This is a genomic window from Streptomyces sp. NPDC048696 (genome assembly GCF_043198895.1).
Taxonomy (GTDB): Bacteria; Actinomycetota; Actinomycetes; order Streptomycetales; family Streptomycetaceae; genus Streptomyces.
Genome location: NZ_JBICVJ010000015.1, coordinates 1 through 114547 on the forward strand (window position 1 = coordinate 1; position 114547 = coordinate 114547).

Genomic DNA, 114547 nt, shown 5'->3' on the forward strand with positions numbered 1-114547 from the left:
AGGGGGGGGGGGGGGGGGGGGGCGGGGGGGGGGGGGGGGGTGGCGGGGGCCGGGGGGTGGGGGGGGGGGGGGGGGGGGGTGGGGGGGGGGGGGCGGGGGGCGCGGGGGGGGGGGCGCCCCCCCCCCCCCCCCGCGGGCCCCCCCCCCCCCCCGCGACCAGCCACACACGGTCCGCAGCGAACCACTCAGCGGGGGTCCGGGGGCTCGCCCCCGGTTTCGGGAAGGGGCGGGGTGGGGGCCGACGCCGGTGGCGCTGCCGGTACGGGCGGAACGACCGGCGGGGGCAGCGGCGTCGGCGACCCCAAGGCCTCGGGCTCCGGCGCCACCTCGGCCTCGGCGACTGGTTCGGGCTCCGCGGCCGGTTCGAGCTCGGTGACCGTGTCGGGCTCGGTGACCGCGTCGGGCTCGGTGACCAGCTCGGCCCCAGCAACCGGCTCCGGCGGCGGCGCGATGTCCGGCATCAGGCCCCCCGACGCCTCCCGGAGCGCCGCCCACCGGGCCTCCCTCGCGCCGGTGTCGTGCCACGTCCCCACCGGCAGGAAGTCGTACGGGGCGAAGTCCCCGTCCCCCACAGGCTCAGGCGCGGGCACGGCCTCCGGCTTCCGCCGACGCCACCTCAAGCGCGACCGCCAGCCCCGCGCCGACACCTCACCCGGCGCCGCCGGCACCCGCAGCCACCACCACCGCAGCACCAGCGCCAGCGGCACCCCCACCGCCGTCCCCCACAGCAGCGCCGCCCCGCCCGTGCGCCACCACACCGGGCCCAGGGCCGCCAGTCGGTGCGTGCCCAGCGGGCCCCCCGACAGTGCGGCCAGTACCGCCATCGCGGCCCCGCACACCGCCGCCCCGTACACCGTCGCCAGCGCCGTGCGGCGTTTGCCCCACGCCTCCTCGGCCGTCGCCGCCCGCGCCGTCCACCAGCCGACCACCGCCCCGGCCAGCACCGGCAGCACCGCCACCGACCAGGTCAGCCAGGTTCCCCGGGGCTCCTGGGGCACCGCGCTGAGCAGCGGGAAGTGCGGCACCGCCGGGGTCCCCGTGATCCCGAGCGGCGTCGCCACCGCGCCCGTGCCGAGCAGGAACCCGGGCCCCAGCCCGTAAGCGGCCCCCCACACCGCCGCGTTCGGCAGCAGCGCGAGCGCGAGGAGCAGCAGCGCGAGCCGCCCCGACCAGTCCCCCGCCAGGCGTACGAACGCGTCCTGGGCCGCGCCCACATGCCACGCCAGCGCCGCCCCGGCGAGCAGCGCCCCGCCCGCGAGCAGCACCCCGACCCCCGCGCCCCCGGCCCGTACCGCCGTACTCGTACGACGGTCCGCGACCACCTCGCGTACGACGTCCGGCACCCAGCGGGGCAGCGGGCCGCGCGGGCGGCCGCACGCCGTCCAGAATCCGGCGGCGGCCGCGCCCGTCGCCACGGCCGTGAGGTGCAGTACGGCGCTGACGGGCGAGGCGGGCAGCGGACCGCCGGACGCGTACCCGGCCGCCGCCCCGCCCACCAGCAGATATCCGCAGGTCACCGCCGCGAACGCACCCCACACGTGGGTCGGCGCCGAGCCCGTGTGCGGCGGGCTCTCGACGCCGTCGTCCTCGTACCCGAACTCCTCCTCGTACGACAGGGCGTCCCGCGCCGCCCGGTGCACCAGGCACACCGGCAGCCACATCAGCAGCAGTGGCACCACCCCCATCGGCGCGGGCACGCCGCTGAGCGTGCCGGGGCGGACCAGGAGGGTTCCATGGGCGAGCAGCCACAGCCCGGCCGCCGCGCGCAGAGCGCCCCCCGGTCCGCTGTCGGGGTACGGCGAGCTGATCCACACCACCGTCACCAGCACGGCGAGCGCGCCGAGTCCGAGCCCGGCCGCCATCGCCCCGCGTACGAAGCAGGTGGCGAACACGGACGAGCGGCCCCGGGCCGCCGGCAACGTCAGGCCGCGATCGGTCACTTGTGTCACGGCCGCCATGCTGCCAACGACACGCGCTTTCTTCGCGTAACGGGAAAATGCCGCCGTGTCGCTCAATATACGTTTATGTAATTTTCTGCCCGGGCATGGCTGCGGGCGATACGTACGGCCGCCCCGGCGGTCTTCGCGGGGAGTCCTGGGAGCCCTTCATGACAGACGAACAGCCCGCCGAGGCGCAGCCTGTCGAGCCGCGGCCGGCCGAGGCGCAGGCCGTCGACGCGCAGGCTGCCGAGGACCGCACCGGCGAGGACCGGACACCGCCTGTCGAGACACAGCCTGTCGAGGTACAGCCTGTTGTTGAGGTACAGCCTGTCGCGGCGCCGCGTCTCACCCCCGTCGAAGCCTTCGACGCCCTGTACGCCGCCGCCGCGACCCCCCTCGTCCAGCAGACGTATCTGCTCACCGGGCGGACGCGGCTGGCGCGCGACGCGGTGGAGCACGCCTTCCGGCTCGCCTGGCAGCACTGGCCCGAGGTCGCCACCGACGCGGACCCGCCCGGGTGGGTGCGGGCGGCGGCGCACGAGTACGCGATCTCCCCCTGGCACCGCTTCCGCCGCGCGTACAAGCACCCCGACCATCCCCCCGTCGATCCCGACCGGCGCGCGCTGCTCACCGCGCTGCTCGCGCTGCCGCCCTCGTACCGCCGGACGATCCTGCTCTACGACGGGCTCGGCCTGGATCTGCCGGAGACCGCCGCCGAGACCGAGGCGAGCACCCCGGCCGCCGCGAGCCGGCTGATCAACGCCCGGGAGGCGGTCGCGTTCCGGCTGCCCGAGCTGGCCGCGGCCACCAGCCCGCAGGCGCGCTCGGCGCTGCTGCGCGAGCGCATCGGCGACCTCGTGCTCGCCGGACCGCGCGCCGCCCCCCGGCTGCCCGGTCCCGGACGCCTGCGCACCAAGGGCGAGCGCGGCAACCGCCTGCGCACGCGCGCCGCCTTCACGCTCACCGCCGTCGTCGTGGGCGCGACCGCGTTCACCCTGAGCACCGCGCCGACGCGCTACATCGCACCGGTCTCCCCGGGGCAGCGGGTCGGCGGCGTACCGCTCTACAGCGGTCCGCAGCGGGCCGGCGCCGAGAACACGGAGCTCCACCACAAGCTCCTTGAGGAACCCGTCCACGGCCCGGAGCGGCTTGTTCCGGACTTCCGCTGAGCCGTTCCCGGGGCGCGTACGCAAAAGCGCGTGGGCCCGCACCCCCGTTCAGGGGTGCGGGCCCACGCGCTTACGGACGTACTCGTACGTCCGGACCCGAAGGTCAGCCGGGAAGTCAGCCCGCGAGGATCTCGCGCGCCAGCTTGGCCGTCTCGGTCGGGGTCTTGCCGACCTTGACGCCCGCGGCCTCCAGGGCCTCCTTCTTGGCCTGGGCCGTGCCGGAGGAGCCGGAGACGATGGCGCCGGCGTGGCCCATGGTCTTGCCCTCGGGCGCGGTGAAGCCCGCCACGTAGCCGACGACCGGCTTCGTCACGTTGGCCTTGATGAAGTCGGCCGCGCGCTCCTCGGCGTCGCCGCCGATCTCGCCGATCATGACGATCAGGTCGGTGTCGGGGTCGGCCTCGAACGCGGCGAGCGCGTCGATGTGCGTGGTGCCGATGACCGGGTCGCCACCGATACCGACGGCGGACGAGAAGCCGATGTCACGGAGCTCGTACATCATCTGGTACGTCAGCGTGCCGGACTTCGAGACCAAGCCGATACGGCCCGGCTTGGTGATGTCGCCCGGGATGATGCCGGCGTTGGACTGGCCCGGCGTGATCAGACCGGGGCAGTTCGGGCCGATGATGCGGGTCTTGTTGCCCTTGGCCTTCGCGTACGCCCAGAAGGCGGCGGAGTCGTGCACCGCGATGCCCTCGGTGATCACGACGGCGAGCGGGATCTCGGCGTCGATCGCCTCGACCACGGCGGCCTTGGCGAACGCCGGCGGCACGAAGAGGACGGACACGTTGGCGCCGGTCTTCTCCATCGCCTCGGCGACCGTGCCGAAGACCGGGATCTCGTGGCCGTCGATGTCGACGGACGTGCCGGCCTTGCGCGGGTTGACACCGCCGACGATGTTGCTGCCGTCGGCGAGCATGAGCTTGGTGTGCTTCATGCCCGTGGCACCGGTCATGCCCTGGACGATGACCTTGCTGTCCTTGTTGAGGAAGATAGCCATGGCTGTGGTTTTCCCTCGTCCCTTACTTCGCGGCCGCGAGCTCGGCGGCCTTGTCGGCCGCGCCGTCCATGGTGTCCACGCGCTGGACCAGCGGGTGGTTCGCGTCCGACAGGATCTTGCGACCCAGCTCCGCGTTGTTGCCGTCGAGACGCACGACCAGCGGCTTGGTGACCTCTTCGCCCTTGTCGGCGAGGAGCTGCAGCGCCTGGACGATGCCGTTGGCGACCTCGTCGCAGGCGGTGATGCCACCGAAGACGTTGACGAACACGGACTTGACGTCCGCGTCGCCGAGGATGATCTCCAGGCCGTTCGCCATCACCTGGGCGGACGCGCCGCCACCGATGTCGAGGAAGTTGGCCGGCTTCACGCCGCCGTGGTTCTCACCGGCGTACGCGACGACGTCCAGGGTGCTCATGACGAGACCCGCGCCGTTGCCGATGATGCCGACCTCGCCGTCGAGCTTGACGTAGTTGAGGCCCTTGGCCTTGGCCGCCGCCTCCAGCGGGTTGGCCGCGGCCTTGTCCTCCAGGGCCTCGTGGCCCGGCTGACGGAACTCGGCGTTCTCGTCCAGGGACACCTTGCCGTCGAGGGCGAGGATGCGACCGTCCTTGGTCTTCACCAGCGGGTTGACCTCGACGAGGAGCGCGTCCTCGGCGACGAAGGTCTTCCACAGGGTCACCATGGCCTCGGCGACACCCTCGGCCACCTCGGCCGGGAACTTCGCCTGGGCGACGATCTCGCGGGCCTTCTCGATGGTCACGCCTTCGACGGCGTTGACCGGGACCTTCGCGAGGGCCTCGGGGGTCTTCTCCGCGACCTCCTCGATGTCCATGCCGCCCTGGACCGACGCCATGGCGAGGAAGGTGCGGTTGGTGCGGTCGAGGAGGTACGAGACGTAGTACTCCGCCTCGATCTCCGGGGACAGCTCGGCGATCATCACCTTGTGGACCGTGTGGCCCTTGATGTCCATCCCGAGGATGTCCGTGGCGCGGGCGACGGCCTCGTCCGGCGTGGCGGCCAGCTTCACGCCGCCGGCCTTGCCACGGCCGCCGACCTTCACCTGCGCCTTGACGACCGACTTGCCGCCCAGTCGCTCGGTGGCCTCGCGCGCCGCCTCAGGCGTGTCGATGACTTCACCGGCCAGCACCGGTACACCGTGCTTGGCGAAGAGGTCCCTCGCCTGGTACTCGAACAGGTCCACGCGCGTCCGTCCCTTTTCAGTGGTCTCGCGGTTCGTTTTCTGCGTGGGCGTGCCGCGAAGGGCAACGTGACGGCGCTGTCACTGAGGGAGGCGTACACGGTGACCGGGTACGCGGCATGTCCGTCTCGCAGGTTATCCCCGCAGGACCGACCTCCCTAAATCGCAGATCACACCTGAGCGGTGATACCTGTCACAGATCACCTGCTCACAGCGTGTCAGGTATCGGCAGCGGGCGCTTCTCGACAGCCGCCGCCATGATCGTCGGGAAGAGGTCGGGGGTGCAGGCGAAGGCGGGGGCGCCGAGCGCCGACAGGGCCGCCGCGTGCTCGTGGTCGTACGCCGGAGTGCCCTCGTCGGACAGGGCCAGGAGGGCCACGAACTGCACTCCGGACGCCTTCATCGCGGCCACCCGCTTCAGCATCTCGTCCCGTATCCCGCCCTCGTAAAGATCACTGATCAGTACGACGACGGTGTCGGCAGGACGGGTGATCCGGGACTGGCAGTAGGCGAGGGCGCGGTTGATGTCGGTGCCGCCGCCGAGCTGGGTGCCGAACAGGACGTCCACCGGGTCGTCGAGCTGGTCGGTGAGGTCGACGACGGCCGTGTCGAAGACGACCAGGCGGGTGGCGATCGAGCGCATGGAGGCGAGGACCGCGCCGAAGACCGAGGCGTAGACGACCGAGGCGGCCATCGAGCCGGACTGGTCGATGCAGAGCACGACGTCCTTCTTCACGGACCGGTCGGCCCGCCCGTAGCCGATGAGCCGGTCAGGGACGACCGTGTCGTACTCCGGCAGGTAGTTCTTCAGGTTCGCCCGGATCGTGCGGTCCCAGTCGATGTCCCGGTGGCGGGGGCGGCTGATCCGGGCCGAACGGTCGAGCGCCCCCGTGAGCGTGGCCTTCGTCCGGGTCGCCAGGCGCTTCTCCAGGTCCTCGACGACCTTGCGGACGACCGCGCGGGCCGTCTCCCGGGTCGTCTCGGGCATCGCCTTGTTCAGCGAGAGCAGCGTGCCGACGAGATGGACGTCCGCCTCGACGGCCTCCAGCATCTCCGGCTCCAGGAGCAGCGCGGAGAGCCCGAGCCGGTCGATGGCGTCGCGCTGCATGACCTGGACGACCGAGGTGGGGAAGTACGTACGGATGTCGCCGAGCCAGCGGGCGACGTTCGGCGCGGAGGCGCCGAGGCCCGCGCCCCGGTCCCGCGTGCCCGCCTTGTTGCCGGCCGGGGCGCCGCCGTAGAGCGCGGACAGGGCGCCGTCCATCGCCGCGTCGCGCCCGCCGAGCGCGCAGCCGGTGCCGTCGGCGCCCTGCTCGCCGCCGAGCACCATCCGCCAGCGGCGAAGGCGCTCGTCGCCGGGCCGCGCCGCGCGATCCGTCCCGGCGTCTGTCGCTGCCGCGTTCACTTGCCCACCCCCGCAAGGTTGTTGTCGTCCTGTCGGTCAAGGAGCAGCCGCAGCAGCGGCAGCAGCGCGTCGGCCCGTTCCTCGTCGAGCTCGGCGCCGAAACCCGGCGCGCCGGCTGCGGCCGGTCCGGGGCCGCCGCTGCCCGGCCCGCGCCGGACGAGCTCGCCCAGGGTGCGGCGCACACCCGGTTCGTACGCCGAGAACGTGCGCCGCAGCAGCGGCAGTACATCGGTGAACGCGTCGGCCGGGACGCCCGTCAGCCAGGTGTCGACCAGCGCGAGCAGCCGCTCGTCGTGGACCAGGAGCATCCCGCCGCCGGACGCGCCGCCGACGAACCCCTCTATCCAGGCCGCCGCGTCGCCGGGCGGTGTGCCGGTCGAGAGGGTGAGGCCCATGTACCGCTCGGCCTCGGCCGCGTCGAGCCGCCCGTCGTCGAGGAGCAGCCGCACAGCGCGGCCCCGGATCTCGCCCGGCACGGAGTCCCGCCCGGCGAGCTTGGCGAGGACCGCGGCCCAGCGGTCGCGCAGGGTCGCGGTCCGTGTCCGGTGGATCCGGCCCGGGCCGCGCGGCTCGGGCGCGTCCGGGAGCAGGGACATCGCCGCGTGGACGCCCTCTATACGGCGGCGCATCTGTGTGGCGCCGTCGGCGTCCAGGCCGGTGCACGCGGGCGGCAGGCCGACGCAGATCCGCTCGGCGAGCCCGGTCGCGACCTCCGCGAGCGCCGCCGTCCGGGTACCGCGCACGTCCCCGTACCGCAGGGTGCGGGCCAGGGCGGGCAGGGCCTCGGCCAGATGGGCGACGTCCGTGTCCAGCGCGGCCCGGTCGGCGAGCGCGCGCATCACCACCGGGAGCGCGTCGGAGAGTTCGGCCAGCAGGCACCGCTCGGCGAGCGCGGTGATCTCGCCCAGGACGGTCGCCTCGGCGGCGTCCGCCTCGGCCCGGGCGGTGGCCGCGGCCTCCACGGTCGTGCCCCACACCCCCGCCTCGGCGACCCGCACCGAGAGCTCCGGCTCCCAGCGCAACCGCCAGCCCTCCCGGAAGGTGCCGGTGCTGCCGCGTCCGTCGGCCCGCTCGCCCCAGTCGATGCCGAGCAGCCGCAGCCGGTGGAGCAGACGGCTGCGCGCGGCGTCGGTCTCCTTGCGCAGATCGAGGTCCACCTCCCGCTCCAGTGCCTCCGGTTTGAGCCGCAGGGCGCGCTGGGCGCGGGTGAGATCGCGCTGGAGCGGCACGGCCGGGGCCGCGTCCGGCACCTCGCCGAGCACATCGCCGACGACGAGGCGGTCCTGGATCAGGGCGAGCGGCACGTCGGAGCCCTCGCACATCACCGCCCGCACCGCGTCGGTCGTCTCGGCCAGCCCCGGCAGCGGGCGCCCGCGCATCGCGGCGAGCGTCCCGGCGAGCCGGACCGCCTCGATGACGTGGGCCGACGACACCTGCCGATCCTCCTCGCGGAGCAGCCCGGCGACCTTGGTCATCCACCGCTCGACGGGCCGGTCCCGGGCCGCGAACAGATGCCCGTACCAGCCGGGCGAGTCGATGCCCGCGCCGTAACCGCTGTGCCGGGCGAGACGGCGGTGGGTCCAGGGCACCCAGGTCAGCTCGGCCTTAACCTTCGGGAGGCCCTTGAGCAGGGCCCGGTCGGCGCCGACCGCGACCTTCGCGGCGAGCGCGGGCACATGCCAGGCGCCGCAGACGACGGCGACCTCGTCCCCGAACTCCCGCCGGGCGGCGCGCAGTTGCTGCCGCATGTACGCCTCGCGGACCAGGTCGCGCGCGTGCCCCCCGTCCCCGTACGCCTCGCGCAGCGCGGCCATCGCCTCACCGAGGACGACGAACGGGCTGTACGGGTCGTACGAGCCGGGTGTGCTGCGCGGGTTGCGTGGGTCGGGTGTGGTGAACGGGTCGTGCAGGGCGGATGTGCCCTGGGAGTCGTGCGGATCGGGTGTGCCCTGGGAGTCGTCCGGGGCGCCGGGGTCGGGCCGCCGGGTGCCGTCGCGGTGGCGGTGCTCCACGACGTCCTCCCACCAGCGCTCCGGATCGTCGAATCCGGCGGCTCGGGCGAGCACGCCGATGGGGTCGATCCGCAGCCCGTCCCGCCCGGCGCCCCCGTCCCCTTCGGCATCGCCCTCGCGCGGTTCGCTCCCCGCCGCGTCCTCCGCCTCCCCGTCCGCCTCGGCCGCGAGCGAATGCGCCGCCGGAAGGTCGATGAAGCGGACCTCGGCGCCCGCGTCCAGGGCCCAGCGCAGCGCCACCCACTCCGGCGAGAACTCGGCCATCGGCCAGAACGCCGCCCGGCGCGGGTCGTCCACCACATGGGCGAGCAGCGCGACCGGGGGCCGCATGTCCGGGTCGGCGGCGAGCGCCAGCAGCGCGTCGGCCTCGGGCGGGCCCTCGATCAGTACGGCCCGGGGCCGCGCGGCGTCCAGCGCGGCCCGCACCGCCCGCGCCGATCCCGGACCGTGGTGCCGCACGCCGAGCAGCCAGGGCCCCTCGGGCGCGGGCACCCCCGCTCCCCCGTCCGCTCGCGGCGGCGTGGACGTCGTCACGCCGACACCTCGCGGCAGGCCCGGTAGAAGTCCTTCCAGCCGTCGCGCTCGCGGACCACCGTTTCCAGATACTCCTGCCAGACGACCCGGTCCGCCGCCGGGTCCCGGACGACCGCGCCGAGGATGCCCGCCGCCACGTCACCGGAGCGCAGCACGCCGTCACCGAAGTGCGCGGCAAGGGCGAGGCCGCCCGTCACCACCGAGATCGCCTCGGCCGTGGAGAGCGTCCCCGAAGGGGACTTCACCTTGGTGCGGCCGTCCGCGGTGACCCCGTCCCGCAGCTCCCGGAAGACCGTGACGACCCGGCGGATCTCGTCCATGCCGTCGGGCGCGGCGGGCAGGTCGAGCGAGCGGCCGAGCTGGTCGACGCGGCGCGAGACGATGTCGACCTCCTCGTCGGTGGTCGCGGGCAGCGGCAGCACCACCGTGTTGAACCGCCGGCGCAGCGCGCTGGACAGTTCGTTCACCCCCCGGTCGCGGTCGTTGGCCGTCGCGATGAGGTTGAAGCCCCGTACGGCCTGGGTCTCCTCGCCCAACTCCGGGATGGGCAGGGTCTTTTCCGACAGGATCGTGATCAGCGTGTCCTGTACGTCGGCGGGGATGCGGGTCAGCTCCTCGACCCGGGCGGTCATTCCCTCGGCCATGGCCCGCATGACGGGGCTCGGCACCAGCGCGTCCCGGCTCGGGCCGTGCGCGAGCAGTTGCGCGTAGTTCCAGCCGTACCGGATGGCCTCCTCCGGCGTGCCGGCCGTGCCCTGCACCAGCAGCGTGGAGTCACCGCTGACGGCGGCGGCCAGGTGCTCGGACACCCAGGTCTTGGCGGTGCCGGGGACGCCGAGCAGCAGCAGCGCCCGGTCGGTGGCGAGCGTGGTGACGGCCACCTCGACGATGCGGCGCGGGCCCACGTACTTCGGCGTGATCACCGTGCCGTCGGGCAGGGTGCCGCCGAGCAGATACGTCGCGACCGCCCACGGCGACAGCCGCCAGCGGGCGGGCCTCGGCCGGTCGTCGGCGGCGGCCAGCGCGGTGAGTTCATGCGCGAAGGCGTGCTCGGCGTGCGGCCGCAGGGCCTGCGCGGCGCCCCCCTCGGCACCGCTCCCGACGCCCGCCGACTTGATTTCGGACACGGTCATGGATCCCCCTCCAGATCAGTCGATCCGATGTGGTTCCACCGTGCACCACGCCACTGACAATCGACCCCGCGGCAGAGGAAAGCGCAGGTCAGGGCGATTGTCAGTGGGGGCATCTACCTTCGAAGCCATGAATCAGCAGGGGGTGCGCTGGACGGCGGAACAGGTGCTGGCTCTAGCTCCTGACGATCCGTCACGAAAGGCGGGAAGCAAGCTCGGCACGGCCGGGCCCTGGTCGCAGGGCGGCTGTGACAACTCAAGCGTGTGGGGCCTGTGCAAGGGCAGCGGCAGCAAGCCCTACCAGACGGTGATCGACACGGGCGGTCCCGGAACGGCAGGCCTCGGAACCGGCGGCCTCGGATACAAGTGCAGCTGCCCCAGCCGGAAGTTCCCGTGCAAGCACGCGCTGGGGCTGCTGCTGCTCTGGACGGCGGACGAGTCGGCGGTGCCGGGTGGCCGGGTGCCGCCCGACTGGGCCGCGCAGTGGCTGGGCGAGCGGCGTGCGCGGGCGCGGCAGAAGGGGGGCGAGACGGCGGCCTTGGCGGCGGAGCGGACCGCCGACCCGGAGGCGGCCCGGCGCCGCGCCGAGCGTCGGGCCGAGCGGGTCACCGCCGGGGCGACGGAGCTGGAGCAGCGCCTTGAGGATCTGCTGCACGGGGGCATCGCGGCGGCGGAGCGGCCGGGGTACGGGCTGTGGGAGGAGACGGCGGCCCGCATGGTCGACGCCCAGGCGCCCGGACTTGCGGGCAGGGTAAGGGAGTTGGGAGCGATACCGGGCTCGGGACCCGGCTGGCCGGTGCGGCTCCTGGAGGAGTGCGCGCTGCTGCATCTGCTCGACCGGGCCTGGCTGGGCCGGGAGCGGCTGCCGCAACCGCTGGCCGCGACGGTCCGCGCGCGAGTCGGGGTGCCGGCGCCGCCGGAGGGGCCGCCTATACGGGACATCTGGCAGGTCCTCGCCCAGTACGACACGGCCGACGCCAAGCTGACCACGCGCCGGATATGGCTGCATGGACGGGATTCGGGCCGCTGCGCACTGCTGCTCGACTTCGGCGCGGCGGGCCGGGCGCCTGAGCTGGCCCTGCCGGTCGGCCTCGCGATCGACGCCGAGCTCACGCCGTACCCGGGCGGCGGACAGCAGCGCGCCGCCCTCGGCGAGCGGTACGGGGCGCCGCTCGCGGCGGCGGGCCCGCCGCCGGGCGGCTCGACCACGCAGGCGCTTGAGCGGTACGGGCGGGCGCTGCGGGACGACCCATGGCTGGACGCCTGTCCGGTGACGCTCCACGAGGTCATACCGGTGCCGCCCGGCGAGACCGACGGCGATGGCTGGCAACTTGCCGACGCCGACGGAGAGTTGGCCCTGCCCGTGGCTCCGGGCGCGGCCACCCGTACGGGCCTGTGGCGGCTCGTCGCGCTCTCCGGCGGCGGCCCGGTGACGGTCTTCGGCGAGTGCGGCCACCGGGGATTCGCCCCGCTGGCGGCCTGGCGGCCCGGCTCACCGGAAACGGTGTCGCTGCTCTGACGGGGCGCGCCGCCGCTCGATCGGTAACGCGTAACGCGTGACTCATGACTCATGACGCGCAAGCCGTAACTCGTAAGCCGTAACCCTCAATCGCGTATGTGAGGAAGGAAGGGGGAGGTCGCGTGCCTGTGCCCGCGTCCGTGAAGGAGGTCGCGTCCATGGAGGGAAGCGAGGCCCAGGTGGTGGCCGGGGGCGGCTCCTGGGAGGAGCTGGTCACCGCCGCGCTGCTCGGGACCGAGCGGCGGCCCGCCGCCGGGGAGCCCGCCGCGCTGCTCGACGACGCCGCGCGGCGGACCGTGCGGCGCAGAGCGGGCCTGACGCCCGCGCCCGCCGCCGTACGGCCCGGAAAGGCGCCGCGGGACGATCGCGCCGAGCTGCCGCAGGCCGCGCGGCGGCGGCTCGGGCAGCTGCTCGCGGACCGCTCGGCGGCGGCGCACTCGTCGGGGCGGCGGGGGGCCGCGCCCGATCTCGCCGAGCTGCTGCCGCAGTGGCTGAGCGCGGCGGGCGAGCGGGGGTTCCGGGCGCCGCCCGAGCTGCTGCCCGCGCTGCTCGACGCGGCCCGGGCCCGGACCGATCTGCGGCCGCAGGCGCTGGCGTTCGCCGGGTCGCGCGGACTGTGGCTGGCCCGGCTGAACCCGGAGTGGCGGTTCGCGCTGCGCGGCGGTACGGAAACGGCGGTCCTGCCCGACGTCTCGGACCCGGAGGCGGTGCGGCGGCTGTGGGAGGAGGGGCTGTTCGCCGAGCGGGTGGCGCTGCTCGCGGCGGTACGGGCGTACGAGCCCGGGGCCGCGCGGCGGCTGCTCGCCACGACGTGGGCGGCCGAACGGGCCGAGGACCGGCTGATGTTCGTCGACTCACTGCGCGGCGGGCTCTCGGCCGCGGACGAGCCGTTCCTGGAACAGGCGCTCTCCGATCGCAGCCGTAACGTCCGGGCCACCGCCGCCGAGCTCCTTTCGGCGCTGCCCGGGTCCGCGCTGGCCGGGCGGATGGCGGCGCGGGCGGCGTCCTGCGTCGGGCTCGACCGCTCGGGGGACGGGGGCGGGGCGCGCATCGTGGTGGAGGCACCGCACGAGTGCGACGCGGCGATGCAGCGCGACGGGGTGGCGCCGAAGCCGCCGACCGGGCGGGGCGAACGGTCGTGGTGGCTGGGCCAGTTGGTGGAGGCGGCGCCCCTGGCCGGCTGGTCCGGCCGGCTCGGCGGGCGCACCGCACGGGAGATCGTGGCGCTGCCCGTCGCCGACGACTGGGGGGACGAGCTGCACGCGGCGTGGTGCCGGGCGGCGGTGCGGCAGCGGGACGCGCCGTGGTCGCGGGCCCTGCTCGGCGCGCCGTCGGCGCCGCCGGGCGGGGACGGGGGGACGGTGTCGCTGGCCGAGCGGGCCAAGCTGCTGTCGACGCTGCCGGAGGGGGAACGGGCCGAGTGGGTGGCCGCGTTCATCGCGGCGCACGGGCTCTCGGAGGCGTTCCAGCTGCTGGGGGTGTGTCTGGTGCCGTGGTCCGCGGCGCTCGGGCACGCGGTGGTGGACGCGCTGGAGATCGCGCGGGACGCGGGGAGCTATCCGTGGAGCTTCAGCGGGGTGATGGGGCTCGCGGAACGGTGCCTCGACCCCTGCGAGGCCGTGCGGCTCGACGCGCTCACCGCGACGCCGCCGGAGTCGGAAGGGGCGTCGCCCGGGGCGGGCGGGTACTGGGCGGAGGCGTTTCAGCGGCTGGTGGGGACGTTGCGGTTGCGGGGGGTGATGCTGGCGGAACTGGGCGGTTGATTCCCCCACCCCACCCCTTCCCTGAACCCTCCGGGGGTGGGTGGGGGTGGAGGAGCGTTTCCCGGGGGCTCCGCCCCCGGACCCCGTTCGCGGGGCCTGCGGCCCCTGCACCCCGCTTTCGGGGCTCCGCCCCTGCGGGTGGGCGGGAAGCGGGGCTCCGCCCCGTACCCCGTTTTCGTCTGCCGACCGTGCTGGGTTGCTCGCGCAGTTCCCCGCGCCCCTAACAGGGCCCTCCGGGCCCATCACGTTGCTCGCGCCCCTGAAGGAGGGCCCGAAGGGCCCATCTAAGGGGCGCGGGGAACTGCGCGGACAAGTCCCTACAGCCCAGTCGCCGCGCGGACGTTCGCGTTGACCCACTCCACGATCGACGTCGTCGTCGCGCCGGGGGTGAAGATCTCGGCTACGCCGAGGGACTTCAGGGGGGCGATGTCGGCCTCCGGGATGATGCCGCCGCCGAAGACCTTGATGTCCTCCGCGTCGCGCTCCTTCAGGAGCTCGATGACCTTGGCGAACAGCGTGTTGTGCGCGCCGGAGAGGATGGAGAGGCCGATCGCGTCGGCGTCCTCCTGGATGGCCGTGTCGACGATCTGCTCGGGCGTCTGGTGCAGCCCGGTGTAGATGACCTCCATACCGGCGTCGCGCAGCGCCCGGGCGATGACCTTGGCGCCCCGGTCGTGCCCGTCGAGACCCGGCTTGGCCACCACCACGCGGATCGGACCGGTTACACCCATCACTGCCTCCACACGACCACACGAGGTGAACAAACTGAAGTGAACGAACGTTATCCACAGCATCCCGCAACCCGCCGTTTCACGGTGGCCAGCGAGGGGGAAATCACACGGTGGGACATGTTCGTTTTGCGTCGCCTACCCGATTGTCCGCCGTACGTCGGCCGGATCGACCGGGACGGCTGCAAGGGGAGCCGCTCTGAAGGAAGGTGCCGGACCACCGTGCCGTCAGCCGCACCGCACGGTGGTCCGGCCCCGGCGTTCTGGCGAGCGCGGTTCACGAGGGGCGCCCCATGAGGGCACACGGGGGACAGAGTCGTCCTCCCGGCGTGCCGTTCGGGAGGTCGGTCCGTGCAGTTCCTTCTCTTTCTTCCGCTGTATCTGCGCCGCGCGTGGGTCTCCGCCGCGCTGCTGCGGGCCACGGCGCTGGAGCTCGCCGTCCTCGCCGGCCATCTCGTCCTCTACCCCTCGGGCCTGGCCCCCGAGCGCAGGGACCCGGCGGCCGACGACGCCCAGCAGCTGCCCACCGCCGGGCGCGCGCATCCGCCGGTCGTCCTGCTGCACGGCTTCATCGACAACCGCTCGGTCTTCGTACTGCTGCGCCGCTCGCTGAGCCGGAACGGCTGGCGCCATCTGGAATCGCTCAACTACTCGCCGCTGACCCGCGACATCCGCACCGCCGCCGAGCTCCTGGGCCGCCATATCGAGGAGATCTGCGCGCGCACCGGACACCGTGAGGTGGACATCGTCGGGCACAGCCTGGGCGGCCTGATCGCCCGCTACTACGTACAGCGGCTCGGCGGCGACGCCCGCGTCCGGACGCTGGTCACGCTCGGCACCCCGCACGCGGGCACCCGCTCGGCGCACCTGATCAGCGCGCACCCGATCGTCCGCCAGATGTGCCCCGGCTCCGACGTCGTCGAGGAGCTGCGCCGGCCCGCGCCCGGCTGCCGGACCCGGTTCATCAGCTTCTGGAGCGATCTGGACACGCTGATGGTCCCGGTGGAGACGGCCCGTATCGAGCACCCGGATCTGATCGTTCAGAACGTAAGGGTGTCGGGCATCGGTCATCTGGCCCTGCCGGTCCATCCGGCCATCGCGACCGGCATACGGCAGGCGCTCACGGCACAGGAGGAGACGGCCGGCGGACGGGAGGCGTTCTCGGTGGCGTGAGCCGCGCCCTCGCCCCGCCCACTCGGCCGGCCCCCTCGCCCCGACACGTGGACGACACTTCACGATCGGAAATCTCGAACAATCGTCGAACGCAGAACCAAGGCTCTGTCCGCAGTCCGCCGAAAGACGCTGATTGCCCGTTTCCGGTGCCAAGAAAACCTGCCGAAGATTGTCGCTGTCGCGTACCGCCGGGTACAGTCACGCCACTGCTTCCCCCACTGGGAGCCCCTTCCCCAGGGCGCCCGGACCCAGGTCCTGTTGCCGAGGCGAGAGAGAAGTTGGTGACTGACCAGCACGCCCACGCCGGGTACGCCGGATACCACGGCTATTCCACGGCGGACGCCCCCGTCGACTTCTCCGCCGATTCGGCCGCCGACCCGCTCTTCGGCGCCCTGCCCGGCAGTTACGACAGTTACGAAACGGGCCAGTGGGACGTCTACGGCGCGCAGCAGTACCAGCAGCCCTCGTACGACACCACCGGACAGTGGACGATCCCGGCGCAGTCCGCCGGTCCCGACGTCACCGGCCAGTGGGACGCGAGCGCCTGGAACCAGGCGCAGCAGACAGGGCAGTTCGAGACCACCGCGTTCGCGTACGACGCCGCTTACAACACCACGGGTCAGTGGGCCGTGCCCGGCGCGGCCTACGGGAGCGGTGCGTACGGCGAGACCGGTACGTACGACACCACCGCCTGGAACGTGGGCGTGGAGGCCCAGGTCCACACGCCCGAGCCGGTCGAGCACGTCGCTCAGGCCGAGCACGTCGAGCACGCGGTGCACGTCGAGAGCCCGGTGCAGAGCACCGCGCAGTTCTCCGTGCTCGACCTCGACGCGGTCGAGCACCAGGAGTTCGGCGCGCCGGACACCGAAACCTCCCAACACCCGCTACCCGAGGCCGAGTTCGAGCAGGAGCCCGAGCCCGAGCCCGCCCCGGTCACGGACGCCCCGGCCGCGACCGCCTCGGTCACCCCCCTCTCGTCCCGCCGCGCCGCGGGCGGCAACCGTGGCCGTCGGCGCACTCCCGCCAAGCGGTCCGCGCTGCTGACCGTCGCGGTGCCGTCGATCTGCGTGATGGGCGTCGCCGGGGTCGCCGCCGCGTCCGTGAGCGGGCTCGGCGGCGAGAGCAAGGGCGACGACACGGCCGTCACCGCGTCCGACCCGTCGTCGGTCAAGCCGGTCGCCGCCAACAGCAAGCTGGACACCCAGCTCGCCAACCTCAGCGCGGAGGCGGGCAGCTTCGCCGACCGCGCCAGCCGTACGCAGGAACGTCTCGACCTCAAGGCGCGCCAGCAGGCGGAGAAGCAGCGCAGGGCGGAGGCGGCGGCGAAGAAGGAGGCCGCGCGCCCCAAGTTCGTGCTGCCGGTGACCCAGAGGGGGCTGAGCGCCTACTTCGGCCAGGCGGGCGTCAACTGGATGTCGGTGCACACCGGCATCGACTTCCCGGTGCAGTACGGCACTCCGGTGATGTCGGCGATCGACGGCACGGTCCGTACGCAGTGGAACAGCGCCTACGGGAACATGGCCATAGTGACCGGGGCCGACGGTACCGAGACCTGGTACTGCCATCTCTCCAGCACCAAGATCCGCTCCGGCCCGGTCAAGGCCGGTGACGTCATCGCGTACTCCGGGAACTCCGGCAACTCCACCGGCCCGCATCTGCACTTCGAGGTGCGCCCCGGCGCCGCGTCGCCGATAGACCCACTGCCGTGGCTGCGCAGCCACGGGCTCGACCCCACGTAGGCGCTCCGCTGGAAGCGGGGTCATTCGGCTGCGGACCGTGCGATGGGGGTCCCCCCTGCTCGAACGAAGTTGAGAGCTTGGGGGATGGTCGCGCCCACGCGGCGGAGCCGCACAATGACACAGCCCCGCGCCCCTTAAGGGGCGCGGAACCGCATCGACCGCCACAAGTCCGCTTACAGCTTCTCCACCGGCGCGTATCGCAGCAGCAGCTTCTTCGGGCGCTCGTCGCCGAAGTCGATCGTCGCCTGCGCGTCCGAGCCCGAACCCGTCACCGACATCACCGTGCCCAGACCGAACTGGTCATGCGTGACGCGGTCGCCCACCGACAGCGCGATCACCGGCTTGTCGCCGGTGCGCCGGGTCGCGAAGCCGGACGGGCCGGAGCGCGAGCGCGACGACGAGAGCGCGCTCGCGATGCCGCCGCCGAGCCCCTTGCCCGAGACCGGTCCGGCCGGGGCCGCCATCGGGCCCGTCCGCTTCCACTCCAGGTGCTGGGCCGGGATCTCCTCCAGGAACCGGGACGGCGGGTTGTACGCGGGCTGGCCCCAGGCGCTGCGCATCGACGAGCGCGTCAGATACAGCCGCTCACGCGCGCGCGTGATGCCCACGTACGCGAGGCGGCGCTCCTCCTCCAGCTCCTTGACCTGGCCCAGCGCGCGCATGTGCGGGAAGACGCCGTCCTCCATGCCGGTCAGGAACACCACCGGGAATTCCAGGCCCTTGGCGGTGTGCAGGGTCATCAGCGTGATGACGCCGGAGCCCTCCTCGCCCTCGTCCTCGTCCGGGATCTGGTCGGAGTCGGCGACCAGGGCGACCTGCTCCAGGAACTCCGCGAGGGTGGGCGTGCCCACGCCCGCACCCGCGCCCTCGGTCTCGGTGTCGGTCTCCCCCGCCGCCTCGCCCCGGGCCTGCTCGAACTCCAGGGCCACGGCGGCGAGTTCCTGAAGGTTCTCGATCCGGGTCTCGTCCTGCGGGTCGGTGGACGCCTGCAACTCGGCCAGGTAGCCGGTCTGTTCGAGGACCGCCTCCAGGACCACGGCGGGGCCCGCGCCCGAGTCGACGACGGTCCGCAGGTCGTCCATCAGCTGGTTGAAGCGCTTCACCGCGTTCGCCGAGCGCGCCGCCATTCCGTACGCCTCGTCGACGCGGCGCAGCGCCTGCGGGAAGGTGATCTTCTCGCGCAGCGAGAGCGCGTCGATCATCGCCTCGGCGCGGTCGCCGATGCCGCGCTTGGGCACGTTGAGGATGCGGCGCAGCGGCACCGCGTCCTCCGGGTTGGCGAGAACGCGCAGGTAGGCGAGGACGTCGCGGACTTCCTTGCGCTCGTAGAAGCGGACGCCGCCGACGACCTTGTAGGGCAGGCCGACCCGGATGAAGATCTCCTCGAAGACACGGGACTGGGCGTTGGTCCGGTAGAAGATCGCGACGTCGCCCGCCTTGGCGTCGCCCGCGTCGGTGAGCCGGTCGATCTCGTCGGCGACGAACTGCGCCTCGTCGTGCTCGGTGTCGGCGACATAGCCGGTGATCCGCGCGCCCGCGCCCGCGTCCGTCCACAGGTTCTTGGGGCGGCGGCTCTCGTTGCGCTCGATGACCGCGTTGGCGGCGGACAGGATCGTCTGGGTGGAGCGGTAGTTCTGCTCCAGCATGATCGTCGTCGCGTCCGGATAGTCCTCCTCGAACTGGAGGATGTTACGGATCGTCGCGCCCCGGAAGGCGTAGATCGACTGGTCGGCGTCACCGACCACGCACAGCTCGCCCGGCACCTCGTCCTGCCCGGCCGGGCCGACCAGCTCGCGCACCAGCGTGTACTGCGCGTGGTTGGTGTCCTGGTACTCGTCGACCATCACGTGGCGGAAGCGGCGGCGGTAGTGCTCGGCGACGTCCGGGAACGCCTGGAGCAGATGGACCGTCGTCATGATGATGTCGTCGAAGTCCAGCGCGTTGGCCTCGCGCAGCCGCGCCTGGTACATCGCGTACGCCTGCGCCAGCGTCTTCTCGAAGCCGTCGGCGGCCTGACCCGCGAAGGTCTCCTCGTCGATCAGCTCGTTCTTCAGGTTCGAGATCTTGGCGCTGAACGACTTCGGCGGGAACTTCTTGGGGTCCAGGTCGAGGTCGCGGCAGACCAGCGCCATCAGCCGCTTGGAGTCCGCCGCGTCGTAGATCGAGAACGACGAGGTGAAGCCGAGCTTCTTGGACTCGCGGCGCAGGATCCGTACACAGGCGCTGTGGAAGGTCATCACCCACATCGCGTGCGCGCGCGGGCCGACCAGCTGCTCGACGCGCTCCTTCATCTCGCCCGCGGCCTTGTTGGTGAAGGTGATCGCGAGGATCTGGCCCGGGTGGACGCCCCGCGTGGCCAGCAGGTGCGCGATGCGGTGGGTGAGCACACGGGTCTTGCCGGAGCCCGCGCCGGCCACGATGAGCAGCGGGGAGCCCGCGTGGACCACGGCCGCGCGCTGGTTCTCGTTCAGCCCCTCCAGGAGGGTCGCCGGGTCGACCACCGGGCGGTGGGCGCCGTCCCGGTAGTACGCGTCGCGGCTGGGCGGCGCGTCGAACCGGCCCTGGAACAGGTCGTCCGGCACCTGCTCCGGCGCCGGGCCGTCCTCGGGCGGCGGCGGGTGCTCCTCCTCGGAGGGCTGGAGGTCCGCCAGGAAGCTGTCGTCAAAGAGGCTGCTCATCGTCTCCCGAGTCTAGGACCCCGCTCTGACACTCCGCCGCCGCCTTCGCAGAGACGGCCGACGACTACGCACAGTGAAGGTCACGGGAATGTATCGGGCCTGTCGGACATCAACCTTCCCAGCGGGCGCAGGAGTTGGCTAGCGTGCCGCCTCAGCCGGGGAACGCCCCCGTCCGGAACGATCCGGAAGGAGGTGTCGGCCTTGCCCTCGCACCGCAAGCCGCGCACCCGAATACGTACGGCCACACCCGCCGTCGGCATCACCACGGCCGCGCTCGCCTCGGTGAGCCTGCTGGGCCAGAGCGCGAGCGCCGCGCCCGGCGGGCCCAATCCCACGGTCGAGGAGGTCCAGCGCAAGGTCGACGACCTCTACCGGCAGGCGGGCACGGCCACCGAGAAGTACAACCGGGCCAAGGAGAGCGCCGACGTCCAGCGCGAGCGGACCGACGCTCTGCTCGACCAGGTCGCCCGGGGCACCGCCCGGCTGAACGACACCCGCCGGGTCCTCGGCAGCTACGCCGCCGAGCAGTACCGCACCGGCGGCATGGCCTCCACCATGACGCTGATGCTCGCGGACGACCCGCAGACGTTCTTCGACCAGAACCAGCTGATGAAGCAGCTGACCGGCCGCGAGGAACAGGCGCTGCGCACCTTCGAGACCGAGCGTGCGGCCAACGCGAAGCAGCGCGCCGAGGCGAGCCGGAGCCTGGCGCGGCTGACCGCCTCGCAGGAGGCGCTGCGGGCCGGCAAGCAGGACGTCCAGGCGAAGCTGGCCGCCGCGCGCACCCTGCTGAGCACGCTCACCGCGCAGGAGAAGGCGCGGCTCGCGGCCCTGGAGAAGGCCAAGGAGGACGAGGCGCGGCGCAAGGCCGAGGAGCTGGCCGCGCGGCAGGCGGCGGCCAAGAAGGCGGCGGAGGCGGCAGCGGCGGCCCGTAAGCCGTCGTCGGGCTCGACCGGTACGGGAAGCGGCGCAGGGTCCACGTCACCCTCGGTGCCCTCGTCGTCCGCCAAGGCCGACAAGGCGCTCGCGTTCGCCCGCGCCCAGATCGGCAAGCCGTATGTGTGGGGCGCGGTCGGGCCGTCCTCGTACGACTGCTCGGGGCTGACCCAGGCCGCCTGGCGGGCCGCCGGGGTGGATCTGCCGCGCACCACCTGGGACCAGGTCAACGTCGGCACCCGGGTCGCGACGGCCGATCTGCGCCCCGGTGACCTGGTGTTCTTCTACGACGACATCAGCCACGTCGGGATGTACATCGGCAACGGGATGATGATCCACGCGCCGCACCCGGGGGCGTACGTCCGCGAGGAGTCGATCTACTACATGCCGATCTACGGGAGCGTGCGGCCCGGGTAGCGCGGCGGCGGCGCGATCACGTCCGGAGCGGGCGCGATCACGTCCGGAGCGGGCGCGGTCAGGTCCGGAGCGGGCGCGGTCAGGTCCAGAGCGTCGCGATGAAGATGTTCGCCACCGTCAGGCCGCCCACCGCGCCGAACAGCGCCTTCTCGACCTTCTCGTCGTCCCGCTTCACGTAGACCAGGCCCAGGATCACCACCAGGACCGCCAGCTTCAGGCCGATCTTGGCGGTGTTCACGGAGTTGTCGTCGGCCTGGTTGAGGCCCACCAGGGCCACGCCCGTGACCAGCATGGTCAGCGCGCCGTGCAGCATCGCGGGCACGAAGCGCGCGGTCCCGGCACCCATCGCCTTCATCTGGGTCAGAAAGCCGCCGAGCAGCGAGGCGATGCCGATGATGTGGAGGGCGACGAAGACATTGATGAGTACGTCCATGGAATCGGAGCCTAACGACCGCGGGTCACGGCCCCGTCGCCAGGTCGGGGTCTCATCCAGCGCTTCGGTCACAGCCGTACCCGCAAAGAGGACCCAGCCGAAGTCACTCCGGTCACATCCGGTCGTACAGACACCGGAAGAGAACACTTCTCTTCATTGCCTCACTCGCCCGTGTCATCCAGGTTTAGCGTCCTCCACCAGGTGACCGGACTCCCCACCGCCGCCCCCTACCGGGCGGCCATCGGTCACCACGCCGAGAGATCCGGCGGCGGGCCGTCCCCCCTGTGCGGTCCGTCGCCGGATGTGCACGGAAGGACGTGAAGGCCCTAGTGGCTGCACATCGAAAGCCCAGGCAGCACCCGCTCACCGGCCCCGCCGCCCGCACCGCGGCGACGCTGGCACTGGCCGGAGCCGCCACCGCCACCGCCTTCGAGGGCACCGGCCACGCCGAGCCCCGCCTCACCCCCGCTCAGGTGAAGGCCAAGGTGGACAGGCTGTACCAGGACGCGGAGGTCGCCACCGAGGCGTACGACGGCGCCAAGGAGAAGGCCGACGAGACCCGCAAGTCCGTCGACGCGCTCCAGGACGAGGCCGCCCGCAAGACCGACCGGCTCAACAGCGCGCGCAACGCGCTGGGCTCCATCGCCACCGCCCAGTACCGCACCGGCGGCATCGCCCCCGCACTCCAGCTGATGCTCTCCTCGGACCCGAAGCGGTACCTGGACGACGCGGCGTTCGAGGAGCGGGCCGGGGACCGGACGGCGCACGCGGTGGCCGGGGTCCGCAGGCAGCTCGCCGAGCTGAAGCGGCTGCGCACCAACGCCGACGGCCGGCTCGCCGAGCTGCGCGGCCAGCAGGCGCAGCTCAAGCGGCAGAAGGACACCATCAAGGCGAAGCTCGACTCGGCCCAGGCGCTGCTGACCCAGCTGACCGCCGAGGAGCGGGCCGCGTACGAGGGCCAGGACGGCGCCCGCGCCGACGGCTCCGCCGCGCCGCGCGCCAGCCGCTCCTCGGGAGAGTCCTCGCCCCCGGCCCCCGACGGCCTGCTCCCGGCCCCCAGCGGGCGCGCGGCGGCGGCCGTCGCCTACGCCTACGCGGCGCTCGGCAAGCCGTACGTGTGGGGCGCGACCGGGCCGTCCTCGTACGACTGCTCCGGGCTGACCCAGGCCGCCTGGGGCGCGGCGGGCGTCTCGCTGCCCCGCACCACGTACACCCAGATCAACTCCGGGACCCGGGTGTCCCGTTCCGCCCTGGCCCCCGGTGACCTGATCTTCTTCTACTCGGGGGTCAGCCACGTCGGGCTGTACATCGGCGGCGGCCAGATGATCCACGCGCCGCACCCGGGGGCGCCGGTGCGGATCGCGCCGATCGACCAGATGCCGTTCGCGGGGGCGACCCGGCCGGCCTGACGGACAGCGGCGGCCCGGGGCTCGTCGGCCGGCGGGCCGGTCAGACTCCGTTGGCCGCCGCGACCCTGCCCGCCCCGCCCAGCTCCTTCGTCAGCCAGCGGAAGACGTCCGGCACCTGGTGCTCCCAGACGCTGCTGCGGTGGCCGCCGCCGTTGAGCCGTACGACGTGGACGACGGTCGGGGCCTTGGCCGCCTGCTTGAGCGCCATGCCGTCGTTGTAGCCGTCACCCATCTCGCCGGAGACGAAGAGCGAGGTCAGCGGCGGGGTCTTGGCGTTCTTGAGGATCCACAGCGGGTTGGACTCGCGGCGCAGCTTCGGGTCGTGCGCGGTGATCGAGGCGCTCTCGGCGGCCGGGTCGTTGTAGCCGGAGAGGTCGACGCCGGCCCGGTAGCGGTCGGGGTGCTCGATGGCGAGCTTGCCCGCGCAGTGGCCGCCCGCCGAGTACCCGGCGACCGCCCAGCCGTCGGCCCCGGTGTCGGCGCGGAAGTTGTCGGTGATCATCTTGCGTACGTCGACGCTGATCCAGGTGTCGGCGTTGACGACGCCCGGCACGTTGGCGCAGCCGGTGTCCTTGCCGTCGAGCAGCGTGGTGCGCGGCGAGACCAGGATGAACGGCGCGACCTCGCCCCGCTGCATCATCGGCGTCAACTGCTTCTGGGTGTGCAGCGAGCCGAACCAGGCGCCGATGGACCCGGGGTAGCCGGGCAGCAGCTCGACCACCGGGAAGCTCTTGTCCTTGTACGCGGGGTCGTTGTACTGCGGCGGCAGCCAGACCGCCACATCGCCCTCGACGCCGGAGATCGCGCCCTTCAGCGTGGTCTTCATGACGCCGTCGCCGACCTTGCCCTTGTACTCCTTGAAGTTCTGCTTGACCTTCGGCGCCGAGGCGGCCTTCTTGCCGCCGGTGCCGTCGGGGCCGAGGTCGGGAGCGGCGTTGACGTGGTTGCCGGTGCCCAGGAGGTCGTCCCAGTTGTCGTAGAGCCCGTTGGCGTTGTTCACCATCACGAAGACGACGAGGACGGCGGTGAACTGGGCGAACAGCAGCATGAACAGCCGCGAGGCCCCGCGCACCACGGCCGGGCCGCCGATCCTGCTCCACAGGAACAGGGGCAGCAGCAGGGCCACCACCGCCACGACGACGGCGGTCAGCAGGAACGGGGTACCGGTCAGGCTCATCACACGGGAGAAGAGCCGGTTGTACGAACTGGAGTTGCCCCGCTTGACTAGGGCTTTACCTTTTCGGTACTTGCCTGCGCGCGGACGGGGCTGGGCGACGGGGTGGCGAGGGGGCGACCGGGCCCGTGCGCTCCGCCGGGCAGATGCGCGCTCGCCGGGGGTCCGCTCGTGCGGGAGCCGCCCGTCGCGGGCGCGCTCGGCACGGGGCCGTCGAGCACACCACTGAGCCAGCGGAAGGCCTGCGGCACCAGCGGTTTCCAGGTGGTCACCCGGTGCCCGCCGGTGGTCCGCACGGCGGTGACGGAGGTCGGCGGCTTGGCGGCCCGCTGGAGCGCCAGGCCGTCGTTGTAGCCGTCGGCGGGCTCGCCGGTGAGGTAGAGGGAGGTGAGCGGCGGGGTCTTGGCGTGCGCGATTATCCACAGGGGGTTGGTCTCGCGCCGCAGCCGCGTGTCATGGGCGGCGACCGAGGAGGGCTCGGCGCCGGGGTCGTTGTAGCCGGAGAGCGCGATGCCCGCGCGGAAGCGGTCCGGGTGCTCCAGGGCGAGCTTGGCCGCGCAGTGGGCGCCGGCCGAGAACCCGGCGACGGCCCACCCGGCGGCGCTCTTCTGCGCCCGGAAGTTGTCGGTGACCATCTTGCGCACGTCCACGCTCAGCCAGGTGTCGGCGTTGACGACGCCCGGCTGGTTGACGCAGCCGGTGTCCTGGCCGGGCAGCAGCGTGGTGCGCGGCGAGACCAGGATGAACGGTTTCGCCTCGCCGTCCTCCGTCATCGGCTTGAGCTGTGTCTGTACGTCGAGGTTGCCCCACCAGTCCCGAGCGGACCCGGGGTAGCCCGCGAGCAGCTCGACGACGGGGAAGTCCTTGTTCTTGTACGCCGGGTCGTCGTACTGCGGCGGCAGCCACACGTACACCTCGCCCTCCGCGCCCGACAGCTCCCCCGTGAGGTGGGTGCGCCGCAGCTCCGGCCCGATGTCGGGGTCGTCGGTGACGGGCGTGAAGGTCTGCCGCACCCGGGGCGAGTCGGCGATGTTCCGCCCGCCGGTGCCGTCGGCGCCGAGGTCGGGGGCGGCGCTGACGTGGCTCTCGGTGCCGAGCAGATCGCCCCAGTTGTCGTACAGCCCGTACTGGTCGTTCACGGCCACGAACACCGCGACGATCGCGCTGGTCTGCGCCACCATCACCATCGCGAGCCGCACGGCCCCCCGCACCACCGCGGGCCCGCCGATCCGCCCCCACACGAACAGCGGCACGAGCACGGCGAGCAGGGCCACGATGAACGCGGCGGCGAGAAACGGAGTACCGGTCAGGCTTGTCACGTGGAGATAGAGGGTGAGGTACCTGTCCGGGTTGACTGGTTTGCGAGGTTTTTACGTGAGGGGCTTGCGGGCAGGTGATGAACGGGCCTACACGCGGGCGCGCGAGTGGGCTTACGTCCGGAGGCCCTTGGGTGAGGCGCCGATGTTGATCAGTGCCTCGTTCAGCCGTTCCTTTCCTGCCTGGCCGGAGTCCGCGACCTGGCTCAGCGGCTTCGTGACGGACTCGGCCGAACGGCCGCTCGCCTTCACCAGGATGCCGACCATGTCCCGGGTCTGTCCGACCAGGGCCGGGTAGCCGTCGGCGCTCCGCTCCCAGGTGCGAGCGATGTAGCGGGCCGGGTCGGCGGAGTACGCCGGAACCGGACTCGCATCCCCGTCCGACAAGCCCTTCATCACGCCCCCCTTCCACCGCGCCGCCTCGCTCGTCGTGCGGGCGGCGAGAAGGTCCTCGGCTATGCCGTCGAGCAAACCCAGCACGCTGGCGGTGTCTGTGACCGGCACGGAGAGGGCGTACCCGGCCGACGTCCTGGAGATCCGCGCCAGGTCGTCCGCCGAGCGCGCGGTCTCGGCCTTGCGGAGCGTCGCGTACGCGGCGGGGTCGTCGGACACCGCTCTCATGACTCGGGTGAGCGACTCGCTGTACACCGGCATGCGGACGACTCCCTTGTCGTCGCGCCACGGTCCGTCGTGCTTCATGTTGTAGACCGCCGAGCCGCCGTAGTTCACGAGCGTGGTGTGCATGTCGGTCGAGTAGTCGGCCAGCAGATCCGCGACCGTCTCTCGCAGGGGCCCCGCCATGTCCGCCTTGGAACGGTTGTGGAAGTCCTCGTCGAGGGTGTTGACCAGGTCGCGCATGACCCCGGCCTGCTGGAGCGTGTGCCGCCCGGAGCCGTCCGAGGCCGCCGCCTTCTTCAACGCGGCGGCCAGCTCCTGGCAGTTCATGTCCTTCGGGTCGGCCGGAGCCAGATCCTTGCGGATGCGGGCGTTCTCGCCGACGGTGGCGCAGGACGGCCCCGACCCGCCGCCGCCGGAGCGCAGAGCCAGCCATGTGCCCACCCCTGCGGCGAGAACGACGACGGCCGCGGCGAGGGCGAGCGCCTTCACCGGCGCCCGGCGGGCCTTGGGCTCCTGCGGAGCGACCGTCGTCACCTCTGTCTCCATGCCTGCCCCGGCTCAGTTGGTGGTGTCGGTGAGGTAGCCGCGCGCCATGGTCAGCCCGGCCGTATGCCCGCCCATGATCTCGTTGAACAACCCGTCCACCTTCTCCTGACCCTCCGGTGTTTTGGTGTCGTAACGCTCGTTCCCCCAAGTGCCCACGATCGTATGCATCTGGGTATCCGCGTTCATAAAGGAGTTGGCGATGTCCTCATTGGCTTTCGAGTCGGCCTTTGCCCGCATCGCGTTGTCCCACTCGTAGGTGATGGTGTCGACGCCACGCTGCAGGGAGTCACCGACGGCGATGGTCGTCTCGCCCGCGGTGAGATAGAGCGGCGTGAGCGCGCCACCGATGAAGTGGTAGGCCATCTTCGCCTTCCAGTCGGCCTTCGAGTACTCGCTCACGCGAGTGTCGTTGAGCACATCCTCGCGTATCGCGGTGTACGTGCCGAGCACGGACCCGGCGTGGGAGAGCGGCACACTGCGGTCGAACCCCGTCGCCCCCTGCGGTATCTGGTGCAACTGCTGGTCGATGTAGCGCAGTTCCGTCTTGTTGAGATCCGAGTAGGCGTTCGGGTCGTCCGAAAGCCCCCGCATGACCTGCACCAGTTCCTTCGGCAACGTCGCGAGATGGGCCTTGCCGTTCGCGTCCGTCCAGGACCCGTCGACCCGGTGGTCGAAGTAGCCGCCGCCGGATCCGCTGAGGATCGCGTGCGTGTCCGGGGTGTACTCGGCGAGCGCCTTGGCCACCGGGTCGCGCAGGTCGGCCTGGACCGTGGTGCTGGTGCCGCCGTCCAGGTTCTTGATGATCGCGTCCATCACCCGCGCCTGGGCCTGGGTGTGCCCGGGCACCGGATACGGATCCTGGTTCACGCCGAGCGGCGGGTGGCCCGTCGCCGCGGCCTCCAGCGCCGAGCCGAGCCCGGCGCGGGGGTTGGGCAGGTCGAGGTGCTCGGTGGCGTACCCACCGGAGACGAAGTGCGAGGGCCAGTGCCGGGCGTCGTGTCCCGAGCCCACCAGGTACTTGAGGTGGTCGGCGCCGTCCTTGTCGGCCGGGTCGAAGAAGAACGTCGAGGCGTCCGGGTTCTTGCTCATGACGCCCATCAGCGCATCGATCGGGTCCGGAGTGATGCCCTTGTAGTCGGCGCCCCAGGTGTCGAACAGGCTCTTGCTCTTGTCCGCCCTCTCGGCGGCGATCATCTGGTCGCCCATGGCGTTCAGATACTGGTCGTCGTACGGGACGTCAGCCTTCTGCATCAGCGTCGTGAGGATCTGGTACCCGTGCAGCGGGCGCAGGTTGTCCCCGTAGTTGTGGGTGCCGGTGTCCTGCATACCGGCCATCCAGTCCTTGTAGAACTTGCCGTCCGCGCTGTCCAGCCACGCCTTGTACTTCTCCGAGCCCGGCGGCATGTCGGCGACCTTGCCGGGGACAGTGGTCGCGGTGGCCAGCGAGTCGGCGAAGCCGCGTTCGATGGCCGCGTAGTCGCTCTTGTGGTCCTTGTCGGAGAGCGCCCAGTCGTCCACGTGCCGGGTGAACTTCATCGCGCCGTCGGGGCCCAGTTCCTGGAGCAGCGTCTGCGTGAAGACCTTGTTGTTGGCGTGGTCCCGGAACAGCTCCTCCGCCTTCGCCAGCTCCTGCGGGGTCAGCTTCTTGCCGTCATTGATCTTGTTGGCCAGCTGGACCATCGCCTCGGCCTCGTAGTACTCCACGTTCCCGTTGGCCTTGGCGTTGAAGCCGTTCGGGGTGCCGTCCAACGGGTTGGCGTCCGCTCCCACGGCATCCAGGGCGGTCTTCATCCACTGGTCCGCTTCGTCCATGGCGGACACGGCCTGCGCGATGTGCTGGCTCCAGGAGCTCTCGACGTCGTGGAAATCCGGGTCGTGGCGCATCGCGTTGGCCGCCGACGCGCTCACCTTGCTGAAGTCGAAGGTCGCGGTGCCCGTGTCGGACACCTTCATGCCCGCCTTGATGGCGTCCTCCCTGGCGGACACCACCTTGGCCTTCAGGTCCACGAACTGTGTGTGCGCCTCGCGCAGCAGCGAGGCGACGGCCTTGGCCTCCGTCTGCGCGGCCACGTACTGGTTGTGCGTGGTCGCGAAGTTGGGCCGGGAGTAGAGCGAGGCCTGGCCGGTCCAGGTGCCGTCCAGGCTCACGTTCTGGACCTGGTTCTTGTAGCGGTCCTCCAGCTTCTTGAACTCCCCCGCCATCGCGTCCCACTTGTCGGCGGCGGTGGTGAGCTGGGAGAGATCGGTCTTCATGATCTCTTCGTAGGTCAGCAAGGCGGGTCTCCTACGGGTGCGCCGGCGGCGAGATCTGGTACAGCCCGGACGGTTTGATCAGCGGGTTGAAGTCGTTGCCGACGCCGATGTCGTTGTTGAAGAACAGCTGGTTCGTGCCGCGCAGCGCGGCCTTCTCACCGGACAGCCGGGCCAGCAGCGCCGTGACCGACTTCCCCCAGTTCTCCTCGGCCTTCTTCAGACCCTCCCCGGTCGCCCAGCCCGTGAACGCCTTGACCGCCGTGGCCGTCGCCTCGTCGGCCCAGGCGCCCGCCTTCTTGCTGTTGGGCTCGAAGTCCGTCTCGATGTCGTTGGCGGCGGTCTTCTTGCGCCCCGCGTTGGACGCCAGATCGTTGTCGTTGCCCGGACCCGCCGGCGCGGGCGGCCCGTCGTTCGGCACCCGGTTCAGCCGCATGCTCACCGGCTGCCCGGCGGCCGCCGCCTTGCTCGACGCCCACTCTTCCTCGAAGCTCATGGACCACTCCCCCGTGTCCCGGAGATCACCAACGGCGCGCATCGTAACTTCCCTATCGCGAAGTCACGTTGGTTTTGACGCTGTCTTGACAATCCCGGTTCCCGCCTCCCCGGCGGGTGCTGTCAGACCAGCCGCCGCGCCGTCGCCCAGCGCGTCAGCTCATGGCGGTTGGAGAGCTGGAGCTTGCGCAGCACCGCCGAGACATGCGACTCGACCGTCTTCACCGAGATGAACAGCTGCTTGGCGATCTCCTTGTACGCGTAGCCGCGCGCGATCAGCCGCAGCACCTCACGCTCCCGCTGGGTCAGCCGGTCCATGTCCTCGTCGACCGGCGGCGCGTCCGTGGACGCGAAGGCGTCCAGGACGAAGCCCGCCAGGCGGGGCGAGAAGACCGCGTCGCCGTCCTGGACCCGGAAGATGGAGTCGACCAGGTCCGTACCCGTGATGGTCTTGGTGACATAGCCCCGGGCGCCGCCCCGGATCACCCCGATCACGTCCTCCGCCGCGTCCGACACCGACAGCGCGAGGAAGCGCACCGGCCGCTCCGCGTCCGCCATCAACGGGGCCGAGCGGCGCAGCACTTCCACCCCGCCGCCGCCCGGCAGGTGCACATCGAGCAGCACGACCTCCGGCCGGGTCGCCGTGATGACCGTGATCGCCTGGTCCACGTCGGCCGCCTCGCCGACCACCTCGACGCCCGTCTCCTCGGTCCGCCCGATCTCCGCCTGGACGCCCGTGCGGAACATGCGGTGGTCGTCGACCAGGACGACCCGCACCCGCCGCTCGGCTCCGCCCTGGGCTCCCTGGGTCTGCTCCGTCGTCATCCGTCCGCCCTCTCCATCTCCAGCTCGACCTCCGTGCCCCCACCGGGCACCGAACGCAGCCGCGCCGTTCCGCCGTTGCGCTGCATCCGGCCGATGATCGATTCTCGTACGCCCATCCGGTCGCCGGGCACCGCGTCCGGGTCGAAGCCCGGGCCCCGGTCCCGTACGGAGACGAAGACCGTACGCCCCTCGACCTCCGCGAAGACCTGGACCGCTCCGCCCTCGCCACCGTACTTCGCGGCGTTCACCATCGCCTCGCGCGCGGCCTGCATCTGCGCGGTCAGCTTCTCGTCGAGCGGGCAGTCGCCGACCACCACGACCTCCAGCGGGACGCCGTGCTTGTCCTCCACCTCGGCGGCGGCCTTCTTCACCGCCTCCGCGAGCGTCGTCGGCTCCTGCGCCTCGTCCTTGCCCGTACCCTCCGGCTTGTAGAGCCACGCCCGCAGCTCCCGCTCCTGGGCGCGGGCGAGCCGGCGCACCTCGCCCACGTTCTCCGCGTTGCGCTGGATCAGCGTGAGGGTGTGCAGCACCGAGTCGTGCACATGGGCGGCGACCTCGGCGCGCTCCTGGGCGCGGATGCGCATCAGCCGCTCCTCGGAAAGGTCCTGGGTCATACGCACCAGATACGGGCCGGCCAGCAGGGCTATGCCCGCGATCACCGCGACCGCGGCCGTCATCACATTGCCGAGCTGCGCGGCCGAGCCCCGGACCACCACGAACGCGGTGAACCCGGTGCCGACCAGGGCCACGCCCGCGAGTGCCCGGGCGAGCGGCAACAGCCTGCTGCGCCGGGCGCCCTCGGTCCAGCGCGCGCGCCGGGCGTTGTCCGCCTGCCGCCACACCAGGACCACCCCGGCGCCGACCAGCAGCGTCGGCCAGATGTAGGGGCTGGCCCAGCCGTCGACGTTCACGTTCCCCGCGAAGATCGCGGCTCCCACGCAGAGCGCTATCAGCGCGACGACCTGGCCCTTGTCGGGCTTGCGCAGCCTGCGGCGGCCGTCCGGGCTCACCTCGAACGCGGAGCGCGGCTCGGCGGCCGTACCGCCCAGGCCCAGCGGCACCACGAACCAGAACACCGCGTACAGCAGCGCCCCCAGGCCCTCGATCGTGAACAGGCCGAGGAAGACGATCCGCACCCAGACCACCGGCAGCCCGAGGTGGCCGGCGAGTCCGCGCGCCACGCCACCGAGCATCCGCCCCTCGGCGGACCGGTAGAGCTTGCGCACGGGGGGCTCGTCCGCCTCGGTGGGCGCGATACGGGAAGCGGCGACTGACATGCACCGATCGTCACACGCCGGGCCGGGCGCGGACATCAGGGTATGCCCCCACACCACCCCTGATCCGCGATCCCCGCACGGGGGAGGACGGATCCCCCGTCAGGGGGAGGCCCGAGCCGCCCATCAGGGCAATCTCAGGGACAGGCCAGGGTCGGGCCGGGTGCCGCACGCCCGTACCGCCCGTCACCATGGACGTATGACTCAGCCGACCGAGACTCCCCTCGCGCCGCCGGACCCCGGGCCCGCCGTGCCGCAGCTGCGCCGCAGCAGCCGCAACAAAGTGATCGGCGGCGTGTGCGGCGGGCTCGGCCGGTGGTGCGACATCGACCCGGTGATCTTCCGGGTGGCGCTCGGCGTGCTGACCGTCACCGGCGGCCTCGGGCTGGTCTTCTACGGCTTCGCGTGGCTGCTCGTCCCGCTGGACGGCGAGGACGAGAACGAGGCACGGCGGCTGCTGTCGGGGCGGGTCGAAGGGGCCGCGCTCGCCGCCGTGCTGATGGCGCTGGCCGGGTGCGGGATCTTCCTGTCCATGATCGGCAACGATTCGGTGCTCGTCTTCGCGGGTCTGCTCACCCTGGCGGTCGCGGGCACCGCCGTCTGGTCGCAGCGCCGCTCCACCGCTCCTGTGGACGCCCCGCCGGAGTCCGCCGCAGCCCAGACGGCGGCCGGCGCCGCCTCCCAGACCTTCGCCACCCCGGGCGCGCCCCCCGAGACCAAGGCGCCGCCCGCCCCCGGCCCGCCCTCCTGGTGGCGCGACCCGATCGTCAAGGACGGCACCACGGGCCCGGTCGGCACCGGCTATCTGTGGGGCGCCGAGGGCGCCGACGCACCGCCGGGACGCACCGGGTTCCGGGTCCGGGCCAAGGAGGGCCCGGCCGAGAAGGCGGCCGACCGGGCCACCCGGGGCCCGCGCCCGATCGGCGGGATCGTCTTCCTGCTCGCGCTGATCGCGGGCGGCGTCGGCACGGCGGGCGGCTGGCACCACCAGCCGCTGGGCACCGCGCTCCAGATCGGCCTGACCGCCGCCCTCGCGGTGTTCGGCCTCGGCCTGGTGATCAGCGCGTTCGTGGGGCGTACGGGGTTCGGCACACTGTTCATGGCGGTGCTCACCGCGGCCCTGCTGGCCGGGGCCTCGGCGCTGCCCAAGACCATCGACACCCACTGGACCCGGGCGAACTGGAGGCCGGCCGCCGTCGCCGACGTACAGCCGTCGTACCGGCTGGGCACCGGCGAGGGGACGCTCGATCTCAGCCGGATCGTGGTGCCCGCCGGGCAGACCGTGACCACGCGCGCGGAGCTCGGCGCGGGCCGGCTCCGGGTGTTCGTACCGAAGGGCGTGACCGTGAAGGCGACCATCCAGGTGGGCGTGGGCGATGTGCAGTTGCCCAGCGAGAGCCCGCACGACGTGGATGTCGAGCCGCGGCAGAAGAAGACCGTGACGCTCGCGCCGCCCGCGGACGTCAAGCCCGCCGGAACGGTCGAGCTCGATCTGCACGTCTCCATCGGCCAGGCGGAGGTGGACCGTGCCGCGTCATGAGTTCCGGCCCGGCCGGCTGATCGCGGGGGCCGCGGTGCTCGCCACGGCCGTGCTGTTCGCGGGCGACGCCGCCGACGAGTGGAACACGCCGTGGTACGCGGTGATCCCGCTGATGTCCGGCGGCCTCGGGCTCGCCGGGCTGGCGAGCTGGATCGCCTACGGGGTGCGCAGACGGCGCCGCGCCGCAAGCCAGGCGTCCGCCGACAGCAGCGGCGTCCCGGCCAGCACCAGCGGCAGCCAGGCCATGAGATAGGCCAGGTCGTTGCCGTAGTAGTACGGCGTGGTCGCCCAGCTCACGGTCAGCCACAGGCTGAGCGAGATCAGCGCCCCGCCGGCCGCCGCGAGCCGCCCGAACAGGCCGATCAGGATGCCGAGTCCGACCGCGATCTCGCCGAACGCGATGGCGTACCCGAAGCCGACCGGGCTCTTGAGGGCGAGGTCGACCAGGGCCGGGATCGCGGAGCTGTCGCGCACCGAGTGCATCAGCTCCCCGATCGAGCCGCTGCCGCTCGCCTTCAGGGTGGTGGTGCCGCCGGTGAGCTTGTCGAACCCGGCGTAGACGAACGTGACGCCGAGGAAGACGCGCAGCGGCAGCAACGCGTACCTGCCCGCCCGCTCCCTCAGCCCCGCCCTGCCCATCGCCGTGCCGCTGTGCGTCCGGGTGAGATATCCGTGTGCCATCGCCGATCCCGCCTTCCGTAACCCCTGTCAACAGACCATACGTACGGGAGGTACACGCGGCTCAACCGGTTGAGCCGTCAACGGGCTCGGTGCGGTGCGCGGGACTCAGTCGGTGACGTCGATCGAGATCCGGTTGGTCTCGACGCCCGCCGCCGTCACCACCCGCACCTCGACCCGGCCGGGCTCGACGTCGACCGGGACCGGGACGGTCAGCAGGGTGTCGCTGGGGTTGGCGAAGCCGCCGGTCACCGGGATCAGCGGCACATGGACATGGACGGCGCCGATCCGCACGACCATCCGGGCGAGCCGGTCGGGGGTGCCCGCGCCCGGCGGCACGAATCCGGCGCCCCGGATCTCGATGTCGTCGCCGGTACGGATCGGCGCGTCCAGGTCGCCCGCCTCCCGCGCCCGCACGACCGAGAGCACCACCGGGCGGCCGCCCTCCGCGTACTTCCCGGCGAAGTACGTCAGGGCCGACACCGCGACCAGCAGCGCCAGCGCCCACGGCAGATCGGGCAGCTGCTCCGGCCGACGGGTCAGGCGCACCCCGGCGAAGACCACGGCGACCGCGCTGACCAGCACGTACTGCACATCCGAGAAGCTGCCGCGCCCGGCGTCGTCGGTGAGCAGGTCGGCGGCGCGCGGCCGCTCGGCGCGCACCTTCTGCAGCCGCTGCCCGGCGATGCGTACGACCACCACGCGGCGCACCACCACGGCGATCGCGCAGACCAGCGCGACCACCGTCAACAGGCCCGCGCCCCGGCCGAGTTTCAGGCCGTCGAGCACCGCGTCGCGGTCCCCGGGACCGGACGCCGCGGCGAGGCGCAGCGCGAGGACGAGGACCGCGAAGACCACCAGCAGCACCCAGGTGGCGGCCACCGCGCGCGAGGTGGACAGCCGGTTGTCCTCGCCGACGACGGGCGCGAGCAGGCCGCCACGCGCGCGATGCAGCCGGGCGGCCCCGGTCAGCAGGACGGCGGCGGCCACGGCGGCGATCAGGCCCGCCGTCCGCGCGGCGGTCCAGCCGGTGCCGATCGCGGTGGACGACTCCGCGAGCGCCAGCGCGGCCACGCCGCCCCACACGATCGCGACGGTGGCCCGCCAGACCGCGCCCGGCCAGGCCTGCCCCGCCTCCCGGCCGCACTCGGCGAGGACGCGGGCGGACTGGGTGAGCTCGTCCGACACCCACTGGCGGGACGCCCCGGCGGAGTGCGCGACGGCGGCGGGCAGCCCCTCTCCGGCGGCGAACCCGTCGCGCTTGGCCAGGAACTCCGCGACAGCGCGCCGGTGCCCGTCCCGCGACCCCGGCCCGCACTCACCACAGCACTGCCGAGCCTCCTGCACCGCCACAGAGATCTCGCCCTCTCCCTCACGCACACCCAAGTCACGCCCACTGTCAGCGAATTGTGCCGTACGCGGAGCACCCCCCGGTCGGTGGGGCGTCGCGGCGCGAGTGATTGACGCACCATCAAATTGACGTACTACGACAGGAGTTCGGGCTCCGACTCGCTGATCTGGCGCCACAGCGGCTGGTAGTTGATCCAGGCGACCAGATCGCTGCCGAGCTGGTCATGGGTGGCGGCCGCGTCCGCGCGGTCGATGAGCACCGGCTTCCCGGCGGCCCGCGCGGCCAGCTGCACCTGGGCGCAGCGCTCCATCGACAGGAACCACCAGGCCGCCGCGTCCACCGAGTCCCCCACGGTCAGCAGCCCGTGGTTGCGCAGGATCACCGCCTTGTACGCACCGATCGCGGCCGCGATCCGGCGGCCCTCCTCGGCGTCGACGACCACACCCGTGTACGCGTCGAAGAGCGCGTGGTCCTCGAAGAAGGCGCACGCCTCCTGGGTGTACGGCTCGATCAGCTCGCCGAGCGCCGCCAGCGCGCGCCCGTGCACCGAGTGGGTGTGCGCGACGGCGACGACATCGGGCCGGGCCCGGTGCACCTGGGCGTGGACCGCGAAGGCCGCCTGGTTGACGTGGTGGCGGCCCTCGACGACCTGGCCGTCCCCGTTGACCAGCACCAGAGAGCCCGCCGTGACATGCGCGAACGGGACGCCGAAAGGATTCACCCAGTAGCAGTCCTCGAACTCCGGGTCCCGCGCCGAGATGTGCCCGGACACGCCCTCCTCGTAACCGAACCGCGCGAACAGCCGAAGCGCGCCGACCAGGCGCTGCTTTCGGTACCGCCGCGTGTCGACGGGGTCGTCGTGCATTGGGGGCAACGAGAAGTGGAGCTGATCCACAGGTATCGGCGTGGGCGCCGCCGGCATCTCGGTCATGGCCGGAAGTTACCGCGCGGTCCTGTCGGTGAACAGGGCGAGCACGTTGTCATCTGCGGGCCGTCTGGGGCTGGTCGCGCAGTTCCCCGCGCCCCTTAAAGGCGGCGCCGCAAGTGTCGCAGCCCCGCGCCCCCAAAGATCGGCGCCCGCCGCCTCCCGGAATCCGGGAGGCGGCGGGCGCCGATCCACTACTCGGGGAGTCCTACTCCCACTCGATCGTGCCCGGCGGCTTGCTCGTGACGTCGAGTACGACTCGGTTGACGTCGGCCACCTCGTTGGTGATGCGCGTCGAGATCTTCGCGAGCACGTCGTACGGCATCCGCGTCCAGTCCGCCGTCATGGCGTCCTCGGACGAGACCGGGCGCAGCACGATCGGGTGGCCGTAGGTGCGGCCGTCGCCCTGGACGCCGACGCTGCGGACGTCCGCGAGCAGCACGACCGGGCACTGCCAGATCTCGCGGTCGAGACCGGCCGCCGTCAGCTCCTCGCGGGCGATGGCGTCGGCCTCGCGCAGCAGGTCGAGGCGGTCCTTGGTGACCTCGCCGACGATGCGGATGCCGAGGCCCGGACCCGGGAACGGCTGGCGCTGGACGATCTCCTCCGGCAGGCCGAGCTCCTGGCCGACCATCCGGACCTCGTCCTTGAACAGCTTGCGCAGCGGCTCGACGAGCTCGAACTCGATGTCGTCGGGCAGGCCGCCCACGTTGTGGTGCGACTTGATGTTCGCGGTGCCGGTGCCGCCGCCGGACTCGACGACGTCCGGGTAGAGGGTGCCCTGCACCAGGAAGGCGACCTCGGGGCCGTCCTCCTGGAGGATCTCCAGCTGCGCCTGCTCGAAGACGCGGATGAACTCGCGGCCGATGATCTTCCGCTTGGTCTCCGGGTCGGAGACCCCGGCGAGCGCGGTGAGGAACCGCTCCTGCGCGTCGACGACCTTCAGCTGGACGCCGGTGGCGGCCACGAAGTCCTTCTCGACCTGCTCGGTCTCGCCCTTGCGCATCAGACCGTGGTCCACGTACACACAGGTCAGCTGGGAGCCGATGGCCTTCTGGACGAGGGCCGCGGCGACCGCCGAGTCCACACCGCCGGACAGGCCGCAGATGGCGCGCTTGGTGCCGACCTGCTCGCGGATCAGCGCGACCTGCTCCTCGACGACGTTGTGCGTCGTCCAGGTCGGCTCGATGCCGGCGCCGCGGTAGAGGAAGTGCTCCAGGATCTGCTGGCCGTGCGTGGAGTGCAGCACCTCGGGGTGGTACTGCACGCCGTACAGCTTCTTCTCGTCGTTCTCGAAGGCCGCGACCGGTACGACGTCCGTGGACGCGGTGACGGTGAAGCCCTCGGGGGCCGCCGAGCAGGCGTCGCCGTGCGACATCCACACCGACTGCTCGGTGGGCGTGCCCTCGAAGAGCGTCGAGCCGGCCTTGGTGACGTGCAGCGGCGTACGGCCGTACTCGCGCGCGCCGTTGTCGTCGACCGTGCCGCCGAGCGTCGTCGCCATCAGCTGGAAGCCGTAGCACATGCCGAAGACCGGGACCCCGGCCTCGAAGATCTCACGCTCCAGGACGGGGGCGCCTTCCGCGTACACGGAGGACGGGCCGCCCGAGAGGATGATCGCCTTCGGGTTCTTGGCCAGCATCTCGGCGACGGGCATCGTGCTGGGCACGATCTCGCTGTAGACCCGGGCCTCACGGACGCGGCGGGCGATGAGCTGGGCGTACTGGGCGCCGAAATCGACAACCAGGACTACGTCCGGGTTGGATGCGGGCGCGGCAGCGGTGGGCGCTGATGACACTGGCGGCCTTCCGGCGGTGGGAGGGGGTCGGTAATTGTCGATTCTACCGGGGCGCGCGCCGGGCATTTTCGTCTCACCATCCGAACCCGGGTTGGCTCCGCCCGCCGGGCCGGGTTCATACTGTGCCCATGCGCAAGCACCAGACCTTCGTCTTTACCTATGGCACCCGGCCCGCCGGGCGCCATGGTCGTGCTGCTTGAGCAACTGACAAGCGACTTCCCAGGCGCCCCGGGCCGACAAGGCCCGGGGCGCTCTGTCATTTCCGGGCCTTGCCGCTCCGGGGCCGCCTCCCCCGAGACACGAGGAGCCCCCGACATGACCGCCACCCAGACGGAGAAGACCGGCGCCCGCACCGACGAGGCCGCCGCCGTGATCACCGGTGCCCGCGAGCGCATCGACATGCTCGACGACCGGATCATCGGCCTCATCCAGGAACGGATGGCCGTCTCGGCCGTGATCCAGGAGTCCCGGATCGCCTCCGGTGGCCGCCGGGTGAACCTGAACCGCGAGATGGAGGTCCTGGCCCACTACCGGGACGCGCTCGGCAAGCCCGGCACCGCGCTGGCGATGACGATGCTGGAGCTGTGCCGGGGCCGGATCTGAGGCCGGGGGCCCAGGGCCGCAGGACCCCAGAGCCCAGCGCCGCACGTGAGCGGCCGGGGCCGGGCCGGATCTGCGTTCGGGCGCATCCTCACCCGTCCGGCGCCGTGACCGCCCCCGGCCCCACTTCGTTTGTCAGGGTGTCCGTGCCAGCCAGGGGCGGGCCCGAAAAAACCACGCGTGGCTCCGCTGGAGCGTGTGACGCACCGTTGGTGCGTCGTGGGACCTCGCCCCAGCGCGCGTGACCGGACGGCAGGGGACAGCAGCCCGGTCACCCCTTAAAAGCGGTCGGTTCCGGGGGCGCCCGGGGCCGGCCGCATCCGGTCCAAACGGTTGCGCGGTCCGCAGCCCATCCCTCACGATGCAAAGACACGTCCCGTACTGCGCAGAGCGACTGCCAGTGGTCGACACCACCCGCGCGCCCCCCGCGCGCCCGGTCGGCCACCCGGCGCACACCCAGGCGGCGCCACCCCCCGTCGCCGCCCCGAGGCACCGATGCTGCCCTGACGTCGGTGCTGACGCCAAGGGCCCCGCGGGCCATCCCCTGGAGGATGGCCCGACGCGGGGCCCTTCGCTCTGTCCGGGCCCGTTGGTCGCCTTCCGGGCCTGTTGGTCGCCTTCCGACCAGGCCCTCTTCCGCTCGCGCGCGGAGCCCCGACCGCTGCGGCCGGTTGCCCCGGGCGTCGCATTTGGCGGGATCTCTCCGGTAACCCTTCGGGCGCCCGAAACAGATGTGACGGGAAGCACATAAGGATTCTGTGAATCCTGGGACAACCATTGACAGGAGTTGCAGGTCATCCCCTGCGGAACCAACGGCCCCGCATGTTCCGCGGGGCCCGTGGACGAGCGGGGAGCGCTGCACTCGGAGGGGGGTGCAGCGCTCCCCGTCTTCCGTTGATGGCCGAATGGTGGCCGAACTCCTACGCCTTCGGCTCCCGCTGCGGCTCGCCCGGCTCCTTCGGCGGAACCGCGGGCATCCCCAGGAACGGCAGCCGCAGCGCGCCGAACGCGTCCTCCGGCACCGCCGGGGCCTTCGGCGCCACCGCCGCGACCCGTTCGTACGGCCTGCCCGGGGCCGGGCGCGGGTCGGCCTCGCCCTTGTTCGGCCAGAACGACATCGCCCGCTCGGCCTGCGCCGTGATCGTCAGGGACGGGTTCACCCCCAGGTTCGCCGAGACCGCGGCCCCGTCGACCACCGAGATCCCCGGGTGCCCGAAGAGCCGGTGGTACGGGTCGATCACGCCCTCCTCGGGCGACGCGCCGATCGGGCAGCCGCCCAGGAAGTGCGCGGTCAGCGGGGTGCCCATCAGCTCGCCGACGTTCGAGCCCGCGAAGCCGTTGATCTCGGCGGCGATCGCGGTGGCCGCCCGCGAGGCCGCCTCGATCTGCTTCGGGTTGGGCGCGCCGTGGCCCTGGCGGGCGGTGAGCAGGCCCTTGCCGACGCCGTCCGGCTTCAGATACGTCGTCAGGGAGTTGTCCAGGGACTGCATGACGAGGCCGATGATCGTCCGCTCCGACCAGCGGCGGTTGCTCACCGAGCGCGCCAGCAGAGCCGGATGCTTCACCGCGTTCGCCAGCCAGCCGAGCGCCCGCGAGGAGCCCTGCGCGTACGGCACCTGGAGGATCGACAGGCCGCCCATCGCGTTCGAGCCCCGGCCGTAGCGGACCGGCTCGATGTGGGTGTTCTCGTCGGGGTGGACCGAGGAGGTGATGGCGACGCCCCGGGTGAAGTCGACCCGCTCCGCGCCGTGCGCCTTCTTGTAGCGCCGGTTGTCGGTCTGCGCGCCGACCAGCGCCTCGGAGTTGGTACGGGTCAGCTCGCCCAGCTTCCTGGAGATGTACGGGAGCTGACCGCCCGAGCGCATGCGGTGCAGCAGGGTCTGGGTGCCGTAGGTGCCCGCCGCGATCACCACCCGCCGGGCCGTGAACAGCCGGCCCGGGGCCTTCTTGCGGTCGTCGGTGGGCAGCGTGGCGATCGCGTACCCGCCGCGCGAGTCGTCGGTGACCGAGACGACGGTGGTCATCGGGTGCACCACCGCGCCTGCCTTCTCGGCGAGGTAGAGGTAGTTCTCGTTGAGGGTGTTCTTGGCGCCGTGGCGGCAGCCCGTCATGCACTCGCCGCACTCGGTGCACGCCTTGCGCGCCGGGCCCGCCCCGCCGAAGTACGGGTCCTCGACCTGCTCGCCGGGCCTGGCCTTCACCGTGCCGTCGGCGTCCTGGCCGTCCCCGAAGAAGACGCCGACCGGCGCCATGTGGAAGGTGTCGCCCACCCCCATCCGCTGGGCCGCCGCCTTCAGATGCACGTCGGAGGGGGTCATGGTCGGGTTGAGCCGCACCCCGAGCATCCGCCGGGCCTGCTCGTAGTACGGGCCCAACTCCTCCTGCCAGTCGGTGATGTCCTTCCACTGCGGGTCGTCGAAGAACTGCCGGGGCGGCACGTACAGGGTGTTGGCGTAGTTCAGCGACCCGCCGCCGACCCCCGCGCCCGCCAGCACCATCACATTGCCGAGCAGATGGATGCGCTGGATGCCGTACATGCCGAGCCTGGGCGCCCACAGGTAGTTCTTGACGTCCCAGGAGTTCTTCGGCAGCGACGCGCGCGTGAAGCGGCGGCCCGCCTCCAGGACGCCGACCCGGTAGCCCTTCTCGGTCAGCCGCAGCGCCGTCACCGAACCGCCGAAGCCGGACCCGACGACGAGCACGTCGTAGTCGTACGCCGTGTCGTCCTGCTCGTACGCCGTGTCGTCCTGGTTCTGGGCAGGGGTCTGCTGGGACATCGGCTCTCCTCGTACGGCTTCGGAACGGGACGGGGGCGGGGAGTCGGGCGGGCTCAGCGCAGCCGGAGCGCCTTCATCGCCTTGAGGCTGCGGCTCATGAACGCGGCGTACTTCTCGTCGTCCATGCCGAAGGACGGCGCCAGCGGCAGGACGCGCTGCTGGGCGACGGTCTGGGCCTCGGTGTACTTGAGGATGCCCTCGGAGCCGTGCCGGCGGCCCAGGCCCGAGTCCTTCATGCCGCCCATCGGGGACTGGACGCTGCCGTACGCCGGCGCGTACCCCTCGTTGATGTTGACCGTGCCGGTGCGCAGCTTCGCGGCGACCTGGTGGCCCCGGCGCGAATCCTTCGTCCAGACCGAGGAGTTGAGGCCGTACGGGGTGGCGTTCGCGGCCTCGACGACCTCGTCCTCGTCGGTGAACCGGTAGACGGACACGACCGGGCCGAAGGTCTCCTCGGTGCAGACGGCCATCGGGTCCTGCACGCCGTCGAGGATGGTCGGCTCGTAGAAGAGCGGGCCGATGTCGGGGCGGGCCACGCCGCCCGCGACCAGCCGGGCGCCCTTGGCGACGGCCTCCTCGACGTGCCGCGTCACCGTCTCCAGCTGGCGCTCGCCCACCAGCGAGCCCATGTCGGCGCCGTACGCGAGCGCGGTGCCGAGCCGCATCGCCTTCGTACGGGCGGCGAACCGCTCCACGAAGTCGTCGGCGATCGACTCGTGGACGTACAGCCGCTCGATGGAGATGCAGAGCTGGCCCGCCGAGGAGAAGCAGGCGCGGACGGCGCCCGCCGCGGCCTTCTCCACATCGGCGTCGCGCAGCACCAGCATCGCGTTCTTGCCGCCCAACTCCAGCGAGACGCCCACCAGTCGGGCCGCCGCGCCCTGGGCGACCTCGCGGCCGGTGCGGGTGGAGCCGGTGAACGAGACGTAGTCGGCGTGCCGGACGACCTCGGGGCCGACGACCGGTCCCTCGCCGATGACCACCTGGAACACCTCGGCGGGAAGCCCCGCCTCGATCAGCAGGTCACGGGCCCACAGCGCGGTGAGCGCGGTCTCGGTGTCGGGCTTCATCACCACGGCGTTGCCGGAGACGAACGCGGGCAGCGCGTCGCCCACCGACAGCTCGAACGGGTAGTTCCAGGGCGCGATCTGCCCCACCACCCCGCGCGGCTGGCGCAGTTCGGTGACCTTGGTGAGGGTCGGCACGACACCGGTGTGGCGCTTGGGGCGCAGATACGCGGGCGCCTTGCGGCCGTAGTGGCGCGCGGCCACGGCGACGGCCTGCACCTCCTCGTGCGCGTGCAGGCGGGCCTTGCCGGTCTCCAGCTGGATGAGGTCCAGGACCTCGGCCTGACGCGCGAGGACCAGGTCGTGGAAGCGCAGCAGGACGGCCGCGCGCTCACGGACCCCGGTCGCGGCCCAGGCGGGCTGCGCCGCGCGGGCGCGCGCGAACGCCTCGGCGACGTCCTCGGGCGTGGACTCGGGCAGGTCCGCCAGCTTCTCACCGGTGAACGGCGTGTGGTTCGCCGTCCGGCCGGAGCCGACGACACCCCGGGTGAGGCGGCCCACCACCTCGGGCGTGACCACATCGGCGGCGGTGCGGGCGCCCGTGGGAGCCGCGGCGACCGGGTTCGTACGGGTGCTGGAGGGCGTGGCCTGCGAGTCCGTCATGGGAGGGAGCGTATGCCCGGCGCAACCGTTTGGGTACCCGCCGGTAATACCTTTGTCGCACCCTCACAAACACGCCAGTAATCACTGGCCACATAACCGCTGATCAGGCCCTGTTTCCCTCAGAGACCATGAATTTTCAGACCGTCGACGACTTGGCCGAACAGCTTCTCGCCGTCCCTCGACGCCTTGCCCGCGGCCGGCATCCTGACCCTCAGCTGCCAGTAGACCGAGCCGCTTCCCGGGATCAGCAGCTCGTGGAAGCGGAAGTGGTACGGGTTGGGGTCGCTCGTCGAAGTCCCGTACGGGACGTAGTCGGTGACCACCTCGGACGCCTTCTTGCCCTGGTGGGTGGTGTCCTTGACGGTGACCACGGCGTTTCGCATCTCGGTGGTCCCCGCGCCGCCGTGCTCGTAGTGGGACTTCCAGGAGGCCCCGGTGGGGCCGGGGTCGTCCGTCCTGGCCTTGGTGTCGGTGCGCCAGACGTCGATCTCGAACACCCCGCTGGGGTCGTTGTAGGTGACCGCGTCCGCCTTGTCGGACTGGGTGCGCTTGTAGTCCTCGGGCACCGCGACGTCCGCGTTCAGCACCTCGTTCTCGGGCCGCACCTGCCAGCCCGACGGCAGTCCGCCGCCGCCGAACGGGTCGGTGAGGAGCAGCGTCGCCGCGAGGGCCACCGCGAGCAGGCCGCCGCCGAGGCCGTAGCGGGCGCGCTTGCTGCCCGCCAGGACGGGCGGGACCCAGGCGCGGGCGCCGGTGGCGGAACGGGCGCCCGCGTCGCTCAGCAGCCGGGTCGCGGCCACCGTGGCGGGCGCCGGGTTCGCGACCGGCTCCAGGGTCCGGCGGATCTCGGCCGGGGCGGGCCGCGCCGCCGGGTCCTTGCGCAGCAGCTGCATCACCAGCGTGCCGAAGGCGCCCGAGCCCCGGGCCGGCATCTGCGGCTCGGCCGACAGGACGGCCTGGAGGGTGGCCGGGGTGTTGCTGCGCCGGTACGGGGACATGCCCTCGACCGCCGCGTACAGCACGACGCCCAGCGACCACAGGTCCGACTCCGGCCCCGGCCGCTGGCCGAGCACCCGCTCCGGGGCGATGAACTCGGGCGAGCCGACGAAGGCGCCGGTCTCGGTGAGCCCTTCCTCGCCCTCGACCTGCGCGATGCCGAAGTCGGTGAGGACGACCCGCTCGCCGCGCCCGAGCAGGACGTTGGCGGGCTTCACATCGCGGTGCAGGACGCCCGCCTCGTGGGCCGCGGTGAGCGCGCCGAGGACCGCGAGCCCGATCCGCGCGGCCTCGCGTACGTCGAGGGTGCCCTCCTGGAGCCGGTCGGCCAGCGAGTGACCGCGCACCAGCTCCATCACGATCCACGGCTTGCCGTCCTCGACGACCACGTCGTGCATCGTGACGACGCTGGGGTGGTCGATCCGGGCGGCGGCCCGGGCCTCGCGCTGCATCCGCAGATGGACGGTGGCACGCTCGCGCTCGCCCAAGTGGTCCGGTACGCGCGGCTCCTTGACCGCCACGTCCCGGTCCACCACCTCGTCGTGCGCCCGCCAGACCGTGCCCATGCCGCCGTGGCCGAGGCGGTCGACGAGCCGGTAGCGGCCACCGAGAACCCGCCCGGCACCGGCCTCCGGTGCCTCCGGTGCCTCTGTGGCCTCTGTGGCCTCGCTCCGGGTGGGCTCGTACTCGGTGGGCACGGGCTGGGGCGGCACGGGCTGGGGCGGCTGGAGTCCGTAGCTGGTGGGCTCGTCGGCCTGTCCCCCGTCGTTCGTCATGCACACATCCTGTCGAACGGGAGTTGCCCTTGCCACAGCACGGGTTGAGCGGATGCAGAGCCGTGACAGTCGTGACGCGGTCAGGCCGACGGCGTGAACGAGTCGAGCGCGGTGTCGAAGTGCCGCTTCGCCTCGTCGCGCCGCCCTGTCGGCGCCGACACCCACACGTCGTACATCTTGCCGCCCTCGTCCCAGGACTCGTCGTACGTGTGCCGGGGCCCCTCGGCCGCGCTGAAGCCGTTCCAGCTGAACTCCCAGAGCGCCGCGTCATGGCCCTGGTGCGTGGTGGCGACGACCTTGCCGTCCCGGTAACCGGGGTTGCTGCTCGGCCCGTTGGCGTCGGCGATCCGCATGACGCCGAGCGGGCCGCCGGAGACCGAGTTCTGCAGCCGGATCCCCAGCCGGAAGGCGCCGTCCGGCGACACATAGAAGACCCGCCGGTCGTCGGTGGTCCGGGTGAAGCCCGCCGGGACCGTGAGGGTGAAGCCGTCCGGGTCGCGGACCACGCGGTACCCGGCGGGCGCGGTGCCTTCCGGAACGGGCGAGGACGCCGTGACCGTCACCGTGGCGCCCGGCACCTCGGGCCGCACCGACGCGGCCGAGGACGCGGTGACCGTCGCCGTGGCCGCGCCGCCGCCCGTCGCGGCCTGCGCCTTCCCGCCGTCGTGCCCGCCGTCGTCACCGCTCAGCAGTACGGCGGCGGCCGCGCCCGCACCGGCGAGGACGGCGACCAGGACCGCCGCGACCAGCGCGGTCCTGCCGCGCCTCGGCCGGGGCGCCGGGCCGGTCACCGCCACGCGCTCGGTCGGCGTGTACTGGCGCGGGGTGACGGGGGTGGAGCCCGTCGACACGTACGCCTTCAGGAGCTCGGTCGCCTCGGGCGCGCCCAGCCTGCGCACCGGGTCGCGGTCGAGCAGCCCGTGGACGACCGGGAGCAGCGGGGCGGCGGCGGCCGGCGGGCGGATCTCGTCGGTGACCACGGCGTGCAGCACACCGCCCAACGAGTCGCGGTGGAAGGGGGATTCGCCGCTCAGGGCGGCGCACAGGAGCGCGCCGAGCGACCACAGGTCGGACTCGGGCCCGGCCGCCGCGCCCTGCATCCGCTCCGGCGAGGTGTACTCGGGCGAGCCGACGAACGCGCCGTCCTCGCTGATCGTGGTGGTGCCCGGCAGCTGCGCGATCCCGAAGTCGGTGAGCACCACCCGGCCGGTGTCCTCCTCCAGGAGGACGTTGGCGGGCTTGAGGTCGCGGTGGAGCACGCCCTGGCGGTGCGCGGTGCCGAGCGCGCCCAGCAGCGCGATGCCGATGCGGGCCGCCTCGGCCGCGTCGACCGGCCCGCGCAGCCGCAGCCGGTCGGCCAGCGAGCCGCCTTCGACCAGCTCCATCACGATGTACGAGCGCCCGTCCTGCTCGACCACGTCGTGGACGACGATGACGTGCGGGTGCTTGATCTGCGCCACGGCCCGGGCCTCGCGCAGCGCGGCGGTCGCGGGGCCGCCGCCGTCGGGGTGCAGCTCCTTGACCGCGACCTGACGGCCGAGCAGTTGGTCCTGGGCGCGCCAGACGGTGCCCATGCCGCCCCGGCCGAGCCGGGCTGTCGGCCGGTAGCGCCCGGCGATCAGGCGCTCGTCGGCCGGACCGCCACGCGGGTCACTGACAGGTGCGGGCACCGCGCTTTCCCCCTGATACTCGTCCTGGGCCCATCATGCCGCACGGGCCCGCGCCCGAGCAGGGCGTGAGGTCACGGGACGGCCGCGACCGGCCCCCGGGGCCGGATCCCACCGGACTTGATGTGGCGTCAGTTCTGCGGCGGCGGCTGCCAGCCGCGCAGCACCGTGTCGAACTGCTCACGGGTGGTCGCCCAGTCGGACTCCGGGCCCGACATGTACACCGCGTACTCGGTGCCGCCGTCCTCGGAGAAGTACATCTGGTCGATCGCGTGCCGCTTGCCCGGGAAGCCCTTCTTCTCCACATAGGTGAACTCCCAGAGCGAGGAGTTCACCTGGTCCCGGAAGGTGTTGGAGTGCAGCGTGATCCGCTGGTACTTGGGCAGCCGCTTCTCCAGCGCCTTCTCCAGGTTCAGCTGGTGCATGTACGGGTTCTCGAAGTCGGGCTTGCCCACGCTGATCCGGATGTAGTGGCGGCCGTCGTCCGGCGTGTAGTCGACCTCCTTGCCGTCCATCTGGCGCCGCCAGCCCTCGGGCACGAAGAGGGTGAACCCGGCCGGGTCCTTCACCCGCTTCCAGCCGTCGGGCAAGGACGCGTCGCCCTGCTTGACCGGCTTGTCCTTGTCCGGGGACTTGTCCGGCGACTTGGAGGCCGTGCCACCGGTCGTGGTGGTGCCGGTGCCGCTGTCGCGGTACTTGAGCACGGCGAGGCCGACCCCGCCGCCGACGACGGCCGCGAGCGCGACCACCAGGGCGACGGTCCGCCAGCGGCGCCTGCCCGCCGGGCGCGCGGAGGCGACCGAGGGCGCGGGCACCACGGCCTCGGGCGCCGGTGCGGGCGCGGGCGTGCGGACCGTACCGGAGCCGCCCGCCGGGCCGTTGGCGGCGTGCAGCTCGGCCTCGGAGACCTGCCGGGTCGGCACGTACTCGTGCGCGGCCCTGGGCTCGCGCCCCTCCATCGCCTCCAGGAACATCCGCTCGGCCTCTTCGGCCGAGGGGCGGTCGTCGGGGTCCTTGCGCAGCAGGGCGGTGATGACCGGGGCGAGCGCTCCCGCGTGCGTGGCGGGCGGGGGCTCCTCGTTCACCACGGCCTGCATGGTGGAGATGGGCGAGGAGCGGCGGAAGGGCGACTCGCCCTGGACGGCGGTGTAGAGCGTGGCGCCCAGCGACCAGAGGTCGGAGGCGGGACCGGGCTGTCCTCCTCGTACCCGCTCGGGCGCCAGATAGTCGATCGAGCCCACCAGTTCACCGGTCCGGGTGATCGTGGAGTCGCCCTCGATGGCGGCGATGCCGAAGTCGGTGAGCAGCACGCGCGCGTCGCGGGCGAGCAGGACGTTGCCGGGCTTGACGTCGCGGTGCAGCACCCCGGCCGCGTGGGCCGCGCGCAGCGCGCCGAGGACGTGCAGACCTATGCGGGCGGCCTCGCGGGCTTCTATGCGCCCGGTCTCCGAGGCCTTGACGGCGTCGGCGAGCGAGGGCCCGTCGACGTACTGCATCACGATCCAGGGGCGGTTGTCGTGGTCGAGCACATCGTGGACGGTGACCACGCCGGGGTGCGTGATGCGCGCGGCGGCCCGCGCCTCCTTCTGCGTACGGGCGTGCAGCACGACGCGGTCGGCCTCGGCCACGTACAGCGCGGCGGTCAGCTCCTTGACGGCCACCGTCCGGTGCAGGACCTCGTCGTGGGCCCGCCAGACCTTGCCCATGCCACCGCGGCCGATGGTGTCGCCCAGGCGGTAGCGCCCGGCCAGCAGCAGCCCCGCCGCCACCGCTTCCGCGCCCTTGCCGCTGTTGCTCTGGTTCTGTTCCACGTCCCCCGCCCGGCCGGTTCTTAAGGGGCAAGGTTACGGAGCGGATTCCGGCCAGGGAACCTCGGGGGCACCTTGCACCGCACCGACTGCGAGGTATGTGTCTGAGGCAACCTATGAACCGTCAACGAGTGGCGCTGTAGGCGGCCGTGGCCTGCGTATAGATCTCCGTCACCTTGTCCCGCTGCGGCTCCGGACCGATGACCTGGATGATGTGGTACCGGCCATGTATGAGCATGACCTGATTGCGTACGTAAACGGTCCGGCCGGTGCTGTCACGCCAGGTGAACTGCCCCTCGGCAGTCACTTTCCGGCCAATGTCGACCCGTCTGAGCCCGGCCGCGGTGGCCCAGGCCGAGTCCCGAAACGGTTGCAGCTCGCGCTCCTTGTCGCGCTGGTACGCGAGCGGATCGTCGCCCACGCTCTTGACGCCGTCCCGGCCGGGCACGATGACCAGCGTGAAGTCCCCGCCGACATAACGGACTTGTCCGGCGTCGTTGATGGGCTGCCGCTCGAAGGACGGATCGACGGCAGTCCGGAACCCCTCGGGGTCCGTACGCATCACGTACCCCTTGGCGGGTGGCTGCCCGCCGGGCGCGGTGGTCTGGGTCTGCGGGGTGGAGGGCGAACCGGTGCTTTCGGTACGCGCGGGCGGGCTCGGCGTCGGCGTGGTGCGCGGGGCGCTCTGCCCGGCGGGCGCCCCCTCACCGTTGTCCGTCGCGCCTTTGGAGCCGGACTTGGGCATGAAGAACACGGCGTACGCGAGGGCCGCGACGAGCACCAGGAGGACGAGCAGCACGAGGGTGCGGCCGAGGGAACGGGGCTTCTGTCCGGTGTCCTCCCGCTGTGGCGCGCGCGTACGTTCCCGCTTCGGCGCGCGTTCCCGCTTCGGCGCACGCGGCGTACGGGGTTCGGCCCGCAGGGGCACGCCGGCCTCGCTGAACTCCTCCTGAACGCTCAGCCGCTCCGGTCTGCGGGGCGCGGACCTGCGCTGCTGCCGGTGGCGGCCCGCGCCCGCGGCGGCCGCGCGGCGGCGCCGCACCAACTCGCCGCGCCGCCGCAGGATCGGCAGCCGGGTGGCGTCCGGCGAGGGCAGCGGGACGACGTGGGTGCCCGCGTCCGGTTCGGGCGCGGACCGCACGATCGAGCGCAGCCAGCCGCGCAGCTCCTCGAACTCCGGCCGCTCGGTGGGGTCCTGGCGCAGCAGCGACTCGACGACCGGCCGCAGCGGTCCGCACTCCTCGGCGAACGCGGGCGGCTCGCCGCACACCATCTGCACCAGCTCGACCGCGTTCTCCTCCGGGTACGGCGCATGCCCCTGCACCGCCCGGAACAGCAGCGCGCCCAGCGCCCACAGATCGGTGGCGGGCCCGATCGGCGGCGCGAGCCGCCAGTTCTCGTGTATCGGCCCGGCCTGCTCGGGCGCCCAGCGCTCGGTGACGCCCCCCACGACGGCGATCCGCGTCTGCCGCGCCCGCTCGGCCGCGAGGCGCGTGGTGGGCCCGCGGTACCCGCCCCCGTGCGGCTGCGGCGCCACGGCTTCCCAGCCGCCCGCACCGCTCTCCCGGGCGGCGACGCCCGCACTGGCATGCGTCTGGCGCTGCGCGTCCGCCCGCAACGCGTCGGCCCCGGCCCCGGTGGCATGCGGCAACGCGGGCCGCGGCGCGGCGGAGGGCGGCGGGCCGGTGGTGGCGGGGGGTGCGCTGGGGGTGCTGGGGACGCCCGGCGGGCGGGAGAGCTCCGGGCGCGGGATCCAACGGCCCGTCACCGGGTCGTACGCCCGCCGGGTCCGCCCCGAGTCCGGCCCCTCCTCGATGGCGTAGGGGCTGGCGGAGGCGGCGGGGGTCGCGCTGGTGTCGGGGCCCGTGGCGGGGCCGATGGCCGGGTCCGTGGCCAGGTCTGTGGCTGGGCCTGTGGCCGGTGCCTCGTCGGGTCCGGCGGCGGGCGTATGCGGTACGCGCGTGCCGCTCACCGGGTCGTACACACCCCGGCCGATGGCGTCGGCGCGGGTGTCGGTGCCGGCAGTGGTGCCGGCAGAGCCGGTGTCCGTGGTGGCGGCGTCGCGCCAGACCCCCTCCAACTCGGCCTGCGGGGGCGCCGGACGCTGCATCGGGAGCGCCCCGTCGTCCCCCACGCGCGCGGCGGCCCGCGCCCCGGCCCGATACGCGGCGATGGCTCCGGCCCGCGTTCCGGCGGCGGTGGACGCGCCGGGCCGGGGCACAAGGGCCTGCCCGTGCGTCATCTGCCCATGCGCCATCCGCCCGTCGGCGGCCTGCGCGCCACCGTCCGGGCCGCCATGGCCCGGGCCGTCGTGGTCCGGGCCAGCACCGTTCAGGCCGTCCCCGTCCGGCCCCGCCGGGGACCAACCGGCGGGCAGCGCGGGCGCTCTGGTCGACGGAAGCGGGGCAGGCCGGGCGGCCGGAGCCGTCGGCGCGGGCGGCCTGAAGGGGGCGTGGGGGTCGACGACACCAACCCCGTCCGCCGCCTCCGCCGACGCGCCGTCATCCGCCGCGCCGAACTCGTCGTCACCACCGCCGAACGCCGCAGGCACCACCGCGTAACCGCACAGCGCCTCCTCCGCCGCGCCGACCGCGAGACCGGTCAGCATCACGCGGCCGTCATCGCATATCAACACGGTCCGGGCCGTGATGTTCCGGTGCGTCCAGCCGTGCGCGTGCAGCACCCGCAGCGCGGTGAGCACATCGGAGGCGACCTCCGCCGCCCGGTACGGCGCCATCGGCCGCTCGGCGAGCAGCGCCGCCAGCGGCCGGGCCATCACGAGTTCGCTGACGATCCACAGCGAACCGTCCTCGGCGAACACATCGAAGACCTGGTCCAGCCGGGGATGGTCGGGGATCCGCGCGGCCGCCTGGGCCGCCTCGATCGCGCGCCGCAGAAACGGATCGGCCGGCCGTCGCCGCGCCCCGCCGCCGAACCCTCCCCCGTACCGCCCGTCCGCCCCCTGCACCTCGGCGTCCACGACCTCCGGCAACGGCACCCGCCGCACCAGGACTTCCTGCCCGCTGTAGGTGTCAAAAGCCCTGGTCTCGACCAGTTCGTACTCGTCCGAAGACGGCAGCGGCAGCCGATAGCGGTCGGCGAGCACCCGACCCGCATACTCGTCCACGACGCCTCCCCACAGCGCGCTGTCCCCCGAACCCGTCAATTCCGGTCGATTACCGGCCCATTGTGGCTGCGTACGGTCCGCGAGCTCTCACGATACGTGGCCTGCTCAGTCCTTGGGGCTGAACGTGTCGAACGCCGTCTTGCGCAGCGTCGCACACGCCTCGGCGTCCCACTCGGCCGCCTTGCAGGTGATCATGATCGCGTAGCCGTGCGACCCGTCGGCCTTGAAGCCACGGTTGAGCACCCGCACGTGCTGGCCGCTCTGGTCCCGCTCGAACGTCCAGTCCGCCACCGTGGGGTAGCCCTTGTACCCGACCGACTGTATGCCGACGAGCTTGTAGTTGCTGCTGCTCCCAGCGACCGCCCCGGCGAGCTCCAGCCAGGCCCGCTTGGCGTCGTTGCTCGGGCTGGAGTTGAAGTCGACCTGGACGCGCGGGAACCCGCCGTTGGCGCTGTATATGCCGCCCGAGTTGTCCCCGGCTATGCCGGTGCGGTGGAACCCGGCGGGCATGGCCATGGAGAAGTGGAAGTCGCCGTCGGTGACCATGGCGTAGCCGCTCGGCAGCCCGGCCGCGCTTCCGCTCCCGTTCCCGGTCCCCGTGCCGGGGCTCGCGGGCGCGCTGGAGGTCTTGCCCCCGTTCTGCCCCTCGGTCTGCGCCTGCCCCTGACCGTTGCCCTGGGCCTGACCGTTGGGGGCCTTGCCGTTGCCGGTCTTGTCGCCGCCCGCCGTGGACCCGCTCGACGCGGCCTTGTCGCTCTTGCCGTCCTTACCGGTCTTGCCCTTGCCCTTGTCGTCACCGCCGCCGCTCAGCGCTATCGCGAGCACCGTGCCGAGCACGGCCAGCGCCGCGACGACCGCGATGATCACGAGCGTGCGGCGCGGCACGACATCGGTGAGCGGCGCCCGCACCGGCGCGGGCGGCCCGGACGGCGTCCGAGGAGCGACCGGCGCCGACCCGGCGGACGCGGCCGCCCCGCCAAGGGACTTGGCGGCGGTCTTGCCGACCGCCCGGTCCTTGGCCTTGTCCTTCGCCTTCTCCTTGGCGGTCGTCTGCGCCGCCACCGCCGCGTTCCGTACGGACTTGAGCGCGCCCCGCATCCGGTCGGCGGCCGCGTCGGCCACCTCCTTCGCCTTCGCGCCCGTCTCGCCCTTGGGCTCGCCGGGCACCGGGGGCAGCGCGACGACCCGCGTCACCTCGGACGACACCGGCTCCGGCGCGGGCGCGGGCTCGTCCGGGGCGTGGATGACCTCGGTGAGCAGCGCACGCGCCGCCGCGTTGTCGAGCCGCTGCTCGGGGTCCTTGGCGAGCAGACCGTAAATGACCTTCTCCAGAAGCGGTCCCGCGTTCTGCGGCGGGTCCACCGGTTCGGTCATGACAGCCGTCAGCGTCGCTATCGCCGAACCCTTGTCGTACGGCGGGACGCCCTCCACGCTCGCGTAGAGCAGACCGCCCAGCGACCAGAGGTCGGCGGCCGGACCGGGCTTGTGGCCCCGCGCGCGCTCCGGCGAGATGTACGAGGGCGCGCCGACGAGCATGCCGGTCGAGGTGATGGACGGGTCGCCCTCGACCTGCGCGATGCCGAAGTCGGTGAGCACGACCCGGCCGTCCTCGGCGATCAGCACGTTGGACGGCTTCACATCGCGGTGCAGGATGCCCTCGCGGTGCGCGGAGCGCAGCACGTCGAGGATGGCGAGCCCGACCTCGGCGGCCCGGCGCGGCGTCAGCAGCCCGTCCTCGCGCACCGCTTCGGCGAGCGACTTGCCCTCGACCAGCTCCATGACGATCCACGGCCGGTCGTCCTCGTCCACGACGTCGTAGACCGTCACCGCGCTGGTGTTGCGGATCCGGGCGATCGCCTTGGCCTCGCGCAGGGTGCGCGTGATGAGACGGCGCTTCTCCTCGTCGTCGATGCTGCTGGGAAAACGCAGCTCCTTGACGGCGACGGTACGGCCCAGCGTCTCGTCGACGGCACGCCAGACCGTGCCCATGCCGCCACGGCCGAGCACATCCCCGAGCCGGTACCGATCGGCCAGGAGCCTGCCCTCGGCTTTGGCGCCGGGCTCCTTCCGCTCGTCCCGCTGGGGCTCCCGCGACTGCTCCGCCTCCGACATGCGTCCCCTCTGCGATCCCTGATCCGCGCCCGCACCGACCGCGTCCCGGCCGACGGCTCCCCGCAACTTGCCTCGTGAGGCGGCCCGGTTCACCGCTTTGCCCTGCTTCTCCTGCCGGGGGTCCGGGGGTTGGCCCCCGGGGGAGCGGCACCCGCCCTGGCAGAGCGTCCATTGTCTCTCACGCCGGGACCAATGATTGTCCCGGGTCCGCCGTCCGCCAAGACGGCTCCGGTAAGAGGGGACCACCGCGATGCCGACACTCGCAGCGGGCGGCCGAGGGCAGGCCGAAGCTCGACGACACCGTGGAACGGCATCTTCCGGGCCCGGTACACGGCCATGGAAACGACGGCCGCCACCTCACCCTGCGCTCCTTGCTCTCCCACACCAGCGGTCTGTCCCCCTACACGGCCGCCACCACGGTCCCGGTTCCACTCACCCCCCTTCAGAAACCGTCCGCGCCGCCCTCACCCCTCAGAAACCGTCCGCAGCACCCCTTTCTCCTCAGAAACCCGCAGCACCCCTCGCTCCTCAAAGGCCGTCCGCAGCACCCCTCACCCCGCAGAGGCCGCCCGCATCACCCTCGCCCACTCCCGCCGTGGACCGCCCCGCCCGGCGGGAGTACGCAGGTCCCCCGGGACCCGTCCTAGAGCGGCACGATGTCCGGCGCTCCCAGCCGCGCCGCGTCCGCCGTCAGGTCGTCCGGCTGGCGCTGCGACTCTCGCTCGGCCTCCACCCTCTTCTCGTAGTGCTCCACCTCCTTCTCAATGTGCTCCTTGTCCCAGCCGAGGACCGGCGCCATCAGCTCGGCGCACTCCCGGGCCGACCGGGTGCCCCGGTCGAACGTCTCGATCGAGATGCGGGTGCGCCGGGTCAGCACGTCGTCGAGATGGCGGGCGCCCTCGTGCGACGCGGCGTAGACGATCTCGGCCCGCAGATAGTCCTCGGCCGCGCTCAGCGGCTCCCCCAGCGACGGGTCGGCCACGATCAGTTCGAGCAGGTCCTCGGTGAGCGAGCCGTACCGGTTCAACAGGTGCTCCACGCGCACCACATGGAGCCCGGTCCGCGCGGCGATCCTCGCCCGCGCGTTCCACAGCGCCCGATATCCCTCCGCGCCCAGCAGCGGCACGTCCTCGGTGACACAGGCCGCGACCCGCTGGTCCAGGCCGTGCACCGCCTCGTCCACCGCGTCCTTCGCCATCACCCGGTACGTCGTGTACTTGCCGCCCGCGATCACCACGAGCCCGGGCACCGGATGTGCCACGGTGTGCTCGCGCGAGAGCTTGCTGGTGGCGTCCGACTCACCGGCCAGCAACGGGCGCAGGCCCGCGTAGACCCCCTGGACGTCGTCCCGGGTCAGCGGGACGGCGAGCACGGAATTGACGTGTTCGAGCAGATAGTCGATGTCGGCGCTGGAGGCCGCCGGATGGGCCTTGTCCAGGTCCCAGTCGGTGTCGGTGGTGCCGACGATCCAGTGCCTGCCCCACGGGATCACGAAGAGTACCGACTTCTCGGTCCGCAGGATGAGCCCGCTCGTGGAGTGGATCCGGTCCTTGGGTACCACCAGATGGATGCCCTTGGAGGCGCGGACGTGGAACTGGCCGCGCTCGCCGACCATCGCCTGGGTGTCGTCCGTCCACACGCCCGTCGCGTTGACGATCTGCTTGGCGTGGATCTCGTACTCCCCGCCTCCCTCCACGTCGCGCACCCGCGCCCCGACCACCCGCTCGCCCTCGCGCAGAAACCCGGTCACCCGGGCCCGGTTGGCCACGTGTGCGCCGTAACTCGCGGACGTGCGGACCAAGGTGGCCACGTACCGCGCGTCGTCCATCTGCGCGTCGTAGTACTGCAGAGCCCCGACCAGCGCTTCCTTCTTCAGGCAGGGCGCGACCCGCAGGGCGCTGCGGCGGGACAGATGCCGGTGGACCGGCAGCCCTCTGCCGTGGCCGGACGAGACCGACATCGCGTCGTACAGCGCCACGCCCGATCCCGCGTACAGCCGCTCCCAGCCCTTGTGCTGGAGCGGATAGAGGAACGGCACCGGCTTCACCAGGTGCGGGGCCAGCCGCTCCAGGAGCAGCCCGCGCTCCTTCAGGGCCTCCCGCACCAGCGCGAAGTCCAGCATCTCCAGATACCGCAGCCCGCCGTGGATCAGCTTGCTCGACCGGCTGGAGGTGCCCGAGGCCCAGTCCCGCGCCTCCACGAGCCCGGTGGACAGGCCGCGGGTCGCCGCGTCCAGCGCGGTGCCCGCGCCGACCACCCCGGCCCCGACGACCAGCACATCGAGCTCGCGCTCGGCCATCGCGGCGAGCGCCTCGGCACGCTGCACCGGTCCCAGTGTCGCTGTCCTCACGGCTGCCTCCCGTTGATCTGGGTGGTCTGGCTCACAACCTCGATTCTGGACGCGACCACCGACATCGGCCACCGCCTGTGGACAACACTCGGGCGACCCCGGGCCCGCAATGCCGCATAACGGTCATATTTACTCTTAGTCTGACATCGCGTAACGCCCATTCTGTCCACAGGGCTTGCGCATCATGTCCCCTCCGGTTATGGGAAGGACGGTCATCGGATGCCCGCAGACCTCGCCGTCATCGGACTCGGCCACCTCGGCCTGCCGCTCGCCCGGGCCGCGGCCGCCGCCGGCATCGACACCGTCGGCCATGACACCGACCCCCACGTCCTCGCCGAACTCCGCGCCGGCCGCCCCCCGGTCGACGGCTGCCTCACCGCGGCCGAGCTGCGCCGGATGCTCGCGGGAGGCTTCCGTACCGCGGCCGGACCGGCCGAGCTCGGCCGGGTGCGCACCGCCGTGATCTGCGCGCCCACCCCGCTCGGCGCCGACCGCACCCTGGACCTCGGCGCCGTCGCCGACGCGGCCCGCACACTCGCCGCGCGGCTGCGCCCGCACACCACGGTCATCCTGGAGTCGGCCGTCCACCCCGGCACCACCGAGGACTTCCTGCGCCCGCTGCTCGAAGCGGGTTCGGGGCTGCGGGCCGGCCGCGACTTCCACCTCGCCTACTCCCCCAGCCGCATCGACCCCGGCAACCGCACGCACGGCTACGCCACCACGCCCAAGGTCATCGGTGGCCTCACCCCCGCCTGCACCGAGTCCGCCGCCGCCTTCTACGGCCGTCTCACCGACAAGGTCGTCCGCGCGCGCGGTACCCGTGAGGCGGAGATGACCAAGCTCCTGGAGACCAACTACCGGCAGGTGAACATCGCGCTGGTCAACGAGATGGCCGTGCTCTGCCACGACATGGGCGTCGACCTGTGGGACGTCATCCGGTGCGCCGAGACCAAGCCGTTCGGCTTCCAGCCGTTCCGCCCGGGCCCGGGGGTGGGCGGCCACGGCGTGCCGCTCGACCCGACGCCGCTGCCGTACACCGGGCTGCGGATGGTGGGGCTGGCCCGGGAGATCAACGCGCACATGCCGCAGTACGTCATCCAGCGCTGCACCACGCTCCTGAACGAGCACGGCAAGTCCGCCCGGGGCGCGCGCGTGGTGCTCCTCGGGACCACCTACAAGCCCGATCTCGCCGATCTGGAGGGCTCCCCGGCCGCCGAGATCGCGGGGCGGCTGATGGACCTGGGGGCGTCGGTGAGCTACCACGACCCGTATGTGCCGGACTGGCGCGTGCGCGACCAGCCCGTGCCGCGCGTGGACTCGCTCTACGAGGCGGCCGCCCACGCCGACCTCACGGTGCTGCTCCAGCACCACTGCACGTACGACCTCCAGGGTCTTGCGGTGAAGGCGCAGCTGCTGCTCGACACCCGGGGCGTCACCCCGGGTGGCGCGGCCCACCGGCTGTAGCGGAGGCGCCGAAATCCCGGTGGCGCCCCGCCCACGCACTGTTACTCTTCGGGTCGCCCGATCGCACAGCCGTGCGCATTTCCATGGGCGCCTCCGCGCGTGGCCGTTGTGCGCGCGCTTCTTTGACCTCGGGGGATCCGAAAATGAGCCAGAACTTTCCACCGCCGCAGCAGCAGCCGGGCTTCCCGGGCTTCGTTCCGGCCCCGCCGCCGGCCCCGGTCCGCGACAACCTCGCGGGCGGTCTGGTCGCCGCGTTCGTCGCCGCCGTCGTCTGCGCGGGCGTGTACGGCGGGATCCTCGGCGCCACCAAGCACGAGATCGGCTACGCGGCCGTGGGCGTCGGCTTCGTCGTGGGGTGGGCGGCGGGCAGGGTCGGGGGGCGCAACCCCGCCCTGCCGGTGCTGAGCGCGGTCCTCGCCCTCGGCTCCGTCTACGCGGGCGGGATGCTCGGCGAGGCGATCATCGCCTCCAAGGTGCTTCACGTCGACGCCACGGACCTGCTGATGAACCACCTGAGCATGGTGAACGAGCTCTGGAAGGCCGACGCCGACCCGCTGACGTTCCTGTTCTTCGGCATCGCAGCGGCCGCCGCCTTCACCGGCTCCAAGAAGGGCGCCACCGCGTAACCCCCGGCATGGTGAAGGGGCCCGGACCATCCCATGGTCCGGGCCCCTTCACCTACGTACTCCGTACGTGTGAGTCGGCATCAGCGCTTGTGCTGCGCGTCCGCCACCGTCACCTCGACGCGCTGGAACTCCTTGAGCTCGCTGTAGCCGGTGGTGGCCATCGAGCGGCGCAGGGCGCCGAAGAAGTTCATCGAGCCGTCCGGGATGTGCGACGGACCGGTGAGGATCTCCTCGGTGGTGCCGACGATGCCCAGGTCGACCAGCTTGCCGCGCGGCACGTCCTCGTGGACGGCCTCCATCCCCCAGTGGTGGCCCTTGCCGGGCGCGTCCGTGGCACGGGCCAGCGGGGAGCCCATCATGACCGCGTCCGCGCCGCAGGCGATCGCCTTGGGCAGGTCGCCGGACCAGCCGACGCCGCCGTCCGCGATGACGTGCACGTAGCGGCCGCCGGACTCGTCCATGTAGTCGCGACGGGCCGCGGCCACGTCGGCGACGGCGGTGGCCATCGGGACCTGGATGCCCAGCACGTTGCGGGTGGTGTGCGCGGCGCCGCCGCCGAAGCCCACCAGCACGCCGGCCGCGCCGGTGCGCATCAGGTGCAGGGCCGCGGTGTACGTGGCGCAGCCGCCGACGATCACCGGGACGTCCAGCTCGTAGATGAACTGCTTGAGGTTGAGCGGCTCGGCGGCGCCGGAGACGTGCTCGGCCGAGACGGTGGTGCCGCGGATGACGAAGATGTCGACGCCCGCGTCCACGACGGCCTTGGAGAACTGGGCCGTGCGCTGCGGCGAGAGGGCGGCCGCGGTGACCACACCGGAGTCGCGCACCTCCTTGATGCGCTGCCCGATCAGCTCTTCCTTGATCGGGGCCGCGTAGATCTCCTGGAGGCGGCGGGTCGCGGTGGCCTCGTCCAGCTCGTCGATCTCGTCGAGCAGCGGCTGCGGGTCCTCGTACCGGGTCCACAGACCTTCGAGGTTCAGCACACCCAGGCCGCCGAGCTCACCGATGCGGATCGCGGTCTGCGGCGACACGACGGAGTCCATCGGAGCGGCCAGGAACGGCAGCTCGAACCGGTAGGCGTCGATCTGCCAGGCGATCGAGACCTCCTTCGGGTCCCGGGTGCGCCGGCTCGGGACGATGGCGATGTCGTCGAACGCGTACGCCCTGCGGCCGCGCTTGCCGCGCCCGATCTCGATCTCAGTCACGTTGTGTGGGCCTTTCCCTCTACGTCAGCGGTCCCAGTATCCCCGACATATGTGTCCCCGACATACGGGCGAGGGGCGGCCCCGTGAACGGGACCGCCCCTCGACGACGACTACGCGCGCGTGGGCGCCGTCAGCGCCTGGTGTAGTTCGGCGCCTCGACCGTCATCTGGATGTCGTGCGGGTGGCTCTCCTTGAGGCCCGCCGAGGTGATCCGGACGAACCGGCCATTGGTCTGAAGCTCCGGGACGGTGCGGCCGCCGACGTAGAACATCGACTGACGCAAGCCACCGACCAGCTGGTGGACGACCGCGGAGAGCGGGCCGCGGTAGGGCACCTGGCCCTCGATGCCCTCGGGGACCAGCTTCTCGTCGGAGGCGACGCCCTCCTGGAAGTAGCGGTCCTTGGAGAAGGACTTCTGCTCCCCGCGGGACTGCATCGCGCCGAGCGAGCCCATGCCGCGGTACGACTTGAACTGCTTGCCGTTGATGAAGAGCAGCTCGCCCGGGGACTCCTCGCAGCCCGCGAGCAGCGAGCCGAGCATCACCGTGTCGGCGCCCGCGACCAGGGCCTTGGCGATGTCGCCGGAGTACTGCAGGCCGCCGTCGCCGATGACCGGGACGCCCGCGGCCTTGGCGGCCAGCGAGGCCTCGTAGATCGCGGTGACCTGCGGGACGCCGATACCGGCGACGACACGCGTCGTACAGATGGAGCCCGGGCCGACGCCGACCTTGATGCCGTCGACGCCCGCGTCGATCAGCGCCTGCGCGCCGTCGCGGGTGGCGATGTTGCCGCCGATGACGTCGACGCCCGACGCGTTCGACTTGATCTTGGCGACCATGTCGCCGACCAGCCGGGAGTGGCCGTGCGCGGTGTCGACGACGATGAAGTCGACGCCCGCCTCGATCAGCGCCTGGGCGCGCTCGTAGGCGTCGCCCGCGACACCCACGGCCGCGCCGACGATCAGCCGGCCGTCCTTGTCCTTGGCCGCGTTCGGGTACTTCTCGGCCTTCACGAAGTCCTTGACCGTGATGAGGCCCTTGAGGATGCCGTTGTCGTCGACGAGCGGCAGCTTCTCGATCTTGTGGCGGCGCAGCAGCTCCATGGCGTCCACGCCGGAGATGCCGACCTTGCCGGTGACCAGCGGCATCGGGGTCATGACCTCGCGCACCTGGCGCGAGCGGTCCGACTCGAAGGCCATGTCGCGGTTGGTGACGATGCCGAGCAGCTTGCCCGCCGGGTCGGTGACCGGGACGCCGCTGATGCGGAACTTGGCGCACAGCTCGTCGGCCTCGCGCAGCGTCGCGTCCGGGTGGACCGTGATCGGGTCGCTGACCATGCCGGACTCGGAGCGCTTCACCAGGTCGACGTGGTTGGCCTGGTCCTCGATCGAGAGGTTGCGGTGCAGCACACCGGCGCCGCCCTGGCGGGCCATGGCGATCGCCATGCGCGCCTCGGTGACCTTGTCCATCGCCGCCGACAGCAGCGGGACGTTCACCTTCACGTTCTTCGAGAGGTACGAGGAAGTGTCGATCTGATCGGGCGCCATGTCGGACGCGCCCGGCAGGAGCAGCACATCGTCGTACGTCAGCCCGAGCATCGCGAATTTGTCGGGCACTCCGTCGACGTTTGCAGTCATGACACCTTCCCCATGGCCTTGATCGGTGCGGATGTCCATGCTAACGGGCTGGCGCGGTGTCTCATTCCATGAACAAGATCAACCGAATTCTTTGTACGTTCACACGTACGTGCGCCACGGCCACGCGCGCGTGGAGCGCCGTACAGCGACATACGGCTACGCGCGGGTGCGGCGGCGTACGGCCGGACGCGTGAAGCGGGCCGAAGACGCAACCGAAACGTGATGTGAGGGCGTGCGCGGGACTGCGGGACTACTGCTCGGCGAGGGCGCGCAGCCTGCTGAGCGCGCGGTGCTGGGCGACCCGGACCGCGCCCGGCGACATCCCCAGCATCTGCCCGGTCTCCTCCGCGGTCAGACCGACCGCGACCCGCAGCACCAGCAGCTCGCGCTGGTTCTCCGGCAGGTTGGCGAGCAGCTTCTTGGCCCACTCGGCGTCGCTGCTGAGCAGCGCGCGCTCCTCGGGGCCCAGGGAGTCGTCCGGCCGCTCCGGCATCTCGTCGGAGGGCACCGCCGTCGAACCCGGGTGGCGCATCGCGGCCCGCTGGAGGTCGGCGACCTTGTGCGAGGCGATGGCGAACACGAAGGCCTCGAAGGGCCGCCCGGTGTCCCGGTAGCGCGGCAGCGCCATCAGCACGGCGACACAGACCTCCTGCGCGAGGTCCTCCACGAAGTGGCGCGCGTCGCCCGGCAGCCGGCTCAGCCGGGTGCGGCAGTAGCGCAGCGCGAGCGGGTGAACATGCGCCAGCAGGTCATGCGTGGCCTGCTCGTCGCCATCGACGGCACGGTGAACGAGTGCACCGATCACCGTTGTCTCGTCGTCGCGCATCGGTCCATGGTGCCCCGGCGTCGCAGACTCCGTGGCACCGCGTCCATAGTTGTGCACCGAAGCGTTATGAGCAGGTGCGCCGGAAGTCATCTCCTGCGCCCTCCCCTCCCGCTCGACCGACTCGTCCCCGAGGAACTCCACACCTTCAAGGATGCGGCATCGCGCGCGAAGCGTCACACGCCGCTCCACGGAGCGGGGGGACGGACCCGTCCGTCGACGACGGACGGGGATCCGGCCGACCCCACCGCGGGCAGGTCAGCGCACCAGGCCCCAGCGGAAGCCGAGCGCCACGGCGTGCGCCCGGTCGGAGGCGCCGAGTTTCTTGAACAGCCGCCTGGCGTGGGTCTTCACGGTGTCCTCGGAGAGGAAGAGCTCACGCCCGATCTCCGCGTTGGACCGGCCGTGGCTCATGCCCTCCAGGACCTGGATCTCACGCGCGGTGAGCGTGGGCGCGGCCCCCATCTCGGCCGAGCGCAGTCTGCGCGGCGCGAGCCGCCAGGTCGGGTCGGCGAGCGCCTGGGTGACGGTCGCCCGCAGCTCCGCGCGCGAGGCGTCCTTGTGCAGATAGCCGCGCGCCCCGGCGGCGACCGCGAGCGCCACGCCGTCCAGGTCCTCGGCGACCGTCAGCATGATGATGCGGGCGCCGGGGTCCGCGGACAGCAGCCGCCGGACCGTCTCCACGCCGCCCAGGCCGGGCATGCGCACGTCCATCAGAATCAGGTCCGAGCGGTCGGCGCCCCAGCGGCGGAGGACTTCCTCGCCGTTGGCCGCCGTCGTCACACGCTCTACACCCGGCACGGTCGCGACCGCGCGGCGGAGCGCCTCTCGGGCAAGCGGGGAGTCGTCGCAGACGAGGACGGATGTCATGGCCGTCCTCCGCAGCTGATGCGCGTCACCTTGAGCCTCCAGGCTGGTTACGTATCGTCACCTGTGCGATTGACGCCCTCGGACACCTGCCCGAGCGCTTCTTCTTTCAACCGCTCCGCACTCTCAACGACGGTCACTCGAAAGAGTTACGGGTCGGACGGGCACCTTCGGCACTCTACGTGAGGAACCGTGTGCGCCGGGCGCACATCGCGGGTCACCCTCCGTTCACTCGGAGGTATGCCCCATTTAGCGGCTTTTCTTCCCTTTTTCTGGTGTCTGTGGCTAGATTCGCAATGAGTCATATTTACATCTACTTACACCGTAGATGTACGTTCGTCGGTACACCCCAGTGATCCGGGGTACCCGGCCCATCCGCCTCAGCACGGCTTCAAGGGGACATGAGCAATGGCAGATTTCTCCCGCCTTCCCGGACCGAACGCCGATCTGTGGGACTGGCAGCTCCTCGCGGCGTGCCGTGGGGTCGACAGCTCCCTCTTCTTCCACCCGGAGGGCGAACGCGGCGCGGCCAGGAGTGCGCGCGAGAACTCGGCGAAAGAGGTGTGCATGCGCTGCCCGGTGCGCGCCCAGTGCGCGGCCCACGCCCTCGCGGTGCGCGAGCCCTACGGCGTGTGGGGCGGGCTCACGGAGGACGAGCGCGAAGAGCTGATGGGCCGGGCCCGCAACCGGCTGGTGACCGCCGCGGCCACCGGCGGAGCGGGCGACGGGGGGCACGGCTAGCGCCGCCTGCGCCGAGACTCGCAGAAACGTTCCTGCGCCGGATGGCGCAGTTCGCAGGGCTACCTGCCGCTCATGCGCGGCGGCTGCGCACCGCCTTGAGCGATGACCCTGCCCGGCCGGTCAGTTGCGGGCGGCGGCTCCGGCCAGCTGATCCAGGGTGGCCGCGACGGCCGGCACCCGGGCCAGGTCGGGCAGGGTGAGCGCGACGATCTCGCGCTCCACGGCCGGCTCGACCGCGACCGTACGGGCACCCTTGGGGCGGACCGACGCGATCGCCAGCTCCGGCAGCACCGCGACGCCGAGCCCCGCACCGACCAGCCCGATCACCGCCGGGTAGTCGTCGGTGGCGAAGTCGATGCGCGGGGTGAAGCCGGACTCCTCGCACACCTCGACCAGTTGCCGCCGACAGCGCGGGCAGCCCGCGATCCACGGCTCGTCGGCGAGGTCGCGGATGTCGACCGTGCCGCTCTCGGCCAGCCGGTGGCGCTCGGGGACGAGCCCGACCAGGCGGTCTATGAGCAACGGCCGGACGACCAGGTCGTCCCACTCCTCCGTGGTCGCCCTCCCGTACCGGAAGGCGAGCGCGATGTCGCAGTCGCCCTCGCGCAGCATCTCCACCGAGCGCGGCGGCTCCGCCTCGACGAGCGACACGCGCGTGCCGGGGTGCGCGGCGCGCAGCGCGGCGAGCGCGCTGGGGACCAGCGTGGAGGAGCCGCTGGGGAACGAGACCAGGCGCACCCGGCCGGCCCGCAGGCCCGCGATGGCGGCGACCTCCTCCTCCGCGGCCGTCAGCCCGGCGAGGATGCCGGAGGCGTGCCGCACCAGGACCTCGCCCGCCTGGGTGAGCCGCGTCTCGCGGCCGGTGCGCACCAGGAGCGGGGTGCCCGCCGACGACTCCAGGGCCTTCATCTGCTGGCTGACGGCGGGCTGGGTGCAGCCCAGCACGCGGGCGGCCGCCGAGAAGGAGCCGGTGGTTGCGACAGCGCGCAGGACGCGGAGATGACGGGCCTCGATCACCCTTCGAGCATAAGGGGCACTTGGACATCGTGGGAAATAATGGATAGCTGCTTTGAGACAGTCGCGTTAGCGTTCTCCTCATGAAGCTTCTGTCTGTGAACCTGGGCCGCGCCACGGTCGTCGACTACACCGACGCCGAGGGCGGCGTCACCGGCATCGGCAAGCGCCCGGTGGACGGTCCCGTGCGGATCTTCCGGCCCGGCTCCAAGGGCGTGGGCGCCAGCGGTGTCGCGGGCGACGACGTCTGCGACAGGCGCCACCACGGCGGCGACCACCAGGCTGTCTACGCCTACGCGCGCGAGGATCTCGACACCTGGGGACGGGAGTTGGGCCGCGAGCTGCCCGACGGCATATTCGGCGAGAACCTCACCACGTACGGCATGGACCTCAGCGACGCCCGGATCGGCGAGCGCTGGCGGGTCGGCCCGGACGTGGTCCTGGAGGTGTCGTGCTCGCGCATTCCGTGCCGTACGTTCGCGGGCGCCATGGGCGAGCAGGGCTGGGTCAAGCGGTTCACGCAGGCCGCGGTGCCCGGTGCGTATCTGCGGGTGATCGAGGAGGGCGAGGTCCGCGCGGGCGACGCGATCGAGGTGATCCACCGGCCCGAGCACGAGGTGTCGATGGCGTTCTGGTTCCGCGCGTTCACGACCGAGCGGGAGCTGCTGCCGCGCACCCTGGCGGCCGGTGACGCGATGCCGCCGGAGCGCCACGCCACGGTTCACAGGTATCTGGAGCAGCAGGCCGCCCGGCAGCCTTCCTGACCGGACAAGCACCGGACAGGCACCGGGCGAGCACCCGGACAGGCCGTCACACCACTGTCATACGCGGGGCATTACCGTGCCCGTATGACGACTGCACTGATTACGGGCGCGACAGCGGGAATCGGGGCCGCTTTCGCGCGGCGGCTGGCCACCGACGGGCACGATCTGGTGCTGGTGGCCCGCGACGGCAAGCGGCTCCGGGACCAGGCCACCGAGCTGCACGACCGGCACGGCGTGGAGGCCGAGGTGCTGGTCGCCGACCTGTCCACGGAGGGCGGCATCACGGCGGTCGAGGCCCGGCTCACCGAGCGCAGGAAGCCGATCGACCTGCTGGTCAACAACGCCGGGTTCGGCAACAAGGGCCGCTATCTGGACGTGCCCATGGCCGATGAGCTCAAGATGCTGAAGGTGCACATCGAGGCGGTGCTGCGGCTCACCTCGGCGGCCACCGAGGGCATGCGCGAGCGCGGGCGCGGCGGAGTCGTCAACGTCGCCTCGGTGGCCGCGTTCGTACCGCGCGGGACCTACGGCGCGTCCAAGGCGTGGGTGGTGCAGTTCACCCAGGGCGCGGCCCGGGACCTGGCGGGTTCGGGCGTGCGGCTGATGGCGCTGTGCCCGGGCTTCGTGCGTACGGAGTTCCACCAGCGGGCCGGGATGGGCACCGACAACATTCCCAACTGGCTCTGGCTGGACGCCGACAAGCTGGTCTCCGCCGCGCTCTCCGACCTCGCGCGCGGGAAGTCGCTGTCGATCCCGGACCCCCGCTACAAGGCGATGATGGGTGTGGTGAAGCTGGCGCCGCGCGGTCTGCTCGGCGGGCTCACCTCCCGCACCGGCCGCAAGTACGGCCCGCAGTAGGCGGCAGGAAGTCAGGGCCCCGTCGTACGGAACGTGCGGACGGTCGGGGCCGGGCCGTCCAGCACGAGCTCGTACGTGGTGCCGTCGTCCCAGCTCACTTGGACGGTGCGGCCCTCGATTCGGACGGCGGTGCCCGGGTCGGGGAGGGGAGCCGGGTGCTCCTGCGCCGTCAGGGAGGCGAGCGCGACGAAGAGCGACGGGCCGTCCCCGGTCACCCCGTCGAGGACCGCCACCTGTGCGTCGGGGCCGAAGAGCGTTGATCCGGCGGCCACTACGCGCGCGTGCGGCTCGTACCCCGCCACGGCGTGCAGCTCGCCGGTCAGCTCCGGCCCGGTGACGGCCCACCCCGTCTGGCGTACGCGTGTGCCGGGCCGGGCGCCGACGACCAGATGGGCCCGGAGTTCGGCCCGGCCGTGGACCAGCGTGACGGACACCGTCCGCACCCCGGGCAGCGGCCGCGCGGCGGAGGCGGCCCAGCCGGGGCCGCCGCCGAGGGGTCCGGCGAACCCCCGCTCGGTGACCGTGCCGTCGTCGAGGACGAGCCCGAAGTGGTTGTCACGCACGTCCCCGCAGGTCGGGCCGGTACGGGTGGCGTAGGCGAACCGGGCGTAGCAGGGGTCCTCGGCCGGGCCGAGACGGTGGTCGGTGCCGTGGTTGTGCAGCCGGACGACGCCGTCCGAAACCGTGGACTGGATCAGGGTGTTGGGCGGACCCAGGGTGACGGCCGCGTCCCCGGTCTCGGCGGGCAGCGGCTCCTCGACGGCCGTCCACACGGGGTGCTCCGGCGGCATGAGCAGCCCGAGGAATCCTTTCGCCGCCCAGTACGGCGAGGCCGGGCCCGAATAGCCCTGGACGATCGGCGCATACGGGCCGTGCCAGCCCAGGGTGAGCAGCCCCCGCTCGTCGATGGCGCCCCGGCCGGGCGCGCGGTCCATGAAATACGCGAGGGTGCCGGAAGCCAGGCGGCGGGTGGCGCCGGGGGTCATCGGGGTGTGGCCGGTGAGCGCGCCGAGCCAGGGGGCCGCGGCGGCGGCGAAGCGGTAGGTGAGGGAGCGCCCGTACGGCATGGGTGCGCCGTCGGCGCCGAACATCCGGGTGTGCGCGGCGAGGTGGGCGCGCAGCCGGGGGCCGTAGCGGTCGAGGAGTTCCCGGTTGTCACCCAAATGAGCGTGCAGGACGGGATAGAAGTGGAGCGCCCAGCCGTTGTAGTGGTCGAAGGAGCGATGGGGGCCGTCGCTGTACCAGCCGTCGCCGAGGTACCACTGATCGACGTGTTCCAGCGCGCGCTCGATGGTGGCCGAGGCGCGGTCGGTCTCGATGCCGGCGTCCTGGAGGAATCCCGCGACGGTGAGGCCGAAGAACCACCAGTTGTTGTCGACGGGCGAGGGGCCGAGGGCGGGCAGCAGCCAGTCGACGGTCCGCTGGCGGACGCGGTCGTCGAGCCTGTCCCAGAGCCAGGGGCGGGTGAGGCGCAGCCCGAGGGCGACCGAGGCGGACTCGACCACCGCCTGGCGCACCTCGGCCATGCGCGGCCAGGAGTCGGGGCTCGTGCTGCTCAACTCACCGGTGGGCAGCGGGTGTTCCGTGCCGGACGCGAGACCGTCGGCGTAGCGGTCGAGGTGGCCGTGCGGGTCGTCGCCGCGCGCGCCCGCGATCCGCAGCGCGGCGAGCAGCCAGGTGCGGGCATAGCCTTCGAGGCCGTCGGAGCGGGGTCCGGACCAGCTCGGGCGGTCGCCGGGCAGGTTGATCAGCCCGTGGCGCGGCGAGGCGTACGGGCGTACGGAGAGGAGGAGTTGATCGGCCACGTCTTCCCAGTGGCCGCGGGTCCAGCCGGTGTACGGGCTGAGCTCATGATCGAGGGGTGGTGTCGGCATGATGCTCCCGGTCCGGGACCGTGTCGGAGTTCGGGACCGTGTCCCGTTCGGGGACTGCGGCGGTTCGGAACTGCGGCGGGTTCGGGACTGCGACGGAATCTAGGGGGCTGGCTGATCGAACGTCAATGGAGTCGGACCGAATGATCGAAACTCTTGTCGTTCGATCAGGGTGCATTAGGGTCATGGCCCCGGGACACCGGGCGCCACACTGCGAGGGGGACTGCCGCCGTGCGAGAGAGTGCCGCTGAACGTCACGACCGACTGCTGGAGCTGGTGCGCCGGCGCGGCTCGGTGCGGGTCTCCGACCTGGCCGGGCAGCTGGGGGTCTCCCCGGTGACCGCGCGCCGGGACGTGGAGGCGCTGGCCGTACGGGGTCTGCTCGACCGGGTGCACGGCAAGGTGTCCTGGCCGCACACCGAGGGCGCACCGGGAGTGCCCGCGCAGGGCATACCGGGCGGCGGGAGCGGTGGCGGTGGCCGCGAGCTGGTGCTCGGCATGCTGGCACCGAACGCCACCTACTACTTCGCCGAGGTCATCCGGGGTGCGCACGAGGCGGCGGCCGCCGCCGGGGCCCGGCTGATCCTGCGGATCTCGGACTACCGCCCGCAGGACGACCCGGCGCTCGCGGCCGGGCTGGTCGCGGCGGGGGCCGAGGGGCTGCTGGTCGCGCCGGGCTGGAAGGAGCCGCACGACCCGGTCGAGCACGGGCGGTGGATAGCCGAACTGCCGGTGCCGACCGTGCTCCTGGAGCGGCGCGGGGTGCCCGGCGGGGCGCTGGACGACCTGGACCGGGTCTGCTCGGACCACGCTCACGGGGTGCTCCTCGCGGTACGCCATCTGACCGGGCTCGGGCACCGCGCGCCGCTCCTGGTGGCGCGGGCGGACAGCCCGACGGCGGTCGCGGTGCGGGCCGGGTACCGCCAGGCGCTGGACGCGCTGGGGCTCCAGGCACCGCGTCCGGTGATCGGTTCGGTCCCGGCGGAGACGGACCCGGCCGGGTTCGAGGCGACCGTGCGGGCGCTGCTCGACGCCATGGGCGACGGCGAGGCCACGGCGGCGCTCGTCCACAACGACGTGGACGCGATACGGATCGTGCAGCGCCTCGCCGAGCTGGGCGTACGGGTACCGCAGGACCTGGCGCTGGTGGCGTACGACGACGAGGTGGCGGCGCTCGCCGACATCCCGCTGACGGCGGTGGCCCCGCCCAAGCACGAAGTGGGCCGGTACGCGGCGCAGTTGCTGATCGAGCGGCTGCGGGGCGCCTCGACAGAGCCGAGCGCGGGGCCGCGCCGCCATGTGGACCTGCTGCCCCGCCTGCGGGTGCGGTCCTCGTGCGGCGCACCGCGCCCGGGCGAGGACACCGACGCTCCCGCGCTTCAGGCCGCAACGACCGCTCACCCCTAACTCGATCATTTTTCGATCATTCGAACTTTCGCTCTTGACTTCGGTCAGGAACGGCTCAAGGATCGCGGCCATCGCCTCGTCCCCTCACGTTCAGGAGCCGCTCCGTGAACCGCAGTTGGACCAGATCGACCACCGCGGCCGTCACCGTCGCGACCGCCCTCGCCCTGCTCTCGGCCTGCGGCGGCGGTGACGGCGGTTCCGGCGCGGGCGGCGGCAAGGGCACCGCCGACAAGCCCGTCACCCTCACCTTCTGGGCCTGGCAGAAGGGGTCGAAGGACGTGGTGGACGCGTTCAACGCCTCGCACCGGAACATCAAGGTGAAGTTCGAGGAGATACCGTCCGGCAACGCCGGCGGCTACGCCAAGATCTCCAACGCCGTGCGGGCGGGCAACGCGCCGGACCTGGTCGCGATCGAGTACCCGATGCTCCCCGAGTTCGTCAGCCAGGGCGCGCTCCAGGACATCGGCCCGTATCTGACCGACGACGTACGGAAGAAGTTCCTGCCGCAGGCGGTCGAGCTGACCACGCTGGGCGGCAGGAGCTGGGCGGTCCCGTTCGACGCCGCGCCCCAGACGTACTACTACCGCAAGGACTTCTTCACCAGGAACAACATCCAGGTGCCCAGGACCTGGGCGGAGTTCCGGACCGCCGCCGAGCAGGCCAAGAAGGCCGACCCCAAGGCCCGGATCGCCACCTTCATGCCGGACGACCCGACGACGTTCGAGGCGATGGCCTGGCAGGCCGGGGCCCAGTGGTTCAAGGCCGACGGCGACACCTGGAAGCTCAACACCTCGGACGCCGCCACCAACAAGGTCGCCGACTACTGGCAGGGCCTGATCGACGACAAGCTGGTGCAGACGGCCGTCTCGTTCAGCCCGGAGTGGACCGCCGCGCTCAAGGACGGCTCGACCGTCGGCTACCTCGGCGCCTCCTGGGGCGCGGGCGTCCTCAAGTCGACGCTGCCCGACCAGAGCGGCAAGTGGGGGGTCGCCCCGGTGCCGACCTGGGACGGCAAGCCCGCCAGCGGCATGCTCGGCGGCTCCACCTGGGCGGTGACCAAGGGCAGCAGGAAGGCGGCGGCCGCCGTCGAGTTCGCCACCTGGATGTCCACCACCGAGGAGGGCGTCAGGGCCCGTATCGCACCGGGCACGTCCAGCGCGTTCCCGGCCGACGTCGCGTTGCGCCCGGCCGCCGAGAAGGCGTTCGACGCCGGGTTCTACGGCGGCGAGGACATCTACCGGCTCTTCGACGCGGCCGGTGCCTCGATCAACCCCGCCTGGAGCTGGGGCCCCACCACCGGGACCACCAACACCACGCTCAAGGACCAGTTCGGCAAGGTCTCCGGCGGCTCGGTGAAGATCACCGACGCGCTGCGGGCCGCCCATGACGCCACCGTGGCCGAGCTGAAGAAGCGCGGTCTGAAGGTCGAGGGCTGAGCACGTGGGCTCCGCCGGAAGTGCGGTGGGTACGCTGCGGGCCGCCTGTGGCCGGTCGCGCACTGCCCCGCGCCCCTCACGGGGCACGTCGCCACGACGCGCAGGCTCTGCCCGCCGCCGCACGGACGCCACCCACCGCCGCACGAACACCGCCGCCGCCGTGCTCCTCGCCCCCTTCTTCGTCCTCTTCACCGCCGTGACGGTCGTGCCGATCGGGTACGCGGTCTGGCTGAGCCTGTTCACCGAGAAGCAGTCGGGGCTGGGGTTCGGCAGTGCCGAGTCCGTGTTCAGCGGGCTCGACAACTACACGGCGGCCCTCGGCGACCGGGCGTTCCGCGACGGTTTCTGGATCCTGCTCGGCTACTGCGTCGTCTACATCCCCCTGATGGTCGGTGGGGCACTCGCCCTCGCGCTGCTCCTCGACTCCGGTCTCGCCCGCGCCCGCCGCTTCTTCCAGCTGGCGCTCTTCCTGCCGCACGCCGTGCCCGGCATCATCGCCGCGCTGATCTGGGTGTACCTCTACACACCCGGCCTCAGCCCGGTCGTACGGGCCATGGACTCCGGCGGTGTCGGATTCAGCTTCTTCTCCCCCGACGGCGCCCTCCCCTCCGTGGTCAACATCGCGCTGTGGGAATGGCTCGGCTACAACATGGTGATCTTCTACGCGGCCCTCCAGGCCATCGACCGGTCCGTCCTGGAGGCGGCAACGATGGACGGCGCGGGGGCCTGGCGGATCGCGTTCAGCGTCAAAGTCCCGCTGATCCGAACCTCGTTGGGGATGGTCGCGCTGTTCACGGTCATCGGCTCGCTCCAGCTGTTCACCGAGCCGCTGATCCTCAACCAGGGCAGCGGTTCGGCGGTCACCTCGACCTGGACGCCGAACATGTACGCCTACACCGCGGCCTTCGCCCGCAACGACTACGGCCTCGCCGCGGCCGCGGCCGTGCTGCTCGCCCTCACCGCCGCGCTGCTGTCCTTCGCCGTCACCCGTCTCACCACCCGGAAAGGGGCGCGGGCATGACCGCCCCGGCCACCCCAGCCGCCCCGGCCACCGAGGGCACCCCGGTCACCCCCCGCTGGCTCTCCAAGGCCGCCGTCAACGGCGCGCTGCTGCTCTCCGTCGGCTACACGCTCTTCCCCCTCCTCTGGCTGATCACCGCCGCCACCAAGGACACCGGCGGCCTGCTCGGCGGCGACGCCTTCTCCTTCAAGGGCTTCGACCTCGGCAGAAACCTCTCCGGCCTGGCCTCCTACAACGACGGCGTCTACTTCCGCTGGTATCTCAACTCACTGCTGTACGCGGGCGGGGGCGCGGTCGTCTGCGCGCTGATCAGCGTCGCCGCCGGGTACGCCTTCGACAAGTACCGCTTCCGGGGCAAGGAGAAGCTGTTCGGGGTGGTGCTGCTCGGCGTGCTCGTGCCGTCCACCGCGCTCGCGCTGCCGATGTATCTGCTGGCGAGCAGGACGGGGCTGGTCAACACGTACTGGTCGGTGCTGATCCCCGTGCTTGTGAACCCGTTCGGCGTCTATCTCTCCCGGGTGTTCAGCGCGAGCTATATCCCCGACGAGGCGCTGGAGGCGGCCCGTATCGACGGGGCCGGCGAGCTGCGCGCGTTCTGGTCGATCGGGCTGCGCATGGTGATGCCCGGGTTCGTGACCGTGTTCCTCTTCCAGTTCACCGCGATCTGGAACAACTTCTTCCTCCCCCTGGTGATGCTCTCGGACCAGAAGCTCTTCCCGCTGAGCCTCGGCCTTTACGCGTGGAACTCCAACACCCACGCCGAGCCCTCCTTCTACCCCCTCGTCGTCACCGGCTCCCTGCTCGCCGTCCTCCCCCTCGTCGTCGCCTTCGTCGCCCTCCAGCGGCACTGGAAGGCGGGTCTCACGGCGGGCAGCGTCAAGTGACCGAACGGGCGGACAGCCGGTTACCCATGGACAACGCCCCTGTGAGGAGCCCGAGTTCCACCATGCACCACGCCACTGACAACGGCCCGACCAAACCCGGCCCGACCGAGCCCGGCCCGACCGCCCCGGACGCGTCCGAACACCGCCCGGCCGAGCCCGACGCCTCCGAACCCCACGCATCCGAGCCCCGCCGCCTCCCCGCCGTCCTCCTCGCCATGGGACCCGGGATCGCCGACCGGCTGTTCGCCGAGCGGCACCTCGTCCGGCTCGCCTCGCTCGCCCGTACCGACCCCCGCCTCGTCGCCCATGAGCTGGTCTCACCCGCACCGGCCGTGGCGGCGGCTCTCGCCGAGGCCGAAGTGCTGCTGACCTGCTGGGGCGCGCCCGCGCTCACCGCCGAGGTGCTGGCCGCCGCGCCCCGGCTGCGGGCCGTCGTGCACGCCGCCGGGTCGGTGAAGCACCACATCACCGACGCGTGCTGGGACCGGGGCATCGCGGTGACTTCGGCGGCGGCCGCCAACGCGCTGCCGGTAGCCGAGTACACGCTGGCCGCGATCCTGTTCGCGGGCAAGCGCGTGCTGCCCGCCGCCCAGCGGTACGCCGGGCTGCGCGCCCCGCACGACTGGCTGCGGGAATCCGACGGCGCCGGCAACTACCACCGCACGATCGGCCTGGTCGGGGCGGGCCGGATCGGCCGCCGGGTGATCGAACTGCTGCGGCCGTTCGACTTCCGGGTGCTGCTGCACGACCCGTACATGGACGCGGTCGAGGCGGCGGAGCTGGGCGTAGAGCTCGTCGGCCTGGACGCGCTCTGCGCCCGCAGCAGTGTCGTCTCGGTGCACGCACCCCAGCTCCCGGCCACCGAGCACATGATCGGCGCCCGCCAGCTGGCCGCGATGCCCGACGGGGCGACACTGGTGAACACCGCGCGCGGGTCCCTGGTGGACGAGTCCGCCCTGCTCGGCGAGCTGGTCTCCGGCCGGCTGCACGCCGTACTGGATGTCACCGAGCCCGAACTCCCGCCCCGTGAGAGCCCGTTGTACGACCTGCCCAATGTACTGCTCACCCCGCACATCGCCGGGTCGCTCGGCAACGAGCTGCACCGGATGGCCGACCAGGCGCTCGACGAGCTGGAGCGGTACGCGGCCGGGGTGCCGTTCGCCGACCCCGTACTCCCGGCGGCCCTGCACCACTCGGCGTGAGCCGCCACGCCCGCCGCCACGCCCCCGCCGCGCTCCCGGCACGCCCTCGCCGGTCGCCGCCCCGCTCCCCCGCCCGGCCTGGTCAAATCTCACTAAAATGGATGTATCGCACCCCGAGCCAGCCGGGAGACGCCATGACATTCGCACAGATAATCGACTTCAAGACCGAGCGGTTCAGCGACCTGGACCAGCTCATGGATCAGTGGATCGAGCTGACCAAGGGCAAGCGGACCGCCTCCCACAACGTCATCGGCAAGGACCGCTCCGACGCCTCCCACTTCGTCGAGATCGTCGAATTTCCCTCGTACGAAGAGGCCATGGCCAACTCGAACCTCCCGGAGACCAACCGGATCTTCGAGGAGATGGTGGCGCTCTGCGACGGTATGCCCACCTTCACGGACCTGGATGTGGTGCGCAACGACCAGTTGAACGCGTCAACCGCCCGCCGGTTCTTCCACGAGATCGCCACGGGCGGCAACCTCGACGCGATCAACGAGGTGTTCGCGGCCGACTACGCCGACCACGACGTCCTCAAGGAGAAGGACACGGTCGTCGGCTCCGACGGGATACGCGACGACGTCACCGGGTGGCGGGCGGCCTTCGACTACACCTTCGACCTCGACCGGCAGATCTGCGAGGGCGACGACGTGGTGACGCTGTGGACCTGGAAGGCCACCCACAAGGGTGACTTCATGGGCATCCCGGCCTCCGGCAAGCAGGTCACCATGACCGGCACCACGATCTTCCGGTTCAAGAACGACAAGATCCAGGAAGGCTGGTGGCACTACGACGCCATGAAGCTGATGAGGCAGCTGGGCGCCATCGACTGAGCCGCCGAAAGCCTCCCGAAACCGGGAACACGGCAACGGGGAAGGCCCCCGCCCCCGCCGAAATGGCGGGAACGGGGGCCTTCACGCGTATCTGCCTACGCGAGCCCAGCCGTCGTACGACGTCAGTGGCTGTGGCCGTGACCGTGGCCGTGACCGGCGTCGGCCTCATCGTCGGCCGGCTTCTCGACGACCAGGGTCTCGGTCGTGAGCAGCAGGGAGGCGATGGAAGCGGCGTTCTCCAGGGCGGAGCGCGTCACCTTGACCGGGTCGATGACGCCGGCCTTGACCAGGTCGCCGTACTCGCCGGTGGCGGCGTTGAAGCCCTGGCCCTTGTCGAGCTCGGCGACCTTCGAGGTGATGACGTAACCCTCAAGACCGGCGTTCTCGGCGATCCAGCGCAGCGGCTCGACGGCGGCGCGGCGGACGACCGCGACACCCGTGGCCTCGTCGCCGGACTTGCCCAGGCCGCCGTCGAGCACCTTGACGGCGTGGACGAGCGCGGAGCCACCGCCGGAGACGATGCCCTCCTCGACCGCGGCGCGGGTCGCCGAGATGGCGTCCTCAAGGCGGTGCTTCTTCTCCTTGAGCTCCACCTCGGTGGCGGCGCCGACCTTGATCACGCAGACACCGCCGGCGAGCTTCGCCAGGCGCTCCTGCAGCTTCTCGCGGTCCCAGTCGGAGTCCGTGGACTCGATCTCGGCCTTGATCTGCGCGACACGGCCGGTCACGTCGGCGCTGTTGCCACCGCCGTCGACGATCGTGGTGTCGTCCTTGGTGACGGTCACGCGGCGGGCGGAGCCCAGCACGTCCAGACCGGCCTGGTCGAGCTTGAGGCCGACCTCCTCGGCGATGACGGTGGCACCGGTGAGGGTGGCCATGTCCTGGAGCATCGCCTTGCGGCGGTCGCCGAAGCCCGGGGCCTTGACGGCCACGGCGTTGAACGTGCCGCGGATCTTGTTGACGACCAGGGTCGACAGGGCCTCGCCCTCGACGTCCTCGGCGATGATCAGGAGCGGCTTGGAGGAGCCGGCCTGGATGACCTTCTCAAGCAGCGGCAGCAGGTCCTGGATCGAGGAGATCTTGCCCTGGTTGATCAGGATGTACGGGTCGTCGAGGACGGCCTCCATACGCTCCTGGTCGGAGACCATGTACGGGGACAGGTAGCCCTTGTCGAAGGCCATGCCCTCGGTGAACTCCAGCTCCAGGCCGAAGGTGTTGGACTCCTCGACGGTGATGACACCGTCCTTGCCGACCTTGTCCATCGCCTCGGCGATGAGCTCGCCGACCTGGGTGTCCTGCGCGGAGAGCGCGGCCACGGCGGCGATGTCGGACTTGTCCTCGATCGGGCGGGCGGTCGCGAGCAGCTCGTCCGAGACGGCCTTGACCGCCGCGTCGATGCCCTTCTTCAGGGCGGCCGGGGAGGCGCCGGCGGCGACGTTGCGCAGGCCCTCGCGGACCAGCGCCTGGGCCAGCACGGTGGCGGTGGTGGTGCCGTCACCCGCGATGTCGTTGGTCTTGGTCGCCACCTCCTTCACGAGCTGGGCGCCCAGGTTCTCGTACGGGTCGTCGAGCTCGACCTCGCGGGCGATCGTGACACCGTCGTTGGTGATGGTGGGAGCGCCGAACTTCTTGTCGATCACGACGTTGCGGCCCTTGGGGCCGATCGTCACCTTGACCGTGTCGGCAAGCTTGTTGACGCCGCGCTCAAGGGCGCGACGGGCGTCCTCGTCGAACTTCAGGATCTTCGCCATGGGAGCGGTTCAGCCCTCTCGGAAAACTCGGTGAATGAAAACTGCGCCCCTCGCCGCCCGGCTAGCGGGTTGACCAGGGGCGCAGCTCAGGCACATGTGCCGGTGAAGCGATTACTTCTCGATGATCGCGAGCACGTCGCGAGCCGAGAGGACGAGGTACTCGTCGCCGTTGTACTTCACCTCGGTGCCGCCGTACTTGCTGTAGAGCACGACGTCGCCGACGGTGACGTCGAGCGGAAGGCGCTCGCCGTTCTCGAAGCGGCCCGGGCCCACGGCGAGGACGACGCCCTCCTGGGGCTTCTCCTTCGCGGTGTCCGGAATGACCAGGCCGGAGGCCGTGGTCTGCTCGGCGTCGAGCGGCTGGACCACGATGCGGTCCTCAAGCGGCTTGATGGCAACCTTGGAGCTGGCGGTCGTCACGATCCGGTCTCCCCCTTCGGAGATCTCACGGGGTTAACTGTTTGGGGTGGCGACCAGGTGGATCCGTCGTCGCGGGTGCCGGACCTGCCCGTCGCTGTGTTGGCACTCTCCGGTGGGGAGTGCCAGAGCCGAGACTAGGACGGCGGTTAGCACTCGGTCAAGCGGAGTGCCAAGCCGATGGCCGTGGCGGCCGGATTCGCGGACGTGGGGGGCGCTTTCCCGGTGCGGTTGTTTCGGGTGGCGACAAGCCCGGCGCGGCCCGCAGGCGAACCACGAGCCCCTACATGTAATCCTCCAGCCGCCCCACGGTGAACCCCTGCTCCTGGATCCGCCTCAGCATCCGCGCGGCGCGCGCCGCCGGGGTGCCCGGGCCGGTGCAGCGGGCCAGCACGATGTCGCCGGGACGCAGCCGCGCCCCCGAGCGGTAGCGCAACGCGTCCCCCCGCGCCGACATCGACGCCCGCCACAGCACCAGCGACCGCACCCCGCACGCCCGCGCCGCCCGCAGGGTGTCCGCGTTGTACGCCCCGGACGGCGGGCGGAACAGCTGCGGCCGCACCCCGCGCCCGCAGATCTCCGCCCGCTGCCCCTCGTACGGCAGCGCCCGCAGGTCGGTGGCGTGGCCGGACGGCGCGGCGAAGGTGGAGACGGGCAGCTTCAGCTCGCGGACCATCCGCTGGAGCGCGGGGTCCCGTACGGCTCCGTCGTACGTCACGAAGACGACCTTCTGCCGGTCGGGCAGCGGCACCCGGTCCACCACGAACGGAAGTGCGAGGCGGCGCGCGGGGGGCGCGGGGGCGGGCGGGAGCGGTCCCGCGAGCCCCCACCGCCGTGCGGCGGCCTCGCGCCCGCCCGTGCGGGGCGCGACCTTCGCCGCCGCCTTGCGGCCGAGGCGCCCGATCGGGTCGACGGACTGCGCGCAGCCCGCCATGGAGAACAGCGAGACCGCGAGCGCACCGGCCACCAGCAGACCGGCCAGCCGCCGGTGCGCGCGTGTCATACGTAGTCCTCCAGCCTGGCCACCGCGTACCCCTTGTCGGTGACCACCTTCATGACGTTGCGGATCATGTCGGGCATGGTGCCCTTCCAGTCCTCGCGTCCCCGGAAATGGGTGAGGATGATGTCGCCGGGGTGCAGGTCGCGGTCCCACTCGCGCCATTCCATGTGATCGGGAAACGCCTCCGCCGCCCACAAGGGCACGGCTTTGACGCCACACGACTGAGCCGCGCGCAGCGTGTCCTCGTTGTAGTTGCCGTATGGCGGCCGGAAGAGCCGGGGCCGTTTGCCCGCCCATTTCTCGATCTTGTCCTGCTGGTCGCAGATCTCGTGGTGCTGGGTGTCGTACGAAAGCGCGGGCATATAGCGGTGGTTGAGGGTGTGGTTGTTGAGGGTGACGCCGAGGCCCTGCATCCGCTTGAAGTACGGGTAGTCGGTGCGGACGAGGTAGTCGCTGAGGAACGCGCTGTACGGGATGCGCAGTTCCTGCATCATCTTCAGCAGCGCCGGGTCCTTCTCGGCCCCGTCGTCGATGGTGAGGAAGACGATCCGCTTCTTGGTCGGCACGGTGGTGAAGACGGGCGGCAGCGAGTCCCCGCCGTCGGTCTCGAACCCCGGCCGGTTGGTGATCTTCGGTTTGACGGCGGGCGGGGCGGGCGCGGCCAGCGGCACCTTGGCCAGCTTCCACTTCTTGGTGGCGGCGACCCGCGCGGCCTGTGCCTCCTTGAGCTGGTCGGAGTAGCCGGCCAGGGCGCGGGCGGCGTCGTTCTGGTACGCCTGCGACCCACCGGCGGGCTTGCTCCCGTGCCGCCCGCCGCCCGGCTCCTCGGCGGCGCACCCGGAGGCGAGCGCGGCGGCGACGAGACCGGCGAGAACGAGACAGGGCGTGCGGCGCGTGCGCGGGGCGCGCGGTGGGCGCGGAGCGCCGCGCGATGCCGATGCCCCGAGTGGTCCGGATGGTCCGAGCGATTGGGGTGGTCCGAGCGATTCAGGTGGTCCGACCGGTCTGAATTCTTCCTTTTGTCGTACTAGCTGCATGCCGCCGCATCCTGTCAGCGCCGGGCCCGATCCCCGGGGCGACACCCGCCACAGGACGCGCCCCGTCCCCCGCCTGGCCCACAATGGGGCAGGTGAACGACCTCGACTCCTTCCGCGCCCTGCTCACCCCCGAGGGCCGGGGCCTGCTGGACTCGCTCCGCGACTACGACCCGTCCCAGGAACTGGCGGTGGCGACCCGGCTGCGCCGCACGCACGCCCCCGAGCTGGTCTCGGCGGCGCTGGCGCAGGCGCGGCTGCGCCAGCGTGCGGTGGCGAAGTTCGGCGCGGACGACGCGTACCGGATGTACTTCACGCCCAACGGCGTCGAGCAGTCGACCCGGGCCTCGGTGGCCGCCTACCGCGCCGGGGTCTTCGCCTCGCACGGCGTACGCGGGGTCGCCGACCTCTGCTGCGGCATCGGCGGCGACGCGCTCGCGCTGGCCCGCGCGGGCATCGCCGTCCTCGCGGTGGACCGCGACGAGCTCACGGCCGAGGTCGCCCGCGCCAACGCGGCGGCGCTCGGGCTCGCCGAGCTGATCGAGGTGCGGTGCGCGGATGTGGCGGACGTGGACACGTCAGGGTGGGACGCGGTGTTCGTGGACCCGGCGCGGCGTGGGGGGCGCGGGCGGATCTTCGACCCGGAGGCGTACTCGCCACCCCTGTCGTGGGCGGTCGGCGCGGCCCTGAAGGCGCCGTTCGCCGCGCTCAAGATCGCCCCCGGTATCCCGCACGAGGCGATCCCGCCGCAGGCCGAGGCCGAGTGGATCTCGGACGGCGGGGACGTGAAGGAGGCGGTGCTGTGGTTCGGGGGCGGAACTCCCGAAGCGGCCGCCGGTGAGGCACGCGGCGGCGCCGGGTCCCATGGCGGCGGCGAGGCGCGCGGCGGCGTCACCCCCGGCTCCGTCCGCGCCACGCTCCTGCCCGCGCACGCGTCCCTGTGGACCTCGGCCCCGCTCCCGGCCCCGCCGGTGGGACCGGTCGGGCGGTATCTGTACGAGCCGGACGGCGCCGTCATCCGCGCGCACCTGGTCGCCGAGATCGTCGCGGCCAGCGGCGGCCGCCTCATCGACGAGACCATCGCGTATGTCACGAACGACGAGCCGTACGTCTCCCCGTACACCACCGCGTACGAGATCACCGACGAACTCCCCTTCAACATGAAGAAGTTGAAGGCGCTGCTGCGCGAGCGCGAGGTCGGGATCCTGACCGTCAAGAAGCGGGGCTCGGCGGTCGAGCCCGAGGAGCTGCGGCGCAAGATGAAGCTCCAGGGGCGCAATGCGGCCACCGTGTTCCTGACCCGGGTGGCGGGAGCGCCGACGATGCTGGTCGGCCACCCGGTGGCGCCTGCGGCGTAACGCTCGTCACATTCCCCCCTCTTTGCAACTGCGCTGTTGTCACAGGGCGTTGTTAGGGTGCAAGAGATCATCCAGACATTCGAGGGGGGCGATGGTGGACAAGCGGCCGGATCTCGGCGTGCCCGAGGAGGACGGGCTCAAGACGCTGGCCGGGGATCTCGACAAGATGCAGCGCCATCTCGACAAGCAGGTCCGCCGGATGGACGGGATCGTCGACCGGATCGAGGCGGGCTGGCGGGGCCCGGCCGGGTCGGCCTACCGCGATCTGCACCGGGGCGCGGCCAAGGACGCCGTGCGCATCCGGCACGTCATCCAGGTCATCGAGGAGGCCGTGCGGCTGAGCCGGGACGGGTTCAGCGAGCAGGACTTCGAAGTCCTCGCGCGGATGCGGGAGATCCAGGACCACGTCGACGTCGCCCGCGAGGCCGACGCGCTCCAGGCCCAGGCCCCCGAGCCGGGGCCGCGCAGCAGCATCAGCGATCTCTGACGTCCGGCAGCCAGGGCCGTACGAACGCTCAACGGGGGAACAGGGGAACATGCCCGACGACGACCACATAGCCGTCAGCTTCGGCACGCTGCGCGAGCTCGCCGGCGAGCTGGAGGACATCCTCAAGCAGCTCAACGAGGAGCTGGGCTCGCTGTACCAGCGTACCGAGAAGGTCGTGCTGACCTGGGAGGGCGCGGCCCGCGAGGCGTTCGTCGACGAACTCGACCGCTGGGACCGCGACATGCAGGACCTCCAGGCCCGCCAGGCCTGGCTCCACGAGGTCGTCACCACCGGCCACGCCAACTACGCGGCGGCGCACCGGGCCGTCATGCGTGGCTGGGGGGCCGCCTGATGGCCACGCCCGTGCCGCAGCCGTCGGCCTCGGCCTCACCCTCCGCGGGCGACGTCAAGCCCTCGCAACCGAACCCGGACAAGACGCCCTCGCCGTCCCCGGGCACCTCCCCCGACCCCAACTACAAGCCGCCGCCACCGCCGCCCACCGGCCCCGACGGCACGCCCAGCGACAAGCGCCGTGAGTGGGAGCGGGAGCGGCTGAAGCAGCCGAAGCCCGACGCGAACGGCGGCTTCGAGGTGCGCCCGGGCCATCTGTACTACGCCTCCGTGCTCGTCCGGGACGAGCAGTTCACCTTCCACAAGGCCGGCAACCAGCTGGTCGAGGACGTCCACTGCCGGCAGGCCGCGGGCAAGGGGGACGGCCCGGACGCGTTCGCCGCCGCGTACGCGGACGTCGCCAAGCGCTTCCTGGAGGTGTGGGCACGCAGCATCCAGAGCATCGGCGGCGTCGCCGTCGGCCTCACCACGACGGCCAACCACTACCAGGCCGCCGACTGGGCGGCCGCCGGGATGAAGCACGACGGCCCGGCGCCGCGCCAGGACCCGCCGATCGGCGTCGGCAACACGCACTACGGCCCGGTCGCCTCGATCAAGTGGACCGGTACGGGCGACGGCACCGACATCCCGTTCCTCGCGGCGCTCGGCGAGATCCCGGACTTCGTCTCCTGGGCGATCGAGCCCGCGATCAAGCAGGGCCTGCGGCTCGGCAAGACGTACGACATCACGCCCGGCGCCGAGACGGACGACCTCCGCAAGATCGGCGACGCCTGGCAGCGGGTGGGCGAGGCCGCCAAGACGTCCGCGCACAACTTCGCGGACATCATCGGCGGCATCACCGACGCGAAGAACAACGACTGGCAGCACGCCATGAACGGCTTCTGCCAGTCGGTCTGGGGCACCACCGCCTGGGGCGAGCCGCGCAGCGAGGACGGCAAGGCCGTGCCCAAGGGCGGCACGGGCCGCGAGTGGCGCACCAACCCCGACAAGGCGCCCGGCGACCGCCAGCCGATCATCGAGATCCTGCAGAAGACCGGCACCGCGGTGCACAAGATCTTCCACGACGTGGCGAAGGTCGCCGACACCACCCGGGACACCACCTCGCGCCTGGGCGCGGAGGCCGGCAAGGCCACCATCAAGGACATCACCGAGGACCTCGACTTCGAGGAGATGACCCGGCTGGCGGCCGGGCTGCTGTTCGCCGAGATCGTGATGAAGTTCCGCTCCCACATGGACAAGGACGCCGTGGACCGGGCGGTCGACGGCTACCAGAAGGCGTTCCACGAGGCGGCCACGGCGCTCAAGGCGCTGCTGCCGGAGCTGGACGAGGCGTTCGACAGCGCGCCCACGTACGAGGCGGAGGAGGCCAGGGCCGAGGCGTACGGCGCGCGGTCGATGGACGAGTTCAAGCAGAGCCACCGCTGGACCAAGCCGGGCAACACCGACCTGGGCATCTACGACGTGGACCTGGCGTCCACCGAGTGGCTGGAGAACTCGCACACGGTGAACAAGCACGTCGGCCTGACCGACGAGCAGCTCGCCCAGCGCCTGCGGGACGAGCTGAAGGGCCCGGTGAAGCCGGAGAGCTCCTGGCCCTACGGTCAGCCGCGGCTGGCGAACGCGTCGACGTTCAAGGACCTGGGTGCGGCGCAGCGGGTCACCCAGTACAACATCGACCAGAACAAGCAGGCCATCAGCGAGTGGATCGCGAAACACCCGGACAAGGGCGCGCCGCTCGAATTCACCTCCGACCAGACGCCGTACGGCGTGAACGGCCGCAGCATCGACCGGCAGGAGATGCGGAACAGCCCGAACCCGGTGGACAAGGCGGAGGACACCTACGGCGTCAAGACCAAACTTGTCTACAATCCGGATCTCGATCCGCCGTTCACCGTCATGACGTCCATGCCGATCGTGGGAAAGAAGCCCTGACACCGTGCCATTCCGCCAAGACACGATCGAGTACTTCCGGCTCGCCGGTGCCAGAACCCTCCTGGAACCGTTCCGGAACGGCACGCTGCCCGGCGATCCCGGGGAATGGCGGGCCGCGCTGGCTCCGCTGATCCGCGGCCTGGCGAACTCCGCCGAGGAGGGCGGCAGGAACCTCTACGAGATCGCGGCCGAACTCCGCCTGGCGGCGGACCTTTTCGCCGCCGCCCCCTCGGATCCGCCGCCTGCCGTGCAGCACATTCCGCCGGCGGATCCCGCCGACCGCACACCCGCCGTACTCCGGGAAATCGCCGCCCATGTCGAGGAATGGAACCGTCTGCCCGAAAGCGGGGCGACGGCCACCACCAGAGAACTCCTCCTCCGATTCCCCCGCCTGAGCCGGATACTGTCCCTTTACTTCGGCCAGGACGGCAGCGCGATCTCCGACGGGATGAGCGACGCCACCGCCGAAGAAGGCATCCGGATGTGGATCTCCCAGGTGCACCCCGCCTGCCCCTGGGAACTCCCGGGCGTGGCGGCCGAATGCACCGAGGCACTGGCGCTCTTCCACGACGAGGACGCCCTGGACCGCTTCTTCGCCCAGGAGCTCGGCGGCGGCTCGGGCGACGCGGACTTCGTGGACTTCCTCCCGCTGCTGGCGAGGCTGTGCATCGACCACATGAAGGAGTTCCACCCTCCCGTGTGGCAGACGGACCTGAGACGATAGGCGACCTGGCATGCGTATCCGCTCCGCCACCTACCCCGACCGCGAAACCGCCCAATGGGCCACCCAGCACGTGGTGACCGCCAACGAGCAGGTCATCCACCGCTGGCTGGCCCGCTCCACCCGGCAGCGGCTCACCATCGAGGCCGCGTGGCCCTCGCGGGACGAGCCGGTCGGGCGGGTGCTGATCCAGGCCATGATGCTGGCCGGGCGCGGGGCCGTCGAGGTGCGGGCCGCCCGGGTCGTGCTGAGGCGCAGCGACGCGAGCCCGCACGGCTTCACCGTGCACGCCACCTTCCCCGTCTACCTCTGAGGCCCGCCCGATGTCCCTGAAGCCGTTCGAACACGACCGTAAGTACGGGGAGTTGGACCAGGTCCTGCGGGCCTATCTCGGGCTCGTCGGCGACGATACGCCCGAGAAGCGAAGCACCGCCCTGGACGCGTACCTGCGGCACACCTGGCACACCCGTCCCTGGGCGCTGGCCACCGCCGAGACCCAGCTGCGGGAGTACGCGAAGAATCCGCCCGGGCGGCTGAGGCTGCGGCTCGGTGAGTTCTATCCCGTGCCCGACGTGGGGCTCGCCGACTCCGAGATCCAGGCGTGGCTCGTGACGCTGGCCGACCACATCCGGCACAGCGTCGAGACGGGTGAGGTGCCGCCGCCCGGCGCACCCCGCACCCACTGGGAGTGGCACGCGCGGTTCCCCGAACTCGGGCAGTTGCTCGGTGGCTGGTTCTCGCAGGACATGCCGGACGAGTTCGCCGACCACGACGCCGCGCTCGACGACTACCTGGGCTCCACCCAGGCCGATCTGACCGCCCGGCTCAGCGGCGAGGTGCATGAACTCCTCGGCCTCGGGCTCGACGAGTCCGGGTACGCCGACGCCCTCGCCGAGCTCGGCATGGAGGTCGATCCGCCCGCGCCGTACGGCCCCGGCGCCTGGCTCACCGCCGTCGCCGAGCGGCTGGTCACGCGAGGTCGGTGAGCTCTTCCGCGTACACCTGGGACAGCGGCTGCGGACCCACGTACTGCTGGCAGTTGCACTGACCGGACTCGAAGCGGACCGGCTTCTTCGACTCGTCCCAGGCGACCGGCACCTCGACCCGCTCGTGGCACTTGCCCTGCTTGTCGTGCTTGGCGAGATGGTGGGTGCAGCCGCAGACCGGCTCCGGGGGCCGGTTGGCGGCCTCCAGGGCGATCCGTTCCTTCCTGGCCGCCTCCAGTCGCTCCAGCTTGCGCTCGTGGCGGGTGCGCAGCGCGGTGCGCGCGTTGTCGGCCACCCAGCCGAAGCCACCCATCCAGAAGACGATGAGGACCCACCAATACCATTCCATCTGCTGCCTCTTCCCCGTGAACGCGCGTCCGTACGTTCCGTACGCGCGTTCAGGATAGGTGCGCGGGCGCGAGGAACCGTAGGGCCCAGCGGCGGTGCCTCACCGCCTTCGTCACCGCGATCAGCCCCATGAGCCAGCACACCAGGCCCAGGCCCATCCCGAGCGTCACCATCCCGTAGGTGTCGTCCCCCGGCCGCGCGCTCGCCGGGACCGCCACGCACACGTACAGCCCCAGCGCGCACATCAGGGCGCCGGGCAGCAGCCAGCCGAGGACCGGGCCGCCCGCGCGCAGCGCCGCGTCCGCCGCCGGGTGACGGTCCAGCTCGGCCCACTGGACGAGCAGTTCACGGATCCGCGCGTCCCCCCGCACCCCGGCCGCTATCGCGATCGAGGTCGGTACGAGCGTGGCGACGCCGATCACCAGGCAGACGAAACCGAACAGCAGCGACAGCGCGTCCAGCGCCTCGGTGAACGCGATCACCGCCGTCCCCGTGAACGCCCAGCCGGTCGCGAGCAGCACCGCCCAGCCCCAGTGCGCCGCGATCCGCCCGGGGCCGAGGAGGCGGCCGAGCAGGTCGTTCAGGACGCCCGCCCGGTCCGCCAGGAGCGCGTCACGGTCCGGCCAGGCACGGATATGCGCAGGTGGTGGCGGGGGCGGCAGGGGCGTGCGGGCTGACATGCGCACGAGGTTACCGGCGTACGGATGCCCACTCGGACCCCCTGCCCCGACCCTCGCCCCGCCCTGCGACCCGCCCTTCGTCCCGTACGCACCTATGGGTAAGTACGCACTTATTAGTGGGTACTTGTCGTGCCGCGCACCCCGGCCGAGACTCGATGCAGATCAACAACGCGCCCGAAAAAGGAGAGTTCACGATGAGTTCGGTATCGGTCGTCGGCCTGGGGGCCATGGGGAGCGCCCTGGCGCGGGCCCTGCTCACGGCGGGGCACGAGACCACGGTCTGGAACCGCACCCCCGCGAAGGCGGACCCGCTCGTCGAGCGCGGCGCCCGGCGGGCCGCGACGGTCGCGGCGGCAGCCGAGGCGAGCGAGGTGGTGGTCTTCTGCCTGCTCGGGTACGCCGATGTGCACGCGCTGGTCGACACGGACGGCGCCGCGCTGCGCGGGCGGGTGGTCGTCAACCTCACCAACGGCTCCCCGGCCCAGGCACGCGAACTGGCCGACAAGGTACGGGCGCTGGGCGCGGACTACCTCGACGGCGGCATCATGGCCGTCCCCGCGATGATCGGCGGCCCTGAGTCCCTGGTGCTGTACAGCGGCTCCACCATCGCCTTCGAGGCGCACCGCGAGACGCTGAAGGTCTTCGGCCGCGCGGTCTACCTGGGCGACGACGCGGGCCAGGCCCCGCTGCACGATCTGGCGCTGCTGACCGGCATGTACGGGATGTTCGCCGGGTTCCTGCAGTCGGTGGCGCTGGTGCGGTCGGCGGGCGGGGACGTCGAGGAGTTCACGACCGCGCTGCTGGTCCCGTGGCTGCACGCCATGTCCGGCGGTCTGCCCGCGATGGCCGCGCAGGCCGCCAAGGGCGAGTACGCGACGACCGGCTCCAACCTCGCCATGCAGGTCGCGGCGCACGACGCGCTCGCGGACCTCGTCCGCGCCCAGGGCATCGGCGCCGACCTCCTCACCCCGCTCTTCGACCTGATGCGCCGGCACACGGCGGACGGGCACGGCGAGGAGGACATCGCGAGCGTAGTGGAGCTGCTGCACCGGCGGTGACGGCCGGCACTGGGTGCGCGGGCGGCGCGCGTCCGGGCGCCCGGCTCCGGGCCGCCGGCACCAGGGCCCCACCGGCCCTGCCGCCGTCCCCCGTTCACTTCCCCTCGTACGCCTCCCGCAGGGCCGCCACGTCCAGCTTCCCCATGCCCATCATGGCCTTCACCGCGCGGTCCACGCCCGCCGGGTCGCCGCCGCTCAGGATCTCCTGCATCTGGCGCGGGACGATCTGCCAGGACAGCCCGTACTTGTCCTTGAGCCAGCCGCACGGGCCCTCCTCGCCGCCGTCGGCGGTGAGCCTGGCCCACAGCTCGTCGACCTCGTCCTGGTCCTCGCAGGTCACCGCGAGCGAGATGGACTCGTTGAAGCTCCAGTTCTGCGGGCCGCCGTTGAGGGCGGTGTACTGCTGGCCCGCGAGCTCGAAGGTGATCGTCATGACGGAGCCGGTGCGGCCCGGCGCCGCGTCCGTGTACCGCGTGCTGTCGACGATCCGCGAGTCGCCGCCGAAGACGGAGACGTAGTACTTCGCGGCCTCCTCGGCCTGGTCGTCGAACCACAGGAACGTCGTGATCTTCTGTGCGGGCATGGGTGCTGCCTCCCGGTCGGCCGGGCCTCCGGCGGGTGCCGGCGGCTTCCGAGAGGTAGACCGGACCCGCTCCGGAAACTCATCGCGCCCCAGCCCCGCGCCCGCCCCCGCCGCAGCTCCCGCTCCCGCTCCCGAGCCCATCGGGCGCGGCTCTAGACGTAGTCCTCCAGGCGGGCCACCGCGAAGCCCTGCTCCTGGATGTGGCGGAACATGTTCGCCACCATCTCCGTCATCGTGTGGCCCTTGAGCTCACCCTTGCCCCGGAAGTGGGCGAGGATGATGTCGCCGGGGTGCAGCTTCTTGTCACCGCGCTGGTACTGCATGTTCTGGATCTGCATCGACTCGCGCCACAGCACGATCGTCTGCGGCCCGCACGCCTTGACCGCCGCGCGCGTCGCCTCGTTCCAGTTGCCGTACGGCGGGCGGAAGAGCCGGGGGGCCTTGCCGTACTCCTTGGTCAGCTTCTCCTGCTGGCCGCATACCTCGTGCTGCTGCCGGGAACCGCTCTCCGTACGCATGTTGGGGTGCGTCAGGGTGTGGTTCTCGATGGAGTTGCCGAGCTCCTGGAGAGGCTTGAAGTAGCCCTTGTTGTCGCTGATGGCCGCGTCGGTCAGGAACATCGTGAAGGGGACCTTCAGATCCCGCATCATCTCGACGAACTTGGGGTCCTTCTCGGCCCCGTCGTCGAACGTCACGAAGACGATCTTCTTGTCCGTCGGGATGTCGCTGATCACCGGGACCTCGCCCGGCTTCGGCTTCACGGGCTTGTCGGCCGGGGGCGCGGGCGCCGCCGGGAACGGCTTGAGGCCCCACTTGCGGTACGCGGCCTCGCTCGCGGAGCCGTTGTCGTCGGCCGGGGCGGAGGCCGACCCGGACGGCGTGGCGGGCGCCGCGCCGCCCGTCTTCTTCCCGCCGTCCCCGGAGTCGCCCGACGAACCGGACGAACAGCCCGTGGCCAGCAACACCCCAGACAGAACCAGTGCCGCCGCTGCCGCGCTCTTCTTACCCACTGTGAACCAACCGTCCGACCGCCGACGCGTACATCCCTGCATACATCCCTGCGTACAGCTCGATGCAGAATTCAGGCGGGAGGTTCCACTCCCAGCGACTCGAACCGCCAGCGGTGCACCGCCCGGGTCACCAACTCGCCGTCGGGCTCCGGGAGTTCGGGGAGATCCGCGTCGTACGCCGCGTCCCACCAGGTGATCACCAGGACGCGGTCCTGGGGCGCCGCGAAGACCTCCCGGCGCAGCGGCACGGACGGCAGCGACTGGGCGCGGGCCCATTCCAGCAGCTCCGCGCCCCGGCCCTCGGCCGCCCGCGCCTCCCACATCAGAGCGACCGTCACGAGTACAGGTTCTCCTTGCTGATCTCGTGCACATGGTCGTGGTCGTGCGAGTGGCCGTGCGTGCCCGGCACATGCGGGTCCGTCACCGGCAGCGAGGAGTCCGCCGACAGCTCCAGGTCGGACGCGGGCCGGTTGCGGGCCACCATCTCGGCGCCGAGCGCCGCCACCATCGCCCCGTTGTCGGTGCACAGACCGGGCCGGGGCACCCGCAGCCGGATGCCCGCCCGCTCACAGCGCTCCTGGGCCAGCGCGCGCAGCCGCGAGTTGGCGGCGACGCCGCCGCCGATCATCAGATGGTCGACGCCCTCGTCCTTGCAGGCCCGTACGGCCTTGCGGGTGAGGACGTCGACGACGGCCTCCTGGAAGGACGCGGCCACGTCCCGGACCGGCACGTCCTCGCCCGCCCGGCGCTTGGCCTCGATCCAGCGGGCCACGGCCGTCTTCAGACCGGAGAAGGAGAAGTCGTACGCCGCGTCGCGCGGGCCGGTCAGACCGCGCGGGAACGCGATCGCGGCCGGGTCGCCCTCCTTGGCGAGCCGGTCGATGACCGGGCCGCCCGGGAAGCCCAGGTCGAGGACCCGGGCGATCTTGTCGAAGGCCTCGCCCGCCGCGTCGTCGATGGTCGCGCCCATCGGCCGTACGTCGGCGGTGATGTCGGGCGCGAGCAGCAGCGAGGAGTGGCCGCCGGAGACGAGCAGCGCCATCGTCGGCTCGGGCAGCGGGCCGTGCTCCAGCTGGTCGACGCAGATGTGCGAGGCGAGGTGGTTGACGCCGTACAGCGGCTTGTTCAGCGCGTACGCGTACGCCTTGGCCGCCGAGACGCCGACGAGCAGCGCGCCCGCGAGCCCGGGACCCGCCGTCACCGCGATGCCGTCGAGGTCCTTGGCGGAGATCCCGGCGGTCTTCAGGGCGCGCTCGATGGTGGGGACCATCGCCTCCAGATGCGCGCGCGAGGCGATCTCCGGCACCACGCCGCCGAACCGGGCGTGGGTGTCCACGCTGGACGCGACGGCATCGGCGAGCAGCGTCGTACCGCGCACGATGCCGACGCCGGTCTCGTCGCAGGAGGTCTCGATACCGAGTACGAGCGGTTCGTCAGCAGCCATCAGTCAGTCTCTTCTGTTTCTCGGTCGTGTTCCTGGACGATCAGTCGCATCACGAGCGCGTCGACGTTGCCCGGCTGGTAGTAGCCGCGCCGGAAGCCGATGGGCTCGAAGCCGAAGCGCTCGTAGAGCTTCTGGGCCCGGGTGTTGTCCACCCGCACTTCGAGCAGGACCTCGTCGCACTCGAAGGCGGTGGCGTGCTTGAGCAGATCGGTCAGGAGCCGGGCGCCGAGCCCGGTCCCCCACTGGTCGCGGGCGGCGGCGATGGTCTGCACATCGCCGAGCCCGCCGGCCGCCGCGAGACCCGCGTAGCCGACGACCGTGCCTTCCTCGTCCTCGGCGACCACATACCGCCGGGTCGCGCCCGGCCCCCTGGCGTGCGCCAGCTCCGACCAGAACATCCCGGCCGACCAGGCGTCCTCGGGGAAGAGGTCGTGTTCGAGGGCCAGCACCGGCGCTATGTCCCACCAGCGCATCTCCCGCAGCGCGACGCCGCTCACCGGGGAGTGACCACCTTGTAGTTCTTGGGCACCTGGGCGTCCGGGCGGCGCAGGTACAGCGGCGTGGGCGGCAGGAACTCCGCGCCCGCCGCCAGCCGCTCGGCCGCCAGGGAGGCGAGCGCCGCCGCCGACTGGTGCTCGGGCCCGCGCGCGTCCGGGAACACCTCGGGATAGAGGAGCGCGCCCGCGCCGACCACCGGCACCCCGGCGACCTGCTCGGCGATGTCGGCGGGCCGGTCGACGGACGGCTCACTCGCACGGGTGCGGAAGTCGTCGTAGCGGGCCCAGTAGACCTCTTTGCGGCGGGCGTCGGTGGCGACCACGAACGGCCCCTCGATCCCACTGGCGTAGGCGAGGCCGTCGAGCGTGCACAGGCCGTGGACCGGCACGCCGAGCACCGAGCCGAAGGTCGCGGCCGTCACCAGACCGACGCGCAGTCCGGTGTACGGGCCGGGGCCGACCCCGACGACCAGGTCCGTGACGGCGTCGAGCTTCAGTCCGGCGTCGGCGAGCACCTTGTGGACGGCGGGCAGCAGCAGCTCCCCGTGTCTGCGGGCGTCCACCTGACTGGTCTCGGCGACGACGTCCGTGCCGTCGTGCAGGGCGACGGTGACGGCGGGGGTGGCGGTATCAACGGCGAGCAAGAGCACGCGAACAGCCTACGGCCACGGCGCCGGAGGCACGGCGTCCCGCCCTGGCCGCCACCGGCTGCTACCGTCAGCCGCAGATATATGACCGGCAGGTGTGTTCGTACGAAAGGGGCCGACAGGTGGCACGGAGCAGCTCGGGATTTGTGGCCGGGCTCACCGCGGCGGCGCTGGCGGTGGTCGGCTTCCTCGCCTACCAGGCGTCGGCGAGCGCCCCCTCGGCCGCGGATCTGGCGGCCCCGGGCACCACCGTCTCGCCCTCCCCGCACGCCTCGGCCGCCGTACCGCCCAAGGGCTCGGCCCCCGGCAAGGACGCGACGGCGCTCCCGGAGAACACCGGCATCGGCCCGCGCACCGTGTACTCGCTGAGCGCCAAGCGCGTCTGGCTGGTCGGCACGAAGGCCCTGAAGGGCCAGCCGCCGAAGAACTTCGAGGTCATGCCCGCGACGGTCAACCCGAAGCCCGGCACGTACGCGGTGACCTCGCGCTCCAGCAAGGTCACCGGTTCGGACGGCGTGGAGATCGAGCACGTGGTCCGCTTCACCGCCGTCGACTCCGTGACGATCGGCTTCAGCGCCGCCGTCAACGGCACGCTGCCCACCCCCGACCCGAGCAAGCACACCGGCGGCATCCGCATGAAGCGGGCGGACGGGGACGCGCTGTGGACGTTCGCGACGATCGGCTCGAAGGTCGTCGTGGTCCCGTAGTACCGGGCCCGCGGTACCGGGCCCCGTAAGGGGCGCGGGGAACTGCGCGAGCAACCACGCACGGTCCGCAGCCGACGAACCGCACGTTCAAAAGGCACACCCGAAAGGGTTACGCCGCGTCGCGCCGGACGCCGCCGCGTGCATCCTTCTCCACGGCACCGGCCGCAGGCCGCTCCGCCTCCGCAGGATTCGGCGGAGTGGAGACCGCGTTCGCCGCCGCGCAGGACGCCAGCAGATCGCTCATCGACACACCCTGCGCGCCCTTGGGCTGCGCCTTGGGCTCCGACACGGTCATGGCGGCCTCCCGGCTCCTGGAGAAGGCGTGGTTAGGTAGACCTAACCAGGTCTCTGTATCCATGTGACCACGCCCGGCGGGACCCGCGCAACATTTTGCCGACGGCTTGTCGGAACGTACGTATCCCCCGCACATCCCGCGCGCCGCGGCGGCCCCCGCCGACCGCTCCGTGGACTACAGCCCCTCGACCCCGGCGTCCGACCAGCGCCCGCCGAGACCGCGCACGGTGACCGCCCTGCGGTCGTCGTCCGTCTCGCCGACCACGCGGTCGATCACGACGTGCAGCCGGTCCTCCGACAGCTCCTCCACCTTGCCGTCGCCCCACTCCACGACCACCACGGACTCGGGCAGCGAGACGTCCAGGTCGAGGTCCTCCATCTCGTCCAGACCGCCGCCGAGCCGGTACGCGTCGACGTGCACCAGCGCCGGGCCGCCGGTCAGGGACGGGTGGACGCGGGCGATCACGAAGGTGGGGGACGTCACCGCGCCCCGCACCCCCAGGCCCTCGCCGAGGCCGCGCGCGAGCGTCGTCTTGCCCGCGCCGAGTTCGCCGGTGAGCAGGACGAGGTCGCCGGGTCGCAGCAGTTTGGCGATCCGGCGGCCCAACTCCTGCATTTCGGCCGGGGAGTGGAGAGTGAGCCGGGTCGTGGCCTCAGCTGCCTGGCTGTGCGGTGCTTCCATACGTGCCAACGTTAGTCGCCTCCGGCACCGCCCCGACGCGCGCCAGCAGGTCCGCGAGGCGGTCGGTGACCGTCTCGGGGTGCTCCAGCATCACCAGGTGCCCGCCGTCCGGGACGATGACGAGCTCGGAGTCGGGCAGCCGGTCCGCGATGGACTCGCTGTGCGAGCTGGGCGTCACCAGATCGCGGTCCCCGGCCAGCACCAGGACCGGCACCTCGGCGAAGACCTGGAGCGCCGCAGCCTTGTCGTGGTCGTCGAACGCCGGATAGAACTCCGCCACGACGTCGATCGGCGTTCCTTCGATCATTCGCTCGGCGAACCGTGCGATCGCCGGATCGACGTCCTTGGAGGAGAACGAGTAGCGCTTGATGGTCCCCGCGAACAGGTCGGCCGTGGCCCGCCGCCCCCGCTCCACCAGCTCAGCCTGCGAGCCGAGCGCCTTCAGGACGCCGGGCAGGATGCGGCGCACCGCGTTCACGCCCGCCACCGGCAGCCCGTAGCTGACCTCGCCGAGCTTGCCCGAGGAGGTGCCCACGAAGGCGACGCCGACGACCCGGTCGCGGATCAGCTCCGGGTACTGGTCGGCGAGCGCCATGATCGTCATGCCGCCCATGGAGTGCCCCACGAGCACCAGCGGCCCCTCGGGCGCCGCCGCGTCCAGGACCGCCTTCAGATCGCGGCCCAGCTGGTCGATGGTGACGGGCTTGCCCTGGGTCTGCGCCTCGCCGCGCGCCGAGCGGCCGTGGCTGCGCTGGTCCCAGTGGACGGTCCGCACGACCCCGCGCAGCGCGGCCCGCTGGAAGTGCCAGGCGTCCTGGCTGAGACAGAAGCCGTGCGAGAAGACGACGGTGACGGGCGCGGGGGGCTTGCGGCCGAACAGCCGCCGCCGGCGCGGGCCGTCGCCGTCACCGGGCGGCTCGACCTCGTCGCTCTCGTAGTAGAGCTCGGTGCCGTCGTCGGCGTACGCGCGGCCCGGCATGCCGCGCAGGGCTCCGTACGGGCCCGTCGCGTCCAGCGCGAGCCTGGCCCTCTTGCGCATCCCGCGCCCGACGGTGAGCCGCTCCACCGCGACCCCGGCCGCGGCGCCCGCCGCCACCACGCCTATCGCGGCACCGGCCAGACCCGCCCGGCGCCAGCCGCCCGCGGCCGCCTGCACCACGTCCCCCGCGCTGGTCTCGCTCACCGTGCCGCTCCCGTGGTTCTAGTGATCGGACAGTCATAGACAGGTCACGTACGCCCGCTGTCAGGCCCACATGCTCATTCGCTCATGCGCTCAGCCGTCAAGGCGGTCGTTCGGACTCTCGTTCACATAGACGCGCGGCACCCGCGAACCGATCCGGGTGACGATCTCGTACGCGATGGTGTCCGCCGCCCGTGCCCAGTCCTCGGCGCTCGGCTCGCCCCGGTCGCCGGGGCCGAACAGGACCGCCTCCGCGCCCGGTTCGACGGCGTCCCCGTCGAGGTCGACCACGAACTGGTCCATGGCGACCCGCCCCGCGACCGTCCGCACCTTCCCGCCGACCAGGACGGGCCCGCGCCCGGAGGCGTGCCGGGGAATCCCGTCCGCGTAGCCGAGCGGAACGAGCGCGAGGTTGGTCTCTGCCCTGGTGACGTAGTGATGCCCGTAACTGACGCCGTGACCCGCCGGGACCTGCTTGGCCAGCGCCACGGACGCGGCGAGCGTCATCACCGGCCGCAGCCCGAAGTCGGCCGGGGTCCCGAGCTCGGGCGCGGGGCTGACGCCGTACATGGCGATACCCGTCCGTACCAGGTCGAAATGCGACTCGGGGATGGTGAGAGTGGCCGGCGAGTTGGCGATGTGCCGCACCTCGGGCTCGACGCCCTCCTTCTCCGCGTACGCCAGGAGCTCGCGGAAGACCGTGAGCTGGGCGGCGATGGAGGGGTGGCCGGGCTCGTCGGCGCAGGCGAAGTGCGACCAGAGGCCGGTGACGCGGACCTCGGGGGTGGCGAGGGCGGCCTGGACGAGCTCGGGCCAGTCGGCGGGCTGGCACCCGTTGCGCCCGAGCCCGGTGTCGGCCTTGAGCTGGATACGCGCGACGCGTCCGGCGGCGCGGGCGGCCTCGGTGACCTCCCGCAGCGCCCACATCCCGCTCACCGACACGTCGATGTCGGCCTCGATCGCCTCGCGCCAGGGCCCGCCCGGCGTCCACAGCCAGCACAGCATCCGGCCACCGATCCCGGCCGCGCGCAGCGCCAGGGCCTCCTGCGGAGTGGCGGTGCCGACCCAGGCGGCGCCCGCCTCGACCGCGGCCCGGGCACACGGCAGCGCGCCGTGCCCGTACGCGTCCGCCTTCACGACGGCCATGAGCTGCGCGCCCGGGGTACGGGCACGCAGCGCACGGACGTTGGCGCGCAGCGCGGCCAGATCGATCTCGGCGCGGGCCCGGGTGTGCAGTGTCTGAGTCATCGCGGTCATCGCGCCAAGTCTCTCAGAGCTCACCCCCGGGCTCAGGAACCGGGCCGGTGCCCCCAGATGTGGACCGGGTCACCCTTGCGCAGCACGCCCCACAGACGCCGGGCGTCGGAGTAGGTCAGATTGACGCATCCACGCGAGCCGACGGCCGAATAGACGTTGTCGTAGATCCCGTGGAACGCCTGCCCGCCGCTGAAGAACTGCGCGTACGGCATGGGGGCGTGGTAGATCGTCGACCAGTGGTTCTTGTGCCGCCAGTAGACGGGGTAGGTGCCGGTACGGGTGGCGTACCCGGGCCGTCCGGAGCGGATGGGAAGGGGCCCGAGGACCACGTTCCGTCCGTTCTGCACCCACATGAGCTGCCGGTCCAGATCGACACAGGCGATACGACTCTTGCGGACGGGGCAGTGACCGGAGGCGTTCGGCCGGTCCTTGGCGGCGAGCAGCCGGATGGTGCCCCAGGTGACGGGTCCGGCGAAGCCGTTGGCCGGCCGGATGCCGCGCTCGGTCTGGAACCGGCGGATCGCGGCGCAGTCGGCGGTGGACTGCTTCCCGTCCACGGGCAGCCTGAGCCACCGCTCCACCTGCCGCTGATACGGCCCGGCCTGCCTGCTGCACGCGACGGCCCCCACCTCGTTGCCCGGCACGTACTCGACGAGCGGCGCCGCCACCCTGGGCGCGACGGGCTCGACGGCGTCCTCGGCGGGACCGGGCTCGTACACGAGGGGCGGCAGCACCTGGTCGGGCGTGTCCATGAGGTACGGGATGTCGCCGGGGGCGCGGGGTTCACCGGGGACGAGGGATTCGGGCGCGACGGGGGCGGCTTCGCCGGGGGCGGGTGCGGTGCCGGGGGCGGGAGGTCCTGGGTGCGGGGGGACGGGGTAGGAGGCCGCTTGGGGGGTGGGGGCTGCGGCGCCCAGGGCGAGGGTGGCGGCGAGGGCGAGGCCGCCGAGGACGCGTTTGCGTCGGTTTCGGGTGCTGCGTGGCGGAATACGTCGTTCGCTCATGGACCCAGCGAACCGTCGGCCCCGGGCGTGTCGCGGACGCCGCGCGGGGCACGGGGCGCGCCATCATCCACCCGGGGGCTACGCCCCCGGACCCCTTCGCGGGGCCTGCGGCCCCTGCGCCCCTTTGTCTGCGGACCGTGCTGGGTTGCTCGCGCCCACGCGGCGGAGCCGCAAATCGACACAGCCCCGCGCCCCTACAGGAGGGCCCGAAGGGCCCATCCAAGGGGCGCGGGGAACTGCGCGAGCAACCCCCACCGGCCCGCAGACGAAACGACAACCGCCGGAGGCTTTGGGGAAGGGGCGGGGTGGGGAATGCCCGCCCGCCGGAGGCGGAAACGGGGTTCGGGGCGGAGCCTCGGTGGGACCGGGGCGGGTCAGGCGTAGGTGTCGCGCCACGCCGACGGGAGCGCCGCGGCGACGGCCGAGGCCGTCAGCGGTGCGGCAGCCGCCGCACGCCGCGCCGCCAGACCATGGAGATACGCCCCCACGGACCCCGCGTCCCGCGCGGAAAGCCCCGCCGCCAGCAACGACCCCGCGAGCCCCGACAGCACGTCACCGCTCCCGGCCGTCGCCAGCCACGGCGTACCCGTCGGGTTGACCCGGACCGGCAGCCGCCCGCCGGGGTCGGCGACCAAGGTGGTCGACCCCTTCAGCAGCACCGTCGCCCCGTACCGCGAAGCCAGCTCGCGCACGCACCGCAGCCGCCCCGCCTCCACCTCCGCCCGGCTCACCCCGAGCAGCGCCGCCGCCTCCCCGGCGTGCGGGGTGAGCAGCGTCGGCGCGGTCCGCGCCCGTACCGCCTCGGCGTCCAGACCCCGCAGCCCGTCCGCGTCGACGAGCACCGGCACATCGGAGGCGAGGACGTCGGCGACGCCCGGCGCGTCCCCGAGGCCGGGTCCGACCACCCACGCCTGGACCCGCCCCGCCTTGGCCGGCGGCCCGTCCGAGACCAGCGTCTCCGGGAAACGGGCCACGACCCCGTCGGCGGCGTGCCCCACGTACCGCACCGCCCCCGCGCCCCCGCTCAGCGCGCCCGCGACGGCGAGCACCGCCGCGCCCGGATAGCGCGCGGACCCGGCGACGATCCCGAGCACACCCCGCCGGTACTTGTCGCTCTCTCCCGCCGGTACCGGCAACAGCTGCGCCACGTCCGCGTGTTGCAGCGCCTCGCAGTCCGGCACGGACGGCAGGAACTCGTCCAGACCGATGTCCACGAGCCGTACGGCGCCGGTGTACGCGTGCGCGGGGTCGATGAGCAGGCCCGGCTTGTACGTCCCGAACGTGACCGTCGCGTCGGCGTGCAGGGCCTCCCCGTCCACCTCCCCGGTGTCGGCGTCGACACCGCTGGGGAGGTCCACGGCGACGACGAGCGCGTTGGAGCCGCGGGCCGCGCGGGCCACCGGCACCGCGTCGGGGCGCAGGCCGCCATGGCCGCCGATGCCGGTGATGCCGTCGAGGACGAGGTCGGCGGCGGCGAGTACGTCGTACGGGTCGTCGGCGACGCGGCCGCCGGCCCGCAGCAGCGCGGCGAGTCCGCCGGGGTGCGCGCGGTCCGGCGCGAGCAGTACGGCGTTGACGCCCGCCCCGCGTCGGGCCAGGCGGGCGCCGGCGTACAGCGCGTCCCCGCCGTTGTCCCCGCTGCCCGCCAGGACGACGACGCGGGCGCCGTACACCCGGCCGAGGGTTCCCGCGCAGGCTGCCGCCAGGCCGGCGGCGGCGCGCTGCATGAGGGCCCCCTCGGGGAGCCGGGCCATCAGTTCCCGCTCGGCGGCCCGAACGGTCTCCACGCGATAAGCGATACGCATGGGTCCACCCTTCCGAATCCCGGCCCCGCCTGCCACCCCGGCGACGGCCTCCGGCGGTGGTCGGTTGTCTGCGGGCCGGTGGGGGTTGCTCACGCAGTTCCCCGCGCCCCTAAAGGAGGGCCCGAAGGGCCCATCTAAGGGGCGCGGGGCTGTGACATTTGCGGCTCCGCCGCGTGGGCGCGAGCAACCCAGCACGGTCCGCAGACGAAGGGGTGGGGTGCAGGGGCGGAGCCTCGCAGCGGGGTGCAGGGGGCGCAGCCCCCGCAAAGGGGTCCGGGGGCCCCTTTGCCCCGGGAGACCACCTTCACCCCCACCCACCCCCGGAGGCCACGCGGCGGAGCCGCACATGTCACTGCGGGAACGGGCGGGGTGGGGGGTCAGCCCTCCGCGATCACCACCGCCGACGCCACCCCCGCATCATGGCTCAACGACACATGCCACCCCCGCACCCCCAACGCCTCCGCCCGCGCGGCCACCGTCCCCCGTACCCGCAGCCGCGGCTGCCCGCTCTCCTCCACGTACACCTCCGCGTCCGTCCACTGCAGGCCCGCCGGCGCGCCCAGGGCCTTCGCCAGGGCCTCCTTCGCGGCGAAGCGGACCGCCAGGGACGCGGTGCCCCGGCGCTCGCCGCTCGGCAGCAGCAACTCCTGCTCCACGAACAGGCGTTGGAGCAGGCCGGGCGTGCGCCGCAGCGACTCCCCGAAGCGTTCGACCTCGGCCACGTCGATTCCCACCCCGATGATCATTCGACGGTGACCGACTTCGCGAGGTTGCGCGGCTGGTCGACCTCGTTGCCCCGCGCCGTGGCCAGCTCGCAGGCGAAGACCTGGAGCGGGACCGTGGCGACGAGCGGCTGGAGGAGTGTCGGCGTCGCCGGGATGCGGATCAGATGGTCCGCGTACGGCACGACCGCCTCGTCCCCGACCTCCGCGATCACGATCGTCCGCGCCCCCCGCGCCCTGATCTCCTGGATGTTGGAGACGATCTTGTCGTGGAGGACGGAACGGCCCCGCGGCGAAGGAACCACCACCACCACCGGCAGATCGGGCTCGATCAGCGCGATCGGGCCGTGCTTCAGCTCCCCCGCCGCGAATCCCTCCGCGTGCATGTAGGCCAGTTCCTTGAGCTTCAGCGCGCCCTCCAGCGCCACCGGGTAGCCCACATGGCGGCCCAGGAACAGCACCGTGTTCTTGTCCGACAGCGACCGCGCGAGCTCGCGCACCGGCTCCATCGTCTCCAGGACCTGGTCGACGTCCTGCGCGATCGACGCCAGGTCACGGATGACCGCCTGGATCTCGTCGCCCCACTTCGTGCCGCGCACCTGGCCCAGGTACAGGGCCACCAGATAGCAGGCGACCAGCTGGGTCAGGAACGCCTTGGTGGACGCGACGGCGACCTCGGGGCCCGCGTGCGTGTACAGGACCGCGTCCGACTCGCGCGGGATCGTCGAGCCGTTGGTGTTGCAGATCGCCAGCACCTTCGCGCCCTGCTCGCGCGCGTGCCGCAGCGCCATCAGGGTGTCCATGGTCTCGCCGGACTGCGAGATCGCGATCACCAGCGTGCGCTGGTCGAGGATCGGGTCCCGGTAGCGGAACTCGCTGGCGAGCTCCGTCTCGCAGGGGATCCGCGTCCAGTGCTCGATCGCCAGCTTCGCGATCATGCCCGCGTGGTACGCCGTACCGCACGCCACGATCACGACCTTGTCGACCTCGCGCAGCACCGACGCCGGGATGCGCACCTCGTCGAGCGTCAGCGAGCCCGCCGCGTCGATACGGCCGAGCAGCGTATCGGCCACGGCCTTGGGCTGCTCGGCGATCTCCTTGAGCATGAAGTAGTCATAGCCCCCCTTCTCCGCGGCCGACGCGTCCCAGTCCACGTGGTACGACCGCACCTTCGCGGGAGCCCCGTCGAAGTCGGTGACCGACACACCGTCCCGCCGCAGCTCCACGACCTGGTCCTGGCCCAGCTCGATCGCGGACCGCGTGTGGGCGATGAACGCGGCCACGTCCGAGGCGAGGAAGGACTCACCCTCTCCAACGCCCACCACCAGCGGGGAGTTCCGGCGCGCCCCGACCACCACGTCCGGCTCGTCCGCGTGCACCGCGACCAGGGTGAACGCGCCGTCGAGGCGCCGGCACACCTGCCTCATCGCCTCGGCCAGGTCCTCGGTGGAGGAGTACGCCTCGGCCAGCAGATGCGCCACGACCTCGGTGTCCGTCTCGGAGGCCAGCGCGTGGCCGCGCTCCGCCAGTTCGGCCCGCAGCGCCGCGAAGTTCTCGATGATCCCGTTGTGGACGACCGCGACCCGGCCCGCGTTGTCCAGGTGCGGGTGGGCGTTGGCGTCGGTCGGGCCGCCGTGGGTGGCCCACCGGGTGTGCCCGATGCCCGTGGTCCCGCTCGGCAGCGGGCCGTCGACCAGGGCCTTCTCCAGATTGACGAGCTTGCCCGCCTTCTTGGCCGCGGCCAGGCCGCCGTCCGCGAGGACCGCGACCCCCGCCGAGTCGTAGCCCCGGTATTCGAGGCGCTTGAGACCGGCGATGACAACATCGAGCGCTGACTGCGCTCCCACGTACCCCACGATTCCGCACATGGCCGCAGCCTACGACCGCGGGGCCGCTCCAGGGGGAGCACTCGCGCGGCCTGCCCGCGGGCGGGTACGCACGTGACCCACCCCACCCCCCACTTCCGGCCGCCACCCCCGACAATGGCCATGTGATCACTTCGCCGCCACGAAGCGCCCACCGCCGGGCGGACTCGACACCGTACGTAGACCTGACCCGCAGCGAATGGAGCGCGCTGCGTGACAAGACGCCGCTGCCGCTGACCGCCGAGGAGGTGGAGCGGCTGCGCGGGCTCGGCGACGTCATCGACCTGGACGAGGTGCGGGACATCTATCTGCCGCTGTCCCAGCTGCTCAACCTGTACGTACAGGCCACCGCCCAGCTGCGCGGCTCCCTCAACACGTTCCTGGGCGACGCGGGCAACGGCCACGGCGCCCAGCGCGGCACCCCGTTCGTCATAGGCGTGGCCGGGTCCGTCGCCGTCGGCAAGTCCACGGTCGCCCGCCTCCTGCAGGCGATGCTGGCCCGCTGGCCCGAGCACCCGCGCGTGGAGCTGGTCACCACCGACGGCTTCCTGTACCCGATGGCCGAGCTGCAAAAGCGCGGCCTGATGTCGCGCAAGGGCTTCCCCGAGTCGTACGACCGGCGCGCCCTGACCCGGTTCGTCGCCGACATCAAGGCGGGCAAGGACGAGGTCACCGCCCCCGTCTACTCGCACCTCATCTACGACATCGTGCCCGGCGAGCGGCTCACCGTGCGCCGCCCCGACATCCTCATCGTCGAGGGCCTGAACGTCCTGCAGCCCGCCCTGCCCGGATCGGACGGCCGCACCCGGGTCGGCCTCGCCGACTACTTCGACTTCAGCGTGTACGTCGACGCCCGCCCCGAGGACATCGAGACCTGGTACCTGAATCGTTTCCGCAAGCTGCGCGAGACGGCCTTCCAGAACCCGTTCTCGTACTTCCGCAAGTACACCCAGGTCTCCGAGGAAGAAGCCCTCGACTACGCCCGCACCACCTGGCGGACCGTCAACCGGCCCAACCTGGTGGAGAACGTGGCCCCCACCCGCGGCCGCGCCACCCTGGTCGTCCGCAAGGGCCCCGACCACAAGGTCCAGAAGCTGTCCCTGCGCAAGCTGTAGGAACGGCCGCGGGAACGGCGAAGGGCGGCCCCGCCGATGCGGGGCCGCCCTTCGCGGTCACGGTCACTCACGTACGTACTACGTACGTACGTCAACCCAGCTAGCCCAGCGCGGACTTCACCACGTCCGCCAGGCGGCCCGCCACCGACCGCGCCTGGTCGATGTCGGCGGCCTCGACCATCACGCGCACCAGCGGCTCGGTGCCCGAGGGGCGCAGCAGGACGCGGCCGGTGGAGCCCAGCTCGCGCTCGGCCTCGGTGACCGCGGAGGTCAGCTCGGCGGAGGTGGAGACGCGGGACTTGTCGACGTCGGGGACGTTGACCAGGACCTGTGGCAGGCGCTCCATGACACCGGCCAGGTCGGCCAGCGAGCGGCCGGTCGCGGCGAGGCGCGCGGCCAGCATCAGACCGGTGAGCGTGCCGTCGCCGGTGGTGGCGTGGTCGAGGATGATCACGTGGCCGGACTGCTCGCCGCCGAGCGCGTAGCCGTGCTCCTTCATCGACTCCAGGACGTAGCGGTCGCCGACGCCGGTCTGGACGACGGAGACGCCTTCGCGCTCCATCGCGATCTTGAAGCCGAGGTTGGACATCACCGTGGCGACGACCGTGTTGCCGCGCAGGGTGCCCGCCTCGCGCATGGCGAGGGACAGCACGGCGAGGATCTGGTCGCCGTCGACCTCGTTGCCCTGCGCGTCCACGGCCAGGCAGCGGTCGGCGTCCCCGTCGTGCGCGATGCCGAGGTCGGCGCCGTGCTCGACGACGGCGGCCTTCAGCAGGTCCAGGTGGGTCGAGCCGCAGCCGTCGTTGATGTTGAGCCCGTCCGGCTCGGCGCCGATCGTGACGATCTCGGCCCCGGCCCGCGTGAACGCCTCGGGCGAGACGCGCGCGGCGGCGCCGTGCGCCTCGTCGAGGACGACCTTCAGCCCGTCGAGACGGTTGGGCAGCACACCGATGAGGTGGGCGACGTACTTGTCGAAGCCCTCCTCGTACGTACGCACACGGCCCACACCGGCGCCCGTCGGCCGCTCCCACGGCTCACCCGTGCGGTGCTGCTCGTAGACGCGCTCGATGCGGTCCTCCAGCTCGTCGGCGAGCTTGTGGCCGCCGCGCGCGAAGAACTTGACACCGTTGTCCGGCATGGCGTTGTGGCTGGCGGAGAGCATCACGCCGAGATCCGCGCCCAGGACGCCGGTGAGATACGCGACGGCCGGGGTCGGCAGCACACCGACGCGCAGCACGTCGACGCCCGCGCTCGCCAGACCCGCGACGACCGCGGCCTCCAGGAACTCCCCGGACGCGCGGGGGTCGCGGCCGACCACCGCGGTGGGCCGATGGCCCGCGAACGTACCCGCCTCGGCCAGCACGTGCGCCGCCGCGACCGACAGGCCGAGCGCGAGCTCCGCCGTCAGATCCGCGTTGGCCACGCCGCGTACACCGTCCGTGCCGAAGAGTCGTCCCACTGCTGTCCTCCATTGCGATCCACCAGGCGCCGCACCCGGACGCCCGCGACTGGGGTCGAAAAGAACGCCGCCCCGGCAGCACGGAGAGTGCTGCCGGGGCGACGATTTGCCGTACAGGCAGGCGCGATTTAGCGCTTGCTGTACTGCGGAGCCTTGCGGGCCTTCTTGAGACCGGCCTTCTTGCGCTCGACCGCACGGTCGTCGCGGGAGAGGAAGCCGGCCTTCTTCAGGGTCGGGCGGTTGTTCTCGACGTCCGCCTCGTTCAGCGCGCGGGCCACGCCGAGGCGCAGGGCGCCGGCCTGGCCGGAGACGCCGCCACCCGAGATGCGGGCGATGACGTCGTAGCGGTTGTCGAGCTCAAGCACCTTGAAGGGCTCGTTGACTTCCTGCTGGTGGACCTTGTTCGGGAAGTAGTCCTCAAGCGTACGCCCGTTGATCTTCCACTTGCCGGTGCCCGGGACGATCCGGACGCGGGCGATGGCGTTCTTGCGACGACCCAGGCCGGCGGCCGGCTGCGGGTCACCGAAGCGGGAGGCCATCGACTCGGAGGTGTACTCGCCCTCGACGGGCACCTCCGACTCGAAGGTGGTAACGGCGTCGTAGGTCTCGTCGCCCTCGATGGGGGTCTCGACGGTGGTCTCGGCCACGATTCTCCTCAGATTCTTTTCTGTTTAGGGGGTGGCCGGAACTACTGCGCGACCTGGGTGATCTCGAACGGCACCGGCTGCTGGGCAGCGTGGGGGTGCTGGTCGCCCGAGTAGACCTTCAGCTTCGAGAGCATCTGACGGCCCAGGGAGTTCTTGGGGATCATGCCGCGGATGGCCTTCTCGACGGCCTTCTCCGGGTTGTTCGCCAGGAGGTCGTCGTAGCGCACCGAGCGGAGGCCGCCCGGGTAGCCGGAGTGGCGGTAGGCCATCTTCTGCTCGCGCTTGTTGCCGGACAGGTGCACCTTGTCGGCGTTGATGATGACGACGAAGTCACCCATGTCCATGTGGGGCGCATACACAGGCTTGTGCTTGCCCCGGAGGAGGTTGGCAGCGGTCGTCGCCAGACGGCCCAGGACGACGTCCTGCGCGTCAATGACGTGCCACTGGCGAGTGATGTCGCCGGGCTTAGGGCTGTACGTACGCACTTCGTAGCCTTCGCTTCTTAGTGGATGGGGTACCAGACATTGCACCCTGAAGCGATCATGCAGCTGGGGCTCACACTGCCGGGGACACTGCCCCGTATGCGAGCCACTGGTAACTGCTCCAGAGAACCTGCGCAACGGCCTCTCGCGTGAGAACGACCAAGCCAATACGCATAACGAACCAGAAGAATACCCGGGCGCCCCCGGCCGGGTCAAAACGGGCCGTTCGGGGGTGCGGTTTCGTCTGCGCGTTGTGTGTGGCTGGTCGCGCAGTTCCCCGCGCCCCTGAAGAAGGGCCCGAAGGGCCCGAAGGGCCCATCAAGGGGCGCGGGGAACTGCGCGAGCAACCCAACACGGTCCGCAGACGAACGAAGCGGGGTGCAGGGGGCGCAGCCTCCGGGAAACCGCCTTCACCCCCCACCCACCCCCGGAGGCCACGCGGCGGAGCCGCACATGTCACAGCGGGAAGGGGCGGGGTGGGGCTCACCGCTCGCGGGACACCCGGCGCTCGTCCCACACCGGCCCCGCGCTCTCCCGTACCACCCCGTCCGCGCCGAACACCAGGTAGCGGTCGAAGGAGCGGGCGAACCAGCGGTCGTGGGTGACGGCCAGGACCGTGCCGTCGTACGACTCCAGACCCTCCTGGAGCGCCTCGGCGGACTCCAGGTCGAGGTTGTCCGTAGGCTCGTCCAGCAGCAGCGCCGTCGTACCCGCGAGCTCAAGCAGAAGGATCTGGAAGCGCGCCTGCTGCCCGCCGGAGAGCTTCTCGAAGGGCTGGTCGCCCTGCCGCTCCAGCTCGTACCGCCGCAGCACCGACATCGCCCCGCCCCGGTCCTTGGCGTGCTCCGTCCACAGGATGTCGACGAGCGTGCGCCCGAGCAGCTCGGGATGCGCGTGGGTCTGGGCGAAGTGCCCGGGCAGCACCCGCGCGCCCAGCTTCCAGGTCCCGGTGTGCGCGACCGAGGCGTCCCCCGCGAGCAGCCGCAGGAAGTGCGACTTGCCCGACCCGTTCGAGCCGAGCACCGCCACCCGCTCGCCGTAGTAGATCTCCAGCGAGAACGGCTTCATCAGCCCGGTCAGCTCAAGGTTCTCGCAGGTCACGGCACGTACACCGGTACGCCCGCCGCGCAGCCGCATGGTGATCTCCTGCTCGCGCGGCGGCTCCGGCGGCGGCCCGGCCTCCTCGAACTTCTTGAACCGCGTCTGCATCGCCCGGTACCGCGAGGCCATGTCCGGGCTGATCGCGGCCTGGTTGCGCAGCCGCAGCACCAGCGCCTTCAGCCGCGCGTGCTCCTCGTCCCAGCGCCGCTTCAGCTCCTCGAAGCGGGCGAAGCGCTCCTTGCGGGCGTCGTGGTACGTGCCGAAGCCGCCGCCGTGCACCCACACGTCCGTACCGGCCGGGCTCGGCTCCAGGCTGACGATCTTCTCGGCGGCCCGCGACAGCAGCTCCCGGTCGTGGGAGACGAAGAGGACCGTCTTGCGGGTCTCCTTCAGCTTCTCCTCCAGCCAGCGCTTGCCCGGCACGTCCAGATAGTTGTCCGGCTCGTCCAGGAGCAGCACCTCGTCCGGGCCGCGCAGCAGCGCCTCCAGGACGAGCCGCTTCTGCTCACCGCCGGAGAGCGTGCGCACCTCGCGGAACTGGGCCTTGTCGTACGGGACGCCCAGCGCGGCCATCGTGCACATGTCCCAGACGGTCTCGGCCTCGTACCCGCGCGCCTCCGCCCAGTCGCTCAGCGCCTGCGCGTACGCCATCTGCGCGGCCTCGTCGTCGACCGTCATGATCAGGTGCTCGGCCCGGTCCACCTCGGCCGCCGCCTCCCGGATCCTCGGCTGCGCCACCGAGACCAGCAGGTCACGGACGGTGCGCTCGTCCCGCACCGACCCCACGAACTGCGGCATCACCCCGAGCCCGCCGCCCACGGTGACGCTGCCGCCGTGCGGCTGGAGCTCACCGGAGATCATCCGCAGCAGGGTCGTCTTGCCGGCGCCGTTCGCGCCGACCAGGGCCACCACCGCGCCCTCCCCCACCCGGAACGACGCGTCGCCGAGCAGCACCCGCCCGTCCGGCAGGTAGTACTCCAGGTGTGCGGCCTCTACATGTCCCATAGGCGGATTGTCGCCCACCGGGTGCGTCGGACCACAACCGAATTAGGATGCGCGCCATGAGCTTTGGGCAAGGGGGACCCTCGTGGGGCCCGGGGGACAACAACGGCACACCGGACTGGGCAGCGCTCGCCGACGAGGCCGCGGCGCGCAGCCGCCGCAAGCGGTGGCTGCTGATCGGCGGCGGCGCGGTGGCCACGGCCGCCGTCGTGGCGATCGTCGCCACCGCGATCGTGACGACGGGCGGCTCCAAGGACGGCGGCGACAGCAAGTCCGCGAGCGAGCTGCCCTCGCCCCAGACCCTGCCCAGCGACACCGCGCAGCCGCAGCCGTCGTTCTCGTCGGTGGCGCCGCCGCCCCCGCCCAACCCGCACGACTTCATATCCAGCGCCAAGAAGGACAAGGCGCCGCTCAGCGCCGACACGCTCTTCCCGGGCAAGACGCTGAAGATGGGCGACCGCACCTACACCAAGGGCCCGACCGCCCGGACCACCGACTGCGCCTCCGCGACGCTCGGTTCGCTCGGCTCGGCCCTGGAGTCCAACGGCTGCGAACAGGTCATCCGCGCCACGTACGTGAAGGACGGCGTCGCCGTCACCATCGGCGTCGCCACCTTCGAGAACGAGGCGAAGGCGACCCGGGCCAAGCAGCAGGCGGGCATCGGCCTCGCCCCGCTCACCGGCGAGGGGGTCCCCGGCTTCTGCGACGGCGGCCACACGGTCTGCCGCAACCTGTCCAACTCGTACGGCCGGTACGCCTACTTCAGCATCAGCGGCTACACCAACGGCAAGAACGTCACCAAGGGCGACAAGAACGCCTTCGCCCCCGGCGACGACCTGTCCGAGTTCACGTTCCGTCAGATAGTCGCCCGAGGCGAGGCCCAGGCCTCGGCGGCGGCGACGGCTCCCGCCCGCTGACCGTCCCTCAGCAGCAGCCGGGGCCTTCCTCGCGCCCCGGCAGCGTCCGCATGTTGCGTGCCTCGCGGCTGCGCGCGGCCAGCAACTCGTCGGCGGGGTAGCCGACTTCCTCCAGGGTGAGCCCGTGCGGCTTGACGACGTGCACGGACGAGTCCCGTACGGCCGCGGCCAGCACCTTGCCCGGCCACTCCACACCCCGGTGCCCGTCGCCGACGTACAGCAGCGCGCCCACCAGCGAGCGCACCATGTTGTGGCAGAAGGCGTCGGCGCGGACGGTCGCGGTGACGATGCCGTCCTCGCCGCGCACCCAGGAGAGCTCCTGGAGCGTACGGATGGTGGTGGCGCCCTCGCGCTTCTTGCAGTACGCGGCGAAGTCGTGCTCGCCGAGCAGCGCGGCCGAGGCGGCGTTCATCGCCTCGACGTCCAACTCCCAGTCGTGCCACAGCACATGGCCGCGCAGCAGCGGGTCGACGCCGCCGGGGTTGTCGGTCACCCGGTACGCGTACCGCCGCCAGATAGCGGAGAAGCGCGCGTTGAAGCCGCTGGGCGCCTCGGCCACCCGCCAGATCCGCACATCGTGCGCCAGCCGTCCCGCGAGCCGCCGCAGCAGCTTCTCGCGGTGCTCGGCCCAGACGTCCTCGGGCAGATCGACATGGGCCACCTGCCCGCGCGCGTGCACCCCCGCGTCGGTGCGCCCGGCGACCGTCAGGTCGTACGTCCCGGCCGACCGCGTCACCGTGCGCAGCGCGTCCTCGATCTCGCCCTGGACCGTCCGCCGCCCGCTGGGCTGCTTGGCCCAGCCGGAGAAGTCCTTGCCGTCGTACGACAGGTCAAGACGCACCCGGACCCGGCCGGGCTCCACCTCATCACTCACGTAACAGATCCTCTCAGACCGGCAGAAAAGCGGAACGGGCCCGCCCCCCGAAGGGAACGGGCCCGTCAGTCCGCAGAACGCTTACGCGTCCTTCGACTCCTCCGCCGGAGCGGCGTCCTCGACCTCGGCGGTCTTGGCGGCCTCGTCGGCCTCCTTGACGGCGCGCTTCGCGGCGGCCTCGGCCTCGGCGACGGTCGCCTTCTTGGCGATCTCGCCCTCGACCAGCTCGATCACGGCCATCGGCGCGTTGTCACCACGGCGGTTGCCGACCTTGGTGATACGGGTGTAACCACCCGGACGCTCCGAGTAGCGCGGCGCGATCTCGGTGAAGAGGGTGTGGACGATGCCCTTGTCGGTGATCGTCTGCAGCACCAGGCGACGGTTGTGGATGTCGCCCTTCTTCGCCTTGGTGATCAGGCGCTCGGCGACCGGACGCAGGCGGCGGGCCTTGGCCTCGGTCGTGGTGATGCGGCCGTGCTCGAAGAGCGACTTCGCGAGGTTCGCGAGGAGCAGCTTCTCGTGCGCGGCGGAGCCGCCGAGGCGGGCGCCCTTTGCGGGACGGGGCATTGCATTCTCCTAGGTGTCTGCCCTGGCCGTATCAGGTACCGGGGTCAGTATCCGAGCAAGGCGGTCGCCTGTCGGAGATCCGGGAGCAGCCCCGAAGGGGCGCTTCCGGAAGGGGCGCGGGACTGTGTCGATATGCGACTCCGTCGCGGGGGCGCGATCAAGCACAGCGCTCCCGCACCCGACATTCAGACCGTGAGGTCCGAGCTCTTAGTACTGCTCAGTCTCCACGAAACCGGCATCCGCGTCATCATCGGCGCCGAAGGCGTCAGCCGCGGCCGTCGGGTCGAATCCGGGCGGCGAGTCCTTCAGCGCGAGGCCCATGCCGGCCAGCTTCGCCTTGACCTCGTCGATCGACTTCGCACCGAAGTTGCGGATGTCGAGCAGGTCGGCCTCGGAACGAGCCACGAGCTCACCCACGGAGTGGATGCCCTCGCGCTTGAGGCAGTTGTACGAGCGGACCGTGAGCTCCAGCTCCTCGATCGGCAGCGCCAGGTCGGCGGCAAGGGCGGCGTCCGTGGGGGACGGGCCCATGTCGATGCCCTCGGCGTCGATGTTGAGCTCGCGCGCCAGACCGAACAGCTCGACCAGGGTCTTACCGGCGGACGCCATGGCGTCACGCGGGCGCATGGCCTGCTTGGTCTCGACGTCGACGATCAGCTTGTCGAAGTCGGTGCGCTGCTCGACACGGGTCGCCTCGACCTTGTACGTGACCTTCAGCACCGGCGAGTAGATGGAGTCGACCGGGATACGGCCGATCTCCTGGCCCACCTGCTTGTTCTGGACGGCGGAGACGTAGCCGCGACCGCGCTCGACGGTCAGCTCCATCTCCAGCTTGCCCTTGCCGTTGAGCGTGGCGAGGACGAGGTCCGGGTTGTGCACCTCGACACCGGCCGGGGGCGCGATGTCGGCGGCGGTGACCAGGCCCGGGCCCTGCTTGCGCAGGTACATCACGACCGGCTCGTCGTGCTCCGAGGAGACGACCAGCTGCTTGATGTTGAGGATGAGGTCGGTCACGTCCTCCTTGACGCCCGGCACGGTGGTGAACTCGTGCAGAACGCCGTCGATCCGGATGCTGGTGACAGCGGCGCCCGGGATCGAGGACAGGAGGGTGCGGCGGAGCGAGTTGCCGAGGGTGTAGCCGAAGCCCGGCTCCAGCGGCTCGATCACGAACCGCGAGCGGTACTCGTCGACGACCTCTTCGGTCAGCGACGGACGCTGAGCGATAAGCATGTGTGTTCCTTCAGTCGTGGGCGCCCACTATTTGACGCCCTCGTGATACTGCGTACTGCAAGGGTACGGGCGGTACGCCTCCGAAGAGCCGTACCGCCCGAAGCCCTCAAGGCAATCCTTGAAGCAGCCGTGCGTCAGACGCGGCGGCGCGGTACACCCCCGCCTCGGCGGGGAAGGCGCCGCCCCGGATCAGACGCGGCGGCGCTTCGGCGGACGGCAGCCGTTGTGCGGCGTCGGGGTGACGTCCTGGATCGAGCCGACCTCAAGGCCGGTGGCCTGGAGGGAGCGGATCGCGGTCTCGCGGCCGGAGCCCGGGCCCTTGACGAAGACGTCGACCTTGCGCATGCCGTGCTCCTGCGCGCGGCGGGCGGCCGACTCGGCGGCCATCTGCGCGGCGAACGGAGTCGACTTGCGGGAGCCCTTGAAGCCGACGTGGCCGGCGGACGCCCAGGAGATCACGTTGCCCGCGGGGTCCGTGATCGAGACGATCGTGTTGTTGAACGTGCTCTTGATGTGGGCGTGCCCGTGAGCGACGTTCTTCTTTTCCTTGCGGCGCACCTTCTTGGCAGCGCCCTGACGACCCTTGGGGGGCATCTATTACTCCTACGGGAGGTGGTCGGTCCTACAGCGAAGACCGTGTGGTCAAGCGTCCGCTGAGGACTACTTCTTGCCCGGCTTCTTCTTACCGGCGATGGCGCGACGCGGGCCCTTGCGGGTACGGGCGTTCGTGCTGGTGCGCTGACCGTGGACCGGCAGGCCACGACGGTGACGCAGACCCTGGTAGCAGCCGATCTCGACCTTGCGGCGGATGTCGGCCTGGATCTCGCGGCGGAGGTCACCCTCGGTGCGGAGGTTGGCGTCCACGTACTCGCGGATCTTGACCAGGTCCTCTTCGGCCAGGTCACGAACGCGGGTGTTCGGGTTCACGCCGGTGGAGGAGAGGATCTCCTTGGACCGGGTGCGCCCGATACCGAAGACGTAGGTGAGTGCGATCTCCACACGCTTTTCGCGCGGGATGTCAACACCGGAAACGCGTGCCATTCAATGGCTCCTGTGTGTTCGGGGGTCTTCCGCAGAACCGTTCCCGACCGCCGTACTAGGTACGTATCGGGTCCCCGGCCCCCGCCGGAGGTGTCGCCGACCCTGTGTGGGCTGGGCGGGATCTGCGTATGTACGTTTGCTTGCGTCGCGCGAAGAACTGCGTAAATGCAGGTCGGTCGGCGTGCGTCAGCCCTGGCGCTGCTTGTGGCGCAGGTTGTCGCAGATGACCATGACCCGGCCGTGACGGCGGATCACCTTGCACTTGTCGCAGATCTTCTTGACGCTCGGCTTGACCTTCATTGGATTCAGGTTCTCCGGGTCGTGAGATCTACTTGTACCGGTAGACGATCCGGCCACGCGTCAGGTCGTAGGGAGAGAGCTCCACCACGACCCTGTCATCCGGGAGGATACGGATGTAGTGCATCCGCATCTTGCCGCTGATGTGCGCGAGGACCTTGTGACCGTTCTGGAGTTCCACCTTGAACATGGCGTTCGGGAGGGACTCGATCACGGTGCCCTCGATTTCGATGGCACCTTGCTTCTTGGCCACGCTTCGCCTTTCGAATCGGCTACCTTGATCGACTCCCGCGATCGTGTGCGGACACACGGGTACACGAGAGCCGACGCATCAGTCTACGTCAGGGCACCCGAAAAGACGAATCAGGGGAGTTTGCCCTCAAGCGTAGATCGTTAACCAGCCAGCACAGGCCGCAGGTCAGCGGCTCAGCCCAGCGGGGCTCGATTCCCGACGCCGCTCTCGCGGGCTCGGCGCCAGGGGCGCCTCACGGGCTTCGAGCGGCTGCGCCGGCCTCCGACCGGCGGTCGCGGCCCGGGCCGCAGATCAGCCCAGCGGGTCCGGCGCCGTCGTCACGCCGTACTCCGCGAGCTTCGCCTTGCCGCAGTCCGGGGAGGTCAGGACGATCGGGCCCGCCTCCGTCAGCGCCACCGAGTGCTCCCAGTGCGAGGACCAGGTGCCGTCGGTCGTGATGACCGTCCAGTCGTCCTCAAGGACCTCGGTGCGCGGGGTGCCGAGCGACACCATCGGCTCGATGGCCAGGCAGAAGCCCGGGACCAGCTTCGGGTTGTGGCGGCCGAGCAGCCGGCGCTTGTCCACGTAGTTCAGGAGGTGGGGGTCCATGTGCATCTCGGAGCCGATGCCGTGGCCGCCGTACTCCTCGATGATCCCGTACTTGCCGGTCGAGGGGCGGGGCTGGCGGCGGATGTAGCCCTCGATCGCCCGGGAGATGTCCACCAGGCGGTTGCCCTTCTTCACCGCCGCGAGACCGGCCCACATCGACTCCTCGGTCACCCGGGAGAGCTCAAGCAGCTCCGGGGCGTGACCGGAGCCCACGAAGGCGGTGAACGCCGCGTCGCCGTGCCAGCCGTCGATGATCGCGCCCGCGTCGATGGAGATGATGTCGCCGTCCTTCAGGACGGTCTTCTCGTCCGGGATGCCGTGGACGACGACCTCGTTGACCGAGGTGCAGATGGTGGCGGGGAAGCCGCCGTACCCCAGGAAGTTCGACTTGGCGCCGTGCTCGGCGATCACCTTGCGGGCGACCTCGTCCAGGTCCTTCGTCGTGGACCCGGGCACCGCCGCCTCACGCGTGGCCGCGTGGATCGCGGCGACGACCAGGCCCGCCTCGCGCATCTTCGCGATCTGCTCGGGGGTCTTGATCTCCACCATGGCGGCTGACGCCTTTCTGAAACGGATACAGGGGTACGTCAACGATACGGCCACCCGTGCCCGGGTACGGCAACGGCCGCGATGCCCAGTGCGGGCACCGCGGCCGTGAGCCGTTGAGCGGCGGGTGGTGTCAGGCGGTCTTCTCGGCGCGCAGCGCTTCCATCGCGCGCTCCGTGACCTCGTCGACCTTGCCGAGCGCGGAGATCGTCACGACCAGGCCCTGGGCCCGGTAGTAGTCGATGATCGGCTCGGTCTCGCTGTGGTAGACCTCAAGGCGCTTGCGGACGGTGTCCTCGGTGTCGTCGGCGCGCTGGTAGAGCTCACCGCCGCAGGCGTCGCAGACGCCCTCGGCCTTGGGCGCGTTGTAGGCGACGTGGAAGACGTGGGCGGAGTCGGTGCGGCAGATGCGCCGGCCGGCGATCCGCTTGACGACCTCGTCCTCCGGTACTTCGAGGTCGAGCACCGCGTCGAGCTTCACACCGTCCGTCTTCAGCGCCTCGTCCAGGGCCTCGGCCTGGACGACGTTGCGCGGGAAGCCGTCCAGGAGGAAGCCGTTCTCGGCGTCCGGCTGGGCCATGCGGTCCTTGGCCATCCCGATGGTGACCTCGTCGGGCACCAGGTTGCCGGCGTCCATGTACGCCTTGGCCTGCTTGCCCAGGTCCGTGCCCTGGCTGATGTTGGCACGGAAGAGGTCGCCCGTGGAGATGTGCGGGATCGCCAGGTTCCTGGCAAGGAACGCGGCCTGCGTTCCCTTGCCGGCACCGGGCGGTCCGACGAGGACGATTCGCATCAGCGGAGGAACCCTTCGTAATTGCGCTGCTGGAGCTGGCTCTCGATCTGCTTCACGGTCTCCAGACCCACACCCACGATGATGAGGATGCTTGTCCCGCCCAGCGGGAAGCTCTGGTTGGCCCCGAAGATCACCAACGCCATCGTCGGTACGAGCGCGATCAGTCCCAGATACAGCGACCCCGGCCAGGTGATCCGGTTGAGCACGTAGCTCAGGTACTCAGCAGTAGGTCGACCAGCCCGGATACCCGGGATGAAGCCACCATACTTCTTCATGTTGTCGGCGACTTCCTCGGGGTTGAACGAGATCGCCACATAGAAGAAGGCGAAGAACACGATGAGGAGGAAGTAGCTGACGATGTAGTAGGGGTGGTCGCCCTTGACGAAGTTGTCCTTGATCCAGATCGCCCAGCCCGCGGTCGAGTTGGAGAACTGGACGACCAGCGCCGGGATGTAGAGCAGCGACGACGCGAAGATGACGGGAATCACACCCGCCTGGTTGACCTTCAGCGGGATGTACGTCGAGGTTCCGCCGTACGACCTGCGGCCGATCATGCGCTTCGCGTACTGCACCGGGATGCGGCGCTGGGCCTGCTCGACGAAGACCACCAGGGCGACCATGACCAGACCGACCAGGATGACGGTGCCGAACTCGATCCAGCCCTGGGCGAGGTGGCCCTGCGTCTTGATGGCCCACAGCGAGGTCGGGAAGCTGGAGGCGATCGAGATGAACATCAGGATCGACATGCCGTTGCCGATGCCGCGGTCGGTGATGAGCTCACCGAGCCACATGACGGCGGCGGTGCCGGCGGTCATCGTGATGACCATGGTGATGGTGGTGAAGATCGACCGGTTCGGCACGATCTCGCTGGCGACCTGGCAGCCGCTGAACAGCGCGCCCGAGCGGGCGGTGGCGACGAGGCCGGTGCCCTGGAGGATCGCCAGGGCGACCGTCAGATAACGCGTGTACTGCGTGATCTTGGCCGTGCCCGCCTGCCCCTCCTTCTTGAGGGCCTCCAGACGCGGGATCACCACGGTCAGCAGCTGCAGAATGATGCTCGCCGTGATGTACGGCATGATGCCCAGCGCGAAGATCGTGATCTGGAGCAGGGCGCCACCGCTGAACATGTTGACCAGGCCGAAGAGGCTGTTGCCCGACTTCGCCTGGTCCACGCACAGCTGTACGTTCTTGTAGTTCACCCCGGGGATCGGGATGTGCGTCCCGAGCCGGTACAGCACGATGATGCCGAGCGTGAAGAGCAGCTTCTTGCGCAGGTCAGGCGTCTTGAACGCCTGGGCGAACGCGGTGAG

The 114547-nt window shown here is 71.8% G+C and carries 101 protein-coding genes (1 of these 101 cut by a window edge); 33 read left to right on the plus strand and 68 right to left on the minus strand.

All coding sequences use genetic code 11. The annotated features are described in order from the left end of the window. Positions 1 to 185: 185 nt before the first annotated feature. A complete protein-coding gene (locus ACGFRG_RS27770; RefSeq protein ID WP_393268277.1) occupies positions 186 to 1958 on the minus strand; it encodes a DUF6350 family protein in 1773 nt (590 codons plus the stop codon). 149 nt (positions 1959 to 2107) lie between these two features. On the opposite strand from ACGFRG_RS27770, the gene ACGFRG_RS27775 reads away from it, so the two are divergent. After that, a complete protein-coding gene (locus ACGFRG_RS27775) occupies positions 2108 to 3109 on the plus strand; it encodes a sigma factor-like helix-turn-helix DNA-binding protein (protein WP_361426739.1) in 1002 nt (333 codons plus the stop codon). Positions 3110 to 3224: 115 nt separating this feature from the next. Here the strand turns inward: ACGFRG_RS27775 and sucD are convergent, their stop codons facing one another. The 5 genes from sucD to ACGFRG_RS27800 form a co-directional block, all read right to left on the minus strand. Beyond that, positions 3225 to 4109, minus strand: a complete 885-nt coding sequence (sucD, locus tag ACGFRG_RS27780; protein WP_101389682.1) for a succinate--CoA ligase subunit alpha — start codon at positions 4107 to 4109, stop codon at positions 3225 to 3227. Positions 4110 to 4131: 22 nt separating this feature from the next. Then, a complete protein-coding gene (sucC, locus tag ACGFRG_RS27785) occupies positions 4132 to 5310 on the minus strand; it encodes an ADP-forming succinate--CoA ligase subunit beta (RefSeq protein ID WP_361426735.1) in 1179 nt (392 codons plus the stop codon). A 205-nt stretch (positions 5311 to 5515) separates the two neighbouring features. Then, positions 5516 to 6637, minus strand: coding sequence for a VWA domain-containing protein (locus tag ACGFRG_RS27790; protein WP_361426781.1), 1122 nt, complete (start codon positions 6635 to 6637; stop codon positions 5516 to 5518). A gap of 71 nt (positions 6638 to 6708) precedes the next feature. Then, positions 6709 to 9258, minus strand: a complete 2550-nt coding sequence (locus tag ACGFRG_RS27795) for a DUF5682 family protein (RefSeq protein WP_393268282.1) — start codon at positions 9256 to 9258, stop codon at positions 6709 to 6711. Next, positions 9255 to 10391 carry an AAA family ATPase gene (locus tag ACGFRG_RS27800; RefSeq protein WP_361426729.1) on the minus strand — a complete coding sequence of 379 codons (1137 nt, stop codon included), beginning with the start codon at positions 10389 to 10391 and terminating at the stop codon, positions 9255 to 9257. Before ACGFRG_RS27800 ends, ACGFRG_RS27795 begins: the two co-directional genes overlap by 4 nt. Before the next feature lie 127 nt (positions 10392 to 10518). Here ACGFRG_RS27800 and ACGFRG_RS27805 point away from each other — a divergent pair, with 127 nt between their 5' ends. Then, the gene (locus tag ACGFRG_RS27805; RefSeq protein WP_393268286.1) at positions 10519 to 11907 is read left to right on the plus strand and encodes an SWIM zinc finger family protein; all 1389 of its coding nucleotides are present in this window, start codon (positions 10519 to 10521) and stop codon (positions 11905 to 11907) included. A gap of 158 nt (positions 11908 to 12065) precedes the next feature. Next, positions 12066 to 13670 carry a DUF5691 domain-containing protein gene (locus tag ACGFRG_RS27810; RefSeq protein WP_393268289.1) on the plus strand — a complete coding sequence of 535 codons (1605 nt, stop codon included), beginning with the start codon at positions 12066 to 12068 and terminating at the stop codon, positions 13668 to 13670. Between the two features lie 317 nt (positions 13671 to 13987). Here the strand turns inward: ACGFRG_RS27810 and ACGFRG_RS27815 are convergent, their stop codons facing one another. After that, entirely contained in the window at positions 13988 to 14401 is a 414-nt protein-coding gene (locus tag ACGFRG_RS27815; RefSeq protein ID WP_393268292.1) for a cobalamin B12-binding domain-containing protein, read from the minus strand. A gap of 348 nt (positions 14402 to 14749) precedes the next feature. On the opposite strand from ACGFRG_RS27815, the gene ACGFRG_RS27820 reads away from it, so the two are divergent. After that, complete coding sequence (locus ACGFRG_RS27820) at positions 14750 to 15571, plus strand: alpha/beta fold hydrolase (RefSeq protein ID WP_361426717.1); 822 nt, start codon at positions 14750 to 14752, stop codon at positions 15569 to 15571. Positions 15572 to 15852: 281 nt separating this feature from the next. Then, the gene (locus ACGFRG_RS27825; protein ID WP_393268296.1) at positions 15853 to 17310 is read left to right on the plus strand and encodes a M23 family metallopeptidase; all 1458 of its coding nucleotides are present in this window, start codon (positions 15853 to 15855) and stop codon (positions 17308 to 17310) included. Between the two features lie 173 nt (positions 17311 to 17483). On the opposite strand, the gene pcrA is transcribed toward ACGFRG_RS27825, so the two are convergent. Next, positions 17484 to 19988, minus strand: coding sequence for a DNA helicase PcrA (gene pcrA, locus ACGFRG_RS27830; protein WP_393268299.1), 2505 nt, complete (start codon positions 19986 to 19988; stop codon positions 17484 to 17486). Between the two features lie 201 nt (positions 19989 to 20189). Here pcrA and ACGFRG_RS27835 point away from each other — a divergent pair, with 201 nt between their 5' ends. Beyond that, a complete protein-coding gene (locus tag ACGFRG_RS27835) occupies positions 20190 to 21341 on the plus strand; it encodes an NlpC/P60 family protein (protein ID WP_393268302.1) in 1152 nt (383 codons plus the stop codon). A 79-nt stretch (positions 21342 to 21420) separates the two neighbouring features. On the opposite strand, the gene ACGFRG_RS27840 is transcribed toward ACGFRG_RS27835, so the two are convergent. Next, positions 21421 to 21774 carry a hypothetical protein gene (locus tag ACGFRG_RS27840; RefSeq protein ID WP_067163281.1) on the minus strand — a complete coding sequence of 118 codons (354 nt, stop codon included), beginning with the start codon at positions 21772 to 21774 and terminating at the stop codon, positions 21421 to 21423. A gap of 329 nt (positions 21775 to 22103) precedes the next feature. On the opposite strand from ACGFRG_RS27840, the gene ACGFRG_RS27845 reads away from it, so the two are divergent. Continuing rightward, entirely contained in the window at positions 22104 to 23183 is a 1080-nt protein-coding gene (locus ACGFRG_RS27845; protein WP_361426705.1) for an NlpC/P60 family protein, read from the plus strand. 40 nt (positions 23184 to 23223) lie between these two features. On the opposite strand, the gene ACGFRG_RS27850 is transcribed toward ACGFRG_RS27845, so the two are convergent. From ACGFRG_RS27850 to ACGFRG_RS27880, 7 genes are all read right to left on the minus strand, one after another. Further along, the gene (locus ACGFRG_RS27850) at positions 23224 to 24360 is read right to left on the minus strand and encodes an alpha/beta hydrolase (protein ID WP_393268307.1); all 1137 of its coding nucleotides are present in this window, start codon (positions 24358 to 24360) and stop codon (positions 23224 to 23226) included. 47 nt (positions 24361 to 24407) lie between these two features. Then, positions 24408 to 25676: an alpha/beta hydrolase gene (locus tag ACGFRG_RS27855; protein ID WP_393268310.1), complete on the minus strand. Its 1269-nt coding sequence runs from the start codon at positions 25674 to 25676 to the stop codon at positions 24408 to 24410. A gap of 111 nt (positions 25677 to 25787) precedes the next feature. Beyond that, positions 25788 to 26825, minus strand: coding sequence for a hypothetical protein (locus ACGFRG_RS27860; protein ID WP_393268313.1), 1038 nt, complete (start codon positions 26823 to 26825; stop codon positions 25788 to 25790). A 24-nt stretch (positions 26826 to 26849) separates the two neighbouring features. Continuing rightward, positions 26850 to 29111 carry a hypothetical protein gene (locus tag ACGFRG_RS27865; RefSeq protein ID WP_393268316.1) on the minus strand — a complete coding sequence of 754 codons (2262 nt, stop codon included), beginning with the start codon at positions 29109 to 29111 and terminating at the stop codon, positions 26850 to 26852. Positions 29112 to 29121: 10 nt separating this feature from the next. After that, positions 29122 to 29583 carry a hypothetical protein gene (locus ACGFRG_RS27870; protein ID WP_361426692.1) on the minus strand — a complete coding sequence of 154 codons (462 nt, stop codon included), beginning with the start codon at positions 29581 to 29583 and terminating at the stop codon, positions 29122 to 29124. 122 nt (positions 29584 to 29705) lie between these two features. Then, positions 29706 to 30407 carry a response regulator transcription factor gene (locus ACGFRG_RS27875; RefSeq protein WP_361426689.1) on the minus strand — a complete coding sequence of 234 codons (702 nt, stop codon included), beginning with the start codon at positions 30405 to 30407 and terminating at the stop codon, positions 29706 to 29708. Continuing rightward, entirely contained in the window at positions 30404 to 31684 is a 1281-nt protein-coding gene (locus ACGFRG_RS27880; RefSeq protein ID WP_361426686.1) for a PspC domain-containing protein, read from the minus strand. Before ACGFRG_RS27880 ends, ACGFRG_RS27875 begins: the two co-directional genes overlap by 4 nt. A 196-nt stretch (positions 31685 to 31880) precedes the next feature. Between ACGFRG_RS27880 and ACGFRG_RS27885 the strand changes: the two genes are divergently transcribed. Together ACGFRG_RS27885 and ACGFRG_RS27890 are read left to right on the plus strand one after the other, a co-directional pair. Beyond that, on the plus strand, positions 31881 to 33221 hold the full coding sequence (locus tag ACGFRG_RS27885) for a PspC domain-containing protein (protein WP_361426683.1): 1341 nt from the start codon (positions 31881 to 31883) through the stop codon (positions 33219 to 33221). Next, the gene (locus tag ACGFRG_RS27890) at positions 33208 to 33474 is read left to right on the plus strand and encodes a hypothetical protein (protein ID WP_361426680.1); all 267 of its coding nucleotides are present in this window, start codon (positions 33208 to 33210) and stop codon (positions 33472 to 33474) included. Before ACGFRG_RS27885 ends, ACGFRG_RS27890 begins: the two co-directional genes overlap by 14 nt. On the opposite strand, the gene ACGFRG_RS27895 is transcribed toward ACGFRG_RS27890, so the two are convergent. The 4 genes from ACGFRG_RS27895 to guaA form a co-directional block, all read right to left on the minus strand. Beyond that, on the minus strand, positions 33378 to 33902 hold the full coding sequence (locus tag ACGFRG_RS27895) for a DoxX family protein (protein WP_361426677.1): 525 nt from the start codon (positions 33900 to 33902) through the stop codon (positions 33378 to 33380). The two genes, ACGFRG_RS27890 and ACGFRG_RS27895, sit on opposite strands and share 97 nt — an antisense overlap. A 105-nt stretch (positions 33903 to 34007) precedes the next feature. Further along, positions 34008 to 35252: a hypothetical protein gene (locus ACGFRG_RS27900; protein WP_393268322.1), complete on the minus strand. Its 1245-nt coding sequence runs from the start codon at positions 35250 to 35252 to the stop codon at positions 34008 to 34010. A gap of 131 nt (positions 35253 to 35383) precedes the next feature. Beyond that, a complete protein-coding gene (locus ACGFRG_RS27905) occupies positions 35384 to 36181 on the minus strand; it encodes a class II aldolase/adducin family protein (protein ID WP_393268324.1) in 798 nt (265 codons plus the stop codon). Positions 36182 to 36383: 202 nt separating this feature from the next. Next, on the minus strand, positions 36384 to 37973 hold the full coding sequence (gene guaA, locus ACGFRG_RS27910; protein WP_361426668.1) for a glutamine-hydrolyzing GMP synthase: 1590 nt from the start codon (positions 37971 to 37973) through the stop codon (positions 36384 to 36386). 315 nt (positions 37974 to 38288) lie between these two features. Between guaA and ACGFRG_RS27915 the strand changes: the two genes are divergently transcribed. Next, positions 38289 to 38576, plus strand: a complete 288-nt coding sequence (locus tag ACGFRG_RS27915; RefSeq protein ID WP_393268327.1) for a chorismate mutase — start codon at positions 38289 to 38291, stop codon at positions 38574 to 38576. Positions 38577 to 39493: 917 nt separating this feature from the next. On the opposite strand, the gene ACGFRG_RS27920 is transcribed toward ACGFRG_RS27915, so the two are convergent. The 7 genes from ACGFRG_RS27920 to ACGFRG_RS27950 form a co-directional block, all read right to left on the minus strand. Next, entirely contained in the window at positions 39494 to 41350 is a 1857-nt protein-coding gene (locus ACGFRG_RS27920) for a GMC oxidoreductase (RefSeq protein ID WP_393268329.1), read from the minus strand. 53 nt (positions 41351 to 41403) lie between these two features. Beyond that, positions 41404 to 43020, minus strand: coding sequence for a succinic semialdehyde dehydrogenase (locus ACGFRG_RS27925; protein WP_361426662.1), 1617 nt, complete (start codon positions 43018 to 43020; stop codon positions 41404 to 41406). A gap of 119 nt (positions 43021 to 43139) precedes the next feature. Next, positions 43140 to 44792 carry a serine/threonine-protein kinase gene (locus ACGFRG_RS27930; RefSeq protein ID WP_393268331.1) on the minus strand — a complete coding sequence of 551 codons (1653 nt, stop codon included), beginning with the start codon at positions 44790 to 44792 and terminating at the stop codon, positions 43140 to 43142. Positions 44793 to 44872: 80 nt separating this feature from the next. Then, on the minus strand, positions 44873 to 46366 hold the full coding sequence (locus tag ACGFRG_RS27935) for a serine/threonine-protein kinase (protein WP_393268532.1): 1494 nt from the start codon (positions 46364 to 46366) through the stop codon (positions 44873 to 44875). Positions 46367 to 46590: 224 nt separating this feature from the next. Further along, positions 46591 to 48213 (minus strand): serine/threonine-protein kinase, encoded by a 1623-nt coding sequence (locus tag ACGFRG_RS27940; RefSeq protein ID WP_361426772.1) that lies wholly within the window; start codon positions 48211 to 48213, stop codon positions 46591 to 46593. 178 nt (positions 48214 to 48391) lie between these two features. Beyond that, positions 48392 to 51394 (minus strand): protein kinase, encoded by a 3003-nt coding sequence (locus tag ACGFRG_RS27945; RefSeq protein WP_393268334.1) that lies wholly within the window; start codon positions 51392 to 51394, stop codon positions 48392 to 48394. A gap of 105 nt (positions 51395 to 51499) precedes the next feature. Beyond that, complete coding sequence (locus ACGFRG_RS27950) at positions 51500 to 53506, minus strand: serine/threonine-protein kinase (RefSeq protein WP_361426653.1); 2007 nt, start codon at positions 53504 to 53506, stop codon at positions 51500 to 51502. Between the two features lie 302 nt (positions 53507 to 53808). On the opposite strand from ACGFRG_RS27950, the gene ACGFRG_RS27955 reads away from it, so the two are divergent. Continuing rightward, a complete protein-coding gene (locus tag ACGFRG_RS27955; protein WP_393268338.1) occupies positions 53809 to 54153 on the plus strand; it encodes a hypothetical protein in 345 nt (114 codons plus the stop codon). Here ACGFRG_RS27955 and ACGFRG_RS27960 read toward each other — a convergent pair. Beyond that, positions 54150 to 55856 carry a glycerol-3-phosphate dehydrogenase/oxidase gene (locus ACGFRG_RS27960; RefSeq protein ID WP_361426650.1) on the minus strand — a complete coding sequence of 569 codons (1707 nt, stop codon included), beginning with the start codon at positions 55854 to 55856 and terminating at the stop codon, positions 54150 to 54152. The two genes, ACGFRG_RS27955 and ACGFRG_RS27960, sit on opposite strands and share 4 nt — an antisense overlap. A 219-nt stretch (positions 55857 to 56075) precedes the next feature. On the opposite strand from ACGFRG_RS27960, the gene ACGFRG_RS27965 reads away from it, so the two are divergent. Both ACGFRG_RS27965 and ACGFRG_RS27970 read left to right on the plus strand, forming a co-directional pair. After that, positions 56076 to 57320 carry a nucleotide sugar dehydrogenase gene (locus ACGFRG_RS27965; protein ID WP_361426647.1) on the plus strand — a complete coding sequence of 415 codons (1245 nt, stop codon included), beginning with the start codon at positions 56076 to 56078 and terminating at the stop codon, positions 57318 to 57320. 143 nt (positions 57321 to 57463) lie between these two features. Next, complete coding sequence (locus tag ACGFRG_RS27970) at positions 57464 to 57946, plus strand: hypothetical protein (protein ID WP_361426644.1); 483 nt, start codon at positions 57464 to 57466, stop codon at positions 57944 to 57946. An 80-nt stretch (positions 57947 to 58026) separates the two neighbouring features. Here ACGFRG_RS27970 and ACGFRG_RS27975 read toward each other — a convergent pair whose 3' ends face one another. The 4 genes from ACGFRG_RS27975 to ACGFRG_RS27990 all read right to left on the minus strand — a co-directional run bounded on the left by ACGFRG_RS27975 (position 58027) and on the right by ACGFRG_RS27990 (position 62480). Further along, positions 58027 to 59151: a GuaB3 family IMP dehydrogenase-related protein gene (locus ACGFRG_RS27975; protein WP_361426641.1), complete on the minus strand. Its 1125-nt coding sequence runs from the start codon at positions 59149 to 59151 to the stop codon at positions 58027 to 58029. Between the two features lie 130 nt (positions 59152 to 59281). Further along, positions 59282 to 60787, minus strand: coding sequence for an IMP dehydrogenase (gene guaB / locus ACGFRG_RS27980; protein ID WP_361426638.1), 1506 nt, complete (start codon positions 60785 to 60787; stop codon positions 59282 to 59284). Positions 60788 to 61037: 250 nt separating this feature from the next. Continuing rightward, positions 61038 to 61613: a sigma-70 family RNA polymerase sigma factor gene (locus tag ACGFRG_RS27985; RefSeq protein WP_361426636.1), complete on the minus strand. Its 576-nt coding sequence runs from the start codon at positions 61611 to 61613 to the stop codon at positions 61038 to 61040. Between the two features lie 255 nt (positions 61614 to 61868). Further along, positions 61869 to 62480, minus strand: coding sequence for a response regulator transcription factor (locus ACGFRG_RS27990; protein ID WP_003948568.1), 612 nt, complete (start codon positions 62478 to 62480; stop codon positions 61869 to 61871). A 405-nt stretch (positions 62481 to 62885) separates the two neighbouring features. Here ACGFRG_RS27990 and ACGFRG_RS27995 point away from each other — a divergent pair, with 405 nt between their 5' ends. Then, the gene (locus ACGFRG_RS27995; protein ID WP_188276333.1) at positions 62886 to 63218 is read left to right on the plus strand and encodes a WhiB family transcriptional regulator; all 333 of its coding nucleotides are present in this window, start codon (positions 62886 to 62888) and stop codon (positions 63216 to 63218) included. Between the two features lie 120 nt (positions 63219 to 63338). On the opposite strand, the gene ACGFRG_RS28000 is transcribed toward ACGFRG_RS27995, so the two are convergent. Then, positions 63339 to 64235, minus strand: coding sequence for a LysR family transcriptional regulator (locus tag ACGFRG_RS28000; protein WP_393268346.1), 897 nt, complete (start codon positions 64233 to 64235; stop codon positions 63339 to 63341). A gap of 80 nt (positions 64236 to 64315) precedes the next feature. Between ACGFRG_RS28000 and ACGFRG_RS28005 the strand changes: the two genes are divergently transcribed. Continuing rightward, positions 64316 to 64996, plus strand: coding sequence for an MOSC domain-containing protein (locus ACGFRG_RS28005; protein WP_393268349.1), 681 nt, complete (start codon positions 64316 to 64318; stop codon positions 64994 to 64996). A gap of 84 nt (positions 64997 to 65080) precedes the next feature. Further along, positions 65081 to 65854 carry an SDR family NAD(P)-dependent oxidoreductase gene (locus ACGFRG_RS28010; RefSeq protein ID WP_393268351.1) on the plus strand — a complete coding sequence of 258 codons (774 nt, stop codon included), beginning with the start codon at positions 65081 to 65083 and terminating at the stop codon, positions 65852 to 65854. Positions 65855 to 65865: 11 nt separating this feature from the next. Here ACGFRG_RS28010 and ACGFRG_RS28015 read toward each other — a convergent pair whose 3' ends face one another. Continuing rightward, positions 65866 to 67728, minus strand: coding sequence for a DUF2264 domain-containing protein (locus tag ACGFRG_RS28015; protein ID WP_393268354.1), 1863 nt, complete (start codon positions 67726 to 67728; stop codon positions 65866 to 65868). Between the two features lie 228 nt (positions 67729 to 67956). On the opposite strand from ACGFRG_RS28015, the gene ACGFRG_RS28020 reads away from it, so the two are divergent. From ACGFRG_RS28020 to ACGFRG_RS28045, 6 genes are all read left to right on the plus strand, one after another. Next, entirely contained in the window at positions 67957 to 69132 is a 1176-nt protein-coding gene (locus tag ACGFRG_RS28020; protein ID WP_393268357.1) for a substrate-binding domain-containing protein, read from the plus strand. Positions 69133 to 69236: 104 nt separating this feature from the next. Beyond that, on the plus strand, positions 69237 to 70568 hold the full coding sequence (locus ACGFRG_RS28025) for an ABC transporter substrate-binding protein (RefSeq protein WP_393268361.1): 1332 nt from the start codon (positions 69237 to 69239) through the stop codon (positions 70566 to 70568). A gap of 160 nt (positions 70569 to 70728) precedes the next feature. Then, complete coding sequence (locus ACGFRG_RS28030; RefSeq protein WP_361426616.1) at positions 70729 to 71589, plus strand: sugar ABC transporter permease; 861 nt, start codon at positions 70729 to 70731, stop codon at positions 71587 to 71589. After that, on the plus strand, positions 71586 to 72473 hold the full coding sequence (locus ACGFRG_RS28035) for a carbohydrate ABC transporter permease (protein ID WP_393268365.1): 888 nt from the start codon (positions 71586 to 71588) through the stop codon (positions 72471 to 72473). Before ACGFRG_RS28030 ends, ACGFRG_RS28035 begins: the two co-directional genes overlap by 4 nt. A gap of 215 nt (positions 72474 to 72688) precedes the next feature. Next, on the plus strand, positions 72689 to 73675 hold the full coding sequence (locus tag ACGFRG_RS28040; RefSeq protein ID WP_393268536.1) for a hydroxyacid dehydrogenase: 987 nt from the start codon (positions 72689 to 72691) through the stop codon (positions 73673 to 73675). Positions 73676 to 73809: 134 nt separating this feature from the next. Continuing rightward, a complete protein-coding gene (locus ACGFRG_RS28045) occupies positions 73810 to 74505 on the plus strand; it encodes an ester cyclase (protein ID WP_361426610.1) in 696 nt (231 codons plus the stop codon). A gap of 122 nt (positions 74506 to 74627) precedes the next feature. Here the strand turns inward: ACGFRG_RS28045 and groL are convergent, their stop codons facing one another. From groL to ACGFRG_RS28065, 4 genes are all read right to left on the minus strand, one after another. Then, a complete protein-coding gene (groL, locus tag ACGFRG_RS28050) occupies positions 74628 to 76256 on the minus strand; it encodes a chaperonin GroEL (protein WP_361426607.1) in 1629 nt (542 codons plus the stop codon). A gap of 111 nt (positions 76257 to 76367) precedes the next feature. Further along, the gene (gene groES, locus ACGFRG_RS28055; RefSeq protein WP_361426604.1) at positions 76368 to 76676 is read right to left on the minus strand and encodes a co-chaperone GroES; all 309 of its coding nucleotides are present in this window, start codon (positions 76674 to 76676) and stop codon (positions 76368 to 76370) included. A 280-nt stretch (positions 76677 to 76956) separates the two neighbouring features. Then, a complete protein-coding gene (locus ACGFRG_RS28060) occupies positions 76957 to 77676 on the minus strand; it encodes a polysaccharide deacetylase family protein (protein WP_361426601.1) in 720 nt (239 codons plus the stop codon). After that, entirely contained in the window at positions 77673 to 78710 is a 1038-nt protein-coding gene (locus ACGFRG_RS28065) for a polysaccharide deacetylase family protein (protein ID WP_361426598.1), read from the minus strand. Before ACGFRG_RS28065 ends, ACGFRG_RS28060 begins: the two co-directional genes overlap by 4 nt. Before the next feature lie 83 nt (positions 78711 to 78793). Between ACGFRG_RS28065 and ACGFRG_RS28070 the strand changes: the two genes are divergently transcribed. The 7 genes from ACGFRG_RS28070 (at position 78794) to ACGFRG_RS28100 (ending at position 84542) form a co-directional block, all read left to right on the plus strand. Then, entirely contained in the window at positions 78794 to 80065 is a 1272-nt protein-coding gene (locus tag ACGFRG_RS28070) for a methyltransferase domain-containing protein (RefSeq protein WP_393268371.1), read from the plus strand. A gap of 91 nt (positions 80066 to 80156) precedes the next feature. Beyond that, positions 80157 to 80552 carry a WXG100 family type VII secretion target gene (locus tag ACGFRG_RS28075; protein ID WP_361426592.1) on the plus strand — a complete coding sequence of 132 codons (396 nt, stop codon included), beginning with the start codon at positions 80157 to 80159 and terminating at the stop codon, positions 80550 to 80552. A gap of 49 nt (positions 80553 to 80601) precedes the next feature. Next, the gene (locus ACGFRG_RS28080; protein WP_393268375.1) at positions 80602 to 80904 is read left to right on the plus strand and encodes a WXG100 family type VII secretion target; all 303 of its coding nucleotides are present in this window, start codon (positions 80602 to 80604) and stop codon (positions 80902 to 80904) included. After that, positions 80904 to 82835, plus strand: coding sequence for an RNase A-like domain-containing protein (locus ACGFRG_RS28085; RefSeq protein ID WP_393268378.1), 1932 nt, complete (start codon positions 80904 to 80906; stop codon positions 82833 to 82835). The genes ACGFRG_RS28080 and ACGFRG_RS28085 overlap by 1 nt, the downstream gene beginning before the upstream one ends. Positions 82836 to 82839: 4 nt before the next feature. After that, positions 82840 to 83559, plus strand: a complete 720-nt coding sequence (locus ACGFRG_RS28090) for a hypothetical protein (RefSeq protein WP_393268381.1) — start codon at positions 82840 to 82842, stop codon at positions 83557 to 83559. A 10-nt stretch (positions 83560 to 83569) separates the two neighbouring features. After that, positions 83570 to 83869 (plus strand): RNase A-like domain-containing protein, encoded by a 300-nt coding sequence (locus tag ACGFRG_RS28095; protein WP_361426580.1) that lies wholly within the window; start codon positions 83570 to 83572, stop codon positions 83867 to 83869. 10 nt (positions 83870 to 83879) lie between these two features. Further along, positions 83880 to 84542 (plus strand): contact-dependent growth inhibition system immunity protein, encoded by a 663-nt coding sequence (locus tag ACGFRG_RS28100; RefSeq protein WP_393268385.1) that lies wholly within the window; start codon positions 83880 to 83882, stop codon positions 84540 to 84542. On the opposite strand, the gene ACGFRG_RS28105 is transcribed toward ACGFRG_RS28100, so the two are convergent. Both ACGFRG_RS28105 and ACGFRG_RS28110 read right to left on the minus strand, forming a co-directional pair. After that, a complete protein-coding gene (locus tag ACGFRG_RS28105; protein ID WP_393268388.1) occupies positions 84526 to 84891 on the minus strand; it encodes a hypothetical protein in 366 nt (121 codons plus the stop codon). The genes ACGFRG_RS28100 and ACGFRG_RS28105 overlap by 17 nt on opposite strands. Positions 84892 to 84940: 49 nt before the next feature. Then, a complete protein-coding gene (locus ACGFRG_RS28110; RefSeq protein ID WP_361426571.1) occupies positions 84941 to 85570 on the minus strand; it encodes a hypothetical protein in 630 nt (209 codons plus the stop codon). A gap of 116 nt (positions 85571 to 85686) precedes the next feature. Between ACGFRG_RS28110 and ACGFRG_RS28115 the strand changes: the two genes are divergently transcribed. Then, positions 85687 to 86628, plus strand: coding sequence for an NAD(P)-dependent oxidoreductase (locus ACGFRG_RS28115; RefSeq protein ID WP_393268391.1), 942 nt, complete (start codon positions 85687 to 85689; stop codon positions 86626 to 86628). Between the two features lie 94 nt (positions 86629 to 86722). Here ACGFRG_RS28115 and ACGFRG_RS28120 read toward each other — a convergent pair whose 3' ends face one another. The 6 genes from ACGFRG_RS28120 to tsaB form a co-directional block, all read right to left on the minus strand. Continuing rightward, positions 86723 to 87211, minus strand: a complete 489-nt coding sequence (locus tag ACGFRG_RS28120; RefSeq protein WP_393268394.1) for a VOC family protein — start codon at positions 87209 to 87211, stop codon at positions 86723 to 86725. 152 nt (positions 87212 to 87363) lie between these two features. Next, complete coding sequence (locus tag ACGFRG_RS28125; RefSeq protein ID WP_393268397.1) at positions 87364 to 88263, minus strand: polysaccharide deacetylase family protein; 900 nt, start codon at positions 88261 to 88263, stop codon at positions 87364 to 87366. A gap of 29 nt (positions 88264 to 88292) precedes the next feature. Further along, on the minus strand, positions 88293 to 88559 hold the full coding sequence (locus ACGFRG_RS28130) for a hypothetical protein (protein ID WP_393268399.1): 267 nt from the start codon (positions 88557 to 88559) through the stop codon (positions 88293 to 88295). Further along, positions 88556 to 89665 (minus strand): tRNA (adenosine(37)-N6)-threonylcarbamoyltransferase complex transferase subunit TsaD, encoded by a 1110-nt coding sequence (gene tsaD, locus ACGFRG_RS28135; RefSeq protein WP_393268402.1) that lies wholly within the window; start codon positions 89663 to 89665, stop codon positions 88556 to 88558. Before tsaD ends, ACGFRG_RS28130 begins: the two co-directional genes overlap by 4 nt. Beyond that, a complete protein-coding gene (gene rimI, locus ACGFRG_RS28140) occupies positions 89665 to 90138 on the minus strand; it encodes a ribosomal protein S18-alanine N-acetyltransferase (RefSeq protein ID WP_361426766.1) in 474 nt (157 codons plus the stop codon). Before rimI ends, tsaD begins: the two co-directional genes overlap by 1 nt. A 20-nt stretch (positions 90139 to 90158) precedes the next feature. Further along, a complete protein-coding gene (gene tsaB, locus ACGFRG_RS28145; protein WP_361426553.1) occupies positions 90159 to 90812 on the minus strand; it encodes a tRNA (adenosine(37)-N6)-threonylcarbamoyltransferase complex dimerization subunit type 1 TsaB in 654 nt (217 codons plus the stop codon). A gap of 119 nt (positions 90813 to 90931) precedes the next feature. On the opposite strand from tsaB, the gene ACGFRG_RS28150 reads away from it, so the two are divergent. After that, entirely contained in the window at positions 90932 to 91516 is a 585-nt protein-coding gene (locus tag ACGFRG_RS28150) for a hypothetical protein (RefSeq protein WP_361426550.1), read from the plus strand. 109 nt (positions 91517 to 91625) lie between these two features. Here the strand turns inward: ACGFRG_RS28150 and ACGFRG_RS28155 are convergent, their stop codons facing one another. From ACGFRG_RS28155 to glmS, 8 genes are all read right to left on the minus strand, one after another. Then, the gene (locus ACGFRG_RS28155) at positions 91626 to 91811 is read right to left on the minus strand and encodes a hypothetical protein (RefSeq protein WP_393268405.1); all 186 of its coding nucleotides are present in this window, start codon (positions 91809 to 91811) and stop codon (positions 91626 to 91628) included. Between the two features lie 174 nt (positions 91812 to 91985). Continuing rightward, positions 91986 to 92492, minus strand: a complete 507-nt coding sequence (gene tsaE, locus ACGFRG_RS28160; RefSeq protein ID WP_361426544.1) for a tRNA (adenosine(37)-N6)-threonylcarbamoyltransferase complex ATPase subunit type 1 TsaE — start codon at positions 92490 to 92492, stop codon at positions 91986 to 91988. Beyond that, on the minus strand, positions 92464 to 93675 hold the full coding sequence (locus ACGFRG_RS28165) for an alpha/beta fold hydrolase (protein ID WP_393268409.1): 1212 nt from the start codon (positions 93673 to 93675) through the stop codon (positions 92464 to 92466). Before ACGFRG_RS28165 ends, tsaE begins: the two co-directional genes overlap by 29 nt. Positions 93676 to 93765: 90 nt before the next feature. Next, positions 93766 to 94920 (minus strand): alanine racemase, encoded by a 1155-nt coding sequence (gene alr / locus ACGFRG_RS28170; RefSeq protein WP_361426763.1) that lies wholly within the window; start codon positions 94918 to 94920, stop codon positions 93766 to 93768. A gap of 41 nt (positions 94921 to 94961) precedes the next feature. Next, positions 94962 to 95933, minus strand: coding sequence for a L,D-transpeptidase family protein (locus ACGFRG_RS28175; protein ID WP_361426538.1), 972 nt, complete (start codon positions 95931 to 95933; stop codon positions 94962 to 94964). A 374-nt stretch (positions 95934 to 96307) separates the two neighbouring features. Continuing rightward, the gene (locus ACGFRG_RS28180; protein ID WP_393268413.1) at positions 96308 to 97738 is read right to left on the minus strand and encodes an NAD(P)H-hydrate dehydratase; all 1431 of its coding nucleotides are present in this window, start codon (positions 97736 to 97738) and stop codon (positions 96308 to 96310) included. 377 nt (positions 97739 to 98115) lie between these two features. Next, a complete protein-coding gene (locus ACGFRG_RS28185; RefSeq protein WP_361430806.1) occupies positions 98116 to 98484 on the minus strand; it encodes a holo-ACP synthase in 369 nt (122 codons plus the stop codon). Then, positions 98481 to 100328, minus strand: a complete 1848-nt coding sequence (gene glmS, locus ACGFRG_RS28190) for a glutamine--fructose-6-phosphate transaminase (isomerizing) (RefSeq protein WP_361430805.1) — start codon at positions 100326 to 100328, stop codon at positions 98481 to 98483. Before glmS ends, ACGFRG_RS28185 begins: the two co-directional genes overlap by 4 nt. 122 nt (positions 100329 to 100450) lie before the next feature. On the opposite strand from glmS, the gene coaA reads away from it, so the two are divergent. Then, the gene (coaA, locus tag ACGFRG_RS28195; protein WP_361430803.1) at positions 100451 to 101440 is read left to right on the plus strand and encodes a type I pantothenate kinase; all 990 of its coding nucleotides are present in this window, start codon (positions 100451 to 100453) and stop codon (positions 101438 to 101440) included. Between the two features lie 100 nt (positions 101441 to 101540). Here coaA and glmM read toward each other — a convergent pair whose 3' ends face one another. The 4 genes from glmM to ACGFRG_RS28215 form a co-directional block, all read right to left on the minus strand. Beyond that, positions 101541 to 102899 (minus strand): phosphoglucosamine mutase, encoded by a 1359-nt coding sequence (gene glmM, locus ACGFRG_RS28200; protein WP_361430802.1) that lies wholly within the window; start codon positions 102897 to 102899, stop codon positions 101541 to 101543. 128 nt (positions 102900 to 103027) lie between these two features. Beyond that, a complete protein-coding gene (gene rpsI, locus ACGFRG_RS28205; protein WP_361430801.1) occupies positions 103028 to 103546 on the minus strand; it encodes a 30S ribosomal protein S9 in 519 nt (172 codons plus the stop codon). A gap of 41 nt (positions 103547 to 103587) precedes the next feature. Beyond that, entirely contained in the window at positions 103588 to 104031 is a 444-nt protein-coding gene (gene rplM, locus ACGFRG_RS28210) for a 50S ribosomal protein L13 (protein ID WP_361430800.1), read from the minus strand. Between the two features lie 480 nt (positions 104032 to 104511). Then, on the minus strand, positions 104512 to 106134 hold the full coding sequence (locus ACGFRG_RS28215) for an ATP-binding cassette domain-containing protein (protein WP_361430798.1): 1623 nt from the start codon (positions 106132 to 106134) through the stop codon (positions 104512 to 104514). 56 nt (positions 106135 to 106190) lie between these two features. On the opposite strand from ACGFRG_RS28215, the gene ACGFRG_RS28220 reads away from it, so the two are divergent. Beyond that, positions 106191 to 107048: a hypothetical protein gene (locus ACGFRG_RS28220; protein WP_361430796.1), complete on the plus strand. Its 858-nt coding sequence runs from the start codon at positions 106191 to 106193 to the stop codon at positions 107046 to 107048. Positions 107049 to 107055: 7 nt separating this feature from the next. Here the strand turns inward: ACGFRG_RS28220 and truA are convergent, their stop codons facing one another. The 10 genes from truA to secY all read right to left on the minus strand — a co-directional run. After that, complete coding sequence (gene truA, locus ACGFRG_RS28225) at positions 107056 to 107922, minus strand: tRNA pseudouridine(38-40) synthase TruA (protein ID WP_361430795.1); 867 nt, start codon at positions 107920 to 107922, stop codon at positions 107056 to 107058. An 81-nt stretch (positions 107923 to 108003) separates the two neighbouring features. Further along, complete coding sequence (gene rplQ / locus ACGFRG_RS28230) at positions 108004 to 108489, minus strand: 50S ribosomal protein L17 (protein ID WP_361430793.1); 486 nt, start codon at positions 108487 to 108489, stop codon at positions 108004 to 108006. A 207-nt stretch (positions 108490 to 108696) separates the two neighbouring features. Further along, positions 108697 to 109719: a DNA-directed RNA polymerase subunit alpha gene (locus tag ACGFRG_RS28235; RefSeq protein ID WP_003956430.1), complete on the minus strand. Its 1023-nt coding sequence runs from the start codon at positions 109717 to 109719 to the stop codon at positions 108697 to 108699. 189 nt (positions 109720 to 109908) lie between these two features. Beyond that, entirely contained in the window at positions 109909 to 110313 is a 405-nt protein-coding gene (gene rpsK, locus ACGFRG_RS28240) for a 30S ribosomal protein S11 (protein WP_006376016.1), read from the minus strand. 66 nt (positions 110314 to 110379) lie between these two features. Continuing rightward, complete coding sequence (gene rpsM, locus ACGFRG_RS28245; protein ID WP_101389611.1) at positions 110380 to 110760, minus strand: 30S ribosomal protein S13; 381 nt, start codon at positions 110758 to 110760, stop codon at positions 110380 to 110382. Between the two features lie 186 nt (positions 110761 to 110946). Continuing rightward, entirely contained in the window at positions 110947 to 111060 is a 114-nt protein-coding gene (rpmJ, locus tag ACGFRG_RS28250; RefSeq protein WP_003956441.1) for a 50S ribosomal protein L36, read from the minus strand. Positions 111061 to 111088: 28 nt separating this feature from the next. Further along, positions 111089 to 111310, minus strand: coding sequence for a translation initiation factor IF-1 (gene infA / locus ACGFRG_RS28255; protein WP_003956442.1), 222 nt, complete (start codon positions 111308 to 111310; stop codon positions 111089 to 111091). 291 nt (positions 111311 to 111601) lie between these two features. Then, on the minus strand, positions 111602 to 112447 hold the full coding sequence (gene map, locus ACGFRG_RS28260) for a type I methionyl aminopeptidase (RefSeq protein WP_361430791.1): 846 nt from the start codon (positions 112445 to 112447) through the stop codon (positions 111602 to 111604). A gap of 130 nt (positions 112448 to 112577) precedes the next feature. Further along, positions 112578 to 113237 carry an adenylate kinase gene (locus tag ACGFRG_RS28265; protein ID WP_361430789.1) on the minus strand — a complete coding sequence of 220 codons (660 nt, stop codon included), beginning with the start codon at positions 113235 to 113237 and terminating at the stop codon, positions 112578 to 112580. After that, on the minus strand, positions 113237 to 114547 hold the 3' portion of the coding sequence (gene secY, locus ACGFRG_RS28270) for a preprotein translocase subunit SecY (protein ID WP_361430788.1). 3 nt of this gene lie beyond the right edge of the window; the window shows 1311 of its 1314 coding nt (coding positions 4–1314); the start codon falls outside the window, past its right edge; its stop codon occupies positions 113237 to 113239. The genes ACGFRG_RS28265 and secY overlap by 1 nt, the downstream gene beginning before the upstream one ends.

Bases quoted from the DNA above. Each gene is read 5' to 3' on its own strand.
- ACGFRG_RS27990 (WP_003948568.1), bottom strand. From the start codon at position 62,480: ATGACATCCGTCCTCGTCTGCGACGACTCCCCGCTTGCCCGAGAGGCG.
- ACGFRG_RS28235 (WP_003956430.1), bottom strand. From the start codon at position 109,719: ATGCTTATCGCTCAGCGTCCGTCGCTGACCGAAGAGGTCGTCGACGAG.
- ACGFRG_RS28045 (WP_361426610.1), top strand. From the start codon at position 73,810: ATGACATTCGCACAGATAATCGACTTCAAGACCGAGCGGTTCAGCGAC.
- ACGFRG_RS27810 (WP_393268289.1), top strand. From the start codon at position 12,066: ATGGAGGGAAGCGAGGCCCAGGTGGTGGCCGGGGGCGGCTCCTGGGAG.
- alr (WP_361426763.1), bottom strand. From the start codon at position 94,920: ATGACTCAGACACTGCACACCCGGGCCCGCGCCGAGATCGATCTGGCC.
- ACGFRG_RS28060 (WP_361426601.1), bottom strand. From the start codon at position 77,676: ATGACACGCGCGCACCGGCGGCTGGCCGGTCTGCTGGTGGCCGGTGCG.
- ACGFRG_RS27775 (WP_361426739.1), top strand. From the start codon at position 2,108: ATGACAGACGAACAGCCCGCCGAGGCGCAGCCTGTCGAGCCGCGGCCG.
- ACGFRG_RS28100 (WP_393268385.1), top strand. From the start codon at position 83,880: ATGTCCCTGAAGCCGTTCGAACACGACCGTAAGTACGGGGAGTTGGAC.
- ACGFRG_RS28265 (WP_361430789.1), bottom strand. From the start codon at position 113,237: ATGCGAATCGTCCTCGTCGGACCGCCCGGTGCCGGCAAGGGAACGCAG.
- ACGFRG_RS28180 (WP_393268413.1), bottom strand. From the start codon at position 97,738: ATGCGTATCGCTTATCGCGTGGAGACCGTTCGGGCCGCCGAGCGGGAA.
- ACGFRG_RS27790 (WP_361426781.1), bottom strand. From the start codon at position 6,637: ATGGTGCTCGGCGGCGAGCAGGGCGCCGACGGCACCGGCTGCGCGCTC.
- ACGFRG_RS27925 (WP_361426662.1), bottom strand. From the start codon at position 43,020: ATGACGGACTCGCAGGCCACGCCCTCCAGCACCCGTACGAACCCGGTC.
- ACGFRG_RS28075 (WP_361426592.1), top strand. From the start codon at position 80,157: ATGGTGGACAAGCGGCCGGATCTCGGCGTGCCCGAGGAGGACGGGCTC.
- ACGFRG_RS28220 (WP_361430796.1), top strand. From the start codon at position 106,191: ATGAGCTTTGGGCAAGGGGGACCCTCGTGGGGCCCGGGGGACAACAAC.
- ACGFRG_RS28035 (WP_393268365.1), top strand. From the start codon at position 71,586: ATGACCGCCCCGGCCACCCCAGCCGCCCCGGCCACCGAGGGCACCCCG.
- ACGFRG_RS28010 (WP_393268351.1), top strand. From the start codon at position 65,081: ATGACGACTGCACTGATTACGGGCGCGACAGCGGGAATCGGGGCCGCT.
- ACGFRG_RS28095 (WP_361426580.1), top strand. From the start codon at position 83,570: ATGCGTATCCGCTCCGCCACCTACCCCGACCGCGAAACCGCCCAATGG.
- map (WP_361430791.1), bottom strand. From the start codon at position 112,447: ATGGTGGAGATCAAGACCCCCGAGCAGATCGCGAAGATGCGCGAGGCG.
- ACGFRG_RS27870 (WP_361426692.1), bottom strand. From the start codon at position 29,583: ATGAGCTTCGAGGAAGAGTGGGCGTCGAGCAAGGCGGCGGCCGCCGGG.
- pcrA (WP_393268299.1), bottom strand. From the start codon at position 19,988: ATGAGCAGCCTCTTTGACGACAGCTTCCTGGCGGACCTCCAGCCCTCC.
- ACGFRG_RS28040 (WP_393268536.1), top strand. From the start codon at position 72,689: ATGGGACCCGGGATCGCCGACCGGCTGTTCGCCGAGCGGCACCTCGTC.
- ACGFRG_RS28080 (WP_393268375.1), top strand. From the start codon at position 80,602: ATGCCCGACGACGACCACATAGCCGTCAGCTTCGGCACGCTGCGCGAG.
- sucD (WP_101389682.1), bottom strand. From the start codon at position 4,109: ATGGCTATCTTCCTCAACAAGGACAGCAAGGTCATCGTCCAGGGCATG.
- ACGFRG_RS28185 (WP_361430806.1), bottom strand. From the start codon at position 98,484: ATGATCATCGGGGTGGGAATCGACGTGGCCGAGGTCGAACGCTTCGGG.
- ACGFRG_RS28155 (WP_393268405.1), bottom strand. From the start codon at position 91,811: ATGACCGTGTCGGAGCCCAAGGCGCAGCCCAAGGGCGCGCAGGGTGTG.
- ACGFRG_RS28015 (WP_393268354.1), bottom strand. From the start codon at position 67,728: ATGCCGACACCACCCCTCGATCATGAGCTCAGCCCGTACACCGGCTGG.
- ACGFRG_RS28085 (WP_393268378.1), top strand. From the start codon at position 80,904: ATGGCCACGCCCGTGCCGCAGCCGTCGGCCTCGGCCTCACCCTCCGCG.
- ACGFRG_RS27885 (WP_361426683.1), top strand. From the start codon at position 31,881: ATGACTCAGCCGACCGAGACTCCCCTCGCGCCGCCGGACCCCGGGCCC.
- rimI (WP_361426766.1), bottom strand. From the start codon at position 90,138: ATGCGCTGGTGGGACATAGCGCCGGTGCTGGCCCTCGAACACGACCTC.
- ACGFRG_RS27800 (WP_361426729.1), bottom strand. From the start codon at position 10,391: ATGACCGTGTCCGAAATCAAGTCGGCGGGCGTCGGGAGCGGTGCCGAG.
- ACGFRG_RS27970 (WP_361426644.1), top strand. From the start codon at position 57,464: ATGAGCCAGAACTTTCCACCGCCGCAGCAGCAGCCGGGCTTCCCGGGC.
- ACGFRG_RS27950 (WP_361426653.1), bottom strand. From the start codon at position 53,506: ATGTCGGAGGCGGAGCAGTCGCGGGAGCCCCAGCGGGACGAGCGGAAG.
- glmS (WP_361430805.1), bottom strand. From the start codon at position 100,328: ATGTGCGGAATCGTGGGGTACGTGGGAGCGCAGTCAGCGCTCGATGTT.
- ACGFRG_RS27915 (WP_393268327.1), top strand. From the start codon at position 38,289: ATGACCGCCACCCAGACGGAGAAGACCGGCGCCCGCACCGACGAGGCC.
- groL (WP_361426607.1), bottom strand. From the start codon at position 76,256: ATGGCGAAGATCCTGAAGTTCGACGAGGACGCCCGTCGCGCCCTTGAG.
- rplQ (WP_361430793.1), bottom strand. From the start codon at position 108,489: ATGCCCCGTCCCGCAAAGGGCGCCCGCCTCGGCGGCTCCGCCGCGCAC.
- ACGFRG_RS27880 (WP_361426686.1), bottom strand. From the start codon at position 31,684: ATGTCAGTCGCCGCTTCCCGTATCGCGCCCACCGAGGCGGACGAGCCC.
- ACGFRG_RS27805 (WP_393268286.1), top strand. From the start codon at position 10,519: ATGAATCAGCAGGGGGTGCGCTGGACGGCGGAACAGGTGCTGGCTCTA.
- ACGFRG_RS27815 (WP_393268292.1), bottom strand. From the start codon at position 14,401: ATGGGTGTAACCGGTCCGATCCGCGTGGTGGTGGCCAAGCCGGGTCTC.
- ACGFRG_RS27905 (WP_393268324.1), bottom strand. From the start codon at position 36,181: ATGACCGAGATGCCGGCGGCGCCCACGCCGATACCTGTGGATCAGCTC.
- ACGFRG_RS28175 (WP_361426538.1), bottom strand. From the start codon at position 95,933: ATGAGCGAACGACGTATTCCGCCACGCAGCACCCGAAACCGACGCAAA.
- ACGFRG_RS28215 (WP_361430798.1), bottom strand. From the start codon at position 106,134: ATGGGACATGTAGAGGCCGCACACCTGGAGTACTACCTGCCGGACGGG.
- ACGFRG_RS27965 (WP_361426647.1), top strand. From the start codon at position 56,076: ATGCCCGCAGACCTCGCCGTCATCGGACTCGGCCACCTCGGCCTGCCG.
- tsaD (WP_393268402.1), bottom strand. From the start codon at position 89,665: ATGGCTGCTGACGAACCGCTCGTACTCGGTATCGAGACCTCCTGCGAC.
- ACGFRG_RS28005 (WP_393268349.1), top strand. From the start codon at position 64,316: ATGAAGCTTCTGTCTGTGAACCTGGGCCGCGCCACGGTCGTCGACTAC.
- ACGFRG_RS28120 (WP_393268394.1), bottom strand. From the start codon at position 87,211: ATGCCCGCACAGAAGATCACGACGTTCCTGTGGTTCGACGACCAGGCC.
- rpsK (WP_006376016.1), bottom strand. From the start codon at position 110,313: ATGCCCCCCAAGGGTCGTCAGGGCGCTGCCAAGAAGGTGCGCCGCAAG.
- ACGFRG_RS28070 (WP_393268371.1), top strand. From the start codon at position 78,794: ATGGGGCAGGTGAACGACCTCGACTCCTTCCGCGCCCTGCTCACCCCC.
- rpmJ (WP_003956441.1), bottom strand. From the start codon at position 111,060: ATGAAGGTCAAGCCGAGCGTCAAGAAGATCTGCGACAAGTGCAAGGTG.
- ACGFRG_RS28110 (WP_361426571.1), bottom strand. From the start codon at position 85,570: ATGTCAGCCCGCACGCCCCTGCCGCCCCCGCCACCACCTGCGCATATC.
- ACGFRG_RS28105 (WP_393268388.1), bottom strand. From the start codon at position 84,891: ATGGAATGGTATTGGTGGGTCCTCATCGTCTTCTGGATGGGTGGCTTC.
- ACGFRG_RS27895 (WP_361426677.1), bottom strand. From the start codon at position 33,902: ATGGCACACGGATATCTCACCCGGACGCACAGCGGCACGGCGATGGGC.
- ACGFRG_RS27920 (WP_393268329.1), bottom strand. From the start codon at position 41,350: ATGTCCCAGCAGACCCCTGCCCAGAACCAGGACGACACGGCGTACGAG.
- ACGFRG_RS28065 (WP_361426598.1), bottom strand. From the start codon at position 78,710: ATGCAGCTAGTACGACAAAAGGAAGAATTCAGACCGGTCGGACCACCT.
- tsaE (WP_361426544.1), bottom strand. From the start codon at position 92,492: ATGGAAGCACCGCACAGCCAGGCAGCTGAGGCCACGACCCGGCTCACT.
- rpsM (WP_101389611.1), bottom strand. From the start codon at position 110,760: ATGGCACGCGTTTCCGGTGTTGACATCCCGCGCGAAAAGCGTGTGGAG.
- ACGFRG_RS27930 (WP_393268331.1), bottom strand. From the start codon at position 44,792: ATGACGAACGACGGGGGACAGGCCGACGAGCCCACCAGCTACGGACTC.
- ACGFRG_RS27840 (WP_067163281.1), bottom strand. From the start codon at position 21,774: ATGGACGTACTCATCAATGTCTTCGTCGCCCTCCACATCATCGGCATC.
- ACGFRG_RS27985 (WP_361426636.1), bottom strand. From the start codon at position 61,613: ATGCGCGACGACGAGACAACGGTGATCGGTGCACTCGTTCACCGTGCC.
- guaB (WP_361426638.1), bottom strand. From the start codon at position 60,787: ATGACTGCAAACGTCGACGGAGTGCCCGACAAATTCGCGATGCTCGGG.
- ACGFRG_RS27770 (WP_393268277.1), bottom strand. From the start codon at position 1,958: ATGGCGGCCGTGACACAAGTGACCGATCGCGGCCTGACGTTGCCGGCG.
- ACGFRG_RS28125 (WP_393268397.1), bottom strand. From the start codon at position 88,263: ATGCAGGGATGTACGCGTCGGCGGTCGGACGGTTGGTTCACAGTGGGT.
- ACGFRG_RS27875 (WP_361426689.1), bottom strand. From the start codon at position 30,407: ATGACGACGGAGCAGACCCAGGGAGCCCAGGGCGGAGCCGAGCGGCGG.
- ACGFRG_RS27850 (WP_393268307.1), bottom strand. From the start codon at position 24,360: ATGAGCCTGACCGGTACCCCGTTCCTGCTGACCGCCGTCGTCGTGGCG.
- ACGFRG_RS27995 (WP_188276333.1), top strand. From the start codon at position 62,886: ATGGCAGATTTCTCCCGCCTTCCCGGACCGAACGCCGATCTGTGGGAC.
- ACGFRG_RS27935 (WP_393268532.1), bottom strand. From the start codon at position 46,366: ATGGGCACCGTCTGGCGCGCCCAGGACCAACTGCTCGGCCGTCAGGTC.